At 64.9% G+C, this 112,621-nt stretch carries 107 protein-coding genes, 1 other RNA gene and 1 riboswitch (1 of these 109 cut by a window edge); of the genes, 68 read left to right on the forward strand and 40 right to left on the reverse strand.

All coding sequences use genetic code 11. The features are described from left to right. Window positions 1-43 precede the first annotated feature (43 nt). From PVZ72_RS16795 to PVZ72_RS16805, 3 genes are all read left to right on the forward strand, one after another. Window positions 44-1,414 (forward strand): IS3 family transposase, encoded by a 1,371-nt coding sequence (locus PVZ72_RS16795; RefSeq protein ID WP_081049679.1) that lies wholly within the window; start codon window positions 44-46, stop codon window positions 1,412-1,414. Between the two features lie 151 nt (window positions 1,415-1,565). Then, window positions 1,566-1,626: riboswitch (Fluoride riboswitch) on the forward strand. Between the two features lie 107 nt (window positions 1,627-1,733). Beyond that, window positions 1,734-2,117 (forward strand): fluoride efflux transporter CrcB, encoded by a 384-nt coding sequence (gene crcB, locus PVZ72_RS16800; protein WP_027597932.1) that lies wholly within the window; start codon window positions 1,734-1,736, stop codon window positions 2,115-2,117. A gap of 10 nt (window positions 2,118-2,127) precedes the next feature. Further along, entirely contained in the window at window positions 2,128-2,478 is a 351-nt protein-coding gene (locus tag PVZ72_RS16805; protein WP_027597933.1) for a DUF190 domain-containing protein, read from the forward strand. 165 nt (window positions 2,479-2,643) lie between these two features. Here the strand turns inward: PVZ72_RS16805 and PVZ72_RS16810 are convergent, their stop codons facing one another. From PVZ72_RS16810 to PVZ72_RS16825, 4 genes are all read right to left on the reverse strand, one after another. Next, entirely contained in the window at window positions 2,644-3,807 is a 1,164-nt protein-coding gene (locus PVZ72_RS16810) for a TDT family transporter (RefSeq protein WP_027597934.1), read from the reverse strand. A gap of 129 nt (window positions 3,808-3,936) precedes the next feature. Continuing rightward, window positions 3,937-4,311, reverse strand: a complete 375-nt coding sequence (locus PVZ72_RS16815) for a COG4315 family predicted lipoprotein (RefSeq protein WP_027597935.1) — start codon at window positions 4,309-4,311, stop codon at window positions 3,937-3,939. 32 nt (window positions 4,312-4,343) lie between these two features. Further along, window positions 4,344-5,804 carry a YncE family protein gene (locus PVZ72_RS16820; RefSeq protein WP_037007585.1) on the reverse strand — a complete coding sequence of 487 codons (1,461 nt, stop codon included), beginning with the start codon at window positions 5,802-5,804 and terminating at the stop codon, window positions 4,344-4,346. Window positions 5,805-5,809: 5 nt separating this feature from the next. Continuing rightward, window positions 5,810-6,163: a DUF305 domain-containing protein gene (locus PVZ72_RS16825; protein ID WP_051398701.1), complete on the reverse strand. Its 354-nt coding sequence runs from the start codon at window positions 6,161-6,163 to the stop codon at window positions 5,810-5,812. A 130-nt stretch (window positions 6,164-6,293) separates the two neighbouring features. Between PVZ72_RS16825 and PVZ72_RS16830 the strand changes: the two genes are divergently transcribed. Together PVZ72_RS16830 and PVZ72_RS16835 are read left to right on the forward strand one after the other, a co-directional pair. Then, the gene (locus PVZ72_RS16830) at window positions 6,294-6,806 is read left to right on the forward strand and encodes an RNA polymerase sigma factor (protein ID WP_027597937.1); all 513 of its coding nucleotides are present in this window, start codon (window positions 6,294-6,296) and stop codon (window positions 6,804-6,806) included. 29 nt (window positions 6,807-6,835) lie between these two features. Beyond that, window positions 6,836-7,558: an anti-sigma factor family protein gene (locus PVZ72_RS16835; protein WP_108576350.1), complete on the forward strand. Its 723-nt coding sequence runs from the start codon at window positions 6,836-6,838 to the stop codon at window positions 7,556-7,558. 61 nt (window positions 7,559-7,619) lie between these two features. On the opposite strand, the gene PVZ72_RS16840 is transcribed toward PVZ72_RS16835, so the two are convergent. Beyond that, window positions 7,620-8,069, reverse strand: a complete 450-nt coding sequence (locus PVZ72_RS16840) for a nucleotidyltransferase family protein (RefSeq protein WP_273862531.1) — start codon at window positions 8,067-8,069, stop codon at window positions 7,620-7,622. A gap of 261 nt (window positions 8,070-8,330) precedes the next feature. On the opposite strand from PVZ72_RS16840, the gene PVZ72_RS16845 reads away from it, so the two are divergent. Genes PVZ72_RS16845 through PVZ72_RS16855 form a run of 3 tightly spaced genes read left to right on the forward strand, consistent with a single transcriptional unit; the run spans window position 8,331 to window position 11,539 of the window. Further along, the gene (locus PVZ72_RS16845) at window positions 8,331-9,953 is read left to right on the forward strand and encodes a methyl-accepting chemotaxis protein (protein ID WP_133860493.1); all 1,623 of its coding nucleotides are present in this window, start codon (window positions 8,331-8,333) and stop codon (window positions 9,951-9,953) included. Window positions 9,954-10,004: 51 nt separating this feature from the next. After that, window positions 10,005-11,126, forward strand: a complete 1,122-nt coding sequence (locus tag PVZ72_RS16850; RefSeq protein ID WP_133860492.1) for a hypothetical protein — start codon at window positions 10,005-10,007, stop codon at window positions 11,124-11,126. Between the two features lie 11 nt (window positions 11,127-11,137). Further along, window positions 11,138-11,539 (forward strand): phosphate ABC transporter substrate-binding protein, encoded by a 402-nt coding sequence (locus PVZ72_RS16855; RefSeq protein ID WP_273862532.1) that lies wholly within the window; start codon window positions 11,138-11,140, stop codon window positions 11,537-11,539. Between the two features lie 57 nt (window positions 11,540-11,596). Here the strand turns inward: PVZ72_RS16855 and PVZ72_RS16860 are convergent, their stop codons facing one another. The 4 genes from PVZ72_RS16860 to yrfG all read right to left on the reverse strand — a co-directional run bounded on the left by PVZ72_RS16860 (window position 11,597) and on the right by yrfG (window position 16,478). Next, window positions 11,597-13,921, reverse strand: coding sequence for an FdhF/YdeP family oxidoreductase (locus tag PVZ72_RS16860; RefSeq protein WP_273862533.1), 2,325 nt, complete (start codon window positions 13,919-13,921; stop codon window positions 11,597-11,599). A gap of 16 nt (window positions 13,922-13,937) precedes the next feature. Continuing rightward, a complete protein-coding gene (gene fdhD, locus PVZ72_RS16865) occupies window positions 13,938-14,753 on the reverse strand; it encodes a formate dehydrogenase accessory sulfurtransferase FdhD (protein ID WP_093253409.1) in 816 nt (271 codons plus the stop codon). Between the two features lie 94 nt (window positions 14,754-14,847). Beyond that, window positions 14,848-15,741, reverse strand: coding sequence for a LysR family transcriptional regulator (locus PVZ72_RS16870; protein WP_273862534.1), 894 nt, complete (start codon window positions 15,739-15,741; stop codon window positions 14,848-14,850). A 77-nt stretch (window positions 15,742-15,818) separates the two neighbouring features. After that, entirely contained in the window at window positions 15,819-16,478 is a 660-nt protein-coding gene (gene yrfG / locus PVZ72_RS16875) for a GMP/IMP nucleotidase (RefSeq protein WP_273862535.1), read from the reverse strand. Between the two features lie 63 nt (window positions 16,479-16,541). Here yrfG and nudE point away from each other — a divergent pair, with 63 nt between their 5' ends. The 7 genes from nudE to PVZ72_RS16910 all read left to right on the forward strand — a co-directional run bounded on the left by nudE (window position 16,542) and on the right by PVZ72_RS16910 (window position 23,092). Further along, window positions 16,542-17,108, forward strand: a complete 567-nt coding sequence (nudE, locus tag PVZ72_RS16880; protein WP_273862536.1) for an ADP compounds hydrolase NudE — start codon at window positions 16,542-16,544, stop codon at window positions 17,106-17,108. Then, window positions 17,105-17,947: a 3'(2'),5'-bisphosphate nucleotidase CysQ gene (gene cysQ, locus PVZ72_RS16885; RefSeq protein ID WP_273862537.1), complete on the forward strand. Its 843-nt coding sequence runs from the start codon at window positions 17,105-17,107 to the stop codon at window positions 17,945-17,947. The genes nudE and cysQ overlap by 4 nt, the downstream gene beginning before the upstream one ends. Before the next feature lie 339 nt (window positions 17,948-18,286). Continuing rightward, window positions 18,287-19,003: a GntR family transcriptional regulator gene (locus PVZ72_RS16890; RefSeq protein ID WP_133860485.1), complete on the forward strand. Its 717-nt coding sequence runs from the start codon at window positions 18,287-18,289 to the stop codon at window positions 19,001-19,003. After that, entirely contained in the window at window positions 19,000-19,788 is a 789-nt protein-coding gene (locus PVZ72_RS16895; protein WP_273862538.1) for an SDR family oxidoreductase, read from the forward strand. Before PVZ72_RS16890 ends, PVZ72_RS16895 begins: the two co-directional genes overlap by 4 nt. Before the next feature lie 44 nt (window positions 19,789-19,832). After that, window positions 19,833-20,765, forward strand: a complete 933-nt coding sequence (locus PVZ72_RS16900) for a 3-keto-5-aminohexanoate cleavage protein (protein ID WP_273862539.1) — start codon at window positions 19,833-19,835, stop codon at window positions 20,763-20,765. A gap of 53 nt (window positions 20,766-20,818) precedes the next feature. Further along, window positions 20,819-21,697 carry an SMP-30/gluconolactonase/LRE family protein gene (locus PVZ72_RS16905; protein ID WP_187980913.1) on the forward strand — a complete coding sequence of 293 codons (879 nt, stop codon included), beginning with the start codon at window positions 20,819-20,821 and terminating at the stop codon, window positions 21,695-21,697. A gap of 69 nt (window positions 21,698-21,766) precedes the next feature. After that, window positions 21,767-23,092 carry an MFS transporter gene (locus tag PVZ72_RS16910; RefSeq protein ID WP_273862540.1) on the forward strand — a complete coding sequence of 442 codons (1,326 nt, stop codon included), beginning with the start codon at window positions 21,767-21,769 and terminating at the stop codon, window positions 23,090-23,092. A gap of 76 nt (window positions 23,093-23,168) precedes the next feature. Here the strand turns inward: PVZ72_RS16910 and PVZ72_RS16915 are convergent, their stop codons facing one another. The 4 genes from PVZ72_RS16915 to PVZ72_RS16930 are packed head-to-tail and all read right to left on the reverse strand — an operon-like array spanning window position 23,169 to window position 27,496. After that, entirely contained in the window at window positions 23,169-24,398 is a 1,230-nt protein-coding gene (locus PVZ72_RS16915; protein ID WP_273862541.1) for a 2-octaprenyl-3-methyl-6-methoxy-1,4-benzoquinol hydroxylase, read from the reverse strand. 19 nt (window positions 24,399-24,417) lie between these two features. Continuing rightward, complete coding sequence (gene ubiH / locus PVZ72_RS16920) at window positions 24,418-25,599, reverse strand: 2-octaprenyl-6-methoxyphenyl hydroxylase (RefSeq protein WP_273862542.1); 1,182 nt, start codon at window positions 25,597-25,599, stop codon at window positions 24,418-24,420. Then, window positions 25,586-26,935: a Xaa-Pro aminopeptidase gene (gene pepP, locus PVZ72_RS16925; protein WP_263259093.1), complete on the reverse strand. Its 1,350-nt coding sequence runs from the start codon at window positions 26,933-26,935 to the stop codon at window positions 25,586-25,588. Before pepP ends, ubiH begins: the two co-directional genes overlap by 14 nt. A 6-nt stretch (window positions 26,936-26,941) precedes the next feature. Further along, window positions 26,942-27,496, reverse strand: a complete 555-nt coding sequence (locus tag PVZ72_RS16930; protein WP_133860478.1) for a UPF0149 family protein — start codon at window positions 27,494-27,496, stop codon at window positions 26,942-26,944. Between the two features lie 98 nt (window positions 27,497-27,594). Here PVZ72_RS16930 and PVZ72_RS16935 point away from each other — a divergent pair, with 98 nt between their 5' ends. The 4 genes from PVZ72_RS16935 (at window position 27,595) to PVZ72_RS16950 (ending at window position 29,013) form a co-directional block, all read left to right on the forward strand. Then, the gene (locus PVZ72_RS16935) at window positions 27,595-27,825 is read left to right on the forward strand and encodes a TIGR02449 family protein (RefSeq protein WP_007161334.1); all 231 of its coding nucleotides are present in this window, start codon (window positions 27,595-27,597) and stop codon (window positions 27,823-27,825) included. Continuing rightward, on the forward strand, window positions 27,822-28,130 hold the full coding sequence (locus tag PVZ72_RS16940) for a cell division protein ZapA (protein ID WP_133860477.1): 309 nt from the start codon (window positions 27,822-27,824) through the stop codon (window positions 28,128-28,130). Before PVZ72_RS16935 ends, PVZ72_RS16940 begins: the two co-directional genes overlap by 4 nt. Before the next feature lie 60 nt (window positions 28,131-28,190). Then, window positions 28,191-28,368, forward strand: a non-coding RNA gene (ssrS, locus tag PVZ72_RS16945) — 6S RNA. Window positions 28,369-28,383: 15 nt separating this feature from the next. Further along, a complete protein-coding gene (locus tag PVZ72_RS16950) occupies window positions 28,384-29,013 on the forward strand; it encodes a 5-formyltetrahydrofolate cyclo-ligase (RefSeq protein ID WP_273862600.1) in 630 nt (209 codons plus the stop codon). On the opposite strand, the gene PVZ72_RS16955 is transcribed toward PVZ72_RS16950, so the two are convergent. Then, window positions 28,980-29,147, reverse strand: a complete 168-nt coding sequence (locus PVZ72_RS16955; protein WP_166655883.1) for a hypothetical protein — start codon at window positions 29,145-29,147, stop codon at window positions 28,980-28,982. The genes PVZ72_RS16950 and PVZ72_RS16955 overlap by 34 nt on opposite strands. Before the next feature lie 182 nt (window positions 29,148-29,329). Between PVZ72_RS16955 and PVZ72_RS16960 the strand changes: the two genes are divergently transcribed. Further along, on the forward strand, window positions 29,330-29,785 hold the full coding sequence (locus PVZ72_RS16960; RefSeq protein ID WP_273862543.1) for an EVE domain-containing protein: 456 nt from the start codon (window positions 29,330-29,332) through the stop codon (window positions 29,783-29,785). Between the two features lie 9 nt (window positions 29,786-29,794). On the opposite strand, the gene PVZ72_RS16965 is transcribed toward PVZ72_RS16960, so the two are convergent. Beyond that, entirely contained in the window at window positions 29,795-30,202 is a 408-nt protein-coding gene (locus PVZ72_RS16965) for a flagellar basal body-associated protein FliL (protein ID WP_133860474.1), read from the reverse strand. A 45-nt stretch (window positions 30,203-30,247) separates the two neighbouring features. Next, window positions 30,248-31,273, reverse strand: coding sequence for a DUF5924 family protein (locus tag PVZ72_RS16970; protein WP_273862544.1), 1,026 nt, complete (start codon window positions 31,271-31,273; stop codon window positions 30,248-30,250). A gap of 190 nt (window positions 31,274-31,463) precedes the next feature. Between PVZ72_RS16970 and glpT the strand changes: the two genes are divergently transcribed. Further along, window positions 31,464-32,804, forward strand: a complete 1,341-nt coding sequence (gene glpT, locus PVZ72_RS16975; RefSeq protein ID WP_133860472.1) for a glycerol-3-phosphate transporter — start codon at window positions 31,464-31,466, stop codon at window positions 32,802-32,804. Window positions 32,805-32,966: 162 nt separating this feature from the next. On the opposite strand, the gene PVZ72_RS16980 is transcribed toward glpT, so the two are convergent. The 5 genes from PVZ72_RS16980 to PVZ72_RS17000 form a co-directional block, all read right to left on the reverse strand. Then, window positions 32,967-33,935, reverse strand: coding sequence for a CDP-6-deoxy-delta-3,4-glucoseen reductase (locus tag PVZ72_RS16980; RefSeq protein WP_273862545.1), 969 nt, complete (start codon window positions 33,933-33,935; stop codon window positions 32,967-32,969). Window positions 33,936-33,946: 11 nt separating this feature from the next. Beyond that, window positions 33,947-35,413, reverse strand: coding sequence for a 4-hydroxy-3-polyprenylbenzoate decarboxylase (gene ubiD / locus PVZ72_RS16985; RefSeq protein WP_187980904.1), 1,467 nt, complete (start codon window positions 35,411-35,413; stop codon window positions 33,947-33,949). Window positions 35,414-35,531: 118 nt separating this feature from the next. Continuing rightward, on the reverse strand, window positions 35,532-36,794 hold the full coding sequence (rho, locus tag PVZ72_RS16990) for a transcription termination factor Rho (RefSeq protein WP_133860469.1): 1,263 nt from the start codon (window positions 36,792-36,794) through the stop codon (window positions 35,532-35,534). A 226-nt stretch (window positions 36,795-37,020) separates the two neighbouring features. Continuing rightward, window positions 37,021-37,347, reverse strand: coding sequence for a thioredoxin TrxA (gene trxA, locus PVZ72_RS16995; RefSeq protein ID WP_017639417.1), 327 nt, complete (start codon window positions 37,345-37,347; stop codon window positions 37,021-37,023). A 227-nt stretch (window positions 37,348-37,574) separates the two neighbouring features. Beyond that, the gene (locus tag PVZ72_RS17000) at window positions 37,575-38,270 is read right to left on the reverse strand and encodes a FadR/GntR family transcriptional regulator (protein WP_187980903.1); all 696 of its coding nucleotides are present in this window, start codon (window positions 38,268-38,270) and stop codon (window positions 37,575-37,577) included. A 267-nt stretch (window positions 38,271-38,537) separates the two neighbouring features. Here PVZ72_RS17000 and PVZ72_RS17005 point away from each other — a divergent pair, with 267 nt between their 5' ends. The 5 genes from PVZ72_RS17005 to ppx all read left to right on the forward strand — a co-directional run bounded on the left by PVZ72_RS17005 (window position 38,538) and on the right by ppx (window position 42,976). After that, window positions 38,538-39,320, forward strand: a complete 783-nt coding sequence (locus PVZ72_RS17005) for a transporter substrate-binding domain-containing protein (RefSeq protein WP_133860467.1) — start codon at window positions 38,538-38,540, stop codon at window positions 39,318-39,320. A 13-nt stretch (window positions 39,321-39,333) separates the two neighbouring features. After that, window positions 39,334-39,999: an amino acid ABC transporter permease gene (locus PVZ72_RS17010; protein WP_273862546.1), complete on the forward strand. Its 666-nt coding sequence runs from the start codon at window positions 39,334-39,336 to the stop codon at window positions 39,997-39,999. Further along, entirely contained in the window at window positions 39,996-40,646 is a 651-nt protein-coding gene (locus tag PVZ72_RS17015; RefSeq protein WP_178083884.1) for an amino acid ABC transporter permease, read from the forward strand. The genes PVZ72_RS17010 and PVZ72_RS17015 overlap by 4 nt, the downstream gene beginning before the upstream one ends. Then, window positions 40,633-41,364 carry an amino acid ABC transporter ATP-binding protein gene (locus PVZ72_RS17020; protein WP_133860464.1) on the forward strand — a complete coding sequence of 244 codons (732 nt, stop codon included), beginning with the start codon at window positions 40,633-40,635 and terminating at the stop codon, window positions 41,362-41,364. The genes PVZ72_RS17015 and PVZ72_RS17020 overlap by 14 nt, the downstream gene beginning before the upstream one ends. A gap of 112 nt (window positions 41,365-41,476) precedes the next feature. Then, the gene (gene ppx, locus PVZ72_RS17025; protein WP_133860463.1) at window positions 41,477-42,976 is read left to right on the forward strand and encodes an exopolyphosphatase; all 1,500 of its coding nucleotides are present in this window, start codon (window positions 41,477-41,479) and stop codon (window positions 42,974-42,976) included. Between the two features lie 952 nt (window positions 42,977-43,928). On the opposite strand, the gene ppk1 is transcribed toward ppx, so the two are convergent. Further along, window positions 43,929-46,157 carry a polyphosphate kinase 1 gene (ppk1, locus tag PVZ72_RS17030; protein WP_273862547.1) on the reverse strand — a complete coding sequence of 743 codons (2,229 nt, stop codon included), beginning with the start codon at window positions 46,155-46,157 and terminating at the stop codon, window positions 43,929-43,931. 9 nt (window positions 46,158-46,166) lie between these two features. Further along, window positions 46,167-47,189: a porphobilinogen synthase gene (hemB, locus tag PVZ72_RS17035; RefSeq protein ID WP_273862548.1), complete on the reverse strand. Its 1,023-nt coding sequence runs from the start codon at window positions 47,187-47,189 to the stop codon at window positions 46,167-46,169. A gap of 263 nt (window positions 47,190-47,452) precedes the next feature. Here hemB and PVZ72_RS17040 point away from each other — a divergent pair, with 263 nt between their 5' ends. Together PVZ72_RS17040 and PVZ72_RS17045 are read left to right on the forward strand one after the other, a co-directional pair. Beyond that, window positions 47,453-48,007 carry a DedA family protein gene (locus tag PVZ72_RS17040; protein ID WP_133860460.1) on the forward strand — a complete coding sequence of 185 codons (555 nt, stop codon included), beginning with the start codon at window positions 47,453-47,455 and terminating at the stop codon, window positions 48,005-48,007. Window positions 48,008-48,124: 117 nt separating this feature from the next. Then, on the forward strand, window positions 48,125-50,245 hold the full coding sequence (locus PVZ72_RS17045) for a putative bifunctional diguanylate cyclase/phosphodiesterase (protein WP_273862549.1): 2,121 nt from the start codon (window positions 48,125-48,127) through the stop codon (window positions 50,243-50,245). Between the two features lie 14 nt (window positions 50,246-50,259). On the opposite strand, the gene PVZ72_RS17050 is transcribed toward PVZ72_RS17045, so the two are convergent. Continuing rightward, window positions 50,260-50,721 (reverse strand): YaiI/YqxD family protein, encoded by a 462-nt coding sequence (locus PVZ72_RS17050; protein WP_273862550.1) that lies wholly within the window; start codon window positions 50,719-50,721, stop codon window positions 50,260-50,262. Between the two features lie 101 nt (window positions 50,722-50,822). On the opposite strand from PVZ72_RS17050, the gene PVZ72_RS17055 reads away from it, so the two are divergent. Then, window positions 50,823-51,587 carry an SDR family NAD(P)-dependent oxidoreductase gene (locus tag PVZ72_RS17055; RefSeq protein WP_273862551.1) on the forward strand — a complete coding sequence of 255 codons (765 nt, stop codon included), beginning with the start codon at window positions 50,823-50,825 and terminating at the stop codon, window positions 51,585-51,587. Between the two features lie 9 nt (window positions 51,588-51,596). On the opposite strand, the gene PVZ72_RS17060 is transcribed toward PVZ72_RS17055, so the two are convergent. The 3 genes from PVZ72_RS17060 to PVZ72_RS17070 are packed head-to-tail and all read right to left on the reverse strand — an operon-like array spanning window position 51,597 to window position 54,722. Continuing rightward, a complete protein-coding gene (locus PVZ72_RS17060) occupies window positions 51,597-52,232 on the reverse strand; it encodes a LysE family transporter (RefSeq protein ID WP_273862552.1) in 636 nt (211 codons plus the stop codon). Window positions 52,233-52,236: 4 nt separating this feature from the next. Beyond that, window positions 52,237-52,815, reverse strand: coding sequence for a mechanosensitive ion channel family protein (locus tag PVZ72_RS17065; RefSeq protein WP_133860455.1), 579 nt, complete (start codon window positions 52,813-52,815; stop codon window positions 52,237-52,239). Next, entirely contained in the window at window positions 52,815-54,722 is a 1,908-nt protein-coding gene (locus PVZ72_RS17070) for an ATP-binding cassette domain-containing protein (protein WP_273862553.1), read from the reverse strand. The genes PVZ72_RS17065 and PVZ72_RS17070 overlap by 1 nt, the downstream gene beginning before the upstream one ends. 47 nt (window positions 54,723-54,769) lie before the next feature. On the opposite strand from PVZ72_RS17070, the gene PVZ72_RS17075 reads away from it, so the two are divergent. After that, window positions 54,770-55,234 carry a TIGR02444 family protein gene (locus tag PVZ72_RS17075; protein ID WP_273862554.1) on the forward strand — a complete coding sequence of 155 codons (465 nt, stop codon included), beginning with the start codon at window positions 54,770-54,772 and terminating at the stop codon, window positions 55,232-55,234. Here the strand turns inward: PVZ72_RS17075 and rsd are convergent. The 8 genes from rsd to PVZ72_RS17115 form a co-directional block, all read right to left on the reverse strand. Further along, window positions 55,231-55,707: a sigma D regulator gene (rsd, locus tag PVZ72_RS17080; protein WP_133860452.1), complete on the reverse strand. Its 477-nt coding sequence runs from the start codon at window positions 55,705-55,707 to the stop codon at window positions 55,231-55,233. The two genes, PVZ72_RS17075 and rsd, sit on opposite strands and share 4 nt — an antisense overlap. Window positions 55,708-56,008: 301 nt before the next feature. After that, the gene (locus PVZ72_RS17085; protein WP_133860451.1) at window positions 56,009-56,494 is read right to left on the reverse strand and encodes a disulfide bond formation protein B; all 486 of its coding nucleotides are present in this window, start codon (window positions 56,492-56,494) and stop codon (window positions 56,009-56,011) included. Window positions 56,495-56,582: 88 nt separating this feature from the next. After that, complete coding sequence (locus tag PVZ72_RS17090) at window positions 56,583-57,791, reverse strand: heme biosynthesis HemY N-terminal domain-containing protein (protein WP_273862555.1); 1,209 nt, start codon at window positions 57,789-57,791, stop codon at window positions 56,583-56,585. Next, on the reverse strand, window positions 57,788-58,954 hold the full coding sequence (locus PVZ72_RS17095) for a uroporphyrinogen-III C-methyltransferase (protein ID WP_273862556.1): 1,167 nt from the start codon (window positions 58,952-58,954) through the stop codon (window positions 57,788-57,790). Before PVZ72_RS17095 ends, PVZ72_RS17090 begins: the two co-directional genes overlap by 4 nt. A 17-nt stretch (window positions 58,955-58,971) precedes the next feature. Then, window positions 58,972-59,730, reverse strand: a complete 759-nt coding sequence (locus PVZ72_RS17100; RefSeq protein ID WP_273862557.1) for a uroporphyrinogen-III synthase — start codon at window positions 59,728-59,730, stop codon at window positions 58,972-58,974. Next, window positions 59,727-60,665, reverse strand: a complete 939-nt coding sequence (gene hemC / locus PVZ72_RS17105) for a hydroxymethylbilane synthase (protein WP_133860447.1) — start codon at window positions 60,663-60,665, stop codon at window positions 59,727-59,729. The genes PVZ72_RS17100 and hemC overlap by 4 nt, the downstream gene beginning before the upstream one ends. 100 nt (window positions 60,666-60,765) lie before the next feature. Then, the gene (locus tag PVZ72_RS17110) at window positions 60,766-61,512 is read right to left on the reverse strand and encodes a LytR/AlgR family response regulator transcription factor (protein WP_007161369.1); all 747 of its coding nucleotides are present in this window, start codon (window positions 61,510-61,512) and stop codon (window positions 60,766-60,768) included. A gap of 4 nt (window positions 61,513-61,516) precedes the next feature. Then, on the reverse strand, window positions 61,517-62,593 hold the full coding sequence (locus tag PVZ72_RS17115; RefSeq protein WP_273862558.1) for a sensor histidine kinase: 1,077 nt from the start codon (window positions 62,591-62,593) through the stop codon (window positions 61,517-61,519). Between the two features lie 128 nt (window positions 62,594-62,721). On the opposite strand from PVZ72_RS17115, the gene argH reads away from it, so the two are divergent. Beyond that, the gene (gene argH, locus PVZ72_RS17120) at window positions 62,722-64,116 is read left to right on the forward strand and encodes an argininosuccinate lyase (RefSeq protein WP_273862559.1); all 1,395 of its coding nucleotides are present in this window, start codon (window positions 62,722-62,724) and stop codon (window positions 64,114-64,116) included. A gap of 294 nt (window positions 64,117-64,410) precedes the next feature. Beyond that, a complete protein-coding gene (locus PVZ72_RS17125; protein WP_273862560.1) occupies window positions 64,411-65,175 on the forward strand; it encodes an endo alpha-1,4 polygalactosaminidase in 765 nt (254 codons plus the stop codon). Window positions 65,176-65,183: 8 nt separating this feature from the next. On the opposite strand, the gene PVZ72_RS17130 is transcribed toward PVZ72_RS17125, so the two are convergent. Together PVZ72_RS17130 and PVZ72_RS17135 are read right to left on the reverse strand one after the other, a co-directional pair. Next, window positions 65,184-66,059 (reverse strand): NAD(P)-dependent oxidoreductase, encoded by an 876-nt coding sequence (locus PVZ72_RS17130; RefSeq protein WP_273862561.1) that lies wholly within the window; start codon window positions 66,057-66,059, stop codon window positions 65,184-65,186. 36 nt (window positions 66,060-66,095) lie between these two features. Next, on the reverse strand, window positions 66,096-67,079 hold the full coding sequence (locus PVZ72_RS17135) for a magnesium transporter CorA family protein (RefSeq protein WP_133860443.1): 984 nt from the start codon (window positions 67,077-67,079) through the stop codon (window positions 66,096-66,098). A gap of 55 nt (window positions 67,080-67,134) precedes the next feature. On the opposite strand from PVZ72_RS17135, the gene PVZ72_RS17140 reads away from it, so the two are divergent. Beyond that, entirely contained in the window at window positions 67,135-67,413 is a 279-nt protein-coding gene (locus tag PVZ72_RS17140; protein ID WP_187980891.1) for a hypothetical protein, read from the forward strand. Here PVZ72_RS17140 and rnk read toward each other — a convergent pair. Together rnk and cyaY are read right to left on the reverse strand one after the other, a co-directional pair. Further along, entirely contained in the window at window positions 67,410-67,793 is a 384-nt protein-coding gene (gene rnk / locus PVZ72_RS17145) for a nucleoside diphosphate kinase regulator (protein ID WP_007161376.1), read from the reverse strand. The genes PVZ72_RS17140 and rnk overlap by 4 nt on opposite strands. A 193-nt stretch (window positions 67,794-67,986) precedes the next feature. Next, window positions 67,987-68,316 (reverse strand): iron donor protein CyaY, encoded by a 330-nt coding sequence (gene cyaY, locus PVZ72_RS17150; RefSeq protein WP_187980890.1) that lies wholly within the window; start codon window positions 68,314-68,316, stop codon window positions 67,987-67,989. A gap of 170 nt (window positions 68,317-68,486) precedes the next feature. Here cyaY and lptM point away from each other — a divergent pair, with 170 nt between their 5' ends. The 17 genes from lptM to PVZ72_RS17235 all read left to right on the forward strand — a co-directional run bounded on the left by lptM (window position 68,487) and on the right by PVZ72_RS17235 (window position 86,902). After that, entirely contained in the window at window positions 68,487-68,612 is a 126-nt protein-coding gene (gene lptM, locus PVZ72_RS17155) for an LPS translocon maturation chaperone LptM (protein ID WP_007161378.1), read from the forward strand. 9 nt (window positions 68,613-68,621) lie between these two features. Beyond that, window positions 68,622-69,869: a diaminopimelate decarboxylase gene (gene lysA / locus PVZ72_RS17160; RefSeq protein WP_133860441.1), complete on the forward strand. Its 1,248-nt coding sequence runs from the start codon at window positions 68,622-68,624 to the stop codon at window positions 69,867-69,869. A 10-nt stretch (window positions 69,870-69,879) separates the two neighbouring features. Next, the gene (dapF, locus tag PVZ72_RS17165) at window positions 69,880-70,710 is read left to right on the forward strand and encodes a diaminopimelate epimerase (protein ID WP_133860440.1); all 831 of its coding nucleotides are present in this window, start codon (window positions 69,880-69,882) and stop codon (window positions 70,708-70,710) included. After that, window positions 70,707-71,393 carry a DUF484 family protein gene (locus tag PVZ72_RS17170; RefSeq protein ID WP_007161381.1) on the forward strand — a complete coding sequence of 229 codons (687 nt, stop codon included), beginning with the start codon at window positions 70,707-70,709 and terminating at the stop codon, window positions 71,391-71,393. The genes dapF and PVZ72_RS17170 overlap by 4 nt, the downstream gene beginning before the upstream one ends. 15 nt (window positions 71,394-71,408) lie before the next feature. After that, window positions 71,409-72,302 carry a tyrosine recombinase XerC gene (xerC, locus tag PVZ72_RS17175; protein ID WP_187980889.1) on the forward strand — a complete coding sequence of 298 codons (894 nt, stop codon included), beginning with the start codon at window positions 71,409-71,411 and terminating at the stop codon, window positions 72,300-72,302. Then, entirely contained in the window at window positions 72,299-73,003 is a 705-nt protein-coding gene (locus tag PVZ72_RS17180) for an HAD family hydrolase (protein ID WP_187980888.1), read from the forward strand. The genes xerC and PVZ72_RS17180 overlap by 4 nt, the downstream gene beginning before the upstream one ends. A 963-nt stretch (window positions 73,004-73,966) precedes the next feature. Next, window positions 73,967-75,346, forward strand: a complete 1,380-nt coding sequence (locus tag PVZ72_RS17185) for a pyridine nucleotide-disulfide oxidoreductase (RefSeq protein WP_273862562.1) — start codon at window positions 73,967-73,969, stop codon at window positions 75,344-75,346. Between the two features lie 44 nt (window positions 75,347-75,390). After that, complete coding sequence (locus PVZ72_RS17190) at window positions 75,391-76,563, forward strand: DegT/DnrJ/EryC1/StrS family aminotransferase (RefSeq protein WP_133860436.1); 1,173 nt, start codon at window positions 75,391-75,393, stop codon at window positions 76,561-76,563. A gap of 19 nt (window positions 76,564-76,582) precedes the next feature. Continuing rightward, window positions 76,583-78,118: a lipopolysaccharide biosynthesis protein gene (locus tag PVZ72_RS17195; RefSeq protein WP_273862563.1), complete on the forward strand. Its 1,536-nt coding sequence runs from the start codon at window positions 76,583-76,585 to the stop codon at window positions 78,116-78,118. 1 nt (window position 78,119) lies between these two features. Beyond that, window positions 78,120-79,055: a glycosyltransferase family 2 protein gene (locus tag PVZ72_RS17200; RefSeq protein ID WP_133860434.1), complete on the forward strand. Its 936-nt coding sequence runs from the start codon at window positions 78,120-78,122 to the stop codon at window positions 79,053-79,055. 57 nt (window positions 79,056-79,112) lie between these two features. Beyond that, on the forward strand, window positions 79,113-81,326 hold the full coding sequence (locus PVZ72_RS17205; protein WP_133860433.1) for a polysaccharide biosynthesis tyrosine autokinase: 2,214 nt from the start codon (window positions 79,113-79,115) through the stop codon (window positions 81,324-81,326). A gap of 47 nt (window positions 81,327-81,373) precedes the next feature. Further along, window positions 81,374-81,904: a transcription/translation regulatory transformer protein RfaH gene (gene rfaH / locus PVZ72_RS17210; RefSeq protein ID WP_273862564.1), complete on the forward strand. Its 531-nt coding sequence runs from the start codon at window positions 81,374-81,376 to the stop codon at window positions 81,902-81,904. A gap of 35 nt (window positions 81,905-81,939) precedes the next feature. Beyond that, a complete protein-coding gene (locus PVZ72_RS17215) occupies window positions 81,940-82,938 on the forward strand; it encodes a glycosyltransferase (RefSeq protein ID WP_133860431.1) in 999 nt (332 codons plus the stop codon). Continuing rightward, the gene (locus PVZ72_RS17220; protein ID WP_273862565.1) at window positions 82,935-84,182 is read left to right on the forward strand and encodes a glycosyltransferase family 4 protein; all 1,248 of its coding nucleotides are present in this window, start codon (window positions 82,935-82,937) and stop codon (window positions 84,180-84,182) included. The genes PVZ72_RS17215 and PVZ72_RS17220 overlap by 4 nt, the downstream gene beginning before the upstream one ends. A gap of 31 nt (window positions 84,183-84,213) precedes the next feature. Then, complete coding sequence (locus PVZ72_RS17225; protein ID WP_273862566.1) at window positions 84,214-85,302, forward strand: glycosyltransferase family 4 protein; 1,089 nt, start codon at window positions 84,214-84,216, stop codon at window positions 85,300-85,302. A 37-nt stretch (window positions 85,303-85,339) separates the two neighbouring features. Next, the gene (locus tag PVZ72_RS17230) at window positions 85,340-85,657 is read left to right on the forward strand and encodes a hypothetical protein (protein ID WP_133860428.1); all 318 of its coding nucleotides are present in this window, start codon (window positions 85,340-85,342) and stop codon (window positions 85,655-85,657) included. A gap of 45 nt (window positions 85,658-85,702) precedes the next feature. Next, the gene (locus tag PVZ72_RS17235; protein ID WP_187980883.1) at window positions 85,703-86,902 is read left to right on the forward strand and encodes a glycosyltransferase family 4 protein; all 1,200 of its coding nucleotides are present in this window, start codon (window positions 85,703-85,705) and stop codon (window positions 86,900-86,902) included. A gap of 3 nt (window positions 86,903-86,905) precedes the next feature. On the opposite strand, the gene PVZ72_RS17240 is transcribed toward PVZ72_RS17235, so the two are convergent. Beyond that, window positions 86,906-87,769 carry an isocitrate lyase/PEP mutase family protein gene (locus PVZ72_RS17240; protein ID WP_133860426.1) on the reverse strand — a complete coding sequence of 288 codons (864 nt, stop codon included), beginning with the start codon at window positions 87,767-87,769 and terminating at the stop codon, window positions 86,906-86,908. 288 nt (window positions 87,770-88,057) lie between these two features. Between PVZ72_RS17240 and PVZ72_RS17245 the strand changes: the two genes are divergently transcribed. The 18 genes from PVZ72_RS17245 to pelG form a co-directional block, all read left to right on the forward strand. Then, window positions 88,058-89,266: a methyltransferase gene (locus tag PVZ72_RS17245; protein WP_273862567.1), complete on the forward strand. Its 1,209-nt coding sequence runs from the start codon at window positions 88,058-88,060 to the stop codon at window positions 89,264-89,266. A 138-nt stretch (window positions 89,267-89,404) separates the two neighbouring features. Then, the gene (locus PVZ72_RS17250) at window positions 89,405-89,617 is read left to right on the forward strand and encodes a hypothetical protein (RefSeq protein WP_133860424.1); all 213 of its coding nucleotides are present in this window, start codon (window positions 89,405-89,407) and stop codon (window positions 89,615-89,617) included. 470 nt (window positions 89,618-90,087) lie between these two features. Beyond that, on the forward strand, window positions 90,088-91,497 hold the full coding sequence (locus PVZ72_RS17255; RefSeq protein WP_133860423.1) for an undecaprenyl-phosphate glucose phosphotransferase: 1,410 nt from the start codon (window positions 90,088-90,090) through the stop codon (window positions 91,495-91,497). Between the two features lie 154 nt (window positions 91,498-91,651). Continuing rightward, entirely contained in the window at window positions 91,652-92,092 is a 441-nt protein-coding gene (locus PVZ72_RS17260; RefSeq protein ID WP_133860422.1) for a low molecular weight protein-tyrosine-phosphatase, read from the forward strand. 15 nt (window positions 92,093-92,107) lie between these two features. Then, the gene (locus tag PVZ72_RS17265; protein WP_133860421.1) at window positions 92,108-94,324 is read left to right on the forward strand and encodes a polysaccharide biosynthesis tyrosine autokinase; all 2,217 of its coding nucleotides are present in this window, start codon (window positions 92,108-92,110) and stop codon (window positions 94,322-94,324) included. 201 nt (window positions 94,325-94,525) lie between these two features. Continuing rightward, window positions 94,526-95,401, forward strand: a complete 876-nt coding sequence (locus PVZ72_RS17270) for a glycosyltransferase family 2 protein (protein WP_273862568.1) — start codon at window positions 94,526-94,528, stop codon at window positions 95,399-95,401. Then, window positions 95,394-96,134, forward strand: a complete 741-nt coding sequence (locus tag PVZ72_RS17275; RefSeq protein ID WP_187980881.1) for a WecB/TagA/CpsF family glycosyltransferase — start codon at window positions 95,394-95,396, stop codon at window positions 96,132-96,134. Before PVZ72_RS17270 ends, PVZ72_RS17275 begins: the two co-directional genes overlap by 8 nt. Window positions 96,135-96,218: 84 nt before the next feature. Continuing rightward, entirely contained in the window at window positions 96,219-97,496 is a 1,278-nt protein-coding gene (locus PVZ72_RS17280; protein WP_133860418.1) for a hypothetical protein, read from the forward strand. A gap of 55 nt (window positions 97,497-97,551) precedes the next feature. Next, entirely contained in the window at window positions 97,552-98,823 is a 1,272-nt protein-coding gene (locus tag PVZ72_RS17285; protein WP_252977242.1) for a flippase, read from the forward strand. Window positions 98,824-98,880: 57 nt separating this feature from the next. Further along, the gene (locus tag PVZ72_RS17290; RefSeq protein ID WP_273862601.1) at window positions 98,881-99,915 is read left to right on the forward strand and encodes a glycoside hydrolase family 5 protein; all 1,035 of its coding nucleotides are present in this window, start codon (window positions 98,881-98,883) and stop codon (window positions 99,913-99,915) included. A 285-nt stretch (window positions 99,916-100,200) separates the two neighbouring features. Beyond that, entirely contained in the window at window positions 100,201-101,313 is a 1,113-nt protein-coding gene (locus PVZ72_RS17295; RefSeq protein ID WP_133860417.1) for a polysaccharide biosynthesis/export family protein, read from the forward strand. A gap of 328 nt (window positions 101,314-101,641) precedes the next feature. Beyond that, entirely contained in the window at window positions 101,642-104,398 is a 2,757-nt protein-coding gene (locus tag PVZ72_RS17300; protein ID WP_273862602.1) for a bifunctional glycoside hydrolase 114/ polysaccharide deacetylase family protein, read from the forward strand. Next, on the forward strand, window positions 104,379-107,975 hold the full coding sequence (locus tag PVZ72_RS17305) for a tetratricopeptide repeat protein (RefSeq protein WP_273862569.1): 3,597 nt from the start codon (window positions 104,379-104,381) through the stop codon (window positions 107,973-107,975). Before PVZ72_RS17300 ends, PVZ72_RS17305 begins: the two co-directional genes overlap by 20 nt. 22 nt (window positions 107,976-107,997) lie before the next feature. Beyond that, entirely contained in the window at window positions 107,998-108,513 is a 516-nt protein-coding gene (locus PVZ72_RS17310; RefSeq protein ID WP_273862570.1) for a penicillin-binding protein activator LpoB, read from the forward strand. Beyond that, entirely contained in the window at window positions 108,513-109,886 is a 1,374-nt protein-coding gene (locus PVZ72_RS17315) for a PelD GGDEF domain-containing protein (RefSeq protein WP_133860415.1), read from the forward strand. The genes PVZ72_RS17310 and PVZ72_RS17315 overlap by 1 nt, the downstream gene beginning before the upstream one ends. After that, on the forward strand, window positions 109,864-110,853 hold the full coding sequence (locus tag PVZ72_RS17320) for a HEAT repeat domain-containing protein (protein ID WP_133860414.1): 990 nt from the start codon (window positions 109,864-109,866) through the stop codon (window positions 110,851-110,853). Before PVZ72_RS17315 ends, PVZ72_RS17320 begins: the two co-directional genes overlap by 23 nt. Continuing rightward, window positions 110,850-112,373, forward strand: coding sequence for a GT4 family glycosyltransferase PelF (pelF, locus tag PVZ72_RS17325; protein WP_133860413.1), 1,524 nt, complete (start codon window positions 110,850-110,852; stop codon window positions 112,371-112,373). The genes PVZ72_RS17320 and pelF overlap by 4 nt, the downstream gene beginning before the upstream one ends. Window position 112,374: 1 nt before the next feature. After that, window positions 112,375-112,621: the 5' portion of an exopolysaccharide Pel transporter PelG gene (gene pelG, locus PVZ72_RS17330; RefSeq protein ID WP_273862571.1), read on the forward strand. 1,124 nt of this gene lie beyond the right edge of the window; the window shows 247 of its 1,371 coding nt (coding positions 1-247); its start codon is at window positions 112,375-112,377; its stop codon lies off the right edge, out of view.

Consider the following 112,621-nt stretch of genomic DNA (forward strand, 5'->3'; position numbering starts at 1 on the left):
TGAAATGACCCCCGAAAGTTGGACGCTGCCTTGAAGGCGTACCATGCCCAAGTACTCTCTAGCGTTCAAATTGAAGATCGTCGCTCAGTACCAAAAGGGCGATTGCAGCTACGGCCACCTCGCTAGGGTGCATGACGTCAGCGTGGTGCAGGTAAAAGGATGGATTGGCGCCTATGCCAATCACGGAAAAGCGGCTCTACAAAAGCGTTATCGTTATCACAGCATCGATTTCAAGATCGAGGTGGTGCGACAGATCGTCGAAGGCCTATCAATCCGACGGGCTAGTGAGCGATTTAGTCTCAATCGCTCCCAAATGCAGCGCTGGGTCGATGCGTGGCAGAGGTATGGTATCGAGGGGTTGGCCAGCAAACGCAGAGGTGACTCCTTGCCCCTTCTTCCCGTTCCAGATCCATCCGCTTTCAAGCCCCACATCGCAAACCCAGTCCGAGAGCTGGAAAAGCAGGTTGCCTATCTGCAGGTCAAAAACGCCTTTCTGCGCAAAGCCATGAGCTTGGGTCTCAAGGACAGTGACCTGGACAATCAGCAGAAAGCACTTATCGTGCAGGAGTTGCGGTCACGATATCCACTTGATGCGCTTCTTCAGGGAGCATGTCTTCCTCGAAGCAGCTTCTACTACCACCTCAAGGTCACTCGCCAACCAGACAAACAAGGTGCCCGCAAAGAGAGCATCCGGACGATGTTCGCGCATCATCGGGGTCGCTATGGCTATCGCCGCATCACGCAGGCGCTACGCAATCAGGGGCAGCAGATCAATCACAAGGCAGTACAGCGGCTGATGGGCGAAATGTCGTTAAAGTGCACGCTGCGACGCCGTCGCTATCGTCCATTCACAGGGCCGGAGTCCTGCGTGGCGCCTAACCTGCTGGAACGCCGCTTTACCGCACCGCAGCCCAATCAGCGGTGGGCGACTGACATAACGGAGTTTCGTGTCAATCAAAACCGGCTATACCTGTCACCGATTCTTGACCTCTTCAATAAGGAAATTGTGGCTTTCGAGATAAGTGAGCGCCCATCGTTCGAGATGGTCTTACGTATGTTGAAAGACGGATTGAAGACCCTTCGGCCTCATGAGAAACCGCTCATCCATTCCGATCAAGGCTGGCACTATCAATACCCTGCCTACCAACAGCTGATCCGTCAGCATGGACTGACTCAGAGTATGTCAAGGCGAGCCAATTGCCTCGACAATGCGGCAATGGAAAGCTTTTTTGCAGTACTAAAATCTGAGCTTTTCCACTGCAACAGGTTCTCAAGCGTAGAGGAGCTGGCAGTAGCAATTCGGGCCTATATCGACTACTACAATAAGGAGCGAATCAAATTGGCACTGGGTGGGCGCAGTCCAGCTGAATATCGTCTGGCAATAGCGAAAGCTGTGAATACCTGTGACGAATAGGACGTTTGCCTCATAGCTACCGCAGAGTCGATCGGTTTCTAGACCCTCGGCGTTTGAGGAGTGCAGGCATGCTCCGGGTCTCAATAAGCAGTGGCAGGCATGTCGGCTTCAAGAACGAGCCATCTTCAAAGTCATCTGCTGCGCTGCTATGATCCGCTAAGGAGATGGCATTCCTCCTCAAACCGCCTCGTGCTGATGATGCCTACGTAACCCCTTGGCAGGGTGCGTAGGTGCGCCCTGTCTTTTTCGAGGACAGCGCTATGCACCGACCATATCCCTCCCCGGCCCCTAGTCTTCCATTCCCCTTGGGAGACGTTCCATGCTGAAGCCGCTCATAGCCATCGCACTCGGTGCGACCTTGGGTGCCTGGCTCCGTTGGATACTGGGCTTGAAGCTAAATGCCTGGTTCCCGTCGCTCCCGCCTGGGACGGTCGTTGCGAATCTTGTAGGTGGCTACATCATCGGAATGGCCGTAGCCATCTTCGCTGCTTGGCCCGGGATTGCGCCTGAATGGCGGCTGTTTCTGATCACCGGATTTTGCGGCGGCTTAACCACCTTCTCGACGTTTTCTGCTGAGACACTGATGCTAATCCAGCAAGGAAGGCTGCTCATGGCGCTGACTGCAATCAGCGTTCATGTCGTGGGGTCCCTGTGCATGACAGCCCTGGGTATCTTGACCATCAACCTGCTGCACCCACGCTAAAGGCAATAGCATGAACGACTATCTCGTTACGTTCTATACCGAACAAAATCGTCGCCATGAACATCAGCAGATTGGAGATTGGCTTCTGGATCTTGCTAAAGAGCTTCACCTAAGTGGCGCAACGTTGTCAGTGGCGGCTGAAGGCTTTGGCCAAGATGGAAAACGCCACTCCGCTCATTTTTTTGAGCTTGCCGATCAGCCCATCCAGGTAACGATGGCGCTGACTCAAATTCAACACGACATGCTGTTTCAACGCCTCGAATCGGAAGACTTGGCACTGTTCTACATCAAGACGCCTGCCGAGATTGGCACGGTAGGACGCCACCGCCCTTCCCAAGAGACAGAGTCATCCTCGTCCTGAGCTGACGCACCTTTGAATCGGTTAAGGCGGCCGCGGTAACCAACGGCATCAAGGGATGGCTTTCACTGAGCCCCATTTGCGGACTCATCAGCTCACTCGTCGTAGAGAGTGGGCTGATGGTCCTAGCTTGGTAGCGTTGCTCAGCGAGGCGCCACCTAATCGACCTCATTTGCGTGGTTGCAGATGAGCAATGCAAGGCGAGACGAACAGCGTCCCGCGGTAGGCACCGGCTAGGGTGCGTCCCGCGACCACCGCCCACAGAGCAGTCAAGGCGACGACCAAAAAGGCACCGAAGACGGTAAGGAAACCTGACCCAAGCGTGCTTCCCAAACGTAGCGTCGTGACGGCATAGACGCCCAGTGGAAAAGTAAAACCCCACCATCCCAGGTTGAAAGGGATGCCGTGGCGCGCGTACTTCAGCGTGATCAGTATGGCAAGGCTCATCCACCACAAGCCGAGTCCCCATAGTAGGATCCCGCCAATTACGCCTAGCCCCTGCGCGACGGCGCCAATTCCGGCCATACCGTGAGCAGCGAAGATGACCGGCGCGTCGCTGCCCATCACGAGCAGACCCAACGCACCTGTACCAATGGGGCCAAGCGATAACCAGCTCGATGCAGCCATGTTCTCGTGAGGCAGCTTGTGCAGTGCCATCCGCAATAGCAGGATCACGAGGACACTTAGGGCGACAGGTACCGAATAGGCCCAAAGCACATAGCTGGTCACCAGCACGGTGAATTGGTGCCCGCCATCGGCTAGGTGCGGTGCCAACAGCCCGCCACTGGCAGCGGCCACTTCGGCGGCTACCACAGGTAGCAACCATACCGCCGTCATTTGATCGATGCTGTGCTGCTGACGAGTAAACATCAGGTACGGAATCGCTACTCCGCAAACCAGTGCCATGGCCGCATCGACCCACCAAAGTCCGGTGGCAATCGTGACAGCCACCTCACCCCATCGTGGCAGCCCAAAGATCAGCATCCCGTTGATGATTGTTGCCAACCCCATCGGAATGGTGCCGAAGAACATCGATACGGTGGAGTGGGCAAAAATTTGCTTGGCTTCGTTGTAGAACAAGATCCAGCGAGCGGCATACAAGCCGCTGAATAGAACGAAAAGCAAAATGTTGAACAGCCACAGTCCTTCGGCGATCAGACGCAAGCCGGGTACCGACGCGGGAAAACTCGCTAAGGCGATTGCCAAAATACCGGTGCCCATCGTTGCCGCAAACCAGTTGGGGGTGAACTGGCGAACGACTTCGAGCGGCTGCTTGAGCTGGCTGAGCGGCTTGCCGCCGGTGCGCAGGGCTATAGCATCCTTTAATGTCATGAGGTGAGCTCCGCTGAAGAATGCAAACAGTCTAGCCCGGCTCGATTATCTGAAAAATTGAATATGATATAAAAAGTAATCTACTAAATAGATAAGCAGTCCCCGCTGTCCGCAGGGACTGCTCCACGATCAAGGCTTCGCGACGTGCCAGACTTGATTGACACCTTCACCGGTCGTTTCACCGGGCTTGCTGTCCTTTACCCAGGTATAGAGTGGCTGCCCCTTATAGGCCCATTGCTGGCTACCATCCTCACGCTGTACTACGGTATAGCCGTCACCGCTCTTGGCCCCTGCCGGTGCCATCAGCGGCGGCCAGTTCTTGGCGCACGGGCCGTTGCAGGCGGACTTACCCTCGCTGTCCTTGGTGAAGGTGTAAAGCGTCATACCCTTTTCATCCACAAGCACCTTACCCAAGGTGGTGTCGCCAACCTTGGCGGGCGTGGCCGCCACGGCCAGCCCTGTCATGGAGAAAATGGCAGTGGCAATCAACACTTGTCTGAGCATGCTGGACCTCGATGGTTATTGGTTATTGGTTATTAGTATTTCGATTGGAGCACTTGCACTTGCACGGGAGCACCTGGCGCATCGGCTGCACCAGGTGCGATGACGAGGTAGCGCTGTTCATCCGCCTGGGATTGCTGAACCAGTTGGCGTATCGGTCCTACCGCATTCACGATAGCTGCGCCGGCGGGATTGGTTTGAAAAGCGGCGAGAGACTCAAGAGCGCCGCTACCGTCTGCATGACGAGCCAACGCTAGTACATAGGGCTGCTTGGCCACCAGGCCCGTAACCGAGGCCTGCAGGACCTGAGTCAAGCCCTGGTCGAAAAGTGTCACCTGAGTGGTATGACGTTCGTGTTGACCCGGCGGAGCCAGGGCGATCTGAATACTCTTGGCGGCGCTCCCTAACGGCTTAAGATTTGCCAGCCCAGCGCCCTGGGTAGCGGCGCGGGGAACGTAGACCAAAGCCTGGGGCGCCTGCCCCACGGGTACAGTGGTTTCAACGCTATTGGTCAGCGTATTGATGACGGCCACACTGTCAGCATTCTCTAGTCCCACGTACAACCGCGTGCCATCTCCTGACGGCCAGAGACCGTGGGGCAAAGCGCCAACAGGAATGCTGGCGACTTGGCTGAAATCATCGGTTCGGAAGACCTTGACTCGATTTTCTCCGCCTACCGTTACATAGGCGAAGCTTCCGCGGGCATTGCGAACCAAGTTGACGTGATTAGTGATCGCGCCAGTATCAAGCGTCTTAATCAAGCTGAACGGCGGTTTGGCTGCGAACACCTGGGTCTTACCGACATCTTTTAGGGTGAGCCAGACCTGTTGGCCATCTGCAGACGCAGCGATGTTGGGGCAGAAGGGACTCGCCTGAGCGACGCGGCCAACAATTCGATGCTCGGCAACCGAAACCACTACGGTTTCCGGAGTGAACGAGGAGCAGACGTAGCCATAGCGGCCATCAGGGGAGAAGATCTGCATGCCAGGGCCTGGCGGTACGCCAATTCGCGTCTTCTCTTTGAAAGTCACCGGGTCGATCACGGCGATATAGTCCTCGCCCCGTACCGTGACCCAGAGCTCTTTGCCGTCAGGGGTGAAAAAGGCTTCATGAGGCGCGCGACCCAGATAGGTTTTACCCTTCACCTGGTTGTTGGCGGTGTCGATGAAGGACACGGAGTTCGAGCCTATCGCTACGACGGCCAAGGTTCGCCCATCTGGCGAAAATCCCAAGCCATGCACCAGTAGCTCGCCCTTGTACAAAGGACTCAAGTTCTTGGGTTGGCTGTCGCCTAGGGTGATGACGCCGAGCAATTTTTCCGTGCTGGGATCAATCACCGATACCGTGTTGGAGAACTGCTCCGCCGTATACACACGGTCTTGGGAACTAATCGTGATGTCCGGTTGTGCAGCAGCACGCGGAACTTGACCGGCTGAAGCGGTGCAGGAGATTACTAACAACACAGCGGCGAGCGGGGTGAGCGACAATCGAGGCATGAGGATTACCGAGTTGGAGAGGCGGGCAATTCAGAAAGCGCCTGCTGCATGACGGCGATTTCCTGTTGTTGGGTGACAATGATCTCTTGGGCCAGACGGCGTAGGCGTTCGTTATGGCCATACCGCAATTGGATCCGTGCCATTTCGATCGCACCCTGGTGATGTGCCGTCATCTGGGTCACAAAGTCGCGGTCTACGTTGCCACTGCTGGGCTTGTGCATCGCGGCCATCATCTGATCCATGGCCTGACGGTTGTCGGCCTGCGCCGTGGCGGCGCTGCTATCAGGTTCGGCCCAGGCAATGGGAAGCACGAGCACCAGAAGGGTGACTGCCAACAACGGGTGTTTGACTGAAAACACGTGGCGCTCCAGCAGACTGGTGAGTTTCCAATGCAGACGTTTGTACGGTCTGGGTTATTCCATACCTACAAAAATAAAAATTGTGGGGAATAAAAGGTCAGCTCAAGCGTCTGTCAGCGATACCAGGGGAATGTCCATGCTTGATGACGCCATGCTTTCTCAGCTACTACCGTCTCTGCGTCGCTTCGCAAGATCGCTTACTCGTCACGAAGCCAGCGCCGATGACTTGGTCCAGAGTTGTCTAGAACGGGCGCTTACGCATGGGAACACGCGCTGTCCCGCCGGTGATGTGCGAGCCTGGCTGTTCACCATCCTGTACCGCCAATTCGTTGATGGCCGACGTCGTGAGCGCCGCTATGGTCGTCTGTTGGAGTGGCTGGGATTCCAAGAGGTCCCGGTTGAGCCTTCGGCTGAGACGATCTATCTGGATCAAGAAGCGTTGACGAATCTTGAGAGACTCAATGACGAACAGCGTGCCCTGCTGCTGTTGGTCGCGGTGGAAGGCATGAGCTATCGCGATGTATCACAGGCGCTTGGCATTCCACTGGGAACCGTCATGTCTCGTTTGGCGCGGGCACGCGCGGCCTTGAGACAGATCCACGAAAGTCCTTTGGCTACCGCCGCTTTGCGAGTATTGAAATGATGTATCGACCTCCTACTCCTGAAGAGTTGATGGCTTATGCCGACAATCAGTTGGATGCGCTGCGGCACGAGGAGGTGATGCGCTATCTTGCAACCCATCCGGAAGATGCCGCACGGGTAGCTGATATCCGCGAGCAGAATCGTCGGCTACGGCTGATTTTTTCTCCCGTGCTTGAGCCTTTACCGACACACCTTATGCCAGCAGTCGTGCGACACCGGATAGTCGCCAGACGTAAAAGACGTATGACTTATCTCGCTTCGCTAGTGCTGACGTTAGGCCTGGGTAGCGGCTTAGGGTGGCAGGCACGGGAATCGATGCTGCGGCGGGCGCACGTTCCAATGGCGGATGCCGTGGAGGCTTATCGACTATTTGCGAGCGCCGAGGGGCGGCCGCCAGTCGATGTAACCGGCCAGGACGGTGCGATTCAGCATTGGCTTGAAAGGACATTTGTGCAGGCGCCCGCCCTCCCTAACCTGGAGCGCTTCGGCTTGATCCCAGTGGGTGGTCGTCTCATGGCCACGGACACCGGCGCCGCCGCGATGGTGCTCTACCGGGATACGAAAGGGCGCCAAGTGATCTTCTATGTGCGGCATCCCAACAGCCAGCGCGACGTTGGCCACGGATCTCGTAGGGAAAGCGATGTTACGGCTGACTATTGGTCAGGACAGGGCTACAACTTTGCGTTGGTGAGTCCTAGCGAAGCATCGTTTGATACCTTGCGTGAGGCGATCTCGCAGAGGCCACCTCTCTAGTTCCCGTTCAGACCAGTGCTCGTTGCTTGAAACCAACCCTGTCCAACATTTGGGGGTCATTTCACAGGGCCAGGAGCCCTTCCTGGGCGAAGGGACTGACGACTTCGAGCTCACCTTCGGCGGTCAGGCGCGCGGCCAGGGCCGTCTCCATCTCAGGCCAATGGGCCATGGCATCCCGGCAGTCGCGATAAGGGCGATCGTCATTGCGCAGATGCATCCGCGCCTGATTCTTCACCGACCAGGGCCGACCCGGCGCCCGCTCCGCCAGCGTCATCTCGATGGACCTGTCCCGCTCGGGTCGACAGTCGGTCGCGTCGAAATGGATGACATCCAGATCCGCCAGCGGCGTCGATTCGGCATGGCCATGCAGTCGATCCCAGACCAGGTTGCGCACGAAGCCTGCAGCCAGCCAGGCGTCTGGCAGCTGCAGGTCGGCGAGGACGCGCAGCAGGCGCAGACGCTCGGCATCGGCCTTCAACCAGGACTCGATCTGGGAGAACACGGGGGTCATGGCCGGACTGGTCAGTCTGGAAATCCCGAAGATGACCGTCTGCACCGCCTTTCGCAACGCCCATCGCCAATAATCGCAATAACGTTTGGTCGTCTTAAGTTTTACCAGCAGATGTCGAAAATGTGACGGCTTCGCTAAATCACGTTTGCGAGGCCAACAGGACGTGGTGACCGGTCAGGACATGACCCTTGGCAAGCCCTCGCTCGAAAAGAGGGTGCCGCACCTCGCTGCTTGCTACTACCCATGCTTCCCGAGGTGTAGATGTTTCGTAACCTGTCGCTGACGCTCAAGCTGTCGCTGCTGCCGGCTGCCGCTCTGCTGGGCCTGCTGCTCTACGTGGCCTATACCTCCGCCCAGCTGGCTGGCAACGATCAACGTCTCGACCAGCTGGAAAATCACAGCTATCCGCTGCTGGAAAAGGCCGACGCGGTGCTCTTCCAGTTTTCCCGCCTGCCCGGACTGTTCAACAGCGCCGTGACCGCCAGTGAACTGGAAACCCTGGGCGAGGCGCGCAAGGTGGTCGACGACATCGACAGCCGCCTGCAGGAAATGGCCGACCTCACCCGCCAGACCTCGGCGCGCAACGACGAGATCTCCGGTTGGCGCCAGGGTATCCATCGCTATGCGGACAACGCCCTGAGCGCCTCCGAGCAACTGATCAAGGGCAGCGGCTCCTTCGATTCCCTGCGGCCTAATCTGGACCGCATGGCCACGGATCTCGCCGCTGCCCAGCAGCTGGGCACCACCCTGCGCAGCCATGCCTATACCGACTTCCAGCAGACCCTGGCCCAGGCCCGCGACCAGAATGCCGACACCACCCGGGTCGGCATCTGGCTGAGTCTGCTGCTGGTGGTGATCCTGGCCGGCGCCGCCGTGCTGACCATCCGCAGCGTGCTCGGCAGCGTGCGCGAGGTGATCACCTCGCTGCGCGCCATCGCCGAGGGCGACGGCGACCTCACCCGTCGCCTGCAGGTCGGCTCGCGGGACGAGATCGGCCAGATGACCGCACTGTTCAACGTCTTTCTCGATCAGCTGCAGGGCACCATCAAGGCCATCGTCGATGCCGCCCACCCGCTGGGCCAGGTGTCCGGCGAGCTCTACAGACTCACCCAGACGGTGGAGAACAACGCTCGTTCCCAGCAGGGTCACACCGAGTCCATCGGCCGTGACATCCAGACCATGAACACCAACCTGCATGAGGTGGCCGACCGCTCGCGCGAGGCCGCCGACCAGGCCTCCGCCGCGGCCGAGCAGTCCGCCGCCGCCCGCACCAGCATCGGCCAGCTGTCGCGCAACATGGGCGAACTGGACGACAGCGTGCGCCAGTCGGCCGAGTCCATGCAGCAGCTGGAACAGGAAACCCGCCAGGTCGGCCTGGTGCTGGACGTGATCAAGTCCATCGCCGAGCAGACCAATCTGCTGGCGCTCAACGCCGCCATCGAGGCCGCGCGCGCCGGCGAACAGGGCCGCGGCTTTGCCGTGGTGGCCGACGAGGTGCGCAATCTGGCGCAGAAGACCGCGCGCTCCACCGCCGAGATCCAGCAGATCATCGAACGCCTGCAGGGCAACGCCCAGCGCGTGCTGCAGGCCATGCAGGGCAGCCATACCCAGGCGCAGGTCAGCGCCAGCAGCTCCCAGGCCGCCACCGCGATGCTCGAAGGCATCGCCCAGGCCGTGGCGCGCATCAACGACTACAACGCTCAGATCGCCCTGCTCACCGGCGAGCAGCTGAGTCTTTCCGATTCGATCAGCAGCGACACCCGCCGCCTGCAGACCGATACCCAGTCCAGTGCGGACAGCACCACCGCCACCGCCCGCATGGGCGAGCAACTGGTGGTGGTCGACACCGATCTCCGGCAGGCGACCTCGCGCTTCCGCATCTAGCTAGCCCGCTACCGACTTTCCCTATACCGAGAAACCTCTAGGAGCATTTCCATGGCTTTTGCACGTCTGCTCGCCTTCGGCGCGGCCCTCACCTGCGCGGGATCCGCGCTCGCCCTCGATCAGGGCGACTATCGCTTCAACGGCTTCGGCACCGCCGGCATCACCCACCTGGGCGGGGAAGACGACGGCCGCAGCTTCGGCATCAACGGCCAGACCAACGATCACTGGCGTGGCGATCAGCTGAGCAAGCTAGGCGGCCAGTTCCAGTACGGCCTGACCGACAAGCTGGACGCCACCGTGCAGGTCACCGCCAAGGCCGAGCAGGACCAGTGGAAGGCCAACCTGGAATGGGCCTATCTGGCCTTCCATGCCACCGACAACCTGACCTTCCGCGCCGGCCGCCTGCGCACGCCGGTGTTCATGTATTCCGAGACCCTGGACGTGGGTATCACCTACCCCTGGCTGCGCCTGCCTGACGAGGTCTACAGCCAGGTGCAGGTCTCCAACTACGAAGGCGCCGACGCCCTCTGGAGTCTGCCGGTCGCCTTCGGCACCCTGAACGTCCAGGTGAGCGGGGGCCAGGCGGTCAATCGCAACTACTTCGTCAACGATGATCTCTACGACATCGACTACAAGCGCATCGCCGCCGCCAACGTCAGCCTGGCGACCAACGAGTACGGCACCGTGCGCCTGGCCTACACCGAATCGAGCATCGACCTGCACTACCCGTTGCTGACCCTGGACGACCAGAAGGGCAAGTTCACCTCGCTCGGCTACCAGTACGACAACGGTACCTGGCTGACCAGCAACGAATGGACCCGTCGCGTCATCGAGGGCGACAACCAGGGCAGCAGCAACGCCTTCTACCTGATGGCCGGTCGCCGCTTCGGTGACTTCCTGGCCCACGTGACCTACGCCCAGCTGGACGAAGAACGCGCCGGTCGCCAGAGCTCCTGGACCTATGGCCTGAACTACAACATCACCCCCAGCCTGGTGCTCAAGAGCGAATACAAGCGCGTCGACACCACCGGCGGCTACAACGGCACCTTCGTCAAAACCGACAGCGAGAGCATCGCCAACGCCGTCTACGACCGCAGCGGCGGTCGCTTCGGCGCGCCGGCGCGCAACTTCGACGGCGACATCGTCAGCATCGGCCTCGACTTCATCTTCTAAGGAATCCGCCCATGAGTTCTCTCCGCCTGCTCACCGGCGCCGCCCTGCTGTTCAGCGTCGGCTTGGTCCACGGCGAAGTCGCCGTGATCGTCAATCCGGCCGCCGCCAAGACACCCGGCCAGGATGAAGTGGCCAACATCTTCCTCGGCAAGGACAAGTCGCTGAAGGGCGTCGACCAGAAGGACTGGTCGGCCACCAAGGAGACCTTCTATGCCAAGGTCGCCAACAAGAACGAAGCCCAGCTGAAGTCCTACTGGTCGGGCCTGGTGTTCACCGGCAAGGGGCAGCCGCTGCCCAGCGTGGCCGGCGACGCCGCCGTGGTCGCCCAGGTAGCCGGCGAAGCCGACGCCATCGGCTACGTGGACAAGGCCGCGGTCACCGACAAGGTGAAGGTCCTCTTCACCCTGCAGTGATAGTCGCACCATGAAAAAAGCCGTCTCGCGACGGCTTTTTTCATTTCCGGGAAGGCCTCAAGCCACCGAGGCGATGCGGTTGCCGGCGCTGGCCTTCTCGACCTTGATGGCGACGAACTTGGAAGTGGGCGTGAAGCTGCCCTCGCCGTAGCTCTCCAGGGGCACCAGCGGATTGGTCTCCGGGTAGTAGCCGGCGGCCTGGCCGACCGGGATGTCGAACGGCAGCGCGGTGAAGCCGCGGACTCGGCGCTCGATGCCGTCGTCCCACAGGGCGACCAGATCCACCTTCTCGCCGGCGGCCACGCCCAGCCGATCCAGATCGGTCTGGTTGACGAAGACCACGTCGCGCTGGCCCTTCACGCCGCGATAGCGGTCGTCGAGGCTGTAGATGGTGGTGTTGTACTGGTCGTGGGATCTCATGGTCTGCAGGATCAGATCCGGCTTGATGCCCTGGCGGCGGACCGCGTCCGGCAGCAGGTCATGCAGCAGCGCATTGGCGGCGAAATTGGCCTTGCCGGTGGCGGTGTTCCACTCCCGGCGCCCGGCCTTGTTGCCCAGGTAGAAGCCACCGGGCGCGGCCAGCCGGGCATTGAAGTCCTGGAAACCGGGGATGACGTCGGCGATCAGGTCGCGGATGCGGTCGTAGTCCTCGATCAGCCAGTCCCAGTCCACCGGATGGTTGCCCAGGGTGGCCTTGGCCAGCCCGGCGACGATGGCCGGCTCGGACTTCATCTGCGACGACAGCGGCCGCAGGATGCCGGCCGAGGCATGCACCATGCTGAAGCTGTCTTCCACGGTGATGGCCTGCTTGCCGCCCTTCTGCACGTCCGTCTCGGTACGACCCAGGCAGGGCAGGATCAGCGCCTGCCGACCGGTCACCAGGTGGCTGCGGTTGAGCTTGGTGGCGATGTGCACGGTCAGCCGGCATTTGCGCAGCGCCTTGTGGGTGCGCGGGGTGTCCGGGGTGGCCTGGGCGAAGTTGCCGCCCAGGGCGATGAACACCTTGGCCTGCCCCTGCTCCATGGCGGCGATGGCCTCCACGGTGTTGTGACCACGGTTGCGCGGCGGCTCGAAGGCGAAGCGCTTGGCCAGGGCGTCGCTGAGCCAGGCCGGGGCCTTCTCGTCGATGCCCATGGTGCGGTCGCCCTGGACGTTGCTGTGGCCGCGCACCGGACAGAGACCGGCGCCAGGCTTGCCGATCTGGCCGCAGAGCAGCTGCAGGTTGGCGATCTCCTGCACCGTGGCCACTGAGTGGCGGTGCTGGGTGATGCCCATGGCCCAGCAGATGATGACCTTCTCGGCCCGGGCATACATGCGCGCGGCCTGCTCGATCTCGTGCAGCGACAGCCCCGACTGGCGCTCGATCAGCTCCCAGGAGGTGGCGTCGACCTGGGCCAGGTAGTCGTCCATGCCGAGGGTATGGGCGGCGATGAAATCGTGGTCGAAGATGCGCTTGCCACCCTTGGCGGCGGCTTCGCGCTCCCACTGCAGGAGGTACTTGGCGATACCGCGCAGCGCCGCCATGTCACCGCCCAGAGCCGGACGGAAATAGGCGGTGTTGGTCGGCCGCGAGTCGTTGGTGAGCATCTCCAGCGGATTCTGCGGATGCTGGAAGCGCTCCAGGCCACGCTCCTTGAGCGGGTTGAAGCAGACCACCTGGGCACCGCGCTTCACCGCGTTGCGCAGGGTCTCGATCATGCGCGGGTGGTTGGTGCCGGGATTCTGGCCGATGACGAAGATGGCATCGGCCTCGTCCAGGTCGTGATAGGTCACGGTGCCCTTGCCGACGCCGATGCTGCGGCCCAGGCCGACACCGCTGGCCTCGTGGCACATGTTCGAGCAGTCGGGGAAATTGTTGGTGCCATAGGCGCGCACGAACAGCTGGTAGAGGAAGGCCGCCTCGTTGCTGGCGCGACCCGAGGTATAGAACTCGGCTTCGTCGGGGCTGGCCAGGGCCTTGAGCTCCTTGGCGATCAGCGCGAAGGCGGCGTCCCAGGCGATGGGCACATAGCGATCGGTGGCGGCGTCATAGCGCAGCGGCTCGGTCAGCCGACCCTGGTATTCGAGCCAGTAGTCGCTCTGCTCCTGCAGCGAGGTCACGCTATGGCGAGCGAAGAAGGCCGCATCAACACGGCGCTTGGTGGCTTCCCAGTTGACCGCCTTGGCGCCGTTCTCGCAGAACTTCACCAGGCCGTTTTCCGGCGCCTCGCCCCAGGCACAGCCCGGGCAATCGAAGCCGTGGTCCTGGTTGGTCTTGAGCAGCGTCCGCAGATTCTTGAAGGCGTTGCCGCTGTCGAGCCAGAAGTGCACCACGCTCTTCAGGGCGCCCCAGCCGGCGGCGGGGCCTTGATAGGGTTTGAAGGACTGCTGAGGTTTGTTCATGGCGATACCTGTGGGATCAAGGGGCAACGGGCGCCGGGGCATAGACCCGCGGTGGCGACCGGTGCGGCAGGTGGATCAGATTGAGACGATGGCGGCGCGCCCATTCCACGGCGAGCCCGGTGGGCGCCGACAGGGTGATGAGGGTGGCGAGCCCGGCACGCACCGCCTTGTGGATGAGTTCGAGACTGCAGCGACTGGTGACCACCACGCAGCCCTCGCGCACCGGCTGGCGCTGGCGCAGCAGGGCGCCGATCAGCTTGTCCAGGGCGTTGTGGCGGCCGATGTCTTCGCGGCACAGGGTCAGTTCACCCTGAGCGTCGATGAACAGCGCGGCATGGACCGCCCCGCTGCGTTGACCGAGATCCTGGGCAGCATCGATCCGCTGGCGCAGGTCATGCAGATGGGCGGCCGGGGGCAGCCGCACCTTGCGCAGTCGATCCAGCTGCGGCAGCGCCTGTTCCAGCGCCTCGACCCCGCACAGGCCGCAACCACTGGTCCCGGCCAGCTGGCGGCGCTGCTGCTTGAGCGCCCAAAAGGTGCGGCTGCTGATCTCGACGTCGACATTGAGCGCCTCGCCCACGCGCCGCACCTGGATGCCATAGATGTCGTCGATGGCATCGACGATGCCGGCGCTGAGGCTGAAACCGACCACGTAGTCTTCCACGTCGGCCGGGGTTGCCATCATCACCGCATGGCTGATGCCGTTGTAGGCGATGGCCAGCGCCACCTCTTCGGCCAGCGGCTGTTCGCCCCGTACGGCAGGCTGCTCCAGCTCGGCGAAGGCATAGCCGGCGGGGGGCGCGGCAACGAGGTCTGGCGATTGCTGGGACATGGGCGAAAACGACCTGCGGCGGTTTGACACAGATCAAAGATTAACCAGCACATCCCGAGGCGTCTAATCGCTATGACCGATGCCTTGATAAACGCTATCTATCACTCTCGGCATAAAGCGCCTTGACGGCCTGGAAGCAGGCATCGGCCACCGCCAACCGGGGTTCGGTCCGACGAATGAGCAGGCCCAGCGGCGTCAGGGTGCGGGCCGTGTCGATGGGAATCAGCCGGGCGTGGGGAGTAAGGCGATCGAAGCCGCCGGCAAGGGGCACCACGGCGCAGCACAGACCGGCATTGACCGCCTGCAACAGCAGATAGACCGCATCGGTCTCCAGCACCGGCTGCGGCGTCAGGCCCAGGCTGCGAAAGCCGTGGTCCACCGACTGGCGAAAATGCATGGCGCCGGTCAGCAGGCCGAGCGGCAATCCGGCCACCGCCTGCCAGTCCAGCGCGACCTGGTCGAAACTGAAATGCCGCTCGTCATAGAGCAGGCCCATGCGTGTCTCGGTCAGGGTCAGGCTGTCGAAGCGGGCCGGATCCAGATGCTCCAGGTAGGAGATGCCCAGCTCCAGCCGATTGCTGGCCACCGCCTCGAGAATGCGCTCGGTGCTCAGCACCTGCAGCTGGAAGTGCAGCTTGGGGTGCAGCTGGCGCAGGTGCTGCAGCAGCGGCATGGGATCGAAGCTGGCCAGGGGCACCAGGCCGACCCGCAGGGTGCCCACCAGTTGCCCCTGGAAAGCCTGGGCCTCGGCATAGAGCCCGTCATGGGCGGCCATCAGGGTGCGCGCCCAGGCGAGGATGCGCTGACCGGCCTCGGTGAAGCCCTCGAAGCGCTGCCCGCGACGCACCAGCTCCACCCCCAGCTCGTCTTCCAGGCCGCGCAGGCGCATGGACAGGGTCGGCTGGGTAACGTGACAGCGCGCCGCCGCCTGGCCGAAGTGCCGCGTCTCGTCCAGGGCGATGAGAAAGCGCAGTTGCTTGATGTCCACGGGTTACCTCCAGGCGCTCTGCCCCCTCTCCCGCTGGGAGAGGGCCGGGGTGAGGGTCGCCAGGACTGCGGCAGTCATCACTGCGGCAGCAACTCCCGATAGTCCCGCACCGCCTCGAATTCCTCGCTGTCCTTGGGTCCGCGCCGGCTGTCCGGCTCGTAGATCGCCAGCAGGTGGGCGACCCCGTAGTCGCGGGCGCTGCGCAGGATCGGCAAGTTGTCGTCGATGAACAGGGTGCGCGCCGGATCGAAGGCGAAGTCGGCCTGCAGGGCGTGCCAGAACTGCTGTTCTTCCTTGGGAAAGCCATAGTTGTGGGAGCTGATCAGCCGGTCGAAATAGGGCGCCAGCTCGATGCGCTCCAGCTTCAGCGACAGGGAGTCGCGGTGGGCATTGGTGATCAGCGCCACCCGCTTGCCGGCGCGCTGCAGGGCGGCAAGGAAGGTATCGGCATCCGGACGCAGGGCGATCAGGTGGGCGATTTCCTCCTTGAGTTCGCGCATGGAAAAACCCAGCTCGGCGCTCCAGAAGTCCAGGCAATACCAGGTCAGCTTGCCCTGGTGGCTGAAAAACAGCGGCTCCAGCTCGGCCTTGGCCAGCGCCAGGGACTGGCCGTGGCGCTCGGCATAGCGCTGCGGCAGGTACTCCAGCCAGAAATGGTTGTCGAAATGCAGATCAAGCAGGGTGCCGTCCATGTCCAGCAACACGGTATCGATACGGCTCCAGTCGAGAGGGGTCATGGTGACTCCGGATCATGTAACAGGCGGGTTATCATACCCGTCCGCCCAGCCCAGGAGCCGTCCATGCGCCAGAAACCCACTGTTCTCGCCCGACAGATCGTGGCCAAGAGCCGCCTGTTCACCGTCGAGGAGATGCAGTTGCGCTTCGCCAACGGCGAGGAGCGCACCTATGAGCGCCTGGCCAACAAGGGCACCGGTCACGGTGCGGTGATGGTGGTGGCCCTGCAGGACGCCACCCGCGCCCTGCTCATCGAGGAATACTGCGGCGGCGTGGAAGACTACGAACTGTCGTTGCCCAAGGGCCTGGTGGAGCCGGGCGAAGAGATCCTCGACGCCGCCAATCGCGAACTCAAGGAAGAGGCGGGTTTCGGTGCCCACCAGCTGGAATACCTCACCGCGCTGTCGCTGAGCCCCGGCTACATGAGTCAGCGCATCCATGTGGTGCTGGCCCGCGACCTCTATCCGGAGCGCCTGCCGGGCGATGAACCCGAGCCCCTCGAAGTCAGCAGCGTCGACCTGCGCGAGCTGTCGCAACTGGTGCAGAATCCGCGCTTTTCCGAAGGCCGGGCCCTGGCCGCCCTCTACCTGGTGCGCGACCTGCTCACCCAACGCGGAGACCTTTCGGCATGATGGCGCCCGTTTCCATTACCGCTCCGCTGGTACTCAACGTCATCGACTTGGTGCGCCAGGCCGGCGCGGCCATCCTGCCCCACTGGCGCCAAGGCGTGGCGGTGCGGCAGAAGAGCGACGACTCGCCGGTGACCGCCGCCGACCTCGCCGCCCACCGGGTGCTGGCCGACGGCCTCGCCCGGCTGACCCCGGACGTGCCGGTGCTGTCGGAGGAAGCCTGTGACATCCCCTTCGCGGCGCGCAGCGCCTGGGACGTCTGGTGGGTGGTCGACCCCCTGGACGGCACCAAAGAATTCATCGACGGCAGCGAGGAATTCACCGTCAACGTGGCCCTGGTCGAACGCGGCCAGGTGATCTTCGGCGTGGTCGGCATCCCCACCCGGGACGTCTGCTTCAGCGGCGGCCGCGAACTGGGCGCCTTCCGCATCCAGGGCGAAGACGGCATCGAGATCGGCGTGCGCGTCCAGCCGGAAGACGCCTTCACCGTGGTCGCCAGCCGCCGCCACGGCAGCCCGGCCCAGCAGCGCCTGGTGGACGGGTTGGGCGATACCTTCGGCGAACCCAAACTGGTAAGCGTCGGCAGCTCGCTCAAGTTCTGCCTGCTGGCCGAAGGCCTGGCCGACTTCTATCCCCGACTCGCCCCCACTTCCCAGTGGGATACCGCCGCCGCCCAGGGCGTGCTGGAAGGCGCCGGCGGCGAGGTCGTAACCCTGGACGGCCAGCCCCTCACCTACGAGATGCGCGAGTCCTTCCTCAACCCGCACTTCCTCGCCCTGCCCCGCGAGGCCGCCTGGCGGCAACAGGTGCTGGAGCTGGCCGGGTCGTTGGGCGACGCCTGAGCCACGCCGGCCCAAGTGGATTCCCAGAGGCTACCCGCCTGATATCGGAGTCGTATTCGTGCGCCTCCATAGCCCCTTCGCTCGGCACAGCCATCGCTGCCGATTTCGCCCTGTCAGTTTCGGCGCCTGTTTCTGCGGTGTGTCGAGCAATTCGGAATTACCCACCCAGTCTCGTATGAATCTCTGAATCAGCTACTTGAAGCGGTGTTCGCCGCCCTCGTTAGCAGCCCCAGGATTCACCGGCCTATTACCGCATCACCTAAAAATCGGCGAATCCAGACTTGACACCGCAATTTTGTGATCACATATTTTATCTCACAAAATAAAAAGGAGCCGGTCATGTCCGACGTCCCCCTCGCCTTTCCCGCGCTGCGCCAGGTCACCCGCGCCACCCTGCAGGACCAGGTCTATCGCCAGCTGCGGGAAGCCCTGATGAGTGGCCGCTTTCAACCGGGGCAGAAACTCACCATCCGTGGTCTGGCCGAGGCCCTGGGTTCCAGTCCCATGCCCGTGCGCGAGGCACTGCAGCGCCTGAGCGCGGAAAATGCTTTCGAAGTATCAGGCACTGCCCGGTTGCGTGTACCCATGATGACGGCAGCGCGCCTGCGCGAGATCCGTGACGCCCGGGTCGCCCTGGAAGGCCTGCTGGCAGAGCGCTGCATCCAGCGCCTGGACGCCAGCGACCTGACGCAGATCGGCAGCATCTACCAGGACATGCAGCAGGCCGTGGACAACCACGACGTGCCTCGCTACCTCTGGACCAACTTCGCGTTCCACCGACGCATCTACGCCGTCGCCCGCGCCGACCTGATCGTTGCCGCCGTGGAGACCTTCTGGCTGCACATGGGTCCCTGCTTCGCCCTGGTGGCACCCGAGCCAGCCCACCTCGACCGCTCCATGGAGGCCCACGCCCGCATCGTCGCTGCCCTGGAGGCCCGCGATGGCGCCGCCGCTCGCGCCGCGGTGGCAGACGACATCATGCAGGCCGCCGACTCGCTCGGCCGCCTGCTGGCCCAGCGCGAAAATTCCAAGAGCAACGGAGGCAAACGCGCATGAGCGTGCTCGACAGACTCATCCCCTACTCCAACCTGCGGGTACTGATCTCCGGCGGCGCTGCCGGCATCGGCGAAGTCCTGGCCACGGCCTATCTGGAAGCTGGTGCCCAGGTCCATGTCTGCGACGTCAGCGAAACTGCCCTGGCAGCCTTTCGCGAACGGCATCCTACCGCCCTGGCCACCCGTGCGGATGTCGCCGTGGCTGCGGACGTCGCCCAGGTCTTCGTTGCGCACCGCGACCATTGGGATGGCCTCGATGTGCTGGTCAACAACGCCGGCATCGCCGGTCCGACGGCAGGCATTGACGACATCAACGAAGCCGACTGGCAGCGCACCTTGGACATCAATCTCACTGCCCAGTACCGCTTTGCCCATCACGCCGTGCCCCTGCTGCGCGAATCGCCCCATGGCCATCTGCTGCAGATCGCTTCGGTGGCCGGCCGCCTGGGCTATGCCTGGCGTACGCCCTATGCCGCTACCAAGTGGGCCATCGTCGGCATGATGAAGTCCCTGGCGGCCGAGTTGGGCGCAGCCGACATCCGAGTCAACGCCCTGCTCCCCGGTATCGTCGAGGGACCGCGTATGGACGGGGTGATCCGCGCCCGTGCCGAGCAGCTCGGTCTGCCGGAAGCGGAGATGCGCGAGCAATACCTGAAGAAAATTTCTCTGGGGCGCATGGTGACCGCCGAGGACGTCGCCGCCATGGCGCTGTTCCTCTGTTCGCCGGCGGCGTGCAACGTCACCGGCCAGGCGATCAGCGTGGACGGCAACGTCGAGTACCTCTGAAGCCCCAGCGTTTCCACAACAACAATTCACAGGAAACCCGCCTCATGGCCCACGCTCGCCCCGTCATCATCACCTGCGCCGTTACCGGTGCCATCCATACTCCATCTATGTCGCCGCATCTGCCGGTCACTCCCGAACAGATTGCCGACGCCGCCCTGGGCGCCGCGGCAGCCGGTGCCGCCATCGTCCATCTCCATGCCCGCGATCCCGAGGATGGTCGGCCGGTGCAGGATCCGGAGCTGTTTCGCCGCTTCCTGCCGCGCATCAAGCGGGAAAGCGACGTCATCATCAACCTCACCACTGGCGGCGCTCCGACCATGGGTGTGGAGGAGCGCCTGCAACCGGCGCTGCAGCTCAAGCCCGAGCTGGCATCGCTGAATATGGGGTCGATGAACTTCGGCCTCTACGAGATGCTCGGCCGCTTCAAGGACTTCCAGCACGCCTGGGAACGTCCTTACCTGGAAGAGAGCGACGACCGCATCTTCCGCAATACCTTCCGCGACATCGCCCATATTCTCGAGGCCTGCCGCGAGAATCACACGCGCTTCGAGATCGAGTGCTACGACATCGGCCACCTCTACACCGCTGCGCACTTCCTCGAGCGCGGACTGCTGCCGCGTCCACTATTCATCCAGTCGGTATTCGGCCTGCGCGGCGGCATCGGCGGGCACCCGGAAGACCTGATGCAGATGTGCCGTACTGCCGACCGGCTGTTTGGGGCGGACTATCTCTGGTCGGTACTCGGCGCCGGACGCAACCAGATACCGCTGGCGACCATGGGTCTGGCCATGGGCGGCAATGCACGGGTCGGTTTGGAGGATTCACTGTGGGACGGTCCGGGCAAGCTGGCCGCCTCCAACGCCGACCAGGTCCGGCGCATCCGTACCGTGGTGGAGGCCCTCGGTGGCCGGGTCGCTAGTCCAGATGAAGCCCGCGAGCTCCTGGGACTGAAGGGACGCAACGCCGTCGACTTCTAGCCCGCCCACCGAACCGCGCTTCCCGCAAAACAACAACAGAGAGGGAAAACATCATGCGTATCGAGATCGTCGCCGACCTCAAGACCACGCTTGGCGAAGGGCCACTGTGGGACGTGAATCAGCAGCGCCTGTATTGGCTGGACAGCTTCGACGGCCGCATCCTGCGCTGCACCGCCGACGGCCGCGAGCTGCGGGCCTGGGACGTCGGCCAGAAAATCGGTTCCATGACCCTGCGCCGCGACGGCGATCGCGCCTTGGTAGCCCTGCAGGAAGGCATCCACGACCTGGATCTGACCAGCGGTGAACTCACGCTCATCCATGCGCCCGAGCCCGACCTGCCACACAACCGACTCAACGACGGCAAGGTGGATCGCCAGGGACGCTTCGTTTTCGGCTCCATGGATACCCGCGAAGAAAGCGCCTCGGGCCGCCTCTACCGGCTGGATCCGGACCTGTCACTGCACGTCCTGGACGAAGGCATCATCTGCTCCAACGGCCCCTGCTGGAGTCCGGATGGCAGCACCCTGTATTTCACCGATACCTGGACCGGCGAGCAGTGGGCCTATGCCTACGACACGGCAACCGGCGCGGTAGGCGAGCGGCGCACGCGCAACCGGATCGACACCTCCGGCGGCGGCGCCGCGGATGGCGCCACCGTGGATGCCGAAGGCTACCTCTGGCAGGCCCTGGTCTACGCTGGCCAGCTGGTGCGCTACACCCCCGATGGTCAGGTGGAGCGGATCATCGAGATGCCGGTGAAGAAGGTCACCAGCGTCATGTTCGGCGGGCCCGAACTGGACATCCTCTACGTCACGTCCATGGCACGTCCGCCTCTGCCGCGCTTTCCCGGTGACGGTCAGCTGCGCGGTGCCCTGTTTGCCGTTCACGGCCTGGGCGTACGCGGCATCGCAGAGCGCCGCTTCGCCGCCTGACCCACCCTCCCACCGCTTCCAAACCCTTCAGGTTCTGACAGGGCGCCCGGCGGCGCCCGGAGCACACTCATGCACACCGCAAACAAGGCCTCGCTGCGCCAGATCCACCGCTATTCCTGGGTTTCCCTGCTGGTCTGCTGGCTGATCTGGATTCTCAACGCCTACGACCGCGAGATCGTCCTGCGCCTGGGGCCCACTATCTCCAAGCACTTCAACCTCAGCCCCGATGACTGGGGCACCATCGCCACCCTGATCATGCTCGCTCTGGCTCTGCTGGATATTCCGGGAGCGATGTGGAGCGACCGCTATGGCGCCGGCTGGAAGCGCGCACGCTTCCAGGTACCCCTGGTGCTGGGCTATACCGCGCTGTCGTTTCTCTCCGGCTTCAAGGTTCTGAGCCATAGCCTGACCAGCTTCGTCGCCCTGCGTATCGGGGTGAACCTGGGTGCCGGCTGGGGCGAACCGGTCGGCGTAAGCAATACCGCCGAATGGTGGCCGGTGGAACGCCGCGGGTTCGCCTTGGGCGCCCACCACACCGGCTACCCCATCGGCGCGCTGCTCAGCGGCCTGGTGGCCAGCTTCGTGCTCACCACCTTCAGTGAGGACAACTGGCGCTATGTCTTCTTCTTCGCCTTTGTCGTCGCCGTACCGCTGATGCTGTTCTGGTCGCGCTATTCCACCGCCGAGCGAATCACCGCGCTGTATGCGGACATGGCAGCCAAGGGACTCACCCCACCTGATATCACCCCCAGCGGTCAGGTCGCCAAGGGCCAGGCGTGGCGCACCTTCACCGCGACCCTAAGCAACCGCAACATCGCCCTTACCGCCGGTAACACCCTGCTGACCCAGGTGGTGTACATGGGCATCAACATCGTACTGCCGGCCTACCTCTATAACATCGCCAAGCTGTCGCTGGCCGAGTCGGCTGGGCTCAGCGTGGTCTTCGCCATCACCGGCATTCTCGGACAACTGATCTGGCCAACCCTCTCGGACATCATCGGGCGCAAGATCACCCTGATCATCTGCGGCCTGTGGATGGCCGCCAGCGTCGCTGCCTTCTACTTCGCCAGCAGCATCACCCTGATCATCCTGGTACAGCTGCTGTTTGGCCTGGTAGCCAACGCCGTTTGGCCCATCTACTACGCGGTTGCCTCGGATGCCGCATTGCCGTCGGCCACCTCCACCGCCAATGGCATCATCACCACCGCCATGTTTATTGGCGGCGGCATCGCACCGGTACTGATGGGCTGGCTGATCAGCGCCGGGGGCGGCTGGACCAGCCTGGGCGGCTACGTCTCCTGCTTCTTTCTGATGGCGGGCTGTGCCCTGGGAGGTGCGCTTCTGCAACTGGGTACCCGAGCACCGGCCAAGCCCGCCATCGCCGCGCGCCCCTGACACCAGGAGCGCAATAGCGCCCAGACCTCAAAGCGCCTTCGGCACCTGCTGGTGATCGGGCAACAGTGAGCGGGTGCTAGGCCACGACCCTGGCCAGTTCCGGCACATCGCCGGACAGGCCCAGGGCGCGGCGGACGAACAGCGCCTTGGCCTCGAAGTGGCGATCAACCTGCTTGAGCGCGGCGTTGCGCAACCAGCGCAGCGGCAGGCGGTCGTCTTGGAACAGGCGCTGGAAGCCTTCCATCGCCGCCATCATCGCCAGGTTGTGCGGCATGCGGCGGCGCTCGTAGCGTTCCAGCACCCGCTGCTCGGCGATGGATTCACCGCGCGCCTGGGCATGGCGCAACTCCTCGGCCAGTACCGCGGCATCGAGAAAGCCCAGGTTGACGCCCTGCCCGGCCAGCGGATGGATGACATGGGCGGCATCGCCGATCAAGGCCAGGCCAGGTTCCACATAGCGCTTGGCATGGCGCTGGCGCAGCGGGATACACAGTCGCGTGTCGCTGCATTCCACCTTGCCCAGACGCTGCTCGAAGGCCTCGCCCAAGGCCTGGCAGAAGGCCGCGTCGTCCAGGGCCATCAGTCGCTCGCCCTGCTTGGGCGTGCAGGACCAGACGATGGAGCACCAGCGGGTATCGCCACCGCGGTCCAGAGGCAGGAAGGCCAGCGGGCCGTCGTCGGTGAATCTCTGCCAGGCGGTGCGCTGGTGCGATTCGGCGCAGCGCACGCTGGTGACGATGGCATGGTGCAGATAGTCCCACTCGCGGGTTTCCAGCCCGGCCAGGCGGCGTACGGCGGAGGTGGCACCATCGGCGGCCACCACCAGGGGGGCGCGGATCTGGCGGTCACCAGCCAGTTGCACCAGCCACTGGTCGCCGGAGCGACGCAGCAACTCCAGGCGCGCCTCGGGCAGGAGCAGGACGTTGGCCTCGGCCAGGCGTTCGAGCAGGGCATCCTGCACCACGCGATTCTCGACGATATGGCCGAGCACCTCGGCATGCACGCTGGCGGCATCGAAATGCACGACGCCGGTGCCGGAGCCGTCCCAGACGTGCATCGCCTGGTAGGGACTGACGCGGCGCGCGAGGATGCCGTCCCAGGCGCCGAGGCGTTGCAGGATGCGTTGACTGGCCAGCGACAGGGCGCTGACCCGGGGTTCGAAGGGCAGGTCGCTTTCGACCGCGCCAGGGGTGAGCGGGCCGCGGTCGAGCAGCACCACCGACAGGCCGCTGTCGGCCAGGGCCAGGGCCAGGGCGCTGCCGACCATGCCGGCACCGACGATCACCAGATCCGCATGGGTCAGCATGCTCGTTTCTCCTCGCAGGTCAGGGACGGGTACCCAGGCCCATGGCCTGGCGGGCGAAGGCACTCTTGGCCGGCGGGCACAGTTCCAGGCCGACCAGGCCCAGGTTGCGTCCGGCACTGAGCCAGGGCCGGCTGTTGGAGAACAGCCGGGTGATGCGATCGGAAAAGCCGATGGTCAGCTGCTGGTCCAGGCGCTGGCCCTGCAGGTAGTCCTGCAGGGCGGCGAAGTCGCCGGGTGCCGCGGCGCTCTCCAGCAGGCACTCGGCCAGGCTGTCGACATCGCGCAGGGACAGGTTGAAGCCTTGGCCGGCGATGGGGTGCAGGCTGTGGGCGGCATTGCCCAGGACCACCAGGTGCGGGCGGATCTGCTCGTTGGCTTCCAGCAGGGTCAGGGGATAGGCATGGCGGGTGCCGACCTGGGTGAAGCTGCCCAGGCGATAGCCCACCGCCTGCTGCAATTCGGCGAGAAAGACGGCGTCGGGCGCCTGTTGCAGGCGCAACGCCTCGGCATCCGGCTGGGTCCAGACCAGGGCGCTGCGCTGACCCGGCAGGGGCAGCAGCGCCAGGGGGCCGTGGGGGGTGAAGCGCTCGAAGGCGCGACCACCATGACCCAGATTGGTCGAGACGTTGGCGATCAGCGCGGTCTGCTCATAGACCGTCCGCCGCACCTCGATGCCGAGGGATTCGCGCAGCGCCGAGCGACCGCCGTCGGCCAGTACCGCCAGGCCGCATTCGAGGATGTCGCCATCATCCAGCTCCAGGCGATAGCCATCGGCAACGGCGGTGAGCGTGCGCACCTCGGCCGGGCAGCGCCATTCCACGACCTCGTGATCCAGCGCCTGCCAGAGCACCTGGCCGATCCAGGCGTTCTCCACCACATAGCCCAGCGCCGGCAGATTCTCGTCGCGGGCGAGCAGCTGGGTCACGCCGAAGCGGCCCTGGTCGGAAACCTGGATCTCGCGGATCGCCTCGGCGTGTTCGGCCAGGGCATCCCAGACGCCAAGGCGCTGGTAGATCAGCCGCGAGCCGTAGGACAGCGCCGAGGAGCGGGCATCGTAGCTGGGCTGATAGGTGTCGCCGGGGGCGAAGGGCTCCACCAGCAGGATGCGCCAGCCGCGCGCCTTGGCGCCGGCCTGCAGGGCCAGGGCCAGACTGGCACCCACCAGGCCGCCACCGATGATGGCGATATCAGGACGTTGCATGAGCGTTCTCCCGGCGGTCGCGCGCGGCCGCCATCAAGCCTTCGATCTCCGCGGCCGCCTTGGGCAGGCCGGCGGTCAGCACCTCGCAACCACTGCGCGTCACCAGCACCTCGTCCTCGATGCGGATACCCAGGCCGCGCCATTTGCGCGGCACCTCGGCCTCCACCGGGATATACAGTCCGGGCTCCACGGTCAGCGCCATGCCCGGCTCCAGCATCCGCCACTGATCGCCGATGCGGTATTCGCCGACGTCATGGACATCCAGCCCCAGCCAGTGACCAGCACGGTGCATGTAGAACTGCCGACAGGCGCCCGTCTCGATCAGGTCGTCCAGTTCGCCCTGGAGCAGACCCAGCGCCAACAGCCCTTCGGTGATCACCCTGACCGTGGCTTCGTGGGGTTCGTTCCAGTGCCGCCCGGGCGCCACGCAGGCAATGGCGGCCTGGTTGGCGGCCAGCACGATGTCGTACAGCTGCCGCTGCTCCGGCGAGAAGCGGCCATTGACCGGAAAGGTACGGGTCACGTCGCTGGCATAGCACTCCAGTTCGCACCCGGCATCGATCAGCACCAGGTCGCCGTCGCGCAGGGGCGCATCGTTGGCCTGGTAGTGCATGACGCAGGCATTGGCCCCGGCGGCAACGATGGAGCCATAGGCCGCCAGTCGGGCCCCGCCCTGGCGGAAGCAGTAGTCCAGCTCGGCCTCCAGGTGATACTCGCGCAGCCCCGGTTGGCAGGCCTGCATGGCACGCAGGTGGGCCGCACAGGTCAATTCGGCGGCGGCCTTGAGCAGGCGCACCTCGGCGGCCGACTTGTACAGCCGGCTGTCGTGCAGCAGGGTATCCAGCGCCAGCAGCTCCCGCGGCGGCGAGGCGCCCTGGTCGGCCTTGGCGCGGATCAGTTCGATCCAGTTGAGCAGTTGCCGCTCGAATTCCGGATGGGCGCCCATGGCGTAGTAGACCCGCTCGCGCCCTTCCAGCAGGCCGGGCAGGATGTCGTCCAGATCGCCGATGGGAAAGGCATCGTCCGCGCCATAGTCGGCCAGCGCCCCTTCCTGACCGGCGCGCCGGCCCTCCCAGCGTTCCAGCTCCGCGTCCCGTTCGCGGCAGAACAGCAGGTATTCACCGTGGGCCCGGCCGGGAATCAGCACGGCCAGGGCCTCGGGCTCGGGAAAACCGGTGAGGTACTGGAAGTCGCTGTCCTGGCGATAGGGCTGCTCGATGTCGCGATTGCGCAGGCACACCGGCGCGGCGGGCAGCAAAGCGATGCCGCCGTGGCCGATCTCGGCCATCAGGGCGCGGCGGCGACGGGCGAATTCGGCCTTGTGGATCCGCGGCATGGCCGCTCAGTGCACCACGGGCGCAGGTTCGGGGAGGGGGCCGCGCCCGTATTCGCCGTACAGCAGCAGCGGCGCCACACGCAGGTATTCGGTGACTTCCATGAAGTCGTTCTCGCCCTCTTCGCCTTCCTCGGCGGGTTCCTGGATCTGTGCAATGGCCGCCAGGTCCTCGAGCACCTCGCGCGCCTCGCCCGAGACCTCGCCGGTGCGCCCGGACAGTCCGAAACCGGCCAGGAAGCCCTGGCACCACTGGCCCAGGGCAGCGGTGCGCTCGGCGAGCGGCACCTCGTCCGGCGGCAGCATCAGCACCAGGGCCACCTGCTGGCCGGCGAATTCCTGCTGCACCATGCCCAGCAGCCCCGACAGTGCCGCCTGCAGACGCTCGCCCGGCGCGCCACCGAGCAGCTCGCTGGCCGCGGCCAACCAGTCGTTCTCGTCGAAGCCCGCGCCCCCACAGACCCGCCCGAGCAGGTGACCGTGGAGTTCGGCAGGCGAGACCGGCAAAGCGGCCTCGGCGAGCAGGGTGGAGAAGGCGGCGTAGGCGGATGCTGAGCTGGACATGGCGTCGAGGGGAGGCGCTGGCTAGAATGAAGCCTTATCCTACGCGCTGACCCCGCCGGCGGCCAATCTCGTTGCACCCTTCTGGAGCTGTAGCCCTCATGCGCGAGTCTCGCGACACGCCCCTCGACGCCGATCTGGAAGCCCTCGGTGACCGTGTGGAGCGCCTGCTCCTGCGTCTTGAGGAATTGCAGCGGCAGAATCGACAACTGCGCCAGGGCGAGCGCAACTGGCGCCAGGAGCGCGCCGAGTTGATCGAAAAGAACGAATTGGCCAGATCGAAGGTCGAAGCGATGATTTTACGCCTGAAAGCTTTGGAGCAGGACTCATGAGCATCGAGACCGTGACCGTCCAGATAATGGAAAAGGAATATCGCATCAGCTGCCCGGCTGACGAGCGCGCCAACCTGGAGAGCACCGCTCGCTACCTGGACGGCAAGATGCGCGAGATCCGCGGCAGCGGCAAGGTCATCGGCGCCGACCGCGTGGCCGTGATGGCCGCCCTCAACATCACCCACGAACTGCTGCACCGCCAGGACGACGTCAGCCTGGAAGTCAGCAGCACTCGCGAGCGGGTCCGCGACCTGCTGGATCGCGTCGACCGGGCGCTGATCACCGAACACGACACCACTGCCTGACCGCCAGCCGAGGATCGGCAGGGGGGTTTGCATCCCGGCTCAGGGGCGTATACTGGAGGTCACTCTCTGGTGTGTGCGCCAGTCGGTCATGTCCCCGAGCCGATAAGCAACACCCCGGGGGTTGCTCGTAAGGCTGGTGTGCATGTCCGCTACGGCGGAAAGCCTAAAGGTCTACGACTTCTCCCACCTTGAACCAAGGGTTCAAGGGCTACACCGGCAGCGGCATTCCGGAGAGCTCATTTTTTCCATGACCATCCCGCCTTCTCCCGATCTCAGCAGGCCCGCGCTGCGCAAGCTTCTGCGCCAGCGACGTCGCGCCCTTACCCCTGCCCAGCAACGCCAGGCCGCCCGCCAGCTCTATCGGCAACTCGCCCAGCATCCGCTATTTCGCCGTGCGCGACATATCGCCTTCTATCTGCCCAGCGATGGCGAGATCGATCCGCGTCCACTGCTCGAAGAAGCCCAGCGCCGCGGCAAGGCCACCTATCTGCCAGTGCTCTCGCGCTGGCCGCGGACGGCGATGATCTTTCAGCGGGTCGGTCGCGGCGAATCCTGGGTGCGCAATCGCTTCGGCATCGCCGAGCCGCGCCCGGATCGGCGCCTGGGTCGGCCGACCTGGGCCCTGGAGCTGATCCTGATGCCGCTGGTGGGCTTTGATCCCCAGGGCGGACGCCTGGGCATGGGCAAGGGCTTCTATGACCGCAACCTGGCCTACCTGGCGCGCCGGCGGCAATGGCACAGTCCGCAGCTGATCGGCTGCGCCCATGAATGTCAGAAGGTGGAGCGACTGGCACTGGCAGCCTGGGACGTGCCCATGGCGGCCGTGGTGAGCGATGGCGACTGGTACGCTCAGCGGATGGGAGAGACTTCCCGCGTCGGCTGAACGTCGCTGGCATAGCGGGCGTACTGCTGCTGGCTCTGGTGCTGTTCCCAGAAACTTTGGGTGTACCCGGTGGTGACCACGCCCAGGGTAAAGATCAGGACCAGCACCCATAACAGATCAGGTTTGCGTTTCATCGAGCTGGGCCACCCCCTTGCTGGCACCTTTGGGCAGGACAGGACGTCGCCCTGTTATGCTCAGCGCGTACGATCAGACTACATCCGGAATGGGCGGCATTCTGCGACAAGCGGTCGCCCCTTGCAATCGACCAGACCCTTTCCTGGAAGCTCCCGAGCCTCCATTCGTCAGGAGACGAACCGTGGCCTGCTGGCTGTTGAAATCCGAGCCCGATGAGTTCTCGCTAACCGACCTGGAACACCTGGGCCAGGCGCGCTGGGACGGGGTGCGCAATTACCAGGCGCGTAACTTCCTGCGCGCCATGGCATCCGACGAACTGTTCTTCTTTCATCATTCGAGTTGCGCCGAACCGGGCATCGCCGGCATCGGCCGCATCGTCGGCGCGGCCTTCGCGGACCCTACCGCCCTGGACCCTGAAAGCCCCTACCATGCGCCCAAGGCCAGCGCCGAAAACAACCCCTGGACGGCGCGCCAGGTCGCCTTCGTCGAGGCCTTTCCGCGGGTGCTGAGCCTGCCGCGCCTGCGCCAGTTGCCGGCGCTCGCCGACTTCGCCCTGCTGCGCAAGGGCAACCGCCTCTCGGTGATGCCGGTCAGCCCGGCGGAGTGGACAGCGATCGTCGCCGCGGCGCGCGGCTGACCGCCGGCCTCAGGGCTGGATGATCAGGTTGTTGAACAGCAGGTCTTCCACCAGCGGCTTGCCCTCCTCCTGGGTGAGCACGCTCTGCACCTGCTTGAGCGCCTCCTGGCGCAGTTTCTCGCGGGCTTCCACGCCGGCCAGGGTTTCGTCTGTCTGCTGGGCGAAGAGCATCACCAGCTGATTGCGGATCAGCGGCTCGTGGAACTCCACCTTATCCTTGGCTTCCTTGCCGGTCATCATCAGGGCGATGTCGGCCTTGTAGTACTTGAGCTTGGGCCCGCTGCCATAGTTGCCGACCAGCGCCGGGGTCAGGTTGTAGAATTCGGTCTTGGGTGCCTCCCCTTCCTTCTTCTCTTCGTTCGCCCAGACATTGAAGGCCAGGCAGAAGGACAGCAAAACGGCAGCGACGGCTTTCACGGCGAATCCTCTAGAGGTGAATGGCTGCAGCATAGCCAGCGGGATTCAAGGGGTCACCTCGAACCTGAGGGTTCCGATCACCTGGCCGACGTCCGTCACCACTTGCACCTGCCAACGGCCGGTCACGTCGCCGGGGAAGTTCTGCTTGTGGGTCCAGGCACGATAACCGGCTTCGCGACCGCCGCTGATATCCAGCGGAATCCGATCCACCTCCTGACCGGCATGGCGCCAGACATGGTAGATGCGCTCGTTCAGGCCGCGCGGCGCGTTGATGGCGGTGAAGGCATAGAGCCCCTGGGCGCGCAGCTGGGCACTGCTCAGGCTCTTCACCGCATCGCCGGGCTGGCGCTTGAGGCTGTCGAAGTTGGTGCTCATGCCCATGTCGGTCAGCCACAGGGTGGCCGGCGGCACCCAGGCGCGGCCCAGCCAGCCGAAGGCGCCGATGGCCAGGCACAGACCCAGCAATCCCAGCCAGCGCCAGCCCAGGCGTACCCGGAAGGCCACCGCCAGACTGGGAAAGGACAGCAGCACGGCGACGCCCAGGGCCAGTTCGTAGCTCTGGGTGGTGGTCAGGTGCAGGATGATCGGCAGGGCGGTGAGCAGCACCGCGAACAGCGTCAGGGTGTGGTAGCTGAGGAACACCCAGCGCCGCGGCGCCAGGGCCTTGTAGTAGAGCGGATCGATGATGGAGACCAGCGCGGCCGCGCCGAGCAGCCCGGTGAACAGCGCCTGGCCGCTGTTCCAGGCCGTGGTGATGGCAAAGAACGGCAGGCAGAAGAACAGGCTCTCCTGGTGGATCAGCTGGGTGGCGTAGCGCAGCAGCGGTGGCGGCAATTCCCAGCCGAAACGCCGGCTGACCCAGCCCCGCAGCACGTTTTCCAGCATCAGCCAGACCCAGCTCGCCAGCATGATCACCGCCATCACCGGGGCGAAGCCCTTCTGCCGGTCCACCAGCAGGAAACTGCAGATCCCCGAAATGAAGCCGGCCAGGGCGATCAGCCGCGGATAGCGTTCGAACAGGGCGGTGGCCAGGTTCAGGGCGCGGGAGGACAGGACTTTCCAGGCAGGCATGACGACTCGTGAAAACGGCAGCAAAGACGCGCCACCCTAGGCGCGCAACCCGTACAGATCAAGGGGGAATCCTGGCGCTCGCTGCCACAGGGCGGAAAAGCCTATGCAGGCTGTAATATCATTGTAATATTCGAAAACGAACCTGGAATGTTCGCTTTCGATTAATACCTATAACAATACCGAGGCTCCCATGCTTGGAATCTTCGCCCCTGCGGCCCATCGCACGCCGCTGCCCGCCGATCGCATCGATCCCGTCTACCGCCGTCTCCGCTGGCAGATCTTCGCCGGGATCTTTATCGGCTATGCCGGCTACTACCTGCTGCGCAAGAACTTCTCGCTGGCCATGCCCTACCTGGTGGAGCAAGGCTACAGCCGGGGTGAACTGGGCGTGGCGCTGTCCGCGGTGGCCATCGCCTACGGCCTGTCCAAGTTCCTCATGGGCCTGGTCTCGGACCGCTCCAATCCGCGCTACTTCCTGCCCTTCGGGCTGGTAATGTCGGCGCTGGTAATGCTGCTGTTCGGATTCGCACCCTGGGCCACCTCCAGTGTCAGCATCATGTTCGTCCTGCTGTTCCTCAACGGCTGGTTCCAGGGCATGGGCTGGCCGCCCAGCGGTCGCACCATGGTGCACTGGTGGTCGCAGAAGGAGCGTGGCGGGGTGGTCTCGGTGTGGAACGTCGCCCACAACGTCGGCGGCGGCCTGATCGGCCCGCTGTTCCTGCTCGGCCTGGCCTGGTTCAACGACTGGCACGCCGCCTTCTATGTCCCGGCTGTGGTGGCCCTGGCGGTGGCGGTCTTCGCCTTCATCGCCATGCGCGACACCCCGCAGTCCTGCGGCCTGCCATCGGTGGAACACTGGAAACAGGACTTCCCCGAGGGCTACAGCGAAGGTCACGAACGCGAATTCTCCACCAAGGAGATCTTCGTCGAGTACGTGCTGAAGAATCGCCTGCTCTGGTACATCGCCCTGGCCAACGTCTTCGTCTATCTGCTGCGCTATGGCGTGCTGGACTGGGCCCCCACCTACCTCAAGGAAGCCAAGCACTTCTCGGTGGACAAGACCTCCTGGGCCTACTTCTTCTACGAGTGGGCCGGCATCCCCGGCACCCTGCTCTGCGGCTGGCTCTCGGACAAGCTGTTCCGCGGCAACCGCGGCGCCACCGGGGTGGTGTTCATGCTCGGCGTGCTGGTCGCCACCCTGGTCTACTGGCTCAACCCGGAAGGCAATCCCGGCATCGACCTGGCGGCCCTGGTATCCATCGGCTTCCTGATCTACGGACCGGTGATGCTGATCGGCCTGCAGGCGCTGGAACTGGTACCCAAGAAGGCCGCCGGCACCGCCGCGGGCTTTACCGGGCTGTTCGGCTACCTGGGTGGCTCGGTCGCGGCCAACGCCCTGGTCGGCTACACCGTGGACCACTTCGGCTGGGATGGCGGCTTCATGCTGCTGATCGGCTCCTGTGTCCTGGCCATCGTCTTCCTGGCGATGACCCTGAGACACACCGGCATGGTGGCCAAGTCGGCGCAGTAGCGCCGATTGCCCAGGGTGGATGACGGCACAGCCTCATCCACTCTGGGTCCTGGTCGAAAACGCTTTGTGCTTTTCGATCAATCGCGGCTATGGGCCGCTCCTACAGGTAGAGCTTACCCGTAGGAGCGGTCGCTACGGCGCACCGGCACGGCCGCGATAGGCTCACCCCCGCGGCGCGTAGGCGAAGACGTCGGCGCGCATCTGGTGCGCGTCCATGCCGGCTTCCACCAGGGCGTCCAGGGTGGCATAGACCATCGCCGGCGAGCCGCTGGCATAGACGTGCAGGCCGCTCAGATCGGCGAAATCCGCACGCACCACCTCGTGCAGCAGACCGCAGCGCCCTTCCCAGCCACAGGCATCGCTCACCACCCGGTTCAGAGTGAGATTGGGCAGTTCCGCCCAGGCGTCCCAGGCCTCGATGGCATAGAAGTCGTCCGGCGTGCGCACGCCCCAGTAGAGGTGCACCGGATGGGCGAAGCCCCGGGTACGGGCATCTTCGATCAAGCTGTGCATCTGGGCCATGCCGGTCCCGGCGGCGATTAGTACCAGGGGGCCTTCAGGCAGTTCGGCCAGATGGGCGTCGCCATAGGGCAACTCGACCTGCGCCATACCCTTGCTTTCCAGTTGCGCCAGCAGCGCCTGGCTGCTGGCCTCGCGCGCCAGCACGTGCAATTCCAGCTCACGCCCCTGATGGGGCGCCGAGGCCAGGGAAAAGGCCGACTGCTTGCCGTCGTCGCGCTGGATCAGCAGGTACTGACCGGCATGATAGCGCGGCGGCCGCCCGGCGGGAGCACGCAGGCGCACCCGGCGGACATCGCCACCCACGTCGTCCAGGGCCACCACCTGGCAGGCCAGCTGGCGCACCGGCAATTCGCCAGGCGCCAGGACGCCGTCCCACTGCAGCAGGCAGTCGCTCAGGGGTACGGCCACGCAGACATAGATCTCGCCATGATCGACGGTCTGGCCGTGCTGGGCGACCTGGCCCTCCACCAGCAGCGCGGCGCAGAGCTGGCAATTGCCGTTGCGGCAGCTGTGCGGCCCGCTGTAGCCGAGGCGCTGCGCGGCGGCCAGGATGGCCTCGCCGGGCTGGGTTTGCAGTACCGCACCCGAGGGCTGCAGGGTGACCTTCATCGTCGTCTCCGTTAGTCGATCCCGAGACTGGACCACATCTCGTCCACCCGTTTGACCACCGCTTCGTCCTTGACGATCGCCCGCCCCCACTCGCGGGTGGTTTCGCCCGGCCACTTGTGGGTGGCATCCAGGCCCATCTTCGAGCCCAGGCCGGAGATCGGCGAGGCGAAGTCCAGGTAGTCGATGGGGGTGTTGTCGATCATCACGGTGTCGCGCTTGGGATCCATGCGCGTGGTCACGGCCCAGATGACGTCGTTCCAGTCGCGGGCATTGATGTCGTCGTCGGTGACGATCACGAACTTGGTGTACATGAACTGCCGCAGGAACGACCAGACGCCCAGCATCACCCGCTTGGCGTGGCCGGGGTACTGCTTCTTGATGGTCACCACCGCCATGCGGTAGGAGCAGCCTTCCGGCGGCAGGTAGAAGTCGACGATCTCCGGGAACTGCTTTTGCAGGATGGGCACGAAGACTTCGTTGAGCGCCACGCCGAGGATGGCAGGCTCGTCCGGCGGACGCCCGGTGTAGGTACTGTGATAGATGGGATCGCGGCGCCGGGTGATGCGCTCCACGGTAAAGACCGGGAAGGTATCGACCTCGTTGTAGTAGCCGGTGTGATCGCCATAGGGCCCTTCCGGCGCGGTCTCGCCCGGATGGATGACCCCTTCCAGCACGATCTCGGCGCTGGCCGGCACCTGCAGGTCGTTGCCCACGCACTTGATCAGTTCGCTGCGACTGCCGCGCAGCAGGCCGGCAAAGGCGTATTCGGACAGGGTGTCGGGTACCGGAGTGACCGCGCCGAGGATGGTGGCCGGATCAGCGCCCAGGGCCACGGCCACCGGGTAGGGCTGGCCGGGATGCTTCTGGCACCACTCGCGGAAATCCAGGGCACCGCCCCGGTGACTCAACCAGCGCATGATCAGCTTGTTGCGGCCGATGACCTGCTGGCGATAGATGCCGAGGTTCTGGCGTTCCTTGTTGGGCCCGCGGGTGACCGTCAGGCCCCAGGTGATCAGCGGCGCCACGTCGCCCGGCCAGCAGTGCTGGATCGGCAACTTGCCCAGATCGACCGCCTCGCCCTCCTCGATCACCTCCTGGCAGGGCGCATCCTTGACCACCTTGGGCGCCATGCTGATGACCTTCTTGTAGATCGGCAGCTTCGACCAGGCGTCCTTGAGGCCCTTGGGCGGCTCGGGCTCCTTGAGGAAGGCCAGCAGCTTGCCGATCTCGCGCAAGGCGCCGACGTCCTCGGCGCCCATGCCCAGCGCCACACGCTGGGGCGTACCGAACAGGTTGCCCAGCACGGGCATGGAGAAGCCCACGGGATTCTCGAACAGCAACGCCGGGCCCTGCTTGCGCAGGGTCCGGTCGCAGATTTCGGTCATCTCGAGGATCGGCGAGACCGGGGCGGTCACGCGCTTCAGTTCACCACGCTGCTCCAGGCTGCGGATGAAGTCACGCAGATCTCGGTATTGCATGCGGCCTCTTGGCGCTGGGGAAAGTCTGGCAGTCTACCGCCTGAGTCGCGCATCGAGAAAGCACTGGCCCAGAAACGCCAAAGGCCGGGATTTCCCGGCCTTTGCATGCGACTGCGCCTTACTTGCTGCGCCTCATCGAATCGAAGAACTCGCTGTTGGTCTTGGTCTGACGCAACTTGTCGAGGAGGAATTCGATGCCGGCGATCTCGTCCATCGGATGCAGGATCTTGCGCAGGATCCACATGCGCGACAGCTCTTCCTCGTCGGTGAGCAACTCTTCGCGGCGGGTGCCGGACTTGTTGATGTTGATGGCCGGGAAGACGCGCTTCTCGGCGATCCGACGCTCCAGGGGCAGCTCCATGTTGCCGGTGCCCTTGAATTCCTCGTAGATCACCTCGTCCATCTTCGAGCCGGTTTCCACCAGCGCGGTAGCGATGATGGTCAGGCTGCCGCCTTCCTCGATGTTACGGGCGGCGCCGAAGAAGCGCTTGGGCTTCTCCAGGGCATGGGCGTCGACACCACCGGTGAGCACCTTGCCGGAGCTGGGGATCACGGTGTTGAAGGCCCGCGCCAGACGGGTGATGGAATCCAGCAGGATGACCACATCCTTCTTGTGCTCGACCAGGCGCTTGGCCTTCTCGATCACCATGTCGGCGACCTGCACGTGGCGGGTCGGCGGCTCGTCGAAGGTGGAGGCCACCACTTCACCGCGCACGGTGCGCTGCATCTCGGTCACTTCCTCGGGACGCTCGTCGATGAGCAGCACGATGAGGTAGCACTCGGGATTGTTGCGGGTGATGTTGGCCGCGATGTTCTGCAGCATGATGGTCTTGCCGGCCTTGGGCGGCGCGACGATCAGCCCGCGCTGACCCTTGCCGATGGGGGCGCAGAGGTCGATGACCCGACCGGTGAGGTCTTCGGTGGAGCCGTTGCCGGCTTCCATGGTCAGGCGCTTGGTGGGGAACAGGGGCGTGAGGTTCTCGAACAGCACCTTGTTCTTGGCGTTTTCCGGACGGTCGAAGTTGATGGTGTCGACCTTGAGCAGCGCGAAATAGCGCTCGCCCTCTTTCGGCGGACGAATCTTGCCGATGATGGTGTCGCCGGTACGCAGGTTGAAGCGGCGGATCTGGCTGGGGGAGACATAGATGTCGTCGGGACCGGCCAGGTAGGAGGAGTCGGCGCTACGCAGGAAGCCGAAGCCGTCCTGCAAGATCTCCAGCACGCCATCCCCGGAAATCTCGTCGCCACCCTTGGCGTGCTTTTTAAGCAGCGCAAAGATGATGTCCTGCTTGCGGGACCGGGCCATGTTTTCCAAGCCCGCGGCATCCGCCATTTCCAACAGTTCCGTGATGGGCTTTTGCTTGAGTTCGGTCAGATTCATAGACGTATGTTGACGTGAGAAGAGGCGAAGGAGGGATTCGAGCTGAGCGGCCGGATGCGAGATTAGCTTCGCGGGATGCGTTCTGAAGAGGAGAACTGACGGCTACAGCAGATGAGAAGACGGCCCGCTGATGGGGTCGTGGCTGGAATCTAGCACCTGCATGGGTACTCGTCCAGCCGTCCGGGCATAAAAAAGCCCCGCATGGCGGGGCTTTCGACTGGCTGCCTCAGACGTTGGCGTCGAGGAAGGCGGCCAGTTGCGACTTGGACAGGGCGCCGACCTTGGTGGCCTCGACCGCGCCGTTCTTGAACAGCATCAGGGTCGGGATGCCGCGCACGCCGTACTTCGGCGGGGTGTCCTGGTTTTCATCGATGTTCAGTTTGCAGACCTTGAGCTTGCCCTGGTAGTCCTTGGCGATCTCGTCCAGAACCGGCGCAATCATCTTGCACGGACCGCACCATTCGGCCCAGTAGTCGACCAGCACGGGGCTGTCGGACTTCAGCACGTCCTGCTCGAAGCTGGCGTCGCTGACGTTGGTGATGTATTCGCTCATTGACTCTCTCCGAATTCGGGTACGACTTGAAGTATGGCCATGATAGCCCTGCCGCCGTCACTTCGAAAGCATTCGAACATTGATGGTGGCTATGACCGGCATTGATGGCAGAGGTGGTTCACGATCCGGCAAACGGGCGACAAGGCCTGAGAAAGCGGAGTTGAGCTGCATTTCCGACGCCTTTGCAACCCTGGTCGATCACCGTTCCACCGATCGTGGCTCGCTGTTTAGACAGCAGGAACCGTGAAGGGGGTTCCACTGCGCAGGGCCGCATTGCGGATATGTTCGCGCATGGCCTTTTGCGCCGCCGCGGGCGAGCGGCGGCTCAGGGCCCTGAGGATGCGCCGGTGTTCCTGCCAGGTTTCCAGGGCCCGCTCGGGGCGTACGAAGGGCAGCTTCTGGCTCTCGTGGAAGCGTTCGGGGCTGCTGGTGATCACCGCCAGCATGGCCGGGTTGTCCGCGGCCAGCAGCAGTTGGCGATGGAAGTCGAAGTCCAGCACGGCCGCCTCTTCCAGCTCGTTGGCCCGCAGCGCCCGGTGCAGGGCGGCCAGATTGACCTCCAGGCGATCCAGGTCGGCGGGCCCCAGGGTGACGGCGGCCAGCCCGGCGGCGAAGCCTTCCAGGGCGAATCTCAGCTGGAAGACATGGGCGGCCGTCACCTCGTCGGCGAAGGGCCAGTGTCCGTCCACCGTACCCGTCGCCGCCTGCACATAGACGCCGCGCCCGGGCTGGACGCTGACCAGGCCCAGGGCGCTCAGGGTGGACAGCGCCTCGCGCAGGGAGGCGCGACTCACCCCCAGCCGCTCGGCCAGCTCCCGCTGCGCGGGCAGGGCCGCGCCGGGGGCATAGCCTTCGGTCTCGATCAGTCGGCGAATGGCGTCGACGGCATATTGGGGTACGGCGCGGGTGGCAGCGAGGGGCATGGCGTGGTCAGGCCAGTCAGTCCGGAAGCTTGCCTTTTATGCCCAATTTCCAGGGACTTCAAGTGCGGCCCCAAGGCGGAGCACGCCGCTATAACCGCGCACCAAAGCGGCTCACGGCAAGCGCCAGCGCAGGCGGCTGTGGTGAGCAACTGTTCAGACCAGTAAGACCAATCCTCAAGCCTGACGGCCCTTGCGCCCCCCTGGCAGGCGGCTGGCACATGAAATGCACTGGGCAGAGCCATCCCAACCTGCTTCCGGAGTCTCGTCATGCTCAAGCGCTGGACCGCCCTCTCCCTGCTCGCCCTGGGCCTGACCGCCCTGCACACCTCCGCCCAGGCCGACCAACTGGCCGATATCCAGCAGCGCGGCGTGCTCAAGGTCGCCGTGCCACAGGACTTCCCGCCCTTCGGTTCAATCGGACCCGATCTCAAACCGCGCGGCCTGGATATCGACACCGCGCAACTGATGGCGGACAAGCTGAACGTGAAGCTGGAAGTCACCCCGGTCAACAGCACCAACCGCATTCCCTTCCTGACCACCGGCAAGGTCGACCTGGTCATCTCCAGCCTGGGCAAGAATCCCGACCGGGAAAAGGTCATCGACTTCAGCAAGCCCTATGCGCCCTTCTATCTCGGCGTCTTCGGTCCCAAGGATGCCGCCATCAGCACACCCGAGCAGCTGGCCGGCAAGGTGATCTCGGTTACCCGCGGCTCCATTGAAGACCTGGCGCTCACCGATGTGGCGCCGAAGGACAGCGTGATCAAGCGCTTCGAGGACAACAATTCCACCATCGCCGCCTACCTGGCCGGGCAGTCCGAGCTGATCGCCAGCGGCAGCGTGGTGATGAAGGTGATCGGCGCGCGCAACCCGGCCAAGGAACCGGTGCTCAAGGTCAAGCTCAAGGACTCGCCGGTGTACGTGGGCATCAACAAGAACGAGCCGGCGCTCAAGGACAAGGTCGATGCCATTATCGATGCGGCCCGCGCCGACGGCACCCTGAGCAAGAACTCCGAAAAATGGCTGGGCGATCCCCTGCCGGCCGCTCTCTGAGGATCGACGCGCCATGGCGTATCAGTTCGACTTCCAGCCCGTGCTCGCGCAGAGCGACCTGCTGCTCAAGGGAGCGCTCTACACCCTTGAGCTGACGGTGATCGGTGGCTTCTTCGGCATCCTCATCGGCATCGTCGGCGCCACCTGCCGCGCCTGGCGCCTGAAACCCTTCGCCCAGGCCTTCGGGGTCTACGTCGAGCTGATCCGCAATACGCCCTTCCTGATCCAGCTGTTCTTCATCTTCTTCGGCCTGCCCTCCATCGGGGTGCGGATCGAAGCCGGCCAGGCGGCGGTGCTGGCCATGGTCATCAACCTCGGCGCCTATTCCACCGAGATCATCCGCGCCGGCATCCAGGCGATACCGCGGGGCCAGCTGGAAGCGGCGGCGGCCCTGGCCATGACCCGCTTCGAAACCCTGCGCTACGTGATGCTGCGTCCGGCCCTGGCCAAGGTCTGGCCGGCGCTGTCGAGCCAGCTGGTGATCGTGATGCTGGGCTCGGCGGTGTGCTCGCAGATTTCCACCGAGGAGCTGACCTTTGCCGCCAACTTCATCCAGTCGCGCAACTTCCGCGCCTTCGAAACCTATCTGCTGACCACCCTCATCTATCTGCTCATGGCCATTGGCGTGCGTCAGGCGCTGCACTGGCTGGGCGTCTTCTTCATCGTCAGGAGGCGTTGATGGACTTCACTCTCGCCGACATCCTGCGCAGCCTGGCCAGCGGCCTCGGCCTGACCCTGGTGCTGTCGCTGGCGGCCTTCCTCTTCGGCGGCCTGGCCAGCGCACTGGTCCTGCTGGCGCGCAACTCGACGCTCCGGCCGCTACGCCTGCTGGCGCGCGGCTACATCGAGCTGTTCCAGGGCACCCCGCTGCTGATGCAACTGTTCCTGACCTTCTTCGGCCTGTCGCTGCTGGGTCTGGAAGTCCCCGCCTGGCTGGCCGCCGGCCTGGCCCTGACCCTGTTCACCAGTGCCTATCTCGCCGAGATCTGGCGGGGCTGCGTCGAAGCCATTCCCCACGGTCAGTGGGAAGCCTCGGAAAGCCTGGCGATGAGCCGCTTCGAGCAGTTGCGCCACGTGATCCTGCCGCAGGCCCTGCGCATCGCCGTGGCGCCCACCGTGGGCTTCTCGGTGCAGGTGGTCAAGGGTACCGCGGTGACCTCCATCATCGGCTTCACCGAGCTGACCAAGATCGGCGGCATGCTCGCCAATGCCACCTTCCAGCCCTTCACCGTCTACGGCCTCGCGGCCCTGGGCTATTTCATCCTCTGTTATCCGCTGTCGCTGGCCGCACGCTGGCTGGAAAGGAGACTGCATGCCGCTGCTTAGAGTGACCGCCCTGCACAAACACTATGGCAACCACCATGTGCTCAAGGGCATCGACCTGACCGTCGAGGAAGGCCAGGTAGTGGCCATCATCGGCAAGAGCGGTTCGGGCAAGAGCACCCTGCTGCGCACCCTGAACGGCCTGGAATCCATCAACGACGGCGTCATCGAGGTGGATGGCGAATACCTGGACGCCGCGCGGGTCAATCTCCGCTCGCTGCGGCAGAAGGTCGGCATGGTCTTCCAGCAGTTCAACCTCTTTCCGCACCTGACCGTGGGCGAGAACGTGATGCTGGCGCCCCAGGTGGTCAAGAAGACCAGCAAGGACGAGGCCCGCGCCCTGGCGCGGCAGATGCTTGATCGGGTCGGCCTGGCGGAGAAATTCGACAGCTATCCGGACCGCCTCTCCGGCGGTCAGCAGCAGCGGGTAGCCATCGCCCGCGCCCTGGCCATGTCCCCCAAGGTGCTGCTCTGTGACGAAATCACCTCGGCGCTGGATCCTGAGCTGGTCAACGAGGTGCTGGCGGTGGTCAAGCAGCTGGCCCGCGAGGGCATGACGCTGATCATGGTCACCCACGAGATGAGATTCGCCCGCGAGGTCGGCGACAAGCTGGTGTTCATGCACCAGGGCAAGGTCCACGAAAGCGGTCCTCCCCAGGAGCTGTTCGCCCACCCGCAGACACCGGAACTGGCCCAGTTCATCGGCCAGGTGGCTTCCTGAGGCGGAAAAACCCTATTTTTTCTGCCACTTTGCGCAACCGTAACCGCTGTGCGCTTGAAGCCGTCACCGGCTAGCTGGCACGATGGCGCGGTTTATCGCCGAGAGCCTCCAGATGCAGCCTTCGCCAGCCGAACCCCACGAACTGATCGCCGCCATCGACCTGGGCTCGAACAGCTTTCACATCGTCCGGGCGCGCCATTCCCACGGGGAGATCCGCATCCTTGAGCGACTGGGCGAAAAGATCCAGCTGGCCGCCGGCCTGGACGAGTCGCGTCTGCTCAGCGAAGAGGCCATCCAGCGCGGCCTGGACTGCCTGCGCCGCTTCGCCCAGCTGATCGCCGGCATGCCGCGCGGCGCCGTGCGGGTGGTGGGCACCAACGCCCTGCGCGAAGCGCGCAACCGCGGCGAATTCATCCAGCGCGCCGAAGCCGTGCTCGGCCATGCGGTCGAGGTCATCTCCGGTCGCGAAGAGGCCCGCCTCATCTATCTGGGCGTGTCCCACTCCATGCCCGATGTGCCCGGACGCCGCCTGGTGACCGACATCGGCGGGGGCAGCACCGAATTCATCATCGGCCAGCGCTTCGAGACCCTGCAGCGCGAGAGCCTGCAGATGGGTTGCGTCAGCTTCACCAAGAGATTCTTCGCCGACGGCAAGATCACCGCCGCCCAGTACGCGCGCGCCTACACCGCTGCCCGCCTGGAACTGATGAACATCGACCAGGGCCTGCGCGAGATGGGCTGGCACCAGGCCCTGGGCGCTTCCGGCACCATCCGCGCGGTGGCCCTGGCGATCCAGGCCGCCGGCCGCGGCAATGGCGAGATCACCCCGGATGGCATCGAGTGGCTCAAGCGCAAGCTGCTCAAGCAGGGCGACATCAACCTGCTCAACATCGACGGCGTGAAGCCGGATCGACGCGCCATCCTGCCGGGCGGCCTGGCCATCCTCGAAGCTCTGTTCAAGGCCCTGGAGCTGCAGGAGATGCACCTCTCCGAAGGCGCCCTGCGCGAAGGCGTGCTCTACGACATGATCGGCCGGCACAGCCACGAGGACGTCCGCGAGCGTACCCTCAACGCCCTGGCCGAGCGCTACCACGTCGATCAGCGCCATGCCGAACGGGTGGAAAAGCGCGCCCTGAAGTCCCTGGCACAGGTCGCCGAGGCCTGGGCCCTGACCGACGAGAATCATGCCGAACTGCTGCGCTGGGCGGCGCGCCTGCACGGCGTCGGCCTGGACATCGCCCACTACCAGTACCACAAGCATGGCGCCTACCTGATCGAGCACTCGGACCTGCCCGGTTTCTCCCGCCGCGACCAGCAGGCCCTGGCGCTGCTGGTACGCGGCCATCGCCGCAACATTCCCTTGGAGCGCCTGCAGGAGCTGGGCGCGGAAGGCGAGCCGCTGCTGCGCCTGACGCTGCTGCTGCGCTATGCCATCCTCTTCCACCACATCCGCCACAAGAGCATTCCGGATGTCCAGCTCAGCGCCGGCGAGCGCAGTCTGGACGTGCAATTCCCCGATGGCTGGCTGGCGGAGAACCCCCTGACCCAGGCCGACTTCGAGCAGGAGGCGCAGTGGCTGGAGCGGGTGGGATACAGGTTGAGCGTGCGCTGATTTTTCGTAGGTTGGGCTGAGCGGGAGCGAAGCCCAGCGCTTTGGGCTATTGGTGCCCTAGCCGGTTACCAAGTCTTGCTGGCACTTCTTGTTTCGCTCTCCCGAGCGAGTCACTTTTGCCAGTCGCGGCTGCGCGCCCCGGACTACGCGCCCCGGACAAAAGTAACCAAAACCGCTTGCCCCGGACATCCGGCCCTCCGCTGCGCTGCGGGTGACTCGCGTTGCTCGCCCTTTGGGCCAGCCTGCGGCTGTTACTCCGCTATGCTACGTTTCGCTCACGCCAGCGTCGTTCCGGGGTCGGCCTGCACGGGCCGTCCATGGCCCGTTAGGCCTCTCGCCGCATCCATGCGGCTCGACCCGCTCCACGACACTGGTGTTCGCCCTCCTGAACGGGGCGATTCGCTAGCCTGAAAGTGTCGGTTGAATAGCCACAAGAACCCGTAGCCCGTAGCCCGTAGCCCGTAGCGTGGACAACGGCGAAGCCTTGTCCACAGGTATCTGCGTCACACGCCAGTGGAAAACGCTAGGCGGTTTTCCACGCTACACCTGTGAACACCCAAGCCTCAGGCTTGTGCTCCGTCCCCGTCAGTGAGGCCGAGTTCCGGTGTCGTGGCGGGGGTTGCGAGGCAGGACGCCGAGCAAGGCGCGAGGGACAGGAAGCCCCTTCGTGCCGTGCCCCTGCCACGGCGCCGGGACGAGAGTATCCGGAGCGTAGCGGAGGGCCGAAACGTTGGGGTGCGCTTTCTTTTGCTTACTTTTCTTTGCGCAAACAAAGAAAAGTGAGTCGCCCGGGTGGGCGAAACAAGAGGTACCGGCAAAGCGCGATAAGTAGCTAAGGCACCGTAATACTCAAGGCGCAGAATTAAGCGCCCCTCAACGTTGGGCTTCGCTCCCGCTCAACCCAACCTACGAAATCGACCAGGGCCCACATCGGCATGGGCCCGAAACTTCCTCAGTGTGTATTCACCACCGGGCTGGCCAACCGCTCCAGCAGCGTCGCCTGCACACTGCGGGCATTCTGGTTGCCGGTCGGCGATTGCCGCACGTAGCTGCCGTTTTCCTGCAGCACCCAGGCCTGGGTGTTGTCGGTGAGATAGCCTTCCAGCTCCTTCTTGACCCGGGTGATGAGTTTCTTGCCTTCCACCGGGAAGCAGGTCTCGACGCGCATGTCGAGGTTGCGCTCCATCCAGTCGGCGCTGGAGAGATAGAGCTTCTCGTCGCCACCGTTGAGGAAGTAGTAGATGCGGCTGTGCTCCAGGAAGCGGCCGATGATGGAGCGCACCTGGATGTTGTGGGACACGCCCGGTACACCGGGGCGCAGGCAGCACATGCCGCGCACCACCAGGTCGATCTTCACCCCGGCCTGGCTGGCCTTGTAGAGGGCGCGGATGACCTTGGCATCGGTGAGACCGTTGACCTTGGCCATGATCTGCGCCGGCCGTCCCTCGCTGGCCGCCAACGCTTCGCGGTTGATCATCTCCAGCAGGTTCTTCTTCAGGGTAAAAGGCGCGTGCAACAGCTTCTTCATGCGCAGGGTCTTGCCCATGCCGATCAGCTGGTTGAACAGCTTGTGCACGTCCTCGGTGAGGGCCACATCGGCGGTCAGCAGGCTGTAGTCGGTGTACAGCTTGGCGTTGCCGGCGTGGTAGTTGCCGGTGCCCAGGTGGGCATAGCGGCGCAGCTCGCCGTTCTCGCGGCGCAGGATCAGCATCATCTTGGCGTGGGTCTTGAAGCCCACCACGCCATAGATGACCACGGCGCCGGCCTGCTGCAGGCGGCTGGCCAGCTGCAGGTTGGACTCCTCGTCGAAGCGCGCGCGCAATTCGATGACCGCGGTCACCTCCTTGCCACTGCGTGCCGCGTCCACCAGGGCGTCGACGATCTCGGAGTTGGCGCCGCTGCGGTAGAGCGTCTGCTTGATCGCCAGGACGTTGGGGTCCTTGGCAGCCTGGCGCATCAGGTCGATCACCGGGGTGAAGGACTCGAAGGGGTGCAGCAGCAGCACATCGAGCTTGCCCAGCACGTTGAAGAGGTTGTCCTTCTTCTGCAGCAGCTTGGGAATGGTCGGCGTGAAGGGAGCGCTCTGCAATTCCGGATGGCTGTCCAGCCCGGTGATGGAGAACAACCGGGTCAGGTTGACCGGGCCGTTGACCTTGTACAGCTCGCTCTCGCCCAGATTGAACTGCTTGAGCAGGTAGTCGGTGAGGTGTTTCGGGCAGATGTCCACCACCTCGACCCGCACCGCATCGCCGTAGCGACGGGAGAACAGCTCGCCGCGCAGGGCACGCGCCAGGTCTTCGACATCCTCGGTGTCCACCGAGAGATCGGCGTTGCGGGTCAGGCGGAACTGGAAGCAGCCCTTGACCTTCATGCCGGGGAAGAGATCGTCGGCGTGGGCGTGGATCATCGAGGACAGGAAGACGTAGTTGTCTCCGGGGCCCGCGACCTCCTCCGGCACCCGGATGATCCGCGGCAGCAGGCGTGGCGCCGGGATGATGGCCAAACCCGAGTCGCGACCAAAGGCGTCCATGCCCTCCAGCTCGACGATGAAGTTGAGGCTCTTGTTCACCAGCAGCGGGAAGGGATGGGTCGGGTCCAGGCCGATGGGGGTGATGATGGGCGCGATCTCGTCGCGGAAGAACTTGCGCACCCAGGCCTTGATCTTGACGTCCCAGTAACGACGGCGGATGAAGCGAATCCGCTGCTCGGCCAGGGCCGGCAAGAGGACATCGTTGAGGATGGCGTACTGCCGGTCCACCTGGCCGTGGACGATGTCGCTGATGCGCGCCAGCGCCTGGTGCGGCAGCAGGCCATCGGCCCCGGCCTGCTCGCGGGCGAAGGCGATCTGCTTCTTCAAGCCCGCCACGCGGATCTCGAAGAATTCGTCCAGGTTGCTGGAAAAGATCAGCAGGAACTTGAGGCGCTCGAGTAGCGGATAGGATTCGTCGAGAGCCTGCTCCAGCACGCGGATGTTGAACTGCAGCTGCGACAGCTCGCGATGGATATAGAGGCTGCTGTCGTCCACGTTGGCCGCCGGCACGCTGGGCGCGGCAGGCACCTCGAGCACGGGCGCGGACGGCTGCGCCTCGACGTCTGTCGCGATCGTCTCCTCCGGCGTCTCCAGAGACTCGGCAGTGACGGGCTGTTGCAGATCGGTTTCGACGAAACCCTGGCTACTCATTGAAGCTCCTTAGGAACGCGAAGGCCCCTGGCGAAGTTGTTGGGCGGCGCGTTTGGCGAAATAGGTGAGGATGCCGTTGGCCCCGGCCCGCTTGAAGGCCAGGAGCGATTCGAGGATCACGGCGTCGGACAGCCAGCCGTTCTGGATCGCGGCCATGTGCATGGCGTACTCGCCGCTCACCTGGTACACGAAGGTCGGCACGCGGAATTCCTCGCGGACCCGGCGGACGATGTCCAGGTAGGGCATGCCCGGCTTGACCATCACCGAGTCGGCGCCTTCGGCCAGGTCGCCGGCGATCTCGTGCAAGGCCTCGTCGCTGTTGCCCGGATCCATCTGGTAGGTAGCCTTGTTGCCCTTGCCCAGGTTGGCGGCCGAGCCGACGGCGTCACGGAAAGGTCCATAGTAGGCGCTGGCGTACTTGGCCGAGTAGGCCATGATCTGCACGTTGTGATAGCCGGCGTCTTCCAGGGCGGCGCGGATGGCGCCGATGCGACCGTCCATCATGTCCGACGGGGCGATCACCTGGGCCCCGGCAGCGGCATGGGACAGCGCCTGCTTGACCAGCACCTCGACCGAGATGTCGTTGAGCACGTAGCCGCGCTCGTCGAGGATGCCGTCCTGGCCGTGGGTGGTGAAGGGATCCAGGGCCACGTCGGTGATCACCCCCAGTTCCGGGAAATGCTCGCGCAGGGCACGGGTGGCGCGCTGGGCGATACCGTCGGGGTTGTAGGCCTCGGCGCCGTCCAGCGACTTGCACTCGGTGGGCGTGACCGGGAACAGCGCGACCGCGGGAATCCCCAGCGCCACCAGTTCGGCGGCCTCTTCCAGCAGCAGGTCGATGGACAGCCGCTCCACGCCGGGCATCGAGGGAATGGCCTCGCGACGGCCTTCGCCATCGAGCACGAAGACCGGCAGGATCAGGTCATCCACCGTCAGCACATGCTCGCGCATCAGGCGACGGGAAAACTCGTCGCGGCGCTGACGGCGCATGCGAGTGGCAGGGTAGCTACGGTTGATGGGGGTAAAACTCACGATCGACTCCCAGACCCGGATCACGGGTCAGTGTGATGGGTTATAGGCCACAATCATGACCGATTGGTAACAGCAGATGACAATATGGAGTGCCTATAGGTGCTATCCAAGGCAGACGCCGGCTGGACCCGGCGTGACACAGGGTCGCAGCGAAATCCCTGCCTGACCGCCTGGCACCCGGCGGACGGAAGTCCGTCACACTTTCTTTCCAGACGCCAACCGGGGTAGGCTGCGCCATCTTTATTCACCTCGTGTAGCGCCGAATGCTCCAACAATTCCTCCACGATTTCGGCTATTTCGCCCTTTTTCTCGGCACCTTTTTCGAGGGCGAAACCATTCTGGTACTGGCCGGTTTCCTGGCCTTCCGCGACTACATGAACATCCAGACCGTCATCCTGGTCGCCTTCTGCGGCAGCTATGCCGGCGATCAGCTCTGGTACTTCCTCGGCCGGCGCCATGGGCGCAAGCTGCTGGCGCGCAAACCCAAGTGGGAAGCCGCCGGCGAAAAGGCGCTGGCGCACATCCGGCGCCATCCGGATCTCTGGGTGCTGAGCTTTCGCTTCGTCTACGGCCTGCGCACGGTGATGCCGGTGGCGATCGGCCTGTCGGGCTATCCGCCGGCGCGCTACCTTATCCTCAACGGCATCGGCGCCATCGTCTGGGCCACGGTGCTGGGTTATGCCGCCTTTCACTTCGGCGCCGTCCTCGAAGGAGTGCTGGGCAATCTCAAGCGGTATGAACTGATGGTGCTGGGCGGCCTGGTGGTGATCGGCCTGCTGCTCTGGCTGTGGCGCCGCAGCCGCACGCCCAAGGCCTGACGGCAGGCAGCCCCCTAACCGGTACGTCCATCGAACGAATTAAAGGCCCGGCTACCGCTGCCGATGCCCTGAGCATCAACCTCTCCCGAAACCTCGTGTGCACGCTGGCGATAGAGCATGCTGAACTTCTCCACCCTGCTGCCTCCCGGCCATCAGATCCTGGCCGCCAACGAGTACGAAAGCCTGCTCGTGGTCCTGGCGTACCTGATCGCCAGCGCCGCCGGCTACACCGCCCTGGCCATGGCCGACTGGGTGACCAACAGTCGCTCCCGCCGCAGCAGCGAGCTGGCCAAGCTGATCGGCGCCGTCGCCCTGGGCGGGGGCATCTGGTCGATGCACTTCCTGGCCATGCTGTCGTTCAAGATCGGCATCCATGTGCACTATGCGCCCCTACAGACCCTGGCCTCGCTGCTGATCGCCATCGTGGTGTCCTACACGGTCATGCACCTGATCGGGCGCGAGTCCCTGACCGCACCGCAGTACCTGCTCGCGGCCCTGGCCGCCGGCCTGGGCATCGCGACCATGCACTACACCGGCATGCTGGCCATGCAGTCGGTCGCCATACAGCTCTATGATCCGCTGCTGGTGATGGTCTCGGTGGTGGTCGCCAGCCTGGCCTCCCTGGGCGCCCTGCTGCTGGCCTTCCGCCTGCGCGGCAGGACCGGCCTCAGGACCCTCTGGCTGCGCCTGCTGGGGAGCCTGGTCCTGGGTTTCGCCATCGTCTCCATGCACTTTACCGGCATGGCCGCCCTCACCCTCGCCGTGCCCATCGGCTTCGAACCCGACGGCCTGGCGGAAGTGAATCAGCACCTGGAGCTGGGCATGGGCATCGCCCTCGGCACCCTGTTCATCATCATGGTCGGCCTGCTCGCCGCCTGGGCCGGCGAACGCTTCAATGCCCAGCGCCTGCGGCTGGAGCGGGTCTCGACCACCCTCGATCAGATCACCCTGCACGATCCCCTCACCCACCTGCTCAACGGCGGCAGTTTCATCCAGACCGTCGACCGCGCCATCGGCCAGGCACGCACCGGAGAGCAGTTCGCCCTGCTGATGCTGGATATCGATCACTTCAAGCGCATCAACGACAGCCTCGGCCACGCCCTCGGCGATGAATTGCTGATCCAGATGGCGCAGCGGATCCGTGCGGTGCTCGACAACGACCTGCCGCTGGCCCGCTATGCCGGCGACGAATTCAGCCTGCTGCTGCCGCTCGGCCAGCGCGGCGACAGCCAGCCCCTGGCCATGCGCCTGCTGGAGCAGTTGCGCCCGCCCTTCGAGCTGGCCGGGCAGCGCATCGCCATGACCTTCAGCCTGGGTATCGCCCACTATCCCCAGGACGGCGCCAACGCCGGCCAGTTGCTGCGCAGTGCGGGCCTTGCGGTTGGCCACTGCAAGCGCAGCGGACGCAATCGCAGCCAGAGATTCACCACCGACCTCCAACGCGATGCCGACGACCTGCTCAGCCTGGAGATGGACCTGCGCCATGCGCTGGCCCAGGGTGGCCTGCATGTGGCCTATCAGCCCATCGTCGATCCGGACGGTGCTGCGGTGGCCCTGGAAGCGCTGGTGCGCTGGCAGCATCCGGTCCTGGGCCCACTGAGCCCCGAACGCTTCGTGCGCGTCGCCGAGGAAACCGGACTGATCGCCGACCTGGATGGCTGGGTCATGCGCCAGGCCTGCGCCGATCTCGCCCAGCTGCACCGTGAGGGTCATGCGGAGCTGCGCGTTTCGGTGAATTGCTCGGCACTGAATCTGAGCGATCGCCTGCTGCCCCAAGCCATCGCCCGGGCCTTGCAGGCCGAGGACCTGCCGGCGTCGGCGCTGATCCTCGAGGTGACCGAGAACGCCCTGATGCACAGTCTCAACGTGGCCGTCGAGGTACTCGGCGAGATCCGTACCCTGGGCGTGCGGGTGTCCATCGACGACTTCGGCAGCGGCTATTCATCCCTGGCCTATCTGAGCCGGCTGCCGGTGGATTCGCTCAAGGTCGATCGTGCCTTCGTCCGCACCATTCCCAAGCAGAGCAATGACATGGCCATCGCCGCGGCGATCATCGCCATGGCGCACAAGCTGGGCCTCAACGTGGTCGCCGAAGGGGTGGAAACCAGCGAGCAACGTCAGTTCCTGCAGGCCAACGGCTGCAACTTCATGCAGGGCTATCTGTTCGGCCGGCCCATGCCGTTGCCGCAACTGCGCAGCTGGCTGCAGCAACCCGCCCTCGCCGCCGTCCCGGCCTAGGCGAGGCTCCGTGCCTAGCCAGCAGCGCCGCGCTGGAGGCGGGTGAGCAGCCGATCCAGGGCATTGGCGAAGGCCTGGCGATCACGTTCGCCGTAGCCGGCCTGGCCGCCGCCCATCTGGCCCTGGTCGCGTAGATCGGTCATCAGATTGCGCATGGCCAGGCGCTGGCCCATGTTGCGCTCGTCGAATTCCTGACCACGCGGATCGAGGGCGACCACGCCCTTCTTCACCAGCCGGTCGGCCAGGGGAATGTCGCTGCAGATCACCAGGTCACCGGGCTGCGCCTGCTCGACCAGATGGTCGTCGGCGGCGTCGGGGCCACTGGGCACCACCACCAGGCGCACACAGGCGAAGGGCGGCTTGATCTGTGGCTGGCCAGCCACCAGCACCACCTCCAGCTTGCGCTTGAGGGCGAATTTGCAGACCAGCTCCTTGGCGGCGCGCGGACAGGCATCGGCATCGATCCACAGGATCACGGGGGATTTCTCCGGCAAAAGCCCAGGATACCGCGCCGCGGCGGCGCACCCCAGCGTGGCGGCGCGGTCCGACAGGGATAGCGATCTGACTGGAGTCTCCCATGACCTTCTGGCAACGCCTGGAGCAGCCCGCCCAGGTCCTGGTGTATGGCGCCACCGGCGGCCTCGGTCTGGCCCTGTGCGACCAGTTGCTGGCCCGCGACGACGTCGCGCGGGTCTGGGCCTGCGCCCGTCAGGCCGAAGGGCATGCCGGTCTGGCCGCGCTGGAGCGGCGCCATGGCCCGCGGCTGCGCCGCCTCGACGTCGATCCGCTGGCCGAGTCCGAGCTGGCGGCCCGTCTGGCTGACGAGACGCCCCGCCTGGATCTGCTGCTGTGCGCCTCGGGGCTGTTGCAGGGCGCACGGGCGCGCGCCGAGAAGAGTCTGGCGCAGGTGGACCAGGCCGGACTGCTGGAAAGCTATCTGGCCAATGCCGTGCTGCCGCTGCTGCTGATCCGCCAGCTGACGCCGCTGCTCAAGGGCCAGCACCCCTGTCAGATCGCCGCGCTCTCGGCGCGGGTCGGCTCCATCGGCGACAACCAGCTGGGCGGCTGGTATGGCTACCGGATGGCCAAGGCCGCACTCAACCAGGGCCTGCGCTGCGCCAGCATCGAACTCACCCGGCTCAATCCGCAGAGCTGCGTGCTGGCCCTGCACCCTGGCACCACCGACACGGCGCTGTCCCGGCCCTTCCAGGCCCGGGTACCGGCCGACAGGCTGTTCACCCCAGCCTATGCGGCAGCACGGCTGCTGGAGGTGCTGGCCGCACGAACGCCGGCCGAGACCGGCAGCTTCTGGGACTGGCAGGGCCAGTCGGTGGTCTGGTAGCGCCCGGCTTCAGACCGCGGCGCGGCGCACCGTGGACAGCAACGCCGCCGCGGCGAGGAACAGGCTGGCGAACACCCGGTTGGTGATGCGCTGCTGCCTTGGCGTGCGCAGCAGGGTCAGCACCCGGGCGGCCAGACCGGTGTAGCCGGCCATCACGATCAGGTCGACGGTGACCATGGTCACCCCGATGAGCAGATACTGCGCAGCCAGGGGCACGTGGGGATCGACGAATTGCGGCAACACCGCGAGCAGGAAGATCAGCGCCTTGGGGTTGCTCACGTTGACCAGGAAGCCGCGCATGACCAGGGCGCCGATTCGCGGCGGCAGACGTTCGCCGACCAGCTGCTCACCCAGGTCCAGCGGCGCGGCGCGCCATTGGCGGATGGCCAGGTAGGCGAGATAGGCCACGCCGAACCACTTGATCAGGGTAAAGGCCAGCTGCGAGGTCGCCAGCAAGGCGCCGACGCCCACGGCGACCACGGCGATCTGCAGCGCCAGGCCCAGCTGCAGGCCCAGCGCCGTCCAGTAGCCACGCCGGAAACCGTGGTTGACGCCTGCGCTCATGGAGGCGACGGCGCCCGCCCCCGGCGAGAGGCTGATCATCCAGCAGGCAATGAAGAAACCGGTCCAGACCTGCAGACTCATGAATTCACCTGTCGAGATGGAAATCGAAGGAGCCGTCGGCATCGCGCCAGCGGCGGACCGACTTCTGGAAGAACTGGGTATTGGGGATCTGCACCAGGGTGGCTTCCTGGTTGTCGTCCAGTTCCTGCAGGGTCACGAAGAGCATGTTGATGGCCACCACCCGACCCTTGATGCCCGGCTTGTCCGACGCGTCCAGCACCTCGATGCGATCGCCCAGGCGAAAGGGGCCGACGGTAAAGATCAGTACCGCGCAGAACAGGTTGGAAAGCACGCTCCAGATGGCGAAGAAGGCCACCGCGGCCACCGCGACGAAACCGGAAATGGCCGTCCAGAGCACCGCCGCGGAGACGCCGAAACGCTCCAGCGCCATCAGGATGGCACTGCCCATGATCAGCCAGCGCAGGACGCCGCGCAGCCCGAGGACGATCTGCGGCGGCAGCGGATAGCGTTCGCCCAGGCCGGTGACGGCGCGGGCCACGATGCGCTGCAGCACGTAGCCGAGCAGCAGCACCAGGGCCACCTGACCGGCCACCAGCAGGTAGTCGCCCCAACCCGGCAGCCAGGTGTACAGCCACTGCGTCATCAGGCCCCCTCGAGTTCGGCTTGCAGACCTTCCAGCCGCTCCAGGGCCTCCAGCCACTGCTCTTCCAGCTCGGCTTCGCGGGTCTTGGCCGTGGCCTGGTCGGCCAGCGCCTGGCGCAGCTCCTCCTTGCGGGAAGCGTCGTAGAGTCCACTGTCACCCAGGCGGGCTTCCAGGGTGGCGAGCCTTTCCTGCAGCTTGCCCAGCTCGACTTCCAGCTTGTCGGCGGCCTTTTTCAGCGGTGCCAGTTGCTGGCGCAGGGCGGCGGCGGCCTGGCGCTGGGCCTTGCGATCGGTCTTGTCGACCGCCGCGTCGCCGTCCGACACGGGCTCCTGCCGGGCGCGGAAATCCACCAGCCAGCGACTGTAGTCGTCCAGGTCGCCGTCGAAGGCCTGCACCTTGCCATCGGCCACCAGCAGGAATTCGTCGGTGGTGCTCTTGAGCAGATGGCGATCGTGGGAGACCACCAGCACCGCCCCGGCGAATTCCTGCAGCGCCAGGGTCAGCGCCAGGCGCATGTCCAGGTCCAGGTGGTTGGTGGGTTCGTCCAGCAGCAGCAGGTTGGGCTTCTGCCAGGCGATCAGCGCCAGGGCCAGCCGGGCCTTCTCGCCACCGGAGAAATTCAGCACCACCTCGTCGCAGCGCGGACCGCGGAAGTCGAAGCCGCCGAGGAAGTCACGCAGACCCTGCTCGCGCTCGCCGGGGGCGATGCGCTGCAGGTGCAGCAGCGGACTGGCCTTGGCGTCCAGGGAATCGAGCTGGTGCTGGGCGAAGTAGCCGATGGCCAGGTTCTCGCCGCGCTGCAGGCGGCCACCGAGAGGTTCCAGCTCGGCAGCCAGGGTCTTGATCAGGGTCGACTTGCCGGCACCGTTGGGGCCGAGCAGGCCAATGCGTGCCCCTGGCGTCAGCTGCAGCTTGACCGGGTGCAGGACGGTGGTCTCGCCATAGCCGAGCCGGCCTTCGGCGAGGTCGAGCAGCGGGCTGGACAGCTTGTCCGCCTCGCGGAAGACGAATTCGAAGGGCGAGTCGACATGGGCGGGCGCCAGCTCTTCCAGGCGTTCCAGGGCCTTGATCCGGCTCTGTGCCTGGCGCGCCTTGGTGGCCTGGGCCTTGAAGCGGGCGATGTACTTCTCCATGTGGGCGCGCTGGGCCTGCTGCTTGTCATAGGCCTGCTGCTGCTGCGCCAGGCGTTCGGCGCGGGTGCGCTCGAAGCTGGAATAGCCGCCGCGATAGAGCACCAGCTTCTGCTGGTCCAGGTGCACCACGTGATCGACCACGGCATCGAGGAAGTCGCGGTCGTGGGAGATCAGGATCAGGGTGCCGGGATAGCCCTTGAGCCAGTCTTCCAGCCAGAGGATGGCGTCCAGATCCAGGTGGTTGGTGGGTTCGTCGAGCAGCAGCAGGTCCGAAGGGCACATCAGCGCCTGGGCCAGGTTCAGGCGCATCCGCCAGCCACCGGAGAAATCGCCGACCTGGCGTTCCATCTGCGCGGCGGTGAAGCCCAGACCGGCCAGCAGCTTGCGCGCCCGGGCATCGGCGGTATAGCCGTCGGCGGCCTCGAAGTCGGCGTGCAGCCGACCCAGGGCGTTACCGTCCTGGGCCGCTTCGGCGGCTGCCAGTTCGCGCTGGATGCGGCGCAAGTCGATGTCGCCATCCAGCACATAGTCCACCGCCAGCCGCTCCAGGGTGTCCACCTCCTGGCGCATGTGGGCGATGCGCCAGGCCGCCGGGATGTGGCAGTCGCCGGCGTCGGCACCGAGCTGGCCGCGCAGCAGGGCGAAAAGACTGGATTTGCCGGCACCATTGGCACCGATAAGACCGGCTTTCTGGCCGGGATGCAGGGTCAGCTCAGCGCTTTCGAGCAGACGCTGGGGGCCACGCTGTAGAGTAAGGTTCTGTAGTCGGATCATGGCGGCGGAGTGTAGCAGCTCCACCACCCACGAACGGGGAGGCGGACATGCAAGAGGACCTGTGGGAATTCGCGTTGGCAGTATACGCCCGGCCCGGCGTGGAAGGCGCCTGTTTGCGTCTGCAGGAGGCTGGCGCCGATGTCTGCCTGGTGCTGACGGCGCTCTGGCTGGATCGGCGCGCCTGCGCCCTCGACAGTGACGGCCTGATGCGGCTGCAGCGCGCCTCGCAGCACTGGCAGGACACGGTGGTGCGTCCACTGCGCCAGCTACGGCAGGCCTGGAAGGCCGCGTCCGGCGCGGACGAAAGCCTGGCGGCACTGCGCGAGCAGCTCAAGGGACTGGAATTGGCGGCGGAACGCGAACAGCTCGCGCGTCTGGCGCGACTCGCGGGCCATTGGCCGTGCCGCGAGTCAGAGGATCACGGGGACTGGCTGCACGCGCTGGCGCCGCGCGAGGCAGCCGCAGCGGACCTCGACCTGCTGGCCGAGGCGGCGCGGATGATCCGCGTCTAGACCGAAGCCAGACGCGGCTGCTGGTGCGAGGTGTGCAGCACCTCGATGAGGCAGTCTTCCAGCTCGAAGCGCTCGCGCAGGGTTTCGCCCAGCAGCTTGAGTTCGATGGTCAGCAGACCCGGGTCCCGGTAGGCCCCGCGCTCGAATCTGTCGTTGAAGTTCAGGGCGGCGTCGGTCAGCGCCTGCAGGCGCGGATAGACGCTGTCGGCGAACTCGATGGCGCGCTCGTCCTGGAATTCGCGGGCTTCGGCCACCAGTTGCTCGTAGATCTCGAAATGCGCGGTGGACATGTAGTCGACCAGCATGTCGCAGAGTCGCTCCAGTTCACCGACCTCGCGCACCGGACCCAGCAGGGGCTCCATGTCCAGGGTTTCGTAGGCGGTCACCAGCTCGCGGCGGGCAATCAGCCAGCGGTCGATCAGCTGGTGGACCCCACCCCAGCGTTCCTGGGCATTGCGGCAGGTTTCTAGCATGACGGCAGCTCTCTATACGGGCGAGACGGTCCGGGCGCAGGCGCCCGGGGGTTATCAGGAACTATACCGACATCGTCTCGCCAGGCGAGTGCCGTTGCTCGGAGAAAGGCCAAAGTGGCGTTTCAGAAGTTAACCACACAGTTTTGGCGGCGCTTCTTGTCCGCAGCGGCGGACCGTCTTGGACGTCGCTGCCACTCCCGCCACAGCCCTGCCATGACTCGTCCGGCACCCGGCCCACTCGGGGCGCCGAACCGAACGAAACTCACTCGCCCATTCTTGCGCGAACGTCAGAAACACCACACTAGCGACGGCGAAAGACCTTGACCAGGCTCAGGGCCATGAGCAGCACGAAGGCCAGCAGGCTCCATTCCGGGATGCTCAGGCCAAACAGCGTCCAGTTGACCTCGGCGCAGTCGGCGGTGCCGTGCAGGACCAGGCGGATGATCTCCTGGAAGGGCAGCGCCTGCATCATGTAGTCCAGGCTCGGCAGACAGGCTGCCAGCTCCTCCGCCGGGACCGTCTGCAGATAGACCTGGCGGCCGGCGGTGGCGGCACCGGCCGCGGCCAGCAGCAGCAGGACCACGCCATAGATGCGCCGCCCACGCTTGCCCGGTGCCTGGATGCCGGCGATCAGCGCCACCACCCCGACCAGGATGAAGAAGATCCGTTGCATGACGCACAGCGGGCACGGTTCGAGGCCGACCACGTGTTCGAGATAGAGACCGACGCCCATGAGCACCGCGCAGGTGGCGGCCATGAACAGGAAGATGAAGCGGGGACTAGTCACGGACGCGCCGTCTCCAACAGGGAATTGGGACGTTACGGTAGTGAAAGCCCGGGCACCTTTCAAGGACCCGGGCAGACGAGGCGTGCCGTCAGACCCTGGGCGTCGGCAGCGAAGAGGCGTCGGACTCGCGCCATTGGCTCTGCAGGAGCTGCTGGCTGCGGTTCACATCGCCCAGCTGGATGGCCACCCGGGCCAGTTCACCGGCGGTGACCGCGGACGGCCGCTGCGCCAGGCTGCGCTCCAGATATTCGCGCGCCTTGCCCCACAGCTGGTTGTTCATGCACAGCCGGCCTAGGGCCAGCAGCAGCACCGCGTCCTGGGGTCGATCCTTGAGCCAGCCCTCGGCATGGTGCAGCGGGCGGCTGGCGTCGCGCGGACGCAGCTGGCCATAGAGCTCCACCAGGCGCTCGTCCCACTGGCGATTGAGGGTAATGTGCAGCACCTCCTCGGCCAGATCGTCGCGACCGATGGCGCGCAGCTGACGGGCATAGGCCAGTACCACCGCAGCATCGCCCTTGAGCGCCGTGGGCACCTGTTGCCACTGGGCATCCACCGCCGATTCCGCGCCCTGGGCGGGAACCTCGTCGAGGGTGGCGATCCAGACCTTGCGTTCCAGGTCATCCTGCTCCTGGGGCCGCAGCACCTGCTGCTTGCGCAGTTGCGGCAGCAGGGCGATCAGCGCCGGCCAGTCGCGCAGGGTCACCTGCAGGCGCTGCAGCTGCAGCAGCACCTCGCCATTCTTCGGATACTTGGCCTGCAACGGCGCCAGGCTGTCGCGGGCTTCCAGGTATTGGCCCCGGTCGATCTGCATTCGCGCCTGTTGCAGGCCGATGGCCAGTTCGGCCTGGGGCTCGCGCTCGCGGGCCTGGCGCAGCAGGCGATCCCGTTCTTCCAGGTCACCCAGCTCGTTGGCGGCGCGGGCAGCACCCAGCAGCACGAACAGCGGCTGGTCGGCGTGCTCGGCGGCGCCTTTCAGATGCTTGAGGGCACCGCTCCAGTTGCCTTCGGCCAGTTCCAGCTGCCCCTTGTGGCGAGCCTGCTCCAGGCGGCGCTGGCGATTGTGCCGCGACCAGGGATTGAGCACCTTGCCGGTCAGACCCAGGGCGCCCAGCACCAGCTTGAGGATGTAGAGCGCCAGCCAGGCGGCCACCAGCATGGCCAGGAAGGCCCAGAGACTCGATTCGTAGCGGAAGTTGCTGTAGGACAGCAGGACGTAGCCCGGCTCCTTGGCCAGCACCACGGCGACGCCCAGGCCGACAAGCAGGGCGAACAGGAACAGCAGGTACAGGCGCTTCATGGGCGATTCTCCTGAGCCGCGCCGGCGGCGGCATTGTTCGGCTGGATTTGCTGACGCTGAGCGATGTAGGCCTGCAGCGCGGTCAGGGCCGGGGTCAGGTCAGGCGCTTCGAAGGTGACCGGACGCTCGGCCAGCTCCTGCAGACGCAGCTTGACCGCACGGCTGTCGGGATTCTGGTTGTTGAAGTGCGCGGCGAGGACGTCTTCGGCCTGCTCGATGGAGAGCCGATAGACCTCCTGATTGCCGTTGAGCACGGCCCACTGCGCCTGCTCCAGCGCCAGGCTCATGGCCAGGCGCACCTGGGCGAGGGACTCCTCGGCCAGCAGCGGACGGATCGGCTGATCGGCGGAAAAGTCGATGCGGAAGTAGCTGGAGATGCGCTGGCGGAAATCCTGCCACCATTGCTGCAACGCATTGCTCGGCGGGACCGCGGCCTTTTCCACGCCGGGCTGGTCGGCCACCGTGGTGGAGAAGCGTGGCGGCAGGGGCTCCAGGCTCTGCACCTGGTTACGCAGCGAGGCCAGCTGGACGAACTGCCCGGTACGATCCAGATCGGGCAACTGGCGCAGGGTCTGCTGGGCATTGGCCACCTGCTGACGCGCGTTGAAGGCGGCCGGATCGTTTTGCGCCTTGAGGATGTCATCGACGCCCTGCAGCAGATTCTGGGCACTGGGCACATCCTGTAGCGCGGTCATGCGCAGGGTCGCCATGCGCAGCAGGTGCTCGGCTTCGGTCAGTCGCCAGGCCTGGCGACTCTGGCCGACCACCTCCTTGAACTGCTCGGCGAGGTGCTGCTGGTCACCCTGCAGCTCGGCCAGCTGACGGCGGCGCTCTTCCAGCTCGTTGGCCGAGGGCAGGCGGCCCAGATCGGCACTCAACGCCTGGTTGCGGTTTTCCAGCTGGCGCAGCTGGCTGCGCAGATCCTCGGCCTGGGCGGCCTGGCTCTGCTCGGCCTGACGCACCTGCTGCAGTTGCCAGACGCTCCAGCCGCCGACGCCCAGGCCACCGGCGGCTACCAGCAGGGCCAGCAGCGCCAGGCCGGACGCCTTGCCCGAGCCCTTGCGGCGCACGCCTGCCGGTGGCGGTGGTGGCGGCGGCGAGGCAGGGGTCACGACTGGATCGGGAGAGACGTCGTCGGCGCGGGGGGCTTGAGTTTCGCTCACGGGAATTCCTTGTAGGGTCAATCCGGATGGTGATGGGCAAGCGCGGCGATCAAGGCACTGGCGCTGGCGCCCTGGCACTCGATGATGAGTTCGCAGCCGCTGGCGCGAGCCAGTTCGGCAACACGGGCGCTGGGTACCAGCAGGGGATAACGACGCACCGCGGGCCAATCCGCACCCGCACAGGCCTGCAGATGCGCGAAACCCTGCCCACTGCTGACCATGATGGCATTCAGGCGTTCCGCTGCCAGGGTCTCTAGGACCTGCCCTGCGGGGTACTGCGGGCACTGGCGGCGATAGAGTTCGAGCACCTCGACGCGGGCGCCGCGGGCGGTGAGGGTTTCGACCAGCAGGTCGCGGCCGCCCTCGCCGCGCAGCAGCAGCACCTCGGGCTCCGGGCGCTGCAGGGCTTCCTGCAAGGCCGGCAGCGCCAGCAGGCCTTCGCTGTCCTCACGCTGGGGGTGGTGCACCAGCAGCCCATAGCCTTCGAGCACGGCGGCGGTGGCCGCACCTACGGCGAACCAGGCCTGCAGCGGCGGTTGCGGCCAGTACTGATCGAGGGCGGCGAGACCCAGACGAGCCGCCGGCTTGCTCACCACCAGTACGGCGGCATAGCGATCGAGATCGAGCCAGAGCGAGCGCTGTGCGGGCGTTTCCGCCAGCGGCTGCAAGTCCAGCAAGGGCAGGCTGGCAGTGGCGATGCCCGCCTGGGCCAGGGCGGCGGCGAGCGGTGGATTCTCCTCCGCCGGCCGGGTCAGCAGCAGCCGCCAGCCGCTCATGATGCGCCGCTGGTCCCGTAGACGGCATCGAGGATGTCCTGGGCGCCCTGGGCGAGCAGGTCCTCGGCCACCGCCACGCCAAGGGTGGCGGGATCGTTCAGCGGGCCGCGGGCCTCGGCGCGCAGCAGCAGGCCGCCATCGGGCTGGCCGACCAGACCGCGCAGCCAGAGCAACTCGCCCTGCTGCACGGCATAGCAGGCGATAGGCACCTGGCAGCCGCCATTGAGACGGCGATTCAGGGCGCGCTCGGCAGCGACCCGGCGTTCGGTGTCGAAATGGTGCAGGGGTTCGAGCAGCGCATGGACCTCGGCATCGTCGGTCCGGCACTCGATGCCCACGGCGCCCTGGCCACCTGCCGGCAGGCTGTCCTCGACAGTCAGGTATTCACGGATGCGCGCGGCGAAGCCCAGGCGGATCAGTCCGGCGGCGGCCAGGATGATGGCGTCGTAGTTGTCGGCATCGAGCTTGGCCAGCCGGGTATTGACGTTGCCGCGCAGGAAGCGGATCTCGAGATCCGGGCGCAAGGCCAGCAACTGGGCCTGGCGCCTCAGGCTGGACGTCCCCACCACGCTGCCCCGGGGCAATTCGGCAAGACCGCTGTAGCGATTGGAGACAAAGGCATCGCGCGGGTCTTCCCGCTCGCAGATGGCGTACAGGCCGAGGCCTGCAGGAAACTCCATGGGGACATCCTTCATGGAGTGCACGGCGATGTCGGCGCTGCCGTCGAGCAGGGCGTTTTCCAGTTCCTTGACGAACAGGCCCTTGCCACCGATCTTGGCCAGCGGCGCATCAAGCAGCTTGTCTCCACGACTTATCATCGGCAGCAGGCTTACCCGCAGACCCGGATGCGCCGCTTCGAGGCGGTCTTTGACAAAGTTGGCTTGCCAGAGCGCCAGGGCACTCTGGCGCGTGGCGATACGAATTTCGCGGGGCATGGGCATTACCGGCACGTCAGGACGTCAGATTGCCGGCCATGATAGCAAATCGACCGGCGCCGCTTTTGCGCTGCGCACCGGTCGTCGGCCCATGAACGTGTCAGATGCTGTGCATCAGGCGGCGCACACCGGCCACATGGCGGCGGCTGACGGTCAGGGCGTCGCCGTTCATGCCCTTGAGGAACAGCTGGAAGTGACCCAGGGGCGTCCGCTGCAACCGCTCGATGCGCTCGCGGGAAACCAGCGCATTGCGATGGATGCGCACGAAGCGCTCGCCGAATTCGTCTTCCAGCGCCTTGAGCGGCTCGTCCAGCAGCACTTCGCCGCCGGAATGCCTGAGGGTCACGTACTTGTGATCGGCGATGAAGTAGACCACGTCGTCCAGCGGGATCAGCTCGATGCCCTTGCGGGTGCGCGCGCTGATGTGGCTGCGCGGACCCGGGCCTCCACTGGCCGGCGGCTTGGTCAGGGCAGCCAGCTGCATCCGGTTGGGACGCTGGGCCTTGCTCAGCGCAGCGGCCAGGTCTTCCTGCCGCACCGGCTTGACCAGATAGCCCACGGCGCTGACCTGGAAGGCGTCGAGCGCGTATTCGTCGTGGGCGGTCACGAAGATCACCGCGGGCGGCGATTCGCGCTCGCAGAGTCGCGCGGCCACCTGCAGGCCGTCCAGACCCGGCATGCGGATGTCGAGCAGGACGATGTCAGGCTTGAGGTTTTCGACCAAAGCGAGGGCTTCCTCACCGTTGGTGGCTGTTGGCTCCAGGGCGGTATAACCGTCCAGTTGCCCCACCAGACGGGCCAGACGCTCGCGCGCCAAGGGTTCGTCATCGACGATCAGGACATTCATAAGCTCAGGCTTCCCGCATGAGTCGCTCGCATGGATAGCGAAGAGACGTTGTATGCCGCTGGTCGCGGCGTTCGATTTTGAGACTCGCAGCTGGTCCGAAAAGTGCCGTCAATCGCGCCTCGATATTGCTTAAAGCTTGACGGGTGCCCTTGGGTGGGCGTGGCTGCTGCTCCACCTCCGGGTCATAGGGATTGCTGATGACCAGTTCGAAGACCCCGTCCCGGTAGGTGGCGAAGATGGTCACCAGGCCGCCTTCGATGCGCGGCGCGACGCCATAGATCAGGGCGTTTTCCAGCAGCGGCTGCAGCGTCAGCTGGGGAATCGGCAGGTCCGCCGGCACCCCGTCCACGTCCCACTGCAGCTGCAGGCGATCGCCCAGGCGCAGGCGCTCGATCTCCAGATAACGCCGCGACAGTTCCAGCTCCTCGGACCAGCGTACCCGGCTGCCCGGCTGGGCCAGGCTGGCGCGAAACAGCGCCGACAGGTCCAGCACCGCACGCTCGGCCTTGTCGGCGTCCAGGGCGACCAGGCTGGCGATGCTGTTCAGGCTGTTGAACAGGAAATGCGGGCGGATGCGTGCCTGCAGCGACTCGATGCGCGACTGCAATTCGGCCTGCTGCTGGCGGCGCCACTGGCTCTGCAGCCAGAAGTAGCGCAGCAGCAGCATGGACATGATCAGGGCGATCAGCGCGTGTCTCATGTACAGCCGCACCTCGCCGACCCGCTGCAGCGGTCCGGCCAGCTGCAGCCAGTCGGCCACCAGGGTGCAGAGCAGCGTCAGGGCCACCACGATGGCGCAGCAGAAGCCGCCCGCCACCACCGGTCGATGGCGTGCCAGCCAGGGCCGCAGGCGACAGAGCAGCGCCGCCGACAGCAGCACGATCCACTGCACGAACAGCGACACCAGCGCCAGGCGGATCCAGTTGAACTGCAGGGTGAAGGGCTCTGCCAGCACCAGGACGAGGACCAGCAGCTCGGCCAGCACCACCAGCACGAGCAGGGCTTCCGGTTCGCAGAGCGCCGGGACGAAGAAGTCGTCGACCTTGACCGGTCGGGGAGTTTTGCGGCGTTCGAGTATCATGGAGGCAGTGTGGGTCAGATACCACTCGTCGGCAAGTCGGCTCCGTTGAATCGGGCCGGCGCCCGCTCGGGACTGCTATCATCGGCCCCTTCTCATCCTTACCGACAAGCCCAGCAGCAGGCCGATCCATGAGCAGCGAAAAAACCAACCAGTCCTGGGGCGGACGCTTCAGCGAACCCGTCGACGCCTTCGTCGCCCGCTTCACCGCCTCGGTGGACTTCGACAAGCGCCTCTATCGCCACGATATCCTCGGCAGCCAGGCCCATGCCCGCATGCTGACCCAGGCCGGGGTGCTCAGCGAAGCCGAGCGCGACGCCATCATCGCCGGGCTGGACGAGATCCGCGGCGAGATCGAGGCCGGCACCTTCGAGTGGCGCGTCGACCTGGAAGACGTGCACATGAACATCGAGGCGCGCCTGACCGAGCGCCTGGGCGTGGTCGGCAAGAAGCTGCACACCGGACGCAGCCGCAACGACCAGGTGGCCACCGACATCCGCCTGTGGCTGCGTGACGAGATCGACGCCATCCTCGTCGAGCTCAACCGTCTGCAGGAAGGCCTGCTGCAACTGGCCGAGACCGAAGCCGATACCATCATGCCCGGCTTCACCCACCTGCAGACCGCGCAACCGGTGACCTTCGGCCACCACCTGCTGGCCTGGTTCGAGATGCTTTCCCGCGACCACGAGCGCCTGGTCGACTGCCGCAAGCGTGTCAACCGCATGCCCCTGGGCAGCGCCGCGCTGGCCGGCACCACCTACCCCATCCAGCGCCAGGTCACCTGCGAACTGCTGGGCTTCGAGGCCATTGGCGGCAATTCCCTGGACGGGGTCTCGGATCGCGACTTCGCCATCGAATTCTGCGCCGCGGCCTCCCTGGCGATGATGCACCTGTCGCGCTGCTCCGAAGAACTGGTGCTCTGGACCAGCGCCCAGTTCCAGTTCATCGACCTGCCCGACCGCTTCTGCACCGGCTCCTCGATCATGCCGCAGAAGAAGAACCCGGACGTCCCCGAGCTGGTGCGCGGCAAGACCGGCCGGGTGTTCGGCGCCCTCACCGGCCTGCTGACCCTGATGAAGGGCCAGCCGCTGGCCTACAACAAGGACAACCAGGAAGACAAGGAACCGCTGTTCGACGCCGCCGACACCCTGCGCGACTCCCTGCGGGCCTTCGCCGACATGGTCCCGGCCATCAAGCCCAGGCGCGAGATCATGCGCGAGGCGGCCCGCCGTGGCTTCTCCACCGCCACCGACCTCGCCGACTACCTGGTGCGCAAGGGCCTGCCCTTCCGTGACTGCCACGAGATCGTCGGCCACGCGGTCAAGTACGGCGTGGACAGCGGCAAGGACCTGGCCGAGATGAGCCTGGACGAACTGCGGCGCTTCAGCGACCAGATCGAGCAGGACGTCTTCGCCGTCCTGACCCTGGAAGGTTCGGTCAATGCTCGCGACCATATCGGCGGTACCGCCCCGGCCCAGGTCCGCGCCGCCGTGCAACGCGGTCGCGCGCTGCTGGCCCAGCGCTGATCCGGCCACTGCGCTGCTCGCTCGCAGCTCCGCGGGCGGGCGTGCAAGCCGCCGGCCGAAGACCCCGCCCCTGCCGCTCATCGGCAGGGCGAACGGGTGTAAGGGCTCACTCCACCGTCGAGCAGGCGCCTGAGCCGAAGACAAGGGCTCTAGGCCAGGGCTCTCTGCGCAAGGGGGCCGGAAAGCCGGTCAGACGACGGCCGACCAGCCGTTGATAGGTACGACGACTGGCGCTCAGGACTGCGACCCGGCAGCCGATACTGGAGACTTGACCAGCCGTTCGAGTCAAGTCTCATGCGCCTTTCAGCCTGTTCCATCCTGCTTTGCGGAATGTTCGCCGCGGCTTCCAGCCAGGCCGCCCTGCCGCCACCGCTGCCACAGACGCTCACCTGGCATGTCCAGCTGAACGGCGTGCTGCAAAAGCCCAATCGCACCCTCTACGACATCGATCTCTATGACACCAGCAAGGCGGTGATCGCCAATCTGAAGGGCAATGGGAAGACGGTGATCTGCTATTTCAGCGCCGGTACCTGGGAAGACTGGCGGCCCGACGCCGCGCTCTATCCAAAGGCCGCCCTGGGCAAGGCGCTGGACGCCTGGCCGGGCGAACGCTGGCTGGACATCCGCCGTGCCGACGTCCGCGCCTTGCTGGCCAAGCGGCTGGACCTGGCGTTGCAGAAGGGTTGCCAGGGCGTGGATCCGGACAACGTCGACGGCTTCAGCAATCCCAACGGTCTCAAGCTGACCAAGGCCCAGCAGCTGGACTTCCTCAACTGGCTGGCTGACGAGGCGCACAGGCGCAGTCTGCTGGTGGGTCTGAAGAACGCCGTGGACCTGGTGCCGAGCCTCTACGGCAAGTTCGACTTCGCCCTCAACGAGAGCTGCTACGACTACGCCGAGTGCAACGCCTACAGCTACTTCCGCACCCAGAAGAAGCCGGTGATGATCATCGACTACGGCCTCTACAGCACCAAGCGCTGCAGCCAGGCCAAGACCTCGGGCTACAACCTGCAGTTCTACCCGCTGTCGCTGGCGGCGCTGGGCACCGCCTGCAAGTAGGCAGGCGCTCAGTCGAGCCCGGCCTTCTTATGCGATCTCTGCCCCAGCGCGATCCAGTCCAGATCGCCCTCGCCCTGGGCGACGGCCTCCAGCAGGTTGTCTCTCAGGACACTGGCGAAGGGTAGCGGTACCGCCTTTTCCTGACCGGCCGCCAGGGCCAGGCCGACGTCCTTGAGTCCCAGGCTGAGCTTGAAGGCCGCCGGCGAGAACTTTCGCTCGGTCAGCAGGCGGCCGTAGTTCTGGTACACCGGCGCGGCGAACAGGGTGCTGGTGAGGATCTCCAGCAGCGCCGCGGGCTCTACGCCATAGCTGCGCGCCAGGGCGGTACTTTCGCCCATGGTCTCGATGGCGCTGGCGATCATGAAGTTGCCGGCGATCTTGACCACATTGGCCTGCCGCGGCTCCGTGCCCACCGGCCAGGTCTTGCGCCCCAGGACGTCGAGCAGTGGTTGGACGCGCTGGATCGCTTCGGGCTCGCCCGCCACCACGATGTTGAGTTGGCCACTGGCGGCCACGTCGGTGCGCCCGAACACCGGCGCCGCCACATAACCCACGCCCGCCTCGGCATGGCGCGCGACCAGTTCGTCGACCAGGGCCACCGACAGGGTGGCCATGCTGACGTGGACCAGTCCGGCCCGTGCCTGCTGCAGGGCGCCGCTGTCGAGGATCACCTCGCGGGTAGCGGCGTCATTGGCCAGGATGCTGAAGACCACCTCCACGTCGAAGGCGTCCGCCGGCGTCGCTGCCGCGCGGGCACCCTGCCCGACCAGCGCCTGGACCGGCTCCGAGGAGCGATTCCAGACCACCACCTCATGGCCCGCCTTGAGCAGATTGGCGGCCATGCCCTGGCCCATGCCACCCAGACCGATGAATCCGATACGCATAGCTTTGCCTCCTCGAGGTGCGATGGATGCCGCCGGCTACAGCCAGCGGCGAAACTTGAACCAGGCATAGGGAATCAGCGCCGAGACCACCATGGCGCCCAGCGCCAGCGGATAGCCGAAATGCCAGTCCAGCTCCGGCATGACCTTGAAGTTCATGCCGTAGATGGTGCCCACCAGGGTCGGTGGCAGGAACAGCACCGAGGCGATGGTGAACACCTTGACGATGTTGTTCTGCTCCACGCTGATCAGGCCCAGGGTGGCGTCGAGCAGAAAGCCGATCTCGCCGTTCATCTTGGCCTGGTAATCGCTCAGCGAGCGGACGTCGCGTTCCAGCGTCTTGAACCAGGTCTTGGCCGTGCCGGAGATCCAGGTGGCACCCGCGCGCCGCAGGTAGGAAACGATGCGATTGATGCCCAGCAGACTCTCGCTGAGCTGCGCCAGCAGCTGGTTGCTGCGACCGAGCTGCTTGACGATGGATTGCAGGTCGGTCTTCGGCTGCTTGGCCTGATGGGGGTCCAGGGGTTCGCGAAACACCGCCTTGGCCAGGCGATTGAGATGCGCCTGTACCGATTCGAGGATGTCGGCCACGCGGTCCACCAGGCTGTCCAGCAGCGAGGCGAAGATGACATCGCTGCGGCAGTGCTGGCTCGCCTGCTGCTGGGCCTTGCCGAGAAAGGTCTTGAAGGCGGCCAGTTCGGCGTAGCGCACCGTCACCAGCCACTCGGGCGTCAGCACGAAATTGACCACCGAGGCCTGCGGCTGATGCTCGCTGAAGCCGCTGACCACGGTGGTGGTCAGGTGCAGGGCCTGGTCGGTCTGATAGAGTCGCGAGGATTCCTCGATCTCGGCGATTTCTTCCCGGGTGGGGATGTCCATCGCCAGTGCCTGCTCCAGATAGCGCTCTTCCGCCTCACTGGGATCGAGCAGATCGACCCAGAGCAGATCCGCGGGCAGCGGGTCTCCCGGCGACAAGGGCTGCGCGACCAGCTCGTCGGCGGACAGGCGATAGCAGGTGATCATCGAGAAGACTCCAGGCCAGAATCAGGGGTCGCACTGTAACAAAAGGTATCCAGACATGATTGACCACGCCGATGACGAAGAATCCTTCGTGTCCTCCCATCTGATCGAAGCGGTGGAGAACCAGCTCGCCGCTGGCCAGCCGGATTATGTCCAGGCCGTGCTCAACAAGCTGACCCTGGTCGGCTACGAGCGCGAAGAGGCCGTGCTGCTGATGGCCCAGGCGCTGTCCTACGAAATCGCCGCCATGCTCGACGCCGATCGCCCCTTCGACGGCGCCCACTACGAGCGCCTGCTACGGGCTCTACCGGAACTGCCCGAGGTCGCGGACGACTAGGCCTCGGCCGGCTCCAGCGCCAGCAGTTCCACCTGCTGCTCCTTGCCGCCGGGTACCGGCCAGCTGAGGTGCTCGCCGGGCGTCGCGCCGAGCAGCGCGCTGCCGGCCGGCGCCAGCACCGAGACCCGCCCCTCGCCACCAGCGTCCTCCGGATAGACCAGCACCACCTGGTACTCCTTGCCGGTATCGGTCTCGCGGCAACGCACCCGCGAATTCATGGTGACCACCGCACCGATCTCCTCGGGCGCCACTACCCGCGCCTGGGCCAGTTCCTCGTCCAGGGCCTCGGCCACGGGCCCGAATTCGGGCAGGGCGTCGAGCAGCCTTTCGAGACGGGGCAGATCGACGGCGGAAACGGTAATGGGCGATGCATGGCGCATGGCGGACTCCTGGAGGACAAGACGGTGCGATCCCCACCGCGCGAGGCGGCCGGACCACCGGAGATGACGGGCGGCGGGCGCCCAGCGGGAAGCCGCTTGGAGGCGGCAAAAGAAAACGGCGCTCGAAAGGCGCCGTCAGGTCACGCTAGCACAGGGGTCTTGGCAGCGGTCAAGCCGCACCGACCGCAGGTCGTTACACCCCGGGCAGGGCGACGCTCTCGCCGGTCTGCTCAAGGGTCACCCGCACCAGCAGCGCACCGAGGGTCTCGGACGAGGTGTCGCAGATCCAGCTCTGGCCATCCCAGTCGAAGTGATAGCCACCCGACCGCGCCGCCACCCAGAGCTGCACCAGCGGGGGCTGGCGGCTGAGGATGACCTGGCTGCCGTTGTCGAACTTGATCGTCAGCACGCCACCGGCATTTTCCAGATCGAGGTCCAGCCCGCTGTCGTCATAGGCGTCTTCGACCTGGCGCTGGGTCTGGTCGACGAGGTGATGGAATTGCGCTTCGCTGAGCCGGCTCATGACGATCCTCGAAAGAAGGGAAACAATCGCCGCACGGTAGCGGGCCGCCCAGATGGCGTCCAGTCGCAGCTGTTGCCGGCAGCTGCGCTTCAGCCATCCGGGCGTGTCAAAGAGTCGCTCAACCCCGTTATACTCGGTGCAATATCATCTTTTCGCATAGGTTTAGCGTCATGAAGCGCCTGTCTCTCCTCTTCATCGCCTGCGCCTGCCTGCTGGCCGGCTGCGGTCAGAAAGGCCCGCTGTACCTGCCCGACGACCAGAAAGCCGCCAAAGAACACCGCCACGACGTGTTCTAGGGAGCCACCATGGAAGTCTTCGCTGTCCGTGCAGGTGAACTGCATGCGGAAGGGGTAGCCCTGAGCGCTGTGGCGCAGGAATTCGGCACCCCCGCCTACGTCTATTCGCGAGCGCACATCGAGGGGCAGTACCGTGCCTATACCGATGCGCTGGCCGGTCTGCCGCACCTGGTCTGCTTTGCGGTCAAGGCCAACTCCAACCTCGGCGTGCTCAATGTCCTGGCCCGCCTCGGCGCCGGCTTCGACATCGTTTCCCGTGGCGAACTGGAACGCGTCCTGGCCGCCGGTGGCGATCCGCGCCGGGTGGTGTTCTCCGGGGTCGGCAAGACCCGTGACGACATGCGCCGCGCCCTGGAAGTGGGCGTGCACTGCTTCAACGTCGAATCCACCGACGAGCTGGAACGGCTGCAACAGGTGGCCGCGGAGCTGGGTGTGGTCGCGCCGATCTCGTTGCGGGTCAATCCCGATGTCGACGCCGGTACCCACCCCTACATCTCCACCGGTCTCAAGGAAAACAAGTTCGGCATCGACATCGCCGACGCCGAGGCGGTCTACGCCCGCGCCGCCGAGCTGCCGAATCTGCAGATTCTCGGGGTGGATTGCCACATCGGCTCCCAGCTCACCACCCTGCCGCCCTTCCTCGATGCCCTCGACCGCCTACTGGCGCTGATCGATCGCCTCGCCGAGCGCGGTATCGTCCTGCGCCACCTGGACCTCGGCGGCGGCCTGGGCGTGCGCTATCGCGACGAGCAGCCGCCGCTGGCCGGCGACTACATCCAGGCCATCCGCGAACGCATCGTCGGGCGCAACCTGACCCTGGTGTTCGAACCCGGCCGCTTCATCGTCGCCAACGCCGGCATCCTGCTGACCCGCGTGGAATACCTCAAGCACACCGCCCACAAGGATTTCGCCATCGTCGACGCGGCGATGAACGACCTCATCCGCCCGGCGCTGTACCAGGCCTGGATGGCGGTGGAGCCGGTGACCGCGCGCGAGGGCGACGCCCGCCGCTACGACCTGGTCGGTCCCATCTGCGAGACCGGCGACTTCCTCGCCAAGGACCGCGAGCTGGTCCTGGCCGAAGGCGATCTGCTGGCCATCCGCTCCGCCGGGGCCTATGGCTTCACCATGAGTTCCAACTACAACACCCGTGGCCGTGCGGCCGAGGTGATGGTGGATGGCGACCAGGCGCACCTGGTCCGTCGGCGCGAGACGCTGGAAGAACTCTTCGCAGGCGAGAGCCGGCTGCCGGCCTGAGGGGAGTTCCATGCAACTGCGCTTCACCAAGATGCACGGTCTGGGCAACGACTTCATGGTCCTCGACCTGATCAGCCAGCACGCGCACATCCAGCCCAAGCACGTTCGTCTGTGGGGTGACCGCAAGACCGGTGTCGGCTTCGACCAGCTGCTGATCGTCGAGACCCCCAGCACCCCGGACGTGGACTTTCGCTATCGCATCTTCAACGCCGATGGCTCCGAGGTCGAACAGTGTGGCAACGGTGCCCGCTGCTTCGCCCGCTTCGTCTTCGACAAGCGCCTGACGGTCAAGAAGCAGATCCGCGTCGAAACCAAGAACGGCATCATCGAGTTGCACCTCAAGGGCGATGGCATGGTGCGCGTCGACATGGGGGCACCGCGCCTGCAGGCAGCCGAGATTCCCTTCATCGCCGAGGCGGAGACGCTGAGTCATGCCATCCAGGTCGAGGGCGAGACGGTCGAGCTGGCGGTGGTCTCCATGGGCAATCCCCATGGCGTGCTGCGGGTCGCCGACGTCGACCAGGCACCGGTGCTCACCCTCGGTCCCAAGCTGGAGTGCCATCCGCGCTTTCCGCAAAAGGCCAACATCGGCTTCCTGCAGATCATCGACGCCCAGCGCGCCCGCCTGCGGGTCTGGGAACGGGGCGTCGGCGAAACCCGTGCCTGCGGCACCGGCGCCTGCGCCGCCGCCGTGGCCGGGATCCGCCAGGGCTGGCTGAAATCGCCGGTCAGCATCGAATTGCCGGGCGGTCTGCTCAACATCGAGTGGGACGGCGTCGGTCAATCGGTGCTCATGACCGGTCCGGCCACCCGTGTCTACGAAGGCCAGGTAAGAGTATGAGCGACACCCCCGAACTGACCGCGGACCAGGTCGCCGACTGGCTGCTGGATCATCCGCACTTCTTCGCCGATCGCGAAGAGCTGCTGGCGGAGATGCGCGTCCCCCACCAGCGGGGCACCGCCATCTCCCTGGTCGAGCGGCAACTGGGTCTGCTGCGCGATCGCAATGGCGAGATGCGCCATCGCCTCACCCACCTGATGGACGTGGCGCGGGACAACGACCGGCTGTTCGACAAGACCCGGCGGCTGATCATCGGCCTGCTCGACGCCAACAGCCTCGAAGAGGTGATAGGCACCGTCGAGGACAGCCTGCGCCATGAATTCAAGGTGCCCTACGTCGGCCTCATCCTGTTCCACGAGCATCCCCTGCCGGTCGGCCGCAGCGTCACGCCCGCCGAAGCACAAAAGGTGATCGGCGGCCTGCTGGGCGGCGAGAAGACCACCAGCGGTGTCCTGCGCGCCCACGAACTGGCCTTTTTGTTCGGCGATTCGGCCAAGGAAGAGGTTGGTTCGGCAGCGGTGGCCGCCCTCTCCCACCAGGGCCTGCATGGCGTCCTGGCGATCGGCAGCCCCGATCCCCAGCACTACCGCAGCAGTCTGGGCACGCTGTTCCTGAGCCACGTGGCGGAAGTCCTGGCGCGGGTACTGCCGCGCTTTCCCGTCCCCTTGCGTACGGTGCGCTGAGCCCGGGAGCGGAGCATGCAGGTCCAGCTCGATGCCTATCTCGACCACCTGCGGCTGGAGCGTCAGGTTTCGCCCCACACGCTCGACGGCTACCGGCGCGACCTGCGCAAGCTGCTGACCTTCGTCGAAGCCGAAGGCCTGAGCGACTGGGGCGGCCTGGACAGTCGCCGCCTGCGCGCCCTGATCGCCCAGCTGCACCGGGCCGGCGCCTCCAGTCGCAGCCTGGCGCGGCTGCTGTCGGCCTGCCGCGGCTTCTATCTCTACCTGATCCGCGAAGGCCACTGCAGCCAGGATCCGGCCCATGGACTCACGCCCCCCAAGGCACAGAAGGCCCTGCCCAAGGTGCTCGACGTCGACCGCTCCATGCAGCTGCTCGATGGCGCCGTGGAGGACGACTTCCTCGGCCTGCGCGACCAGGCGCTGCTGGAACTCTTCTACAGCTCCGGACTGCGCCTCTCCGAGCTGGTCGGACTGGATCTCGCGGACGTGGACCTGGTCCAGGGGCTGGTCCAGGTGCGCGGCAAGGGCAACAAGGAGCGGGTGCTGCCCATCGGCAGCAAGGCCCGGGACGCCCTGGAGGCCTGGCTCAAGGTCCGGCTGCAGGCCGCACCGCGCGACGACGCCCTGTTCATCGGCCAGCGCGGCCTGCGCCTGACGCCCCGCGCGGTACAGTTGCGGGTGCGCGAGGCCGGCGTGCGCGAACTGGGCCAGCACCTGCATCCGCACATGCTCAGGCACAGCTTCGCCAGCCACATGCTCAGCGCCTCCGGCGATCTGCGCGCGGTGCAGGAATTGCTCGGCCACGCCGACATCGCCACCACCCAGATCTACACCCACCTGGACTTCGGCCAGCTCGCCGAGGTCTATGACAAGGCGCACCCCCGCGCCAAGCGCAAGGCCAGCCGATGACGATTCGCCTCGTGACCTTCGACCTCGACGATACCCTCTGGGAAATCGCGCCGGTCATCCATTCCGCCGAAGCCCTGCTGCGTGACTGGTTCGCCGCCTCCGCACCGCGGCTGGGCAGCGTTCCGGTCGAGCATCTCTGGGCGATCCGCGATCACCTGCTGCAGCAGGACGCCGGTCTCAAGCACCGGGTCAGCGAAATGCGCCGCCGGGTCATCCATCAGGCGCTGCTCGATGCCGGCTATGTCGAGCCCGAGGCTGCCCAGCTGGCCGAGGCGGGCTTCGCGGTCTATCTGGCCGCTCGTCAGCAGGTCACCCTGTTCGACGACGTCCACCCCACCCTGGAGCGCCTCGCCGATCGCTATACCCTGGGGGTGCTGACTAATGGCAATGCGGATGTGCAGACCATCGGCCTGGCCGACTATTTCCGCTTTGCCCTGAATGCCGAGCAGCTGGGCGTCGGCAAACCCGACCCCACGCCTTTCCGCGAGGCCCTGCGTCTCACCGGCATCGCGGCCGACGCCACCGTGCACGTGGGCGACAACCCCGTGGACGATGTCGCCGGCGCCCAGCGCGCCGGTATCCGCGCCGTCTGGTTCAACCCCTTGCAGAACCCCTGGCAGGGTCCTGGCAAGCCGGATGCGGAGATCCGCAGTCTGAGCGAACTTCCCTCCCTGTTGGAAGGCTGGTCAGGCCGGCCGTAAAGTCAGTAATACCAAATGCTGAACGGCTGATTTTTCGTGCTCGCCGGTCGTCTACTAGGCCCCTGGGTTTTGTTAACCAATCGCCAAAATATTCGTCACACTTATCGACCTCGACAGCAGAAGCTTTGCGACCCCCTTCACCAAAAGCCGCGGGGCTGGGCGATTTTTTGCCAAGCACACCTCATTTGGCCGCCGATTCCTTGATAACAACAGCGCCGATAGCCGTCTCGCTGGCCGGATTTCCCCTCCGGACCTCGCGTTGACAGTGCTAACCCTTTTGACAATCATTGCGACAAGTTCGAAGTAGCGCTGGGATTGCGCGCTGAACCAGCCGCCGTTCAGGTCAGGGAAGACAGCATTACCTCCCCCCTCCTCTGCGTCTCGCCGATGGCTTCTCAAGTCCCTGCTCAAACATTGTCAGGTCTTGATATCGGTAAATAACCCTCTGTTCATCCCGTCCAGGTGCAAACCCGTGCGGTAGCCATGTCCCAACCGGACTGGTTACCACCCAAGTCACGGCAAACCTGTGCGGTAGCCATGCCCGGTGCTGGACAGAAGGGGACGATCACCGTGCCAGCGAGCACCTGCAGGACTACAGGGATGTCACCCGAGCGGGACTTAATTCTTTTTACCCAGGCAACTTCAACCCTGCCCACAGCAAGCCGGCAAGTGGCTCAGCCAGGCCAACTTCGGCCTGCCCCCGTCATCGACGGCCTGGCCCGGTTTAGTTTGGAAAGTGCTTGGCAGACAGCTTCGAGCAAGTTCTCTTACTTCTGCTGCCGACACGGGCGGATTAATTATTGGCAAGGGTTAAAACAGGTACTGACCGACATTCATCAGACGGTCATTAAGTCAATAAAGATTAAAACGATCCGCTGCATTTTTTGCTGACTGCCGGGCACTGTGAAAGCCAGTTTCAATCACGTTAATTGCGCCTTGAAGGCGCACAGAGAGGATGCCCCGATGGCAAGGAATGATCTATCGGAATCGACATTAGGATGTCTAATTGGCGGTGCCGGTCCGGCAGGCCTGGGATTCCTGTTCAATGCCATCAAGCGCGGTGCTCTGGAGCAACTTGCCCAGGCCGGCACCATCATCGTCGATGCCGGGACCGAACTCGGTGCCGGCAAGCTGGGTGACTATCAGATCATCGCCAACTCGGTGAGCGACGTCTTTCTGGACTGCCTGCGCGATCCGCTCCTGGCGCCCATCCTGGCCCCGCTGCAAGCATCCCCGACCTTTCGCCACCTCAAGCTGAATTCCCAGGAAGCACCGGCGCTGCCCATCGTCGGCCAGCTCTTCCAGCAGGCCGCCGGCCTGGTCCTGCCCTGGCTCGAACGCCAGTACGGCATCCCCACCTGGCGCCAGACCCGCATCACCGAAGTGACCTGCGAAGGTTCGAGCTATGTCGTCTGGCTGGAACAGGCCGGCGCCATCCGCCGCGTCCGCACCTCCAGCCTGGTGCTGAACCTGGGCGGCAAGCAGACCCGCCACAGCTTCGAAGAAAGCATCCAGGCCATGGGCCTGCAGCTGCCCCAGAGTGCCTCGATCGACAGCTCCGACAATCTGCTGCGCCTGCAACCCGAAGCCCTGCGCCAGCGCTATCGGGCCCGCCTCAAGGATGGCGGTCCGATCTGCGTGGTCGGGGGTTCTCACAGCGCCTTCTCCGCCCTCGACAACCTGGCCAGCGCCCTGCACCACGATGGTCTGCGCGAACTGACCCTGGTCCATCGCTCACCGATCCGGCTGTTCTACGAGACCGCCGCCGAAGCCCTGGCCGCCGGCTACCCCTTCGACCCGCTGCAGGACATCTGCCCCATCTCCAAGCGGGTCAACCGCTCCGGCGGACTGCGCTACCGCGCCCATGAGATCGGCCGCCAGGTCCTTGCCGGTCAGGGCATCGGCGGTACCCCGGTCAAGGTCAAGACGCTGCAACTGGATGGCAGCGCCGAACAACTGGCCAACGCCCGGACGCTGTTCGACAGCGCCGCCCTGCTGGTGCAGGGCATGGGTTACCAGCCCGTCGTGCCCGAGCTGCGCTGCCAGGACGGCCGTCCGCTGACCCTGCGCACCCTGCGCGGCGGTCTGGACTCCGATGCCGCCGGCAGCCCACTGGACCAGCACGGCCAGCGCCTCAAGGGCCTGCACCTGTTCGGCCTGGGCTCGGGATTGGCAGTGGATCCCCGCCTGGGGAGCGAGGCGTCCTTTTCCGGACGCATCTACGGGGTCTGGCAGTTCCACAACGATGCCAGTCGCGAGGCCCTGGAGTCGGTTCTGGAACGTCTGGACAAGCCCGGCGCCGCCTTCCGGCAACCGGCCAGTCCGGTCGCCGAACACGCTTGACCGAACCGACACGTATCAAGGACTCGATAAGCAGGTACCGGATCATGATCAATGTGACCAAGCCCTACCTTGGCGATAAGGAACGCTTCAAGGCGTATATCGACAAGATCTACGCCAACAACTGGATCACCAACCAGGGCCCTCTGCACGCTCAGCTCGAAGAGCGTCTGCGCGACTACCTGGGCGTCAGAAACATCATCCTGGTCAACAACGGTACCCTGGCCCTGCAGGTCGCCTACCGCGCCCTGGGCCTGACCGGCAGCGCCATCACCACGCCGTTCAGCTTCGTCGCCACCACCAGCACCCTGCACTGGGAAGGGATCCGGCCGGTGTTCGCCGACATCCATCCGGAAACCTGGAACTTGGATCCGGCCAACGTCGAAGCCGCCATCGAGCACGACACCTCGGCCATCGTCGCCACCCACGTGTTCGGCAATCCCTGCGATGTGCGCGGCCTGCAGCAGGTCGCCAACCGCCACGGCCTGAAGGTCGTCTACGACGGCGCCCATGCCTTCGGCACCCTGTTCGAAGGCCGCTCGGTCCTGCAGTGGGGCGACATCACCACCGTCAGCTTCCACGCCACCAAGCTGTTCCACACCATCGAAGGCGGCGCGATCATCACCGAAGACGACGAGCTCGCCGAGCGCGTCCGCCGCATGATCAACTTCGGCATCGTCGATGCCGAGCGCATCGAAGGCGTGGGCATCAACGCCAAGCTCAACGAGGTCTCCGCGGCCATGGGGCTGTGCATCCTCGACGAGCTGGAAGACATCCTGGCCCGCCGCGCCGTCATCGGTCAGCACTATGAGAGACGCCTGCAAGGCGCCTTCGACCTGCAGCGGCCCACCTACGGCACCCAGCTGAACTACAGCTACTTCCCGGTGGCCCTGCGCGACGAGCCGAGTCTGCTGGATACCAAGAAGGCGCTGAACGCCGTCGGCATCAATCCGCGCCGCTACTTCTATCCGTCGCTGGAAACCCTGGATTACCTGCAGCCCCAGGCGATCAAGCCGGTCTCGCGCAAGCTGAGTCACCGCATCCTCTGCGTGCCGCTCTACCCGGACCTGCCGCAGGCGACCCAGGACCTGCTGATCGACACCCTGCTCCTCGCGCAGCAAAAAAAGACCAGCATGGAATCCCTGCGGGCACTCATCACCCCGGCACAGCTGCTGCCGAGCTGGGATTTTCCCGGCGACTCCTCTCCTGCTCTAACTTGACCCTGGCCCGCTATCTCCCATGACCAGTCCCGCGAAAGTGTCGGTGTTGCGCAACACCCTGATCAACTATGCCGGCCAAGCCTATGCGCTGCTGATCGGCATCTTGATCCAGCCGATGTATCTCGGTCATCTGGGTGCCGAAACCTATGGTCTGATCGGCTTCTTCGCCGTGCTGCAGACCTGGCTGCAACTCCTCGACGTCGGCATTTCCGCGTCCCTGGTGCGCGATGTCGCCCATGGCCGTGGCCAGACCGGCGCCGGGCGCACCCGCGGCCAGCTGCTGCGCTCGCTGGAATTCATCTTCATCCCCCTGGCGACCCTGGCCTTCGTCGCCATCGAGCTGAACTCGGAGTGGATGGCGGGTCACTGGCTCAACGTCCAGGGGCTGCCCACCGAGACCGTGGCCCACTGCATCGGCCTGATGGGGCTGATGATCGCCTTCCGCCTGCTGTCGACGCTGTACAAGAGCGGCGTCCAGGGGGTCGAGCTGCACGGCTGGCTGAATCTGGTCAATGTGCTGATCGCCACCGTCCGCTACTTCGGCGGCCTGATCCTGGTGATGTGGATTTCCCAGGAGCCGCTGGACTTCTTCGTGTTCCAGGCCTTCGTCGCCGTGTTCGAGATGCTGGTCTATGCGCTCAAGGCCTATCGGCTGCTGCCCAACCCCACCTGGTGGAGCGGCTTCGACTGGCAGCGGGTCAAGCCCATCGTGCCCTTCGCCCTGAGCATGTCCTTCACCTCGATCCTGTGGATCGCCCTGACCCAGCTCGACAAGCTGGTGCTGTCCAAGGCGCTGCCCCTGGCCGAGTACGGCTACTTCAGCCTGGTGGCGCTGATCTCCACCGGCATCGTCACCCTGACCAACCCGCTGGTACAGGCCCTGCTGCCGCGCATGACGGTGCTGGTGTCCCAGGACAAACCGCTCGAACTGGAACGGCTCTATCGCAACGCGGCGCGCTTCGCCTTCGCCATCCTGCTGCCGCTGGCGGCCATGGTGGCCTTCCATGGCGAGGCGCTGGTCTTTGCCTGGACCGGCGACAAGGTCTCCGCCCACTGGAGCGAGCCGATCCTGTTCTGGTACGCCCTGGGCTCGGCGCTGCTCGCCCTGAGCCAGTTCCAGTTCTATCTGCAGTACGCCTACGGCAAGTTGCGCCTGCACGTCTGGTACAGCCTGGTATCCGCGGCCATCTCGGTGCCCATCGTGATCCTGGTGGTCCTGCACTACGGCGCCTATGGCGCAGCGCTGGCCTGGTTCTTCATGCGCCTGATCCCCTTCGTGATCTGGCCGATGATCGTCCACGGCCGCTTCGCGCCGAATCTGCAGCGCTACTGGAACCAGGACCTGCTGGTGGCCGTGGTGGTGACCGCCATCGGCGTGGGCCTGAGCAAGCTGCTGTACCAAGAGATTCAACCGCAGGAGCGGTTCGCCATCCTGGCCACCCTCGCCCTGGGCGGTGGCCTGACCCTGGTGCTGATGGCGCTGAGCTACGTGCTCTGTTCTCCGAAACAGACCCGCTCGCGCCTGTTTTCCCAACTCTACAAAGCAGGTATCTGACATGGACGCTCGGACCGAAGCAGAGATCATGAAGAACTGGCCGACGAATTGCAGTCGGCCGGTCGCCAGCATCGTCTGCCTGACCTTCAACCATCGCGAGTACATCGGCCAGGCCATCGACGGCTTCCTGCGCCAGCAGACCGATTTTCCTTTCGAGATCATCGTCAACGACGACGCCTCGACCGATGGCACCCGGGAAATTCTCAAGGACTACGAGAGTCGCTATCCCCGGCTGATCCGCCTGATCCTGCAAAAGGAAAACCAGTACAGCCAGGGCAAGCCCTATGGCATGCCGGTGTTCCAGCACGCCCGCGGCGACTACATCGCCTACTGCGAAGGCGACGACTACTGGAACGATCCGCGCAAGCTGCAGCTGCAGGTGGACTTCCTGGAGAACAACCGGGACTACGCCCTGACCTTCCATGCGTCCTATGCCTTCAACAGCAAGGGGATCGTCAATCCGCAGCGGTTCGGTGGCCAGGATCACTACGACCGCAGCGAAACCGACCTGAAGAAGGCCCTGCCGCTGTCCACCCTGACCGCCTGCTTCCGCAATGTCCTGCGGGAACTGCCGCCGGAGCTGGAAACCGCTGCGCTCATGGACATCGTCTGGTGGTCGCTGCTCGGTGCCCACGGCAAGGGCAAGTTCATGGACGAGATCCGCCCCGCCGCCTACCGCGTGCACGAGGGCGGGATCTTTTCCATGCGTGCCAGCCAGAAGCGCCTGCAGATGGATCTCCACACCCAGTACTGCCTCGCCAACTACTACTACCGGCTGGGCGAGCGCGACCTGCATGTCTTTTTCCTGCGCCAGGTCCTGAGTCTTTCGCTGTCCTCGATTCCACCGACGCAGAAGGTCAAGGCGCTTCTGCGGGCGGTAAGCAACATCACCCTCAACATCGGCCGACGCTTCGCCCCCAAACGCGTCACCTACTGAACTTACACAGAGCAGTTTTCCGGCTGCCAGGTATCCAGCTAAAAGGAAGGGACCCCAATGACCGTCATGCAGCGCTCTTCGTTCGAACAACACGAAGAACAACATCTGGATCTCAAGACGATGGCCCTCACGCTTCTTGACCACAAGAAGCTGATCGCGGGCATCACCGCGGGCTTTCTGGCCGTGGGCATCGCCTACGCCGTGCTGTCCACCCCGCAATACGTCGCCGGGGCGATGATCCAGATCGAACCCAAGAAGAATGCGCTCACGGCGGTTGCCGAGACCGTGGTGCGACCCAATTCGGCCTCGCCGGCCGTGGCCGAGATCGAGCTGCTGAAGTCGCGCGCGGTGCTGACCAAGACCGTGGAAAACCTGCGCCTGGACATCGAGGCCAAGCCGCGCTTCTTCCCGCTGATCGGCCACTACCTGTGGCGCCACTACGAAGCCGAGAAGCCAGGTCAGCTGGCGGACAGCTGGCCGCAACTGCGCGGCTTCGCCTGGGGCGGCGAGCAGATCGACGTCTTCCAGTTCGACGTCCCGGACGACATGTACGGCGAGACCCTGACGGTGGTCGCCGGCAGCAACGGTCGCTATCGCCTGCTGGACAAGGACAAGCAGCCGCTGCTCGACGGCCAGGTCGGCCAGATGGCCGCCGGTAACGGCTATCGCATGCAGATCAAGACCCTGACCGCGCGCCCCGGCACCGAATTCAAGGTGACCCGCAATCGCGTCATCACCACCGCGCAGCTCTATCAGAATCGCATCAAGACCAGTGAAGCCGGCAAGGAGTCGGGGATCATCTACCTGTCCCTGGCGGACGAGAATCCCGACCTGGCCAAGAGCGTCCTGTCCGAGATCAGCCGCCTGTACGTCATGCAGAACGTCGAGCGCAGCTCGGCGGAAGCCGCCCAGCGCCTGGACTTCCTGCGCGGCCAGCTGCCGGCGGTGCGCAAGGATCTGGAAAGCGCCGAAGCGGCCCTGAACAACTATCAGACCAACAGCCGCTCCGTGGACATCAGCCTGGAAACCAAGGCCGTCCTGGACAAGATCGTCACCCTCGACACCTCCATCTCCCAGCTCAAGCTCAAGCAGGCCGAATACGATCGCCTCTATACCCGCGATCACCCCAGCTACAAGACCCTGCTGAACCAGCTCGCCCAGCTGGAAGTGGAAAAACGCAGCCTGCAGCGCAAGGTGGAAGCCCTGCCCAGCACCCAGCAGGAACTGCTGCGCCTGAACCGCGACATGAAGGTCACCAACCAGACCTATCAGCTGCTGCTGAACCAGGCCCAGGAACAGGACATCATCCGCGCCGGCACCATCGGCAACGTGCGCCTGGTCGACAACGCCGACGTCAACCTCGACGAGCCGGCCACCAATCGCAAGATCGCGCTGATCCTGTCGCTGCTGCTGGGTCTGGTGACCTCCGTGGTGGTGGTCTTCGTCCGCCAGGCCTTCCAGAAGGGCATCGAGAATCCCGACACCGTCGAACAGATCGGCCTGCCGGTCTATTCCACCCTGCCCTTCACCAAGGACCAGGAGCGCCTGAATCGTCGCCTGAAGAAGAAGACCCGTACCGGCGAACCCAACCTGCTGAGCGTGGTGCAACCGGCCAACCTGGCGGTGGAATCCCTGCGCAGCCTGAGATCCAGCCTGCACTTCGCCATGCTGGAAGCCAAGAACCGGGTGATCATGATTTCCAGCCCGACCCCGGGCGTCGGCAAATCCTTCGTCTCCAGCAACCTCGCCACCGTGGTCGCCCAGTCGGGTCAGCGCGTGCTGCTGATCGACGCCGACATGCGCAAGGGCTATCTGCATCGCGTGTTCGGCCTGCAACCGCAAGCCGGCCTGTCCGAACTGCTGACCGGTCGCAGCAAGCTGCGTGAAACCATCGTGCCGAGCGGTATCGCCCAACTGGACATCATCAGCTGTGGCCAGGCCGCGCCGAACCCCTCGGAGCTGCTGATGCACGCCAACTTCTCCCGTCTGCTGGACGAAGTGGGCAGCCTCTACGACCTGGTGATCATCGATACCCCGCCGATCCTGGCGGTGACCGATGCCGCCCTGGTGGGTCGCCTCGCCGGCACCACCCTGCTGGTCACCCGTTTCGGTCAGAGCACCCTCAAGGCGGTGGAGAACTCCCGTCGTCGCTTCGCCCAGAACGGCATCACCATCAAGGGCGCCATCCTCAACGGCGTGCAGCGCAAGGCCTCGACGTCCATGGAAGACGATGGCGTCTACGGCTACTACGAATACGGCCCCCGTACCTGATACGTCGCTCCGCCGCACCTGACTGCCCCTAGAGAAGGAACTCGCCCATGACGCTCGCCCATCCCGCCGGTCACTGGTATCTGGTGCAGACCAAGCCCAATCAGGAAGGCCGCGCCGAAGAAAACCTGAGCAGACAGGGTTACGTCTGCTTCCGGCCCCAGCGCGAGCGCAAGGCCTCCGGCAGAAGTCGCGCGAGCGGCAGCGAGTCGCTGTTCCCGGGGTATCTGTTCATTCAGCTCAACGACGTGAACGACAACTGGTACCCCATCCGCTCGACGCGCGGCGTCAATCGGATCGTCAGTTTCGGCACCCAGCCGACGGCCGTGAGCGAAGGCATCATCGACGACATCCGCCAGCGCCTCGCCGCGCTGGCGGAACCTGCACCCAGCCATCAGCCCGGTGAGACCGTGCGGGTGCAGTACAGCCAGGAGCTGGAAATGGACGCCGTGTTCCTGAGTGCCGATGGCAACGAGCGGGCCATCATCCTGCTGCGCATCCTGCAACGCGAACAACGGGTCAGCGTCGCTCTTGATCAACTGTCGGCAGTCGCCACCGTCAACCAGCGGCTGCGCGCCTGACCAAGAACTGTAAGGCCCTTTGGAGGAATCTGTTCATGCAATGCAAGACCACGGTCGTTACCGTCACCTACGGCAATCGCCTCGGCTATCTGGAGCAGCTGGTCACCCGTGCCCTGGCCGAACGCACCATTCACCAGGTCGTCGTGGTGAGCAATGCGGCCACGGTGTCGCTGGATAGCCTCGAAACCCGCTGGCCCGGTCAGGTCAAGGTGATCAACCTGAGCGAGAACACCGGTTCCGCCAACGGTTACGCCGTGGCCCTGGAAGCCGCCCTGGCCACCGATACCACCCATATCTGGATGATGGACGACGACAACGCGCCCCTGGGCGATGCCCTCGACGTGCTGCACCGTCGCCTCGACGAACTCGGCGCCATCCACGGTCGCGACAAGGTCGCCGTGCTCGGCTACCGGCCGACCCAGCAGGCCGATATCGCCCAGTGCATCCCGACCCGGATGATCACCCAGCCGCGTTCGAGCTACTTCGGCTTCCACGTGGCCCGCATCCCCTACAAGATCTGGCGCCGCCTGCCCTGGGGCCGTCCGCGCGGTGGCCAGCCGGAAGCCCTGGTCGAGCTGCCCTTCGCCCCCTATGGCGGCATGCTCGCCCACCGCAGCCTCTACGAGCGCATCGGCCTGCCCCTGCGCGAGCTGGTGCTCTACTCCGACGACACCGAGTACACCTATCGCATCACCCAGGCCGGCGGAAAGCTGTTCATGGTCACCGAGGCGGAACTCGAAGAACTGGAGCACTCTTGGAACATCAAGGAAGGCACCAGCAACGTCTACCAGAACTACCTGCAGGCCGGCTCGGACTTCCGTGCCTACTACGCCGCGCGCAACCAGGCCTGGTTCGACAAGAACGTCTGGGCCAGCTCCCGGCCGATGTACAGCCTCAACCGCTACGTCTTCCACACCCTGCTCAAGTGGTTCGCCCGTGACGACAAGAGCCGTCAGCGCCTGGCGCTGATCCGGCAGGCGGTCCAGGACGGCGAAACCGGCGCGCTGGGGATAAACCGCAGCTATCCGCTATGAAACTGCTCTTTCTCAACAGCTTCTATCCGCCCCATGTGGGCGGTGGCGCGGAGCTCATCCTGCAACGCAGCGTGGAAGGCTTCCAGCAGCGCGGTCACGACGTGGCCGTGCTGGTGACCGGTCCCGAGCAGGGTGTGCGGCAGGAGACGGTGAACGACGTGCGCGTCTATCGCGCCGGGCTGAAGAATTTCTACTGGCCCCTGACCCAGCAGCGCCCCGGTCCGCTGGCGCGTTTCGGCTGGCACTTTCGCGACCAGTACAACAGCGCGATGCGGGCGCCCCTGCGCCAGGTGCTGCAACAGGAAAAGCCGGACCTGGTGGTGTGCCACAACCTGTCCGGCTGGTCGGTCGCGGCCTGGGACGAGATCCGTGCCAGCGGCGTCCCCATCGTGCAGGTGCTGCACGACATGTACCTGCTGTGCCCGAAGAACACCCTGTTCAAGAAGGGCCAGAGCTGCCAGAAACTCTGTGGCAGCTGCGCGGCCCTGCGCCGGCCCCACGCCGAGCGGTCCGCCAAGGTGGATGCCGTCGTCGGCGTCAGTCGCTACCTGCTGGATACCATCGTCAACAAGGGCTACTTCGGCGGCGTTCCGCGCCAGGTCATCCATAACGCCAGCCTGATCGCCGGCAGCAATGCCGAGACCGCGACCCCCAGTCCGGACGGCGTCGTCCGCTTCGGCTACATGGGCACCCTGTCGGAGAACAAGGGCGTGGGCTGGCTGATCGAGCAGTTCCAGCGGCTGTCGCTCAACGCGACCCTGACCATCGCCGGCAAGGGCCAGCTGGATTACGAAACCCAGCTCAAGGCCATGGCCGATCCGCAAAAGGTCAGCTTCGTCGGCTACCAGAAGCCCGAGGCCTTCTACCAGAACATCGACGTCTTCGTCGCGCCGTCGCTGTGGGCCGAGCCCTTCGGCATGGTCGCCGTCGAGGCCTGCGCCTTCCAGAAGCCGGTCATCGCCAGCCGCATGGGCGGCCTGCCGGAGATCGTCCACGATGGCGTCAACGGCCTGCTCTGCAACCCTGACGACCGCGACTCCCTGGGCCGCGCCCTGCAGTGCCTGCATGACGATGCCGAGCTGCGCAAGCGACTGAGTCTGCTGAGTCGCACCGCAGTGGCCGACCTGCTGAGCATGGACACCATGCTCGACCAGTACCTGGCGCTCTTCGAGGACGTCCTGGGCAAGGCGCAACACGGCTCCGCCAAGCAGCTTCACGTACCTCACACACAGCTTTCCAACTGATCCACCCCAGGTCACGGCAACGGGCAGAATCATGATCATCGTCAATTCCCGCTTCATCACCCAGGATCTTCGCGGCGTCCAGCGCTTCGCGGAATGCATCTCGCTGGAGCTGGCGAAGCTGCGATCCGACCTGCGCTTCGTCGCGCCGCCCGGCGTCGTCAGGCCCGACGTGGCCAAGCGGCTGAACATCGAGATCATCGGCACCCGCCAGGGCCAGCGCTGGGAGCAATGGGACCTGCCGAACTGGCTGAAGAGCCAGGGCAGCCCCCTGCTGCTGTCGCTGTGCAGCACGGCGCCGCTGCTCTATACCAACCAGATCGCCACCCACCACGACATCAACTACGTGCGCTTTCCCGAGAGTTACTCGTGGAAATTCCGTACCTCGTACCGCTGCCTGATCCCCATGCTGCTCAAGCGTTCGAATGCCCTGATCACCGTGAGTGAATTTTCCCGGGACGAGATCTCGCGCTTCTATCGCTACCCGAGCGACTCGATCACGGTCGTACCCAATGCCGTCGCCGACGCCTTCACCCTGGCGCCGCGAATCGACAGCGCCGACATCCCCTATCTGCTGGCGGTGTCCTCGCCCAGCTACCACAAGAACTTCTCGCGGATGCTGGAAGCCTTCGCCGCCCTGCCGCGGGACCTCAAGGTCGAATTGCGCATCGTCGGCGACAGCCACGCCGTGTTCGGCCAGAGCGATCTGGCGACCCTGGCCGCCAGGGATCCGCGGGTCAAGCTGCTCGGCCGCATCGACGATGCCGAACTGGCGCGCCAGTATCGCCAGGCCACCGCCTTCGTCTTTCCGTCGCTCTACGAGGGGTTCGGCATCCCGCCCCTCGAAGCCCAGGCCTGCGGCTGCCCGGTGATCTCGGCCAATACCGCCTCCATGCCGGAAGTGCTGCAGGACAGCGTCCTCTATTTCGACCCCTACGAGACGGCCAGCATCACCCAGGCGATGCGCACCATCCTGCAGGACGCACCGCTCAGGGAGGCGCTCCGCGCCAAGGGCCTGGCCAACATCCAGCGCTTCAACTGGCAGACCTCGGCCAGCAAGGTCTCCGACCTGCTGGACAGCGCCCTGGCGAGCTCCTCGAAGACCACGGCCAGGGCCGCCTGAAACGACCACAGAACAATAATTCAGCGATCAAGAACTCATGGAAGAGACAAGCAACGCCATGGCAGGCCAGAGCCGCTCCTCGGTACCCCTGACGCTCGACAACGACACGAGAACGTCCGGGCGCGTCCTTCAGGTCGCTGAATGCCACCTACTGCAAGGCGGCTCGGACGACACCGCGGCAGCGACCGCGGAATGTCCGGATAACGCCGCTGCTTGCGAAACGCCTGCAACAGACACCGTCTTTGCACAAAGCCCAACCATCAAGTTGCACGAGCTCGACAGCCCTTCGGACAGCATCGAGATCACCCGGCTGCCCTGGGGATATGCAGTGACCAGAAAGACCCGCACTCCATGAATCAGCACCAGCACTTGATTTCATTTCACGCTTAAGGAAGACGACATGAAAATCGCCATCGTTCACGATTGGTTGGTAACCTTTGCTGGCGCCGAACGCGTGCTTGCCGAACTGCTCGACATCTGGCCGGAGGCGGACCTGTTCAGCGTGATCGACTTCCTCTCGGACGAGGATCGGGCGCAATTGCAGGGCAAGCAGGCGACCACCACCTTCATCCAGCGCCTGCCCCAGGCCAAGAAGCGCTATCAGACCTACCTGCCGCTGATGCCGCACGCCATCGAGCAACTCGACCTGTCCGGCTACGACCTGATCATCTCCAGCAGCCATGCGGTGGCCAAGGGCGTCCTGACCGGTCCGGACCAGCTGCACATCAGCTACGTCCACTCGCCCATCCGCTACGCCTGGGACCTGCAGCACCAGTACCTCAAGGAAGCCGGTCTCGACCGCGGCCTCAAGGGCAAGCTGGCGCGCGTCATCCTGCACTACGTCCGCATCTGGGATCAGCGCACCGCCGCTGGCGTGGACGCCTTCGTCGCCAATTCCCACTTCATCGCCCGGCGCATCAGCAAGGCCTATCGCCGCGAAGCCAAGGTCATCTATCCGCCGGTCGACATCAGTCGCTTCACCCCAAGCGGCGGCAAGGAGGACTTCTATCTCACGGCCTCGCGCATGGTGCCCTACAAGCGCATGCCGATGATCGTCGAAGCCTTCAGCTCGATGCCCGACAAGAAGCTGGTGGTGATCGGCGCCGGCCCCGAATTCGAGAAGGCCAAGGAAGTCGCCGGCCCCAACGTCACCATGCTGGGCTACCAGGACTTCGACTGCCTGCTGGATCACATGCGCCGGGCGCGGGCCTTCGTCTTTGCCGCCGAGGAAGATTTCGGCATCACCCCCATCGAAGCCCAGGCCTGCGGTACCCCCGTCATCGCCTATGGCCGGGGTGGCGTCCTGGAAACCGTGCGCGGCCTGGATACGCAACAGCCGACCGGCGTCTTCTATCCGGAGCAGACCGCTGCCTCGCTATGCGCCGCCGTGCGCCAGTTCGAGGCCCTGGAAACACCGATCAGCCAGCAGGCGTGCCGGCAGAATGCCGAGCGCTTCGCCACCAAGCGCTTCCGTCAGGAAATGCGCGCCTTCGTCGAAGCCCGGATCGCCGCCCTGCACCTGCCCGCCGACCTGGATCTGGACATCGTGACGCCCTTTCCCAGCAAGGGCCTGCAGCCGAGTTCGCTGAGCACGGCCTGATGGTTACTCCTTCACGTCCATGAATTCCCGCGCCCAGACTCGATACTCCTGCAGTGTCGAGTACTTGGTGGAGAGTTCCGATGCGGACAGGTCGGACGCGGTGATGTCGCGCTGCTCCCTGAGGCAATCATAGGTCGCCTTGATCGCCGCGAAGTAGGCGGCATGGCCGTTCACCACGACCCGCACCCCGGCCTTGGCCAGGCGGGCGTTGTCACGCAACTGGGGATTGCCGTAGGTCACCAGCATCACCGGCACGCTCAGGTGCTGGGTGATCTCTTCCAGGTGCGCGAAGTCGCGAATGCCGACCATGCAGATACCGTCCGCGCCTGCGGCCTCATAGGCCTTGGTGCGGGAGATGACTTCCGCGGTGCTCAATTCGGTGGCATTGGTCCGGGCAAAGATGCTCAGGGCTTCGTCGATACGGGCTTCCAGCGCGCCCTTGATCTTGCCGATGCCTTCCTCGACGCTCACCAGGTCGGTGGACTTGCGGCCATAGCCGGCCGGCAGCACGGTGTCCTCGATGGTCAGGGCAGCCACCCCGGCGCGTTCGAGCTCGGTGATGGTGCGCATCACGTTCAGCGCATTGCCGTAGCCATGATCGGCGTCGGCGATGATGGGCAGCCGGGCGACCCGACCGATGCGCGTGGCCTGCTCGACGAACTCGCTCAGGGTGATCAGGGCGAAGTCCGGCGCGGCCAGCACCTGCAGGGAAGCCACCGACCCGCCAAGGATGCCCATTTCGAAACCGAGATCATTGGCGATGCGCGCCGACATGGGATCGAAGACGGACGCCGTGTGGTAGCAACTGTCCGATTTCAGCAGGGATCTGAACGCTAGACGCAGCTTGTGCGGGGAGGTTGGCTTCATAGGATTTTCCTTCTGGGATATACCGAACAGACAATGTTAGCGCGACAAGTAGTGGTGACACGACCAGATGTCCGGCTTTGAGATAAATCGATTCATCAAGCTGACTCACGGTCACCGCTCGGCCTCACGCGCTTCAGCTACCGGAAGCCAGGGTCCGAATGTCGTCGAGCAAGGCTCAGCTGGCGCAGCCGGGCGCCGGAAATTTCGATACCCAAGTCTGCCTGGGCGAAGTGACAATAGTGGCCAGGCCCTGCCTTCCTGCCAATCCCGTCATTGCCTAATGCCATCATGCTTGCCGCCGACTTGCTAGACCGCTTCACCGCCCTGGATCTCTTTCTGACCCGGCATCAGCACCTGTGGCGGCCCAGACCCTTCGTCGAACGCGAACTGGCCTGGGAATCGAGCCATCCGGATCTGGCCCGCTGGCTGCGGGCCCGCAGTCTGGAAGCGGCCGAGGCGGCCCATAATACTCCCCAGCTGCTGGAAGCACCTGAACCCTTCCGCTCGCTGGCCGCTACCTCGCTGGCGCTGGGTCAGGTCGAGGAGCGCCAGGCGCAGCCCGGTCGCGATCGGCCTGGCAGGCAGGAAGTCGACGTGCCCGGACGCAAATGGCTGCAGATAGAAGCCTTCGCCCGCACGCTGGACTTTCAGCAACCCGTACAGCGCTGGGTCGACTGGTGTGCGGGCAAGGGCCACCTCGCCAGGCACCTGACCCATCAGGGTGCGCCGGCCGTCTGCCTGGAGGTCGATGCGGCTCTCGTCGAGGAGGGCGAAAGGCTCAGCCACCGGGCTCGAACCCCGGTGCACCATTATCAGGCCGATGTGCTCCAGCCGCTTGCAGGAGCACCGCTCGGCAGTCGCGACACCCCCGTCGCTCTGCACGCCTGCGGCGACCTGCACGTCCAGCTGCTCAGGGTGGCCGCGGAACGGGGCTGCCAGCAGCTGGCCCTGGCGCCCTGTTGCTATGACCGCATCACCGCCGCGGCATATGGTCCGCTGTCGGTGCCGGCCAAGGCCTCGGCGCTGCGGCTGGACCGGGAAGCCCTGCGCCTGGCCCTCTGTGAAACCGTCACCGGCGGGCAGCGGGTGCGGCGGGACAGAGACCTGTCCATGGCCCGCCGGCTGGGATTCGATCTCCTGCAGCGCGAGATCAGGGGCTGCGATACCTATCTGAATACGCCGCCGCTGCCCAGCCACTGGCTGCGCCAGCCCTTCTCGGCCTTCGGTGCGGAACTGGCGCGGCGCAAGGGATTGCGGCTGCCCACCGGGATCGACTGGCCCCTCTGGGAACAACGGGGCTTCCAGCGGCTGGCAGAAGTTCGTAATCTCGAACTGCTGCCCGGTCTGTTTCGGCGTCCTCTGGAGCTCTGGCTGGTGCTGGACCAGGCGCTGTTCCTACAGGAGCAAGGTTACAGTGTGAGGTTGGGGACCTTCTGTCCCGCCAGTCTGACACCGCGAAACCTGCTGCTGACCGCGGAAAAACGCCGCTTGGTATAGGCCTACAGCCGCTCTACCCTGCACGTTTGTCGGAATCTGAGCGGAGGAGTGTAAAAAATACCTTTTGGTGATGGACTTCTCACAAAGTCTGCACAATAGTTAGGTTGCAATCTCGCAAAAAAAGCAGGAATAACAAAAATGCGCTACTACCTGCCCGTTTGGACCGGCGTTGCCGGTTGCCTCGTCTTCGCCCAAGCCCAGCTGCCCTGGCTTGCGGTGGCCTCCCTCCTTGTCAGCTGGTCGTTCCTGCTGTTCTCGCACGACAACACGAGAAACTCAGCCTGGCATTCCAAGATCTCCAGCCTCCCCGTCAATTCCCCCCTGAGTTTTCAGTCCCACCATCGCCATTGAGGCGTGTTTCAGGCCAGGGACTGGCCTACACCCGACCTGACCGGTCTGGCTGTCTCATTGTTTGGCGAACCAGCTCACAATTTCCGCATCCCGCACTAAAGTCCGACGGAACGTTTTACCCCCTCCCGCTGCCCGGGCAAGCCACTCATCGCACCCTGATGCGAGAGAAGTGTGCCAGCCGTCCGCCCGCGTTGTGACGCACTCCGCCCTTCTTCACTTCCCTCCCCCCGTCGCAGACCGACTGGCGTGCTATTTGCCCTGATTTGGGGCAACTCGACAGCGTCGTCCGGCCTTTCTACCGTGTGAACCTCTTAATCAGTGCCGAGTCCTAACGTCGCTACAGCCATCATGGCATTTAGCGATCGGTGGTCAGTCATCGGTCCTAGAGCGCCATAGTGAACATTTCATACGCTGGTAGCTGCCTCGCCCAGTTGAAAGTTCGTGCACGGTATACGCACAAGGATGGAACCATGAATTTGAAAGAACGCGGCATTTTGCATACGAATTCCTCGGCAATCTCGCTCGCACACCGCCTGCTCGATCTCGCCGTGATCACGCTGAGCGCCTACGTGGCAGGCACCTGGGCGTCGGACACCGGCATGCGTCCCGAGCATTGGGTCGTCATCTTCCTGTCCTTGCTGATCTTCCACTTCCTCACCGAGCTGAACCACGTCTATGGTTCCTGGCGCGGCGAGCGCATCACCGATGAACTGCTCAAGATCGCCACCTACTGGGTGCTGACCTTCGCGACCGTGTTCATGGTGGACTACTTCTTCTTCGATCAGTCCTATCTGACGCCTGGCGTGATGCAGGGCTGGCTGGGTCTGACGCTGGGCACCCTGTGCGGCTATCGCGTGCTGCTGCGCTCGATCATGCATTCCCTGCGCAAGGCTGGCATCAATACCCGCAACGTCGCCATCGCCGGCAACGGCATGGTTGCCCAGCGCCTGGCGCACACCATCAGCACGGCGCCCTGGATGGGCCTGCGCATTGCCGGCTTCTATAGCGACAACCAGGATACCGGTGAGGAAGGCGTGCCCAGCCCGGCGCTGAATGGCGGCCTCGACCAACTCATGCAGGACGTCCGCTCCGGCCTGGTCGACAAGGTCTACATCACCCTGGGCATGGCCGATCAGAGCAAGATCAACTGGCTGGTCCAGGAGCTGAGCGACACCACGGCTTCGGTGTACATCATCCCGGACATCTTCATGTTCCACCTGCTGCACGCCCGCAGCGAAAGCCTGGACGGCCTGCCCAGCATCAGCATCTTCGATACCCCGATGGATGGCGCCAGCCATATCGTCAAACGTATCGAGGACATCGTGCTGGCTTCGATCATCCTCGCCATGATCTCCCTGCCCATGCTGGCCATCGCCATCGGCATCAAGATCACCTCGCCCGGTCCGATCTTCTTCAAGCAGAAGCGCTACGGCATGGACGGCAAGCCGATCGAAGTGTGGAAATTCCGCAGCATGAAGGTCATGGAAAACGGCGCCAAGGTCACCCAGGCCACCAAGAATGACTCCCGCATCACCCCGTTTGGTGCATTTTTACGACGTACGTCTCTCGATGAATTGCCTCAATTCATTAATGTACTCCGCGGCGAAATGTCCATCGTCGGTCCCCGCCCCCATGCCGTCGCTCACAACGAGCAGTACCGCAAGCTGGTGCAGGGTTACATGCTCCGCCACAAGATGAAGCCCGGCATTACCGGCTGGGCTCAGGTCAACGGCTGGCGCGGCGAGACCGACACCCTGGACAAGATGCAGAAACGCGTCGAGTTCGATCTGGACTACATCCACCACTGGTCCTTCTGGTGGGACGTCAAGATCATCTTCCTCACGCTGTTCAAAGGCTTCATCAATAAGAACGCATACTGAGTCTGGCCGGGGCCGCTGGCCCCACTGCTCAGCACGACGATCTGGAGCCTGGACTCCTGACTCTAATTACATCGGCAGCGAGCAACTCCCAAGGGGATTGCTGGGCTATCTGCCGTCGATACCTGTTGTCCGGACAACAGGAAGGTTTTGAAGAATGATCAAGTCGATATTGGTTGTATGCGAAGGGAACATCTGCCGTAGCCCGGTCGCAGAAGCACTACTGGCCAAGGCCCTGGAAGGCCGTGACGTCCAGGTCGGCTCGGCCGGCATCAGGGCGCTGGTCGGCCACGGCATCGAGAAGACCGCTCAGGAGGTACTACTACGGGAGAACGGCATCGATTTCACGACCCACAAAGCTCGCCAGGCGGATGCAGAGATGCTGCGCAAGGCGGATTTGATTTTGACCATGGAAGAGTTCCACTCACGCTCCGTCGAAAGTATTGCTCCTGAAGTCAGGGGTAAGGTTTTTCTGATCGGGAAATGGTTGAGCAATCAAGAAGTACCAGACCCTTATCGCCTTTCTAAAGAGATGTTTCAAAATGTCCAAATACTTTTGACGCGCTGTGTAGACAGTTGGCTTCCATACATCAAATAGGGAAGAAGGAATTTCATGACCACGATGCCTCGCTTTACTCCCGAAGTTAAGAATGAGTCGGATATCAACTTCTCCGCACTCTTCGGTATGTTGATCGATTACAAATGGCAACTCCTGTCGGTAATCGGCATTTTCGCTGCGCTCGGTATCGGCTATGCCATCCTGGCCACGCCGATGTATTCGTCCAACGCCATGATCCAGATCGAAATGGAGAAGAAGGGCGTTACCCGACTGACCGATCAGTCCACCGGCATGCCGCCGCCCATGCCCGAGGCGGTGACCGAGATCGAGCTGCTCAAGTCGCGCTCCGTGATCGGCAAGGCGATCGAGAACCTCAAGCTGGATATCGAGGTCAAGCCGCGCTACTTCCCGCTGATCGGCAACTTCGTCGCGCGTCGTTTCGATCCGCAGAATGAAACTGACGTCGCCTCTCCCCTGCTCGGCCTGAACAGCTTTGCCTGGGGCGGCGAGAAGCTGGTCATCGACCAGCTGGAAGTACCGGACAGCAACCTCGACAAGCCGATGAAGCTGAAGGTCGAGGACAACCAGAACTTCACCGTCTTCAATGCCGACGACGAAGTGGTACTGCACGGTGGCCTCGGCCAGCCGGTGAGCAATGCCGGGTACCAGATCAAGGTGACTACGCTGCAGGCTCGCCCTGGCACCGAATTCACCATCATGAAGAAGCGTTTTTCCAAGACCATCCAGGAATACCAGGGTCGCATCGTCGCCGGTGAGCGCGGCAAGATGTCGGGCATCATCGGTGTCGGTCTGCAGGACGCGGATCCGCTGAAGGCCCAGGCCATCGTCCAGGAAGTCGCGGACATCTACGTACAGCAGAACATCGATCGCAACGCCGCCGAGTCCACCCAGAGTCTGGAATTCCTGCGTGCCCAGATCCCGGTCGTGAAATCCGACCTGGAAAAGGCCCAGTCCGCGCTGAACTACTACCAGACCAACAAGAAGTCGGTCGATATCGACAGCGAGACCAAGGGTGTCCTGGAACAGACCGTTGCCCTGGACAACCAGATCTCCGAGCTGAACCTGAAGCGCACCGAGATGGATCGCAAGTTCACTCGCCAGCACCCGGCCTACCAGGCGCTGATGAGCCAGCTGGGCCAACTCCAGGCCGAGCGCGCCAAGCTGCAGAAGCGCGTCGAAGTGCTGCCGGAAACCCAGCAGGAACTGCTGCGTCTGAACCGTGACATCGAGGTGACCGGCCAGACCTATGCGCTGATGCTGAACAAGGCTCAGGAACTGGAAGTCATTCGCGCCGGTACCGTGGGCAGCGTCCGCATCATCGACAACGCCAACGCCAACGTCGACGATCCGTCCGCGCCCAACAAGCCGCTGATCATCGCCGTCGCCATCATCCTCGGCGGCATCGTCGGCCTGGCCATCGTCTACACCCGTCATACCCTGCGTCGCGGTGTCGAGACCCCGGAAGCCATCGAGCAGATCGGTCTGCCGGTCTACGCCTCGATCCCCTACAGCAAGAACCAGGCGGACACCACCAAGGTACTGGGCACCAAGCAGCCGGGCGAATCCTCGCTGACCGCCATTACCCATCCGACCGATCTGAGCACCGAGGCGCTGCGCAGCCTGCGTACCAGCCTGCACTTCGCCATGATCGAGGCCAAGAACAACATCCTGATGATCTCCGGTCCCAGCCCGGGCGTCGGCAAGTCCTTCGTGTCCTCGAACCTGGCCGCGGTGATCGCCGAGTCCGGCCAGCGCGTCCTGCTGATCGACGGCGACATGCGCAAGGGCTATCTGCACAAGCTGATGAACACCAAGCAGCAGGACGGTCTGTCCGATCTGCTGAGTGGCCGCATCGCCCTGAACGACGCCATCAAGAAGACCGAAGTCGGCAGCCTGGATTTCGTCTCCTGCGGCCAGTTCCCGCCGAATCCGTCGGAACTGCTGATGAGCCTTCGCTTCACCACCGTGCTGAAGAAATTCAGCGAGCTGTACGACATCGTGATCATCGACACCCCGCCGATCCTGGCGGTGACCGAGGCCGGCATCATCGGCAGCCACGCCGGTACCAGCCTGATCGTCGCACGTTTCGGCGTGAACAGTGTCAAGGAGCTTGAGGCGACCAAGCGCCGCTTCGACCTCAACGGCATTCCGCTCAAGGGCGTGATCTTCAACGCCGTCGAACGCAAGGCCAGTAACTACGGCTCCTATGGCAACTACCACTACTCCTACGAGCAGGACGCCAAGAGCTGATGCACGACCCCGGCTTGACGGCCTGAGCGCCGTCCAGCCAATCCCTTCAGGGATCGCGGCAGTATTCGTACAGGCGCATCGAACAAGAAACTACCTCACACAGCGATTTCGAAGGGTTCGCTCCTGAACCCGGCCACGCTTGGCAGCCTTGGATCTCGACGCTGTACCGGATTGATGATTCTGAAGAATAGGAACACGCCAATGAACGTAGTCATGGTGCTCAACTACAAGGCCCCCAACGAAACCATCAGTTGTGTGGAGAGCATCCTCAAGCACTGCCCGTCCATCGATCACACGGTGGTGGTGGACAACGATTCCCAGGACGGCTCCATCGACGTCCTGCAACGCTGGCAGGCCGAAAACGGCCTGAGCCAGGTCACCGTGCTCGCCAGTCCGCGCAACGACGGCTATGCCGGTGGCAACAACTACGGCATGCGCTGGGCGCTGGACAATCTGGAGGTCAAGCATTTCTGGGTCGTCAACAACGACGCCTACGTCAAGGACGATGCCTTCGCGCCATTGCTGGCCGAACTGCAGCGCGCGCCCAAGACCATCGTCGGCTCGGTGATCCTGAGCTCCCAGACCGGTCGCCTGGAGTGCTACGGCGGCGGCATCCTCTATCCGCTGCTGGGCAAGTCCAAGCTGCTGGGCAAGGACATCGAGGTCAGCGAGATCTCCAAGCTGGACCGTGAACCCGACTACATCATGGGGTGCAGCATGGCTTTCTGCGCCAGCCTGCTGACCGAGATCGGATTCATGGACGAAGCCTACTTCATGTACTCCGAAGAGGTGGACTGGCAGCACCAGGCCAAGCGCAAGGGCGTCGCCCTTAAGGTTTCGCCCGAGAGCCAGCTCTATCATTACGGCTCCATGAGCTCGGGTGGACGTAGCGCCTTCTATCACTACTTCCGCAACCGCGCGGCCACCCGTTTCAATCGCAAGTTCCACGGTACCCCCTACGCACTGGTCTCCGCCGTGTTGCTGTCCGGCATCACCGTGCTCAAGGAATTCAAGAATCCGAAACTGGCCTGGTCCGGCGTCAAGGGCGCCTTCAAGGGAGCGACGATGCATGTCTAACCTACGCACCCAAGCCTTTGGTATCGACTTCTTCACCGGTACCAAGGACGAGTTGCTGAACTCGATCAGCCAGGACATCCATCGGCCCTACAGCTACATCGTCACGCCGAACATCGACCATGTCGTGCAGCTGCAGAGCAATGCCGACATGCGCGAGTCCTATCAGCGCGCCGGCAAGCGCATCTGCGACAGCCGGATCCTGATGCCCATCCTCAAGTCGCTGGGCGTCGCCGTGCCCGAGGTCATCACCGGCAGCGATCTGACCCTGAGCATCCTGCGCAAGGCCAACGACGAGCGCCTGTCGGTGGTGCTGATCGGTTCCAGCGAGGATGACGTCGGCAAGTTGCGCCGGATGTATCCACACATCCAGCTGACGCACTACAACCCGCCGATGGGCTTCATCAACGATCCGCTGGAGACGCAGAAATGCGTCGACTTCGTGATGCAGAATCCGTCGGAGTTCATCCTCTATGCCGTAGGGGCGCCGCGTCAGGAAAAGCTCGCGCGGCAGATCGACAGCAGCAAGCGTACCGGTGTCGGCCTGTGCATCGGCGCGTCCATCCTGTTCGCCGTGGGCACCGTCAAGCGCGCACCGCGCTGGATGCAGAAAGCCAGGCTGGAATGGCTGCACCGGCTGTGCTCGGAGCCCAAACGGCTGGCCAAGCGTTACGTGCACGATGCGTTGAGCATCCTGCCCATCTATCTCAAGGAACGCAGCAGTCGACGCACCTGAGTGGCTGCCTCGCAGCGTTCTCAGCCGCAAGGAAGATGACCACCGGACAAGCCGTCCGGTGGTCCCGTCTGGATGGGTAGGTCTATGAGCATTCTCCGTAAAAGTACCGTTTCCTTCGTTCTCCTGATCCCGTTGCTGATCCTGCACCTGGACGTGTTCGGCGAAAGCCCGCACAACCCGGTCGGCATCCTCTATCTGAACGAGCTGTATCTGGCCATCTGCATGGCCTTCACCTTCTTCTACCTGCTGACCAGCATTGGCACCCAGCAGCGCGAATTCAAGATCCTGATGACCTACGCCGTCTATTCGTCGGTGGTCTTCATCGGGTTGCCAGCGGTCTTTTCCTTCCTGTTCTACGGTCAGCCGCTGATCTATGGCCTGATCGAGGAGCGGCGGATCCTGTTCTGCTTCGGCTTCGCCACCCTGATGTTCCTCGGTCGCAACATGACCGCCTCGCAATTCGAGAAGGCTCTGCTGATCACCGCGCTGCTGGCCGCCGTCATGGCCTGGATGTTCAAGTTCGGCGTGCTGCCGGACCTGCGTGACAAGCAGTCCTCCTTCGACCGCCCGGACCGTTCCTCCATCGGTGCGCCGGCGCTGTGCCTGGCCTACTTCTACTGCATCCAGACCTGGAACAAGGGCATCTCGCCGATCGATGGCTCGACGCGCAGCAAGACCGTCCACATCGTGCTGGCCATGGTCTTCCTGCTGACCCTGGTGTTCGGTACCCAGACCCGGCAGCTGATCGTGCTGGCGCTGGTTTTCACCGTGTTCTGCCTGAAGAGCAAGTCCATCGTCTGGATCTGCGTCTCTACGCTGCTGCTGTCGCCCTTCTTCATCTTCCCGGACCTGATGAAGGTGCTGGGGCTGAATCTGGACTTCTATGCCCAGTCGGTGGAGGACGGTCCCACCGATGGCGTGCGTGAGCAGACCATCGGCTACATCTTCTCCCACCTCAGCCAGAACCACTGGTTGCCGAGTGGCTCGCTGTCGCTGATGTGGAACAACGGCTTCATCCCCTATTTCGGCGAGTACTTCTTCCTCTCCGATGTCGGGGTGTTCGGCACCCTGTTCCGCTTCGGCTTCCTGGCCTTCATCATCATCCCGGTGTCGCTGTTCCTCTACTATCGCTGGGCCAAGATGCTGCACCCCGATACCGGCTTCGTGGTGACCGCCACCCTGGCCCAGCTGGTGATCTGGCCGCTGGCCGGCTTCTTCGAGTACCTCCAGGCCACCATCTGCTACCTGATGGTGATCCAGGCCCTGCGCGCGCTGCACCACTACAGCTCCGCGTCCGCCCCGGAGACCTACGTCAGCAGTCCCTACCCGCGCCCGAGCAGCCAGCTGGCTCGCCCGGTCTGATCCCTCGTGCCGCCCGGTGTCCGCCGGGCGGCCCCAAGGAGTTTTCACCCCCACGATGTCGATGATCAAAAACAGCACCTGGAACATCCTGGGTGTCGTCATTCCCAGTGCCATCGCGCTGCCCACCATGGGTGTGCTGTCGCGCCTGCTCGGTGTCGAGCAATTCGGCCTGTTCACCCTGGCCTTCGCCATTGTCGGCTATGCCACCCTGTTCGATGCCGGCCTGTCGCGCGCGGTGATCCGCGCCGTCGCCATGCACCACGGCGACAAGGAGCGCAACCGGCTGGTCATGGGCACGGCCACCGGCGCCGTCATCGGCCTGAGTCTGCTGGCGACACTGCTGCTGTGGTTCGGCGCGGGCAAGGTGGTGAGTCTGCTGCACGTCTCGCCCGAGCATTTCGACAATGCCGTGGCCGGCTTTCGCTGGCTGAGCCTGTGCGTCCCGCCCTTCCTGCTGGCGACGGTCTGGTTCGCCTACCTGGAAGGCAACGAGCGCTTCGGCGAATTCAATATCCTGCGGACCTTCTCCAACAGTCTGCTGGCGATCGCGCCGCTGATCGCGGTACTGATCGAACCGAGCTTTTCCGCCACCGTGATCGGCCTGGTGCTGGCCCGGGTGGTCTCCATGGCGCTGGCCTACTGGCCGTTGCACAAGGATTTCCCGGAAGGCATCCGGACCTTCAAGGCCGAGGTGTTCAAGGAGCTGTTGAAATTCGGCAGCTGGATGACGGTGAGCAACATCATCAGTCCGCTGATGGTCTATTTCGACCGCTTCGTGCTGTCGCACATGGTCGGTGCCAGCCGCGTGTCCTTCTACACCGCCCCGGCCGAGGCGGTCTCGCGGATGCTGATCATCCCCAATGCCGTGGCCCGGGTGGTGTTCCCGCTGCTGAGCAAGAGCAGTGAGGACGCTACGCGCCAGGCCAACAAGGCCTTCTGGGGCCTGTTGCTGATCAGCCTGGCGATGGTGCTGCCGATCCTGGCGCTGGCGCCCTGGATCATGACCGTCTGGATGGGCCCGGAGTACGGCGGCGATGCCGCGCAGATCCTGCGCATCCTGGTGGTGGGCTTCATCTTCAACGCCCTGGCGCAGATTCCCTTCGCCAAGATCCAGGCCCGCGGTCATTCGCGGACCACCGCGATGATCCATCTCGCCGAACTGCTGCCCTACCTGGGTCTGCTGGTGGTCTGCATCCAGCATTTCTCCATCATGGGCGCCGCCATCGCCTGGACCATCCGGGTGACCGTGGACTATCTGGCGCTGGAATACTTCGCCCGGCGCACACCGCCGCTGCAACCCGCGCCGGTCTATCAGCAGAGCTCCTGAGGGAGCCCTGCCCAGACGAATTTCCGCAATACACGAGAGGTGCTGTCCGTGTCACGAGTGAAACGTCGTATCGGTGGTGGCCTGCTGGCCACCGTCTTGTTGTCCGCGGCGCTTTATGGCCAGGCTCAGCCCGAGTCGGCGACGGCCAAGGTGGACCTCATCGGCATCAACATGTCGGCCGCCGGCTTCGCCGGCCAGGTCCTGCCGGGCGTGGAAGGCACCAACTACTTCTACCCCACCGAAGAGTACTTCCGCCGCTACGCGGCCAAGGGCATCCGCTTCATCCGCTTTCCCTTCCTCTGGGAGCGGGTGCAACCCCAGCTGGGCGGTGAACTGGACCAGGCCCAGGTCGCGCTGCTGCAGCGCACCCTGGATTTCGCCGACAAGTACGGCATCCGCGTGATCCTGGACATGCACAACTACGCGCGCTATCGCGGTCAGCTGATCGGCTCTTCCCAGGTGCCCTACGCCAGCTACGCCGATGCCTGGAAACGCCTGGCCCTGACCTTCCAGAAGCATCCGGCGCTGTACGGCTACGATGTCATGAACGAGCCCCATGACACCCAGGGTCTCTGGCCCCGCGCGGCCCAGACGGCCGTGGACAGCATCCGCAGCGTCGACATGAAGACGCCGATCTTCATCGCCGGCGACAGCTGGTCCAGTGCCCAGCGCTGGCCCCAGGTGAATGGCGACCTGCTGATCAAGGATCCGGCGGACAACCTCATCTATGAGGCCCATATCTACTTCGACGACGATTCCAGCGGCAATTACGCCTCGGGCATGAAGGGCGTCCATCCCATGATCGGCGTGGAAAGAACCCGCCCCTTCATCGAATGGCTGAAACAGCACAATTTGCGCGGCTTCGTTGGCGAATATGGGATACCTGCACACCCACAGTGGCTGGAAGCCATGGACAATCTGCTGAGCTATCTGGGCGAGCAGTGCGTACCCAGCGCCTATTGGGCGGCCGGTCCGGGCTGGGGCGACTATCCTCTGGCCATCGAACCCAAGAACGGCACGGAGAAGCCGCAGACGGCCCTGCTGCAAAAACACCTGAACAAACATGACTGCCAAGTCATAGGACCTCGTTAGCGGAGATGTGACAGATTTCGAACGGCGTCACCTTTTTCCGCTCCCGGGGCGCTGAACTCGATGGCTAAAGGCCAGTCCTAGACCAGCAGACTCAGGTGCTCATACAACTAAAAGCTGAGACCTCGAGTTCTCTCGTACGCTGGACAGACGGGTCACCTGGAACCTGGTCCAGTGTCGAGGCTCGCCGCGTCTTGCGAAGGAACACCATGAATAACCGGCTCGTTGCTTCTACCTTCCGATTTATTCCTCTTGCTCACACTCAATCAGCAATCAAGGACGAATGACATGAAAACCAAATTTACCGCTCTGGCCTTGCTGTCCGGCATCGTCCTGCAGGGTTGTGCCTACTCCCCGGGTCAGTACCTGGACCAGGACGACCTGAAGAGCGATCCGAGCATCCAGGGCACCAAGGTCCAGCTGATCCCGATCACCAGCTCGCTGCTGATGAGCCAGGATTCCGCGGCCCTGTCCAAGGCTCCCGACCTCAAGCCCCTGCTGGACTACAAGCCACAGGCTTACCGCGTCGGTGCGAGCGACCTGCTCTACATCACCGTCTGGGATCACCCCGAACTGACCGCTCCGTCCGGCGCCCAGCAGCAGCTGGAAGCCAACGGTCGCCTGGTACGTCCGGATGGCACCCTGTTCTACCCCTACGTCGGCACCGTGCGCGCCGCCGGCAAGACCCTGGAAGAGATCCGCACCGATATCTCCCGCCGTCTGGCCACCTTCATCGACAATCCCCAGATCGACGTCAGCGTGCTGAAGTTCGGCAGCCAGAAGGTCACCGTCTCCGGTGCCGTGAACAAGGGCGATGCCATTCCCCTGACCACCAAGCCCATCACCCTGGTGGAAGCCCTGGGCCAGGTTGGCGTGGCCAACACCGGTGGCGCCGATCTGACCGGCGTGACCCTGGTCCGCGACGGCAAGGAATACCGCCTGGATACCGACAGCCTGAACCGCAAGGATTCCAAGCTGTACGGCATCTACCTGAAGGACGGTGACAGCATCCACCTGCCCTACAACGATGCCCGCAAGGTCTATGTGGTCGGTGAAGTCCGCTCGCCCGCAGCGGTCAGCTACAAAATCACCAACCTGAACCTGATGGAAGCCCTGAGCCAGGCCGGCGGCATCCAGCAGGAAACCGCCAACGCCGATGCCGTCTACGTCATCCGTGGCCCGGAAGATCTGAAGGCGCCGGGTGCCACTGCCCAGGTCTTCCACCTGGCGGCCAAGAACCCCACCGCCTATGTGCTGGCGCAGAACTTCCATCTGCAGCCGCAGGACGTGGTCTTCGTTGGCCCGGCCGGTATCACCCGCTGGAACCGCTTCGTCAGCCAACTGCTGGGTTCCACCAACATCCTGTCCTCCAGCGCCAGCCTGAACAGCAGCTTCAAGTAATAGCGCCCCTTGCCGTCATGCCGGTTACCGCCGCGCATGACGGCAATTCCTCTGACGTTCTGCTACACCCCCCTCTGCATCCCCGCTCTATTTTTCCCGCCAGAAAAATCTGAAATCCGCTGCCTAGACGGCCTCGCCCGTCGCCCATTAATTATTTCGATACCTATTAGCCCCGTAATTGCTGCCGCTCGGCCTGGCACAGGCAGTTTTTCGTCACGCTTTTGCGTAATGTAGCTAACCTGATACCGAAGTTGGGCACGTTTAAGGACTGGGTGTGGCGTCAGGCAAGGCAACAAGAGCAAGGTCCCGCTTCGGTTGGTGGCGCAGGCTGACAGTAGGGCTGCTGGGCTATCTGTCTCTCCTGGGGACGGCCCTGGCGGCGCCCGCCAGCGTGGCGTTCTGGTACGCGGAAAAACCGCCGGTAGCCGAACTCGCGCAGTTCGACTGGGTGGTGCTCGAACCCGGACATGCCAGCGCCGCCGATGTCCGCGCCCTGCACGAGGCCGGAGCCCAACCCTTCGCCTATCTGTCCATTGGCGAATTCGCCGGCGATGCGGCGGCCCTGGAAAAGGCCGGCCTCAGTGCCGGTGCCAGCCCGGTGGCCAACAAGGCCTGGGGCAGCCAGGTGATGAACCTGGCGTCGCCGATCTGGCGAGCCCATCTGCTCGAACGCGCCGCCCAACTGGCCAAGGCCGGTTACACCGGGCTGTTCCTCGATACCCTCGACAGTTTCCAGCTGGTGGCCGAAGACCAGCGGGAAAGCCAGCGCCTGGCGCTCAAGAGCCTGCTGGCCGACCTGCACCGCCGCCAGCCGTCGCTCAAGCTGTTCTTCAATCGCGGCTTCGAGGTGCAACCCGAATTGCCCGGGGTCGCCGCCGCCATGGCGGTCGAATCCATCTATGCCGGCTGGGATGCCGGCAAGAAGACCTATCGCCCGGTCAGCGAGCAGGACCGCGCCTGGCTGAAGCCGCGAATCGAGGCGGCGCGCAGTGCCGGCATCCCCGTCATCGCCATCGAGTACCTGCCGCCGGAGCAGCGCGACGAAGCCCGGCGCCTGGCCAAGCGGCTGCGCGACGAAGGCTACGTGCCCTATATCACCACCCCCGATCTCAACACCCTGGGCATCAGTTCGGTGGCCCTGCAGCCACGCCGGCTGGCGCTGCTCTACGATGGTCGCGAAGGCGCCCTGCGCCAGTCGGCGGTGCACCGCTTCCTAGGCAGCGCCCTGGAGTACCAGGGCTATCGCCTGGACTATTTCGATGCCTCCAAGCCGCTGCCCGCGGCCTGGCCCGGCGCCCTCTATGCCGGGGTGGTGGTCTGGATGACCAGTGGCCCGCCACCCAATTCGCGGGATTTCAGCGACTGGATCGGCCAGCGCCTGGACGAAAAGACGCCGCTGCTGATCCTCGGCGGTCTGCCGCTGGACAACGAAGCCCTGCTCAAGCGGCTGGGTCTGGGCGTCAGTCGCAAACCGCTGCCCGACAACCTGACCCTCAAGGTGCTGGATCCTGCCCTCGCCGGCAACTTCGAGGCACCGGTCAAGTTGCGGACGCGTGACCTGCCCGCCGTGCAGACGCTACCCGGCGGGCCGACACCGGTGGTCAGCCTGAGCGGTCCGGGCGGGACCTTCGTGCCCATGGGCGTGGCCTCCTGGGGCGGCTTCGCCTTCGGCCCCTATGTCATGGAAGACGGTCCCGAAGCCAGTCGCTGGATCATCGACCCCTTCGCCTTTACGGCGAAGACGCTGCAACTGCCGGCCATGCCGGTGCCCGATCCGACCACGGAGAACGGCCGGCGCATCGCCACCGTGCACATCGACGGCGACGCCTTCGCGTCCAAGGCGGAGATTCCGGGCGGGCCCTTTTCCGGCCAGGTGGTGCTGGAGCGGTTCATCCAGCCGCACCCCTTTCTGACCTCGGCCTCGATCATCGAAGGCGAGGTCGGGCCCAAGGGCCGCTATCCGGAGCTGACCGCGCAACTGGAGCCCATCGCCCGCCGCCTGTTCGCCGACCCCAAGGTGGAGGTGGCTACCCACACCTTCAGCCATCCGTTCTTCTGGCAACCGGCGGTCTCCGAGCAGAGCGAGAACTTCGAAGCCCAGTACGGCTACATGATGCAGATTCCCGGCTACGACAAGGTGGATTTCACCCGGGAGATCGTGGGCTCGACGCGCTATATCAATGAACGCCTGACCACCCCGCAGAAGCCGGTGAAGATGGTGTTCTGGTCCGGTGACGCCCAACCCGATGCGGCGACCCTCAAGCTCGCCTACGACAACGGCCTGCTCAACGTGAACGGCGGCAACTCGCACATCACCCGCTCGCAGCCCTCGGTGAGCGGTCTGTATCCCTTCATCCGCCCCACCCCGGGCGGTCTGCAGTTCTATGCGCCCATCATCAACGAGAACGTCTACACCAATCTCTGGCGCGGTCCCTATTACGGCTTTCGCGATCTGCTCTATACCTTCGAGCGCACCGAGCATCCCCGCCGACTGCGCGGGCTGAATCTCTACTACCACTTCTACTCGGGCACCAAGCAGGCTTCGCTCAAGGTCATGGAAGAGATCTACCAGGGCATGGCCGCCGAACATCCGCTGTCGCTGTGGATGAGCGACTACCTGAGTCGCCTGCATGGCTTCTATACCGCCAGTCTGGCCCGGGAAGACGACGGCAGCTGGTCGATCAAGGCCCTCGACGGGCTGCGCACCCTGCGCCTGGATCCGCGCCTGGGCTGGCCGGATCTGCAGCGCTCGAAGGGCATCGCCGGAGTTCGCGACCTGCCGCAGGGACGCTATGTCCACCTGGCCGGCGATCAGGCGCGGCTGGTCCTGCGTGACAGCCGCGATCCCACCCCCGCTCTCGAAGAGGCCAACATCCCGCTGCAGCAATGGGACTACCTGTCGCCGACGCGGATCCGCTTCGCCTTCGCCGGGCAATTTCCGCTGGAGCTGACCCTGCGCGCGGCCTCGGCCTGTGAGGTACGGGTCGGTCGCGAGCGCTACAAGGGCCAGTCAGGACAGGCCGGACTGCTGACGTTCAAACTTCCGCTAACACAAGTGAGTGACGGTGAGATCGTCTGCAGCTAAGAAAACCCGGCTCCTGAGCGGTTGGACACTGCTGGGGGTCGCGCTCCTCACCGCGCTGGTGCTGGTGCTGACCTTTCACGGCAAGCAGGTCTTCCTGCCCGGCGAGGAGCCGGCCGACCAGGTCTCCATCAGCTACGCGCAGGTGCTGCTCAAGGCGACGCCGGACGATACCGGGCTGCGCATGAAGCTGATCGACCAGTTGATCGCCCTGGGGCGCATCGACGAGGCGCGGCGTCAGTTGCAACTGCTGCCCGAGCCCCTGGCCTCGACGCCCTTCTACGCCCTGGAAATGGACATCCTGCAGGCGGAGGCCCAGCCGCAAGGCCTGGCCGACGCCGATCGCGAACGCCTGGCGCAACGCCTGAGCGCCCTGGACGTGGCGACCCTGAGCACGCCCCAGCTGCAACGGGTGGCCGAGCGCGCCCTGCAACTGGCGGATCCGGCCACGGCGGCGCAGCGTTACGTCGAACTGGCCCGGCGTGATCCGCCGCGGCGCCAGCAGTGGCTGGAACAGGCGGCGCGCTGGAGCCTGGCCGGTGGCCGTCAGCAGGAGGCCGCGCGTCTCTATCTGCGCCTGGCCGATCTCGCCGATTCTGCTGAACAGCGCCAGGGCTACCGGCACCAGGCCTTCGATGCCTGGCTCGCCGCCGGCCAGGGCGCCGAAGCCGCCGCCCTGCTGGAGCAGGAACTGCCGCGTCTGCAAGCCGATGCCAGCGGTCTGGCCTGGCTGCAGGCCGGGGTGGCCGCCGCCCAGGGCAGCGGGCGCCTGGATCTGGCCCAGCGGCTGATCGATCGCTGGCGCGAGTGGCAACCGGACGATCCCGCCGCCCTGGAGGCCGCCTACCGACTGGCCCTGGGCCGCGGCGACACCGAACGGGCCTGGGAGGAAGGCCATCAGCTGCTGGCCCTGCGCCCGGACGATGAAAAATTGCTCGCGGAACTGGCCCAGCTGGGCGAATGGACCGGGCATATGGACGAAGCCCTCGACCTCTGGTTGCGCCTGCTGGCACGCCAGGACGATCCGGCCCGCCGCGACCACGCCTGGAAGCTGGCCGCCCGGGCGTTTCGCTTCGATGCGGTGGTCGAGTTGCTGGCCGAGGCGTCGCGGCAGCGCCAGCTGGACAAGACCGAACTGGACGCGCTGATCTTCGCCTACGAGTCCCTGGGCGATCCCGCTGCCGAGGAGCGCTGGCTGCGCGACTACATTAGGCGTCAGCCCAAGCAGCGCCTGGCCTGGGAGCGGCTGCAGCAACTGCTGGCCCGTACCGAGCAGGGCGATGCCGAAGCCGCAGGCTGGGCAGCGTTCGGCAAGAGATTCCCGCTGACCAACGCCGAGTATCTGAGCTGGGCCGGCACCCTCTGGGAGCTGTTCAAGCCCGAAGAGTCCTGGAAGGTGCTCGAGGGCATGCCGGCCAAGCAGCGGCAGGGCGACGACTACTGGCGCCTGCGGGCGGAGCTGGCCTGGGAACTGGAGCGCGACGGCGAGGCCCAGCTGGCCTTCGAACGCCTGGCCGCGAGCGACAAGGGCCTGGCCGCCAACGACGAGGACCGGCTGCTGGCGATCTATCTGCGCACCGCGCCGCGCAAGGCCCTGGCCCTGCTGGAAAAGAGCTGGGAAAAGAGCAAGAGCCAGAAGCGCCTGACCGACGCCCTGCAATGGGCCGAGCAACTCAAGGACACGGCGGCGCTGGAGCGGCTGCTGGCCAGTGCCGCGCGCGAGCCGGCCTCGGCCGACAATCCCGCCGTCTGGCTGGCGCGGTCGGGGCTGGACTTCCAGCGTGGTCGCGTCGTCCAGGCCGAAGAAGGCTATCGAAAGGCCTTACAGCGCTTCCCGGACGACGACCGCTTCCGCGAGCGGCTGCTGTGGCTGCTCATCGACCAGAATCGCCAGACCGAGCTGGCGACGCTGCTGCGCGACTGGAAGGGCCGGGCCCGCGACAGCGACGTGCTCTGGCTACCCTTCGGCAGCGGCCTGGTGCTGCTGGGCCAGGCGGAAGAGGCGCTCGGCTGGTATCGCCGCTACCTGGACGCCCACCCCCAGGACTGGCTGGTGCAGGCCGCCTACGCCGATGCCCTGGACGCCGCCGGTCACCAGGACGCGGCGCTGCGACTGCGCAAGGCCGTCACGCCGCACCTGGCCAACGACGAGGTGCCGGCCACCCCCGAGCGCTATGCCACCTACCTGCGCCTGCTCGCCAGCCTGCGCGGCCCCCAGGCGGCGCTGGCCCAGGCGCGCGCCTGGCAGGATGGCTCGCCGAGCATGCTGCAACTCTGGTTCGACCAGTGGCTCGACGCGCTCAGCCAGAACAACGACGACGGCCTCAAGAGCGAGTGGCTGGCCTGGGCCAAGAGTCGTGGCCTGAAGGTGCGCCAGTACGAGCAGTTGCAGGAGGTCCTGCGCCGGCAGAATCGTGGCGAGCTGGAGAAGCTGCTGGCGGCCGGCGATCTGGATCCGGCGCAGCGCGTCGAGGTGCTGCAGCGCCTCGGCCATGCCGGCGACGCCCAGGCCGCGGCCCTGACGGCCGCTGGCGACGAGCCTCCGGAGGTCATCCAGCGCCAGCTGCTGCGCCAGGCCACCGAACAGGCCGAGCGCACGCCCAATGGCGTCCAGGCCGGCTGGGAGCGCCGCGACTATGGCGGCCTGATCGAACAGGGCAGCGAGGTGCGCGCCGCCCGGCGACTCAGCGATGACGTCTATGCCGATGTCCAGCTCAAGCAGAATCGCGTGGAGAGCAGCGGCCTCAAGTCCGACGCCCTGGGCAACGAACACCAGATGCTGCTCAAGGTGCTGAAGAACCTGGCCGACGGCGGTCTGGAAACCACCGTCGACGCCAGCCAGCGGTCGGACAGCAATCGCCTGGGCCTGGGCGTCGCCCGCACCTGGCGCATCGATGGCAACACCGAGATCGAGGCGGCCCTGGACTGGCACCGGCAACCCGACGAGAGCGGCTATCTGCGCGCCCTGGGCCGCCGCGACAGCGTCAGCCTGGCGGGTCGCCACAACCTCACGCCACGCGACCAGCTGAGCTGGCGGGCGGCGCACAATCGCTATTCCAGTCGGGACGGCGATGCCCTGGGCAGCGGCTTCGCCTTCAACCTGGAGCTGAGCCACATGATCTTCTTCGAAGGTCCCACCTGGCAGGTGCGCAGCGGCATCACCTACCAGCAGAACAGTGCGCGCAGCACCCTGCCCGCCAGCGTCACCCGCTACCTGCAGCCGCTGGCCGGCAGTGGCGAGAACGGCGAGGTCACCGTGGCCGACCTGGAGGCCCTGGGCGGCACCCAGCTGTTGCAGGATCGCTATGGCCAGCTCTATGTCGGCAGCAGCTGGCGCCGCGGCATTCCCGGTTCGCTCAACCGCACCCACCCCCAGTACAGCTGGCTGGTGGACACCCTGGTCGGCTGGCAGTGGACCGAGCGCGAATTCAACTACGGTTTGAATGTCGGCCTGGGCATGGTAGTGCTCGGCGACGACGAACTGGCGTTCACCGCCGGCTACCAGTCCGCGCCCCAGGGCAGCGGCGGTCAGGCCGGCAGCACCCTGGGCATTCAATACAGCAATCGAATCGGTCGCTAGGCCGCTTCAAGGGAGAGACCTCATGAACATTACGCGTCTGCTCGTCGCCAGTGTCGCCACCGTGCTCCTGGCCGGCTGCTCGAGCTTTACCCGTCCCAGCGGCGAGGCCCTGCCCAAGGATGCGCGCTGGGGCCTGGTGCCCCTGGCCAACTATGCCCAGGCGCCCATGGCCGGCGACCGCGCCGCGCAGATCCTGGTCAGCGTGCTCGGCGAGCGCGGCATCCGTCCGCAGCTCTACGACGACAGCCAGGGCGGCAATCCCAGCGACGACGAGAAGGCCCGCCAGCGCGCGGCCCTGGACTGGGCGCGGCAGCAGAATCTGCAATACGTGCTCACCGGCAGCGTCGACGAGTGGCAGTACAAGAACGGCCTGGACGGCGAACCGGCGGTGGGCGTGACCCTGCAGGTGATCGAGCCGGCCAGTGGCCGGGTAGTCTGGAGCAACAGCGGCGCCCGCTCCGGCTGGTCCCGCGAGAGCCTGGCAGCCACCGCGCAGAAGGTCCTGCGCGGCACTGCGCAAGAGCTGCAGTTGCGCTGATGGCCCTGCAATCCGTCCACAAGGACTACACCCTGGCGCCCCGCGCCAGTGGCCGCCTGTCCTGGCTGGAAACCCTGCTGGTCACGGCGGCCGCCCTGGGACTGGGATTCTGGCTGGTGCCGGAAGACCCGCTGATGGTCGGCCTGGCCTTTCCCTGGGTGGTCTTCGCGCCCATCCTGATGGGCGTGCGCTATGGCTTCATGCGCGGCCTGGTGAGCGCCAGCCTGCTGGTGGTGGCGCTGCTCTATCTGCACCGCCAGGGCTATCCGGCCTACGAGGAGATCCCGCCGTCCTTTATCGTCGGTGTGCTGCTCAGCGCCATGCTGGTGGGTGAATTCCGCGATCTCTGGAATCGCCGCCTGGAACGCCTGGACCTGGCCAACGACTATCGCCAGCTGCGCCTGGACGAATTCACCCGCGCCCACCACCTGCTGCGCATCTCCCACGACCGTCTGGAACAGCGCGTCGCCGGCAACGACCTCAGCCTGCGCAGCTCCCTGCTGGACCTGCGCCGCCAGCTGCGCGAGGTGCCCCGCGAGCAGGACGCCCTGCAGGCCCTGGCCGAACCCATCGTCGGCCTGCTGACCCAGTACGGCTCGCTGCGGGTGGCGGGGCTGTACCGGGTCGACGGCAATGGCCGGGTGGATCGTCGCGCCCTCGCCAGCCAGGGCGAGATGCCCGGCATCGATCCCGATGACCTGCTGGTGCGCCTGACCCTGGAGCGCGGCGAGACCCTGAGCATCCGCCAGGCGCTGCTGGAGCGCGGCGAGACCCAGCATTCGGCATTGCAGGCCTGCGTGCCCCTGCTGGACACCGAGGAGCGGCTGCTGGCGGTGCTGGCCATCGAACAAATGCCGTTCTTTTCCTTCAACGAACGCACCCTCAATCTGCTCACCATCCTCGCCGGCCACATCGCCGACCTGCTCGGCAGCGATCACCAGGCGCTGGCCCTGGCCGACGACGACGCCCAGCAATTCTCCCAGCATCTCAAGCGTTCGCTGCGCGATGCCCAGCAGCACGCCCTGCCCGCCTGTCTGTTCTGCTTCGAGATGACCGAGGCCGACGGTGGCGAGCGCGCCCTGGCGCTGCTGGAGGGCAGTCGCCGCGGCCTCGACCTGCAACTGCGCCTGACCAACCAGGCGGGCCACCCCTGCCTGCTGGTGCTCCTGCCGCTGACCTCTTCCGATGGCCTGGAAGGCTATCGCCGCCGGCTGCGCCAGCTGCTGGCCGAGCGCCATGGCCAGGACAGCACCCTGGAAAGCCTGGGCGTGCGCAGCCATGAACATGAGCTGCTGCCCAAGACCCGCGCCCAGGAGTTGCGCGTCTTCCTGTTCAACGAGTGTGGCCTGCATGAACAGCAAGTGGCTGTTTAGCGGCGCCTTCGCCTTCGAGGCCAGCAGCTGGGCGCTGCTGTTCGCCAACCTGCCGGTGGCGGCGGCGGCCCTGGCCTTCGTCACCGCCCATGCCGCCGGCAGTGCCCTACTGGCGGGTGGCGTCTGGCTGTTGCTGCCCAGGCGCTATCAGCGCCCGCTGCCCTGGAGTCCGCTGTTTCTCTTTGCCCTGGCCTTCTTCATTCCGCTGGTGGGCGCGGCCGGGGTAATCGCCGCGGTCTTTCCGGCGCTCTATCTGCCGCGCAAGCGCCGCGAGATCGCCTGGGAAGCGCGCAGCGTGCCCAATCTGCCGTTCCGCCCGCTGGAGCGTCGCGAGGAGATGCTGTTCAGCGATGGCGGCCTGCAGGACGTGCTGCGCCATGCACCCAGTACCGACAAGCGCCTGACCGCCCTCTTCGCCACCCGCCGCATGCCCGGGCGCGACGCCATTCCCATCCTCAAGCTGGCCCTGCGCGATCCGGCCGACGACGTACGCCTGCTCGCCTATTCGATGCTCGACCAGCAGGAAAGCCAGATCAACCAGCGCATCGAGACCCAGCTCGGCGAACTGGCCAGCACCCCTGCGGAACGCCAGCCGGCGCTGCACGGCACCCTGGCCCGCGGCTACTGGGAGCTGGCCTATCTGGGCCTGGCCCAGGGCAGCGTCCTGCGCCACGTGCTCGGCCAGGCGCGGGAACATATCGAACTGGCCCTGGCCGGTGAAGAAAACGAAGAGCTGCGCATCCTCGCCGGGCGCATTGCCCTGGAACAGGGCGAGCCCGAGCGCGCCCTGGAATTCTTCCAGGCCGCCGAGGCGGCGGGCGTGCCCCTGGCCCAGCTGGCGCCCTTCCGCGCCGAGATCGCCTTTCTGCGCCGCGATTACGCGGTCATCCCGGCGCTGCTCGACAGCCTGCCGGCGGATCTGAAGAAGCGGCCGCCGTTCGCCGCCCTGGTGAAGTACTGGTTATGAAAGACGCCCCCGCCGCGACCGTGACGCCCGATGTCTGCCTGCTCCTGGAGGGCACCTGGCCCTATGTGCGCGGCGGGGTGTCGAGCTGGGTAAACCAGCTGATCCTCGGCCTGCCGGAGCTGACCTTCTCGGTATTCTTCATCGGCGGTCAGCGCGAGAACTACGAGAAGCGCCACTACGCCATCCCGCCCAACGTGGTGCACATCGAGGAGCACTTCCTCGCCGGCTCCTGGGTGCCCAAGGGCGCGCCCATCAGTCCGCGGCGCCAGGCGCCGGTGCAGCTGCTGCGCGATCTGCACGCCTTCCTGCACCACCCGGACGAACCCAGCGCCGCCCAGGGCGATGCCCTGGTGGACGCCTTCGCCCAGGGCAGCGTGACCCTGGACGACTTCATGTACAGCCGCGCCAGCTGGGAAGCCATCACCGAGGGCTACGAGCGCTATTGCACCGACCCGTCCTTCGTCGACTACCTCTGGACCCTGCGCGCCATGCAGGCGCCGCTGCTGATGCTGGCCGAGGCCGCGCGCCGGCTACCGCGACCGCGGATGATCCATTCCATCTCCACCGGCTATGCCGGCATGCTTGGCGCCATCCTGCAGCGGCGCTGGGGCTGCAACTTCCTGCTCAGCGAGCACGGCATCTACACCAAGGAGCGCAAGATCGACCTGGCCCAGGCCAAGTGGATCGCCGAAGGCCCGGACGAGGCCCTGCGCACCGGGCTGGACGTGGACGTCAGCTATATTCGCCGGCTGTGGATCCGCTTCTTCGAGCGCATCGGTCTGCTCACCTACAAGGCCGCCGATCCGATCATCTCGCTCTATGACGGCAACCGCCGCCGGCAGATCCAGGACGGCGCAGATCCCGCACGCTGCCGGGTGATCCCCAACGGCATCAGCCTCACCCAGTGGCAGGACGCCCTGGAGCGTCGCCCCGAGGGCGTGCCGCCGGTGGTCGGGCTGCTCGGCCGGGTGGTGCCGATCAAGGACGTCAAGACCTTCATCCGCGCCATGCGCGGGGTGATCAGCGCCATGCCCGAGGCCGAGGCCTGGGTGGTCGGTCCGGAAGACGAAGACGAGGAATACGCCGCCGAATGCCACAGCCTGGTCACCAGCCTGGGCCTGGAGGGCAAGGTGAAATTCCTCGGTTTCCAGAAGATCGGCGACATCCTGCCCAAGCTCGGCCTCATGGTGCTGACCTCCATCAGCGAGGCCCAGCCGCTGGTGATCCTCGAAGGCTGGGCCGCCGGCGTGCCGGTGGTGAGCAGCGACGTGGGCTCCTGCCGCGAGCTGATCGAGGGCTCCATCCCCGAGGACCGCGCCCTGGGTACCGGTGGCAGCGTGGTCGCCATCGCCGATCCCCAGGCCACCGCCCGCGCCATCCTCGCCCTGCTGCGCAATCCGGGGCGCTGGCAGGCCGCGCAGCGCACTGGTCTCGCCCGGGTCAATCGCTACTACACCGAGCCGCTGATGCTGGAACGCTATCGCGAGCTCTACCAGGACGCCATCGGGAGGAGCCTCTGACATGGCCGGCATCGGCTTCGAACTGCGCAAGATCCTCGCGCGCGACTCCTACACCGCCACCCTGCGCGCCTATGTCTACGCCGGCCTGATCAGTTCGGGCCCCTGGGTGCTGTCGATCATCAGCGTCATGCTGATCGGCGTGCTGGCCACCGGCATCGTCACCCCCAACGTGCTGATCCGGCAATTCCTGGTCACGGTGACCTACCTCATGGCCAGCTCGCTGATCCTCACCGGCGGTCTGCAGCTGT

This window comes from Pseudomonas sp. LA5 (genome assembly GCF_028640825.1).
GTDB lineage: Bacteria > Pseudomonadota > Gammaproteobacteria > Pseudomonadales > Pseudomonadaceae > Chryseomonas > Chryseomonas aestiva.

Bases quoted from the DNA above. Each gene is read 5' to 3' on its own strand.
- PVZ72_RS17090 (WP_273862555.1), bottom strand. From the start codon at position 57,791: ATGAAGCGCCTGTACCTGCTGTTCCTGTTCGCCCTGCTTGTCGGCCTG.
- PVZ72_RS16795 (WP_081049679.1), top strand. From the start codon at position 44: ATGCCCAAGTACTCTCTAGCGTTCAAATTGAAGATCGTCGCTCAGTAC.
- ppk1 (WP_273862547.1), bottom strand. From the start codon at position 46,157: ATGAGTAGCCAGGGTTTCGTCGAAACCGATCTGCAACAGCCCGTCACT.
- PVZ72_RS16820 (WP_037007585.1), bottom strand. From the start codon at position 5,804: ATGCCTCGATTGTCGCTCACCCCGCTCGCCGCTGTGTTGTTAGTAATC.
- PVZ72_RS17040 (WP_133860460.1), top strand. From the start codon at position 47,453: ATGCTCCAACAATTCCTCCACGATTTCGGCTATTTCGCCCTTTTTCTC.
- PVZ72_RS16935 (WP_007161334.1), top strand. From the start codon at position 27,595: ATGCGCGAGTCTCGCGACACGCCCCTCGACGCCGATCTGGAAGCCCTC.
- PVZ72_RS17125 (WP_273862560.1), top strand. From the start codon at position 64,411: ATGCGCCTTTCAGCCTGTTCCATCCTGCTTTGCGGAATGTTCGCCGCG.
- PVZ72_RS17190 (WP_133860436.1), top strand. From the start codon at position 75,391: ATGATCAATGTGACCAAGCCCTACCTTGGCGATAAGGAACGCTTCAAG.
- PVZ72_RS17100 (WP_273862557.1), bottom strand. From the start codon at position 59,730: ATGAGCGGCTGGCGGCTGCTGCTGACCCGGCCGGCGGAGGAGAATCCA.
- PVZ72_RS17225 (WP_273862566.1), top strand. From the start codon at position 84,214: ATGATCATCGTCAATTCCCGCTTCATCACCCAGGATCTTCGCGGCGTC.
- xerC (WP_187980889.1), top strand. From the start codon at position 71,409: ATGCAGGTCCAGCTCGATGCCTATCTCGACCACCTGCGGCTGGAGCGT.
- PVZ72_RS17320 (WP_133860414.1), top strand. From the start codon at position 109,864: ATGAACAGCAAGTGGCTGTTTAGCGGCGCCTTCGCCTTCGAGGCCAGC.
- PVZ72_RS17220 (WP_273862565.1), top strand. From the start codon at position 82,935: ATGAAACTGCTCTTTCTCAACAGCTTCTATCCGCCCCATGTGGGCGGT.
- PVZ72_RS16955 (WP_166655883.1), bottom strand. From the start codon at position 29,147: ATGAAACGCAAACCTGATCTGTTATGGGTGCTGGTCCTGATCTTTACC.
- PVZ72_RS16860 (WP_273862533.1), bottom strand. From the start codon at position 13,921: ATGAACAAACCTCAGCAGTCCTTCAAACCCTATCAAGGCCCCGCCGCC.
- PVZ72_RS16835 (WP_108576350.1), top strand. From the start codon at position 6,836: ATGGCTTATGCCGACAATCAGTTGGATGCGCTGCGGCACGAGGAGGTG.
- PVZ72_RS17280 (WP_133860418.1), top strand. From the start codon at position 96,219: ATGAGCATTCTCCGTAAAAGTACCGTTTCCTTCGTTCTCCTGATCCCG.
- PVZ72_RS16850 (WP_133860492.1), top strand. From the start codon at position 10,005: ATGGCTTTTGCACGTCTGCTCGCCTTCGGCGCGGCCCTCACCTGCGCG.
- PVZ72_RS16970 (WP_273862544.1), bottom strand. From the start codon at position 31,273: ATGCCTGCCTGGAAAGTCCTGTCCTCCCGCGCCCTGAACCTGGCCACC.
- PVZ72_RS17065 (WP_133860455.1), bottom strand. From the start codon at position 52,815: ATGACGCAGTGGCTGTACACCTGGCTGCCGGGTTGGGGCGACTACCTG.
- PVZ72_RS17255 (WP_133860423.1), top strand. From the start codon at position 90,088: ATGAATTTGAAAGAACGCGGCATTTTGCATACGAATTCCTCGGCAATC.
- hemC (WP_133860447.1), bottom strand. From the start codon at position 60,665: ATGCCCCGCGAAATTCGTATCGCCACGCGCCAGAGTGCCCTGGCGCTC.
- ubiH (WP_273862542.1), bottom strand. From the start codon at position 25,599: ATGCAACGTCCTGATATCGCCATCATCGGTGGCGGCCTGGTGGGTGCC.
- yrfG (WP_273862535.1), bottom strand. From the start codon at position 16,478: ATGACCCCTCTCGACTGGAGCCGTATCGATACCGTGTTGCTGGACATG.
- PVZ72_RS16840 (WP_273862531.1), bottom strand. From the start codon at position 8,069: ATGACCCCCGTGTTCTCCCAGATCGAGTCCTGGTTGAAGGCCGATGCC.
- crcB (WP_027597932.1), top strand. From the start codon at position 1,734: ATGCTGAAGCCGCTCATAGCCATCGCACTCGGTGCGACCTTGGGTGCC.
- PVZ72_RS16980 (WP_273862545.1), bottom strand. From the start codon at position 33,935: ATGAAGGTCACCCTGCAGCCCTCGGGTGCGGTACTGCAAACCCAGCCC.
- PVZ72_RS17275 (WP_187980881.1), top strand. From the start codon at position 95,394: ATGTCTAACCTACGCACCCAAGCCTTTGGTATCGACTTCTTCACCGGT.
- PVZ72_RS17010 (WP_273862546.1), top strand. From the start codon at position 39,334: ATGGCGTATCAGTTCGACTTCCAGCCCGTGCTCGCGCAGAGCGACCTG.
- PVZ72_RS17310 (WP_273862570.1), top strand. From the start codon at position 107,998: ATGAACATTACGCGTCTGCTCGTCGCCAGTGTCGCCACCGTGCTCCTG.
- PVZ72_RS17140 (WP_187980891.1), top strand. From the start codon at position 67,135: ATGATTGACCACGCCGATGACGAAGAATCCTTCGTGTCCTCCCATCTG.
- PVZ72_RS17245 (WP_273862567.1), top strand. From the start codon at position 88,058: ATGCTTGCCGCCGACTTGCTAGACCGCTTCACCGCCCTGGATCTCTTT.
- PVZ72_RS17130 (WP_273862561.1), bottom strand. From the start codon at position 66,059: ATGCGTATCGGATTCATCGGTCTGGGTGGCATGGGCCAGGGCATGGCC.
- PVZ72_RS17295 (WP_133860417.1), top strand. From the start codon at position 100,201: ATGAAAACCAAATTTACCGCTCTGGCCTTGCTGTCCGGCATCGTCCTG.
- glpT (WP_133860472.1), top strand. From the start codon at position 31,464: ATGCTTGGAATCTTCGCCCCTGCGGCCCATCGCACGCCGCTGCCCGCC.
- PVZ72_RS17265 (WP_133860421.1), top strand. From the start codon at position 92,108: ATGACCACGATGCCTCGCTTTACTCCCGAAGTTAAGAATGAGTCGGAT.
- PVZ72_RS17060 (WP_273862552.1), bottom strand. From the start codon at position 52,232: ATGAGTCTGCAGGTCTGGACCGGTTTCTTCATTGCCTGCTGGATGATC.
- nudE (WP_273862536.1), top strand. From the start codon at position 16,542: ATGCGCCAGAAACCCACTGTTCTCGCCCGACAGATCGTGGCCAAGAGC.
- PVZ72_RS17200 (WP_133860434.1), top strand. From the start codon at position 78,120: ATGGACGCTCGGACCGAAGCAGAGATCATGAAGAACTGGCCGACGAAT.
- pepP (WP_263259093.1), bottom strand. From the start codon at position 26,935: ATGCCGCGGATCCACAAGGCCGAATTCGCCCGTCGCCGCCGCGCCCTG.
- trxA (WP_017639417.1), bottom strand. From the start codon at position 37,347: ATGAGCGAATACATCACCAACGTCAGCGACGCCAGCTTCGAGCAGGAC.
- dapF (WP_133860440.1), top strand. From the start codon at position 69,880: ATGCAACTGCGCTTCACCAAGATGCACGGTCTGGGCAACGACTTCATG.
- PVZ72_RS17135 (WP_133860443.1), bottom strand. From the start codon at position 67,079: ATGATCACCTGCTATCGCCTGTCCGCCGACGAGCTGGTCGCGCAGCCC.
- lysA (WP_133860441.1), top strand. From the start codon at position 68,622: ATGGAAGTCTTCGCTGTCCGTGCAGGTGAACTGCATGCGGAAGGGGTA.
- rsd (WP_133860452.1), bottom strand. From the start codon at position 55,707: ATGCTAGAAACCTGCCGCAATGCCCAGGAACGCTGGGGTGGGGTCCAC.
- PVZ72_RS17315 (WP_133860415.1), top strand. From the start codon at position 108,513: ATGGCCCTGCAATCCGTCCACAAGGACTACACCCTGGCGCCCCGCGCC.
- argH (WP_273862559.1), top strand. From the start codon at position 62,722: ATGAGCAGCGAAAAAACCAACCAGTCCTGGGGCGGACGCTTCAGCGAA.
- PVZ72_RS17260 (WP_133860422.1), top strand. From the start codon at position 91,652: ATGATCAAGTCGATATTGGTTGTATGCGAAGGGAACATCTGCCGTAGC.
- PVZ72_RS16910 (WP_273862540.1), top strand. From the start codon at position 21,767: ATGCACACCGCAAACAAGGCCTCGCTGCGCCAGATCCACCGCTATTCC.
- PVZ72_RS16915 (WP_273862541.1), bottom strand. From the start codon at position 24,398: ATGCTGACCCATGCGGATCTGGTGATCGTCGGTGCCGGCATGGTCGGC.
- rfaH (WP_273862564.1), top strand. From the start codon at position 81,374: ATGACGCTCGCCCATCCCGCCGGTCACTGGTATCTGGTGCAGACCAAG.
- PVZ72_RS16805 (WP_027597933.1), top strand. From the start codon at position 2,128: ATGAACGACTATCTCGTTACGTTCTATACCGAACAAAATCGTCGCCAT.
- PVZ72_RS17180 (WP_187980888.1), top strand. From the start codon at position 72,299: ATGACGATTCGCCTCGTGACCTTCGACCTCGACGATACCCTCTGGGAA.
- PVZ72_RS17195 (WP_273862563.1), top strand. From the start codon at position 76,583: ATGACCAGTCCCGCGAAAGTGTCGGTGTTGCGCAACACCCTGATCAAC.
- PVZ72_RS17055 (WP_273862551.1), top strand. From the start codon at position 50,823: ATGACCTTCTGGCAACGCCTGGAGCAGCCCGCCCAGGTCCTGGTGTAT.
- PVZ72_RS17230 (WP_133860428.1), top strand. From the start codon at position 85,340: ATGGAAGAGACAAGCAACGCCATGGCAGGCCAGAGCCGCTCCTCGGTA.
- PVZ72_RS17110 (WP_007161369.1), bottom strand. From the start codon at position 61,512: ATGAATGTCCTGATCGTCGATGACGAACCCTTGGCGCGCGAGCGTCTG.
- cysQ (WP_273862537.1), top strand. From the start codon at position 17,105: ATGATGGCGCCCGTTTCCATTACCGCTCCGCTGGTACTCAACGTCATC.
- PVZ72_RS16845 (WP_133860493.1), top strand. From the start codon at position 8,331: ATGTTTCGTAACCTGTCGCTGACGCTCAAGCTGTCGCTGCTGCCGGCT.
- PVZ72_RS17075 (WP_273862554.1), top strand. From the start codon at position 54,770: ATGCAAGAGGACCTGTGGGAATTCGCGTTGGCAGTATACGCCCGGCCC.
- PVZ72_RS17285 (WP_252977242.1), top strand. From the start codon at position 97,552: ATGTCGATGATCAAAAACAGCACCTGGAACATCCTGGGTGTCGTCATT.
- PVZ72_RS16855 (WP_273862532.1), top strand. From the start codon at position 11,138: ATGAGTTCTCTCCGCCTGCTCACCGGCGCCGCCCTGCTGTTCAGCGTC.
- PVZ72_RS16900 (WP_273862539.1), top strand. From the start codon at position 19,833: ATGGCCCACGCTCGCCCCGTCATCATCACCTGCGCCGTTACCGGTGCC.
- PVZ72_RS17000 (WP_187980903.1), bottom strand. From the start codon at position 38,270: ATGCCCCTCGCTGCCACCCGCGCCGTACCCCAATATGCCGTCGACGCC.
- PVZ72_RS16830 (WP_027597937.1), top strand. From the start codon at position 6,294: ATGTCCATGCTTGATGACGCCATGCTTTCTCAGCTACTACCGTCTCTG.
- PVZ72_RS17005 (WP_133860467.1), top strand. From the start codon at position 38,538: ATGCTCAAGCGCTGGACCGCCCTCTCCCTGCTCGCCCTGGGCCTGACC.
- PVZ72_RS17070 (WP_273862553.1), bottom strand. From the start codon at position 54,722: ATGATCCGACTACAGAACCTTACTCTACAGCGTGGCCCCCAGCGTCTG.
- PVZ72_RS17205 (WP_133860433.1), top strand. From the start codon at position 79,113: ATGACCGTCATGCAGCGCTCTTCGTTCGAACAACACGAAGAACAACAT.
- PVZ72_RS17270 (WP_273862568.1), top strand. From the start codon at position 94,526: ATGAACGTAGTCATGGTGCTCAACTACAAGGCCCCCAACGAAACCATC.
- PVZ72_RS17215 (WP_133860431.1), top strand. From the start codon at position 81,940: ATGCAATGCAAGACCACGGTCGTTACCGTCACCTACGGCAATCGCCTC.
- PVZ72_RS17170 (WP_007161381.1), top strand. From the start codon at position 70,707: ATGAGCGACACCCCCGAACTGACCGCGGACCAGGTCGCCGACTGGCTG.
- PVZ72_RS16810 (WP_027597934.1), bottom strand. From the start codon at position 3,807: ATGACATTAAAGGATGCTATAGCCCTGCGCACCGGCGGCAAGCCGCTC.
- PVZ72_RS16905 (WP_187980913.1), top strand. From the start codon at position 20,819: ATGCGTATCGAGATCGTCGCCGACCTCAAGACCACGCTTGGCGAAGGG.
- lptM (WP_007161378.1), top strand. From the start codon at position 68,487: ATGAAGCGCCTGTCTCTCCTCTTCATCGCCTGCGCCTGCCTGCTGGCC.
- fdhD (WP_093253409.1), bottom strand. From the start codon at position 14,753: ATGTCCCAGCAATCGCCAGACCTCGTTGCCGCGCCCCCCGCCGGCTAT.
- PVZ72_RS16930 (WP_133860478.1), bottom strand. From the start codon at position 27,496: ATGTCCAGCTCAGCATCCGCCTACGCCGCCTTCTCCACCCTGCTCGCC.
- PVZ72_RS17185 (WP_273862562.1), top strand. From the start codon at position 73,967: ATGGCAAGGAATGATCTATCGGAATCGACATTAGGATGTCTAATTGGC.
- cyaY (WP_187980890.1), bottom strand. From the start codon at position 68,316: ATGAGCCGGCTCAGCGAAGCGCAATTCCATCACCTCGTCGACCAGACC.
- PVZ72_RS16895 (WP_273862538.1), top strand. From the start codon at position 19,000: ATGAGCGTGCTCGACAGACTCATCCCCTACTCCAACCTGCGGGTACTG.
- PVZ72_RS17240 (WP_133860426.1), bottom strand. From the start codon at position 87,769: ATGAAGCCAACCTCCCCGCACAAGCTGCGTCTAGCGTTCAGATCCCTG.
- PVZ72_RS17020 (WP_133860464.1), top strand. From the start codon at position 40,633: ATGCCGCTGCTTAGAGTGACCGCCCTGCACAAACACTATGGCAACCAC.
- rho (WP_133860469.1), bottom strand. From the start codon at position 36,794: ATGAATCTGACCGAACTCAAGCAAAAGCCCATCACGGAACTGTTGGAA.
- ubiD (WP_187980904.1), bottom strand. From the start codon at position 35,413: ATGCAATACCGAGATCTGCGTGACTTCATCCGCAGCCTGGAGCAGCGT.
- PVZ72_RS17045 (WP_273862549.1), top strand. From the start codon at position 48,125: ATGCTGAACTTCTCCACCCTGCTGCCTCCCGGCCATCAGATCCTGGCC.
- PVZ72_RS16890 (WP_133860485.1), top strand. From the start codon at position 18,287: ATGTCCGACGTCCCCCTCGCCTTTCCCGCGCTGCGCCAGGTCACCCGC.
- PVZ72_RS17235 (WP_187980883.1), top strand. From the start codon at position 85,703: ATGAAAATCGCCATCGTTCACGATTGGTTGGTAACCTTTGCTGGCGCC.
- pelF (WP_133860413.1), top strand. From the start codon at position 110,850: ATGAAAGACGCCCCCGCCGCGACCGTGACGCCCGATGTCTGCCTGCTC.
- ppx (WP_133860463.1), top strand. From the start codon at position 41,477: ATGCAGCCTTCGCCAGCCGAACCCCACGAACTGATCGCCGCCATCGAC.
- PVZ72_RS17250 (WP_133860424.1), top strand. From the start codon at position 89,405: ATGCGCTACTACCTGCCCGTTTGGACCGGCGTTGCCGGTTGCCTCGTC.
- PVZ72_RS17115 (WP_273862558.1), bottom strand. From the start codon at position 62,593: ATGATACTCGAACGCCGCAAAACTCCCCGACCGGTCAAGGTCGACGAC.
- PVZ72_RS16940 (WP_133860477.1), top strand. From the start codon at position 27,822: ATGAGCATCGAGACCGTGACCGTCCAGATAATGGAAAAGGAATATCGC.
- PVZ72_RS16815 (WP_027597935.1), bottom strand. From the start codon at position 4,311: ATGCTCAGACAAGTGTTGATTGCCACTGCCATTTTCTCCATGACAGGG.
- rnk (WP_007161376.1), bottom strand. From the start codon at position 67,793: ATGCGCCATGCATCGCCCATTACCGTTTCCGCCGTCGATCTGCCCCGT.